Raw genomic sequence first — 114301 nt, 5'->3', positions numbered from 1 at the left:
TTCCACCTGGGCGCCCGGTACCTGGGACCGGCTCGGACCACGGATGCCTACCGACTCGTGGACCTCGACACCACCCCACCCAAGCCGGGTCTGGTCCGCCACGACCCGGGCGTGGGCGCACCCATCGTCGGTGAGCGCTATCTGCTCTCCCCCGCGGCCCTGGGCACCCTGCTGGCCGGACTATCCGCCCCGATGAGCCTGACCCCCGTCGAACTGGACGACGGCCGGTGGGTGACCGGCTTCGGGTGCGCCTTCCACGCCGCGCAGCAGGGCACCGACATCACCGGACACGGCGGGTGGGCCGCCTACCGGTCGAGCCTCACGGATTGACGCGCTGACACCATCGGGTGACCCGCTGCTATCATGTGGTTGAACGCTCATGCAGCGGCCGGTCCGGTCGTCTGCCCGTGGACGGCCCGCATCACCGGAGAGGCGGGCCGCCGAACCACCCTCCGGAGGGAAGCCACCATGGCCACCAGCACCGTCTCCCGCATCACCGCCCCCGCCCTGAACACCGTCCGTACCGATGTCGCCCTGCTGATCGGGCGCGTCGTCGTCGGCGTCGTCTTCATCGCCCACGGCTGGCAGAAGCTGGTCACCAACGGCATGCCCGCCACCGTCGACGGCTTCACCGCGATGGGCATCCCCCTGCCCGAGCTCAGTGCCTGGTTCACCGCGCTCGTCGAGGTGGTCGGTGGCGCCGCCCTCGTGCTGGGGCTGCTCGTGCCGCTGGCCGGCCTGCTGCTGGCCGTGGTCAGCGGCGGGGCCCTGGCCTTCGTCCACCTGGAGAACGGTCTGTTCGCCGCCGACGGCGGGTACGAGCTGGTCCTCGTGCTGCTGGCCGCCAGCCTCATGCTGGCCGGGCTCGGCTCCGGCCGGTTCGCCCTGGACCCGATGGTCTTCGGGCGTCGCCGGCGTTGATCTCCCCGCTCGACCACAGCACGGACTGGCCCTGCGGGCCGGGATCGCGCACGCTCGCCCGGTGAGCACCGATTCCACGCCCGGGCCGGCAGCACCCCAGCACGACGACGAGCCCCGGCCGCATCCAGCGGCCGGGGCTCCGTCCGTTCCGGCCGCCTCCCCCGCCCCGACACCCGGCGCCGTCCCGTACGTCCGGAACGAGACCACCGGCCAACAACTGGACCGCAACTACACCGAACTCCTCCAGGAGCTGCGGGTGGCCCAGAACGGGGTGCAGATCCTTTTCGCATTCCTGTTGACCCTCGTCTTCCAGGCGCGCTTCGCCGCGGTCACCGACCTCCAGCGCGGTGTCTACCTGGCCACCCTGCTGAGTTCGGCCGCCGCGGTGGTCTGCTTCATCGCCCCGGTCTCGGCGCACCGGCTGATGTTCCGCAAACAGGTCAAGGACGAGCTCGTCCGCTTCACCGGTCGCTGTGCGATCGCCGGGCTCTGCCTGCTCGCCGTCAGCATCCTGGGTGCGCTGCTGCTCATCGTCGGGATCGCCGCCGGCCGACTCGCCGCCGGGCTGGCCGTCGGCGGGGCGACCGTGCTGATGCTGGTGTTGTGGTGGGTGCTGCCGTCCCGCGTCCGCGCGCGCACGTCCCCGCCATCCTGACCGAACCCCGGCGGCCACGCCGGTGTCGTCCCGCCGGACTACCCTCGATCGTGGACGGTGCCTCCGCACCAGGCGCCCGGGTCGAGCAAAGGCCCCTTCACGTGCCGGCCGTCCTCCCCCGAACCCGCGCTCCGTGCGTGCCCGGCGGCCCCCGCTGCCCTGTCGCCCTCGGCCCGCGTCCCCTCGCCCCACCCGAAGGAGCCACACCATGAAGGCACTCACCTGGCAGGGCCGCCGGACCGTGAAGGTCCTCGACGTCCCCGATCCCGTCCTGCAGGCGCCCACCGACGCCATCGTCAAGATCACCTCGTCCGCCATCTGCGGGTCCGATCTCCACCTGTACGAGGTGCTCGGCCCCTACCTGGACGCCGGCGACGTTCTCGGCCACGAGCCCATGGGCATCGTGGAGCAGGTCGGTGAGCAGGTCACCCACATCAAGCCGGGCGACCGGGTCGTCATCCCGTTCAACATCTCCTGCGGCACCTGCTGGATGTGCACCCGCGGGCTGCAGTCGCAGTGCGAGACCACCCAGGTGCACGCCTACGACAAGGGCGCCTCGCTGTTCGGTTTCAGCAAGATGTACGGGCAGATCCCCGGCGGCCAGGCCGAGTACCTGCGCGTGCCGCAGGCCCAGTACGGGCCGATCAAGGTCTCCGACTCCGGCCCCGACGAGAAGTACCTGTTCCTGTCCGACATCCTGCCCACCGCCTGGCAGGGGATGGCCTACGCCGACACCCCGGAGGGCGGCACCGTCGCGGTGTTCGGCCTCGGTCCGGTGGGGCAGTTCGCGTCCCGCATCGGCAAGCTGTGGGGACGACGCGTCATCGCCGTCGACCCGGTCGCCGAGCGTCGCGAGATGGCGGCCCGGCACGGCGTCGAGGTGCTGGACCCGGACGCCGTCGACGACGTCGCCGCCGCCCTACGCGAGATGACCGACGGACGCGGCCCGGACTCCGTCGTCGACGCGGTCGGCATGGAGGCGCACGGTTCCGCCGGTTCCACCGCGGCCAAGATCGCGCAGAGCACGGTCGGTCTGCTGCCCGACGGGTTGGCCCGCAAGCTCACCGAGACGATCGGCGTGGACCGACTCACCGCCCTGCACAACGCCCTGGACTCGGTGCGCCGCGGCGGCACCGTCTCGTTGTCCGGCGTCTACGGCGGCGTCGCCGACCCGATGCCGCTGATGTCGATGTTCGACAAGCAGATCCAGCTGCGCATGGGCCAGTGCAACGTCAAGCGCTGGATCGACGAGATCCTGCCCGTCGTCGAGGACCCGGCCGACCCGCTGGGCGTGCTCGACCTGACCACGCACAGCGTCCCGCTGGACCGGGCGCCGGAGATGTACGAGATCTTCCAGAAGAAGCAGGACGGCTGCATCAAGGTCGTGCTCAAGCCCTGACGTGACACCGCCCCGGGCGCTCGTGCGCCCGGGGTGGGTACGGGGTGCGGCGGCGCGGGTTTCGGGGTGCGGCGGCGCGGGTTTGGGGTGCGGCGGCGCGGCTCGCGAACGCGCCCCGGTTGCGAGGCGGACGGCCCACACGCGCCCGGAATGCGTGAACGCGCCTCACGCGTGAGGCGCGTTCACGCAACCGGGGCGCGTGCTCCGATCAGCCCCGCTCAGCTCCGTTCGGCCCCGTTCAGCCCCGTTCCGCTCAGCCGGCGGTGTCGGACTTCCGCTCGTTCCAGATCCCCGCGAAGTGGTGCACGGGTCCGTGCCCGTCGGGTCCCACCCGGCCGATCTGCAGCTGGTCCGCCCCCTGCAGCGCGCGGGTCAGGTAGTCCTTGGCCCGGCGCACCGCGGTGAGCCAATCCGGCGAGACCGGACGGAGCGCGGCAATGGCCGCGGACAGGGTGCAGCCGGTGCCGTGCGTGTTGCGGGTGTCCACCCGCGGTGCGGTGATCGCGACGACCTCGTGCCCCGGTTCGCCGTAGAGGTCGACCACCGTGCCCCCACCGCCCAGCTCGTCGGTGCGGTGACCACCCTTGAGCAGGACCCGCCGGGCACCGGCGGCGAGCAGGGCGTGCACCTGATCCGTCGCCTCGTCGGCGGTCCCGGCGGGCGGACGGCCGAGCAGCGCCCCGGCCTCGGCCAGGTTGGGGGTGATCAAGCCCGCCAGCGGGACGAGCTCGTCGCGGACGACCGCCTCGGCATCCGGGGTGAGCAGCCGGTCCCCGGAGGTCGCCACCATCACCGGGTCGAGGACCAGGTGCGGCGCGGATCCGGGCAGGGCCGCCGCGAGTGCCCGGGCGATCCCGGCGTCGGCGACCATGCCGATCTTCACCGCGTCCAGCGCGACGTCGTCGAGCAGCGTCCGGAGCTGCTGGGTGACGAACGCGGCGGGGACGGCGTGCACCCCGGTGACCCCGCGGGTGTTCTGGGCGGTGAGGGCGGTGAGCACCGCACAGCCGTACGCCCCCAGTGCGCTGAACGTCTTGAGATCGGCCTGGATCCCGGCCCCGCCGCTCGGGTCCGAACCGGCCACCGTCAACACCACCGGCGGGTGACCTGCCGGTCGGGGACTCACGACCGGCCGTCCACACCGGTCGCCGACACGTGGTGCGGCACCGGTGATCCCGTGGATCCACCGGACGGCACCGACCGCCATGCCCGGAGCAACCGTTCGGTCGCCGACGCCGGGTCGCCCTGTCCGCAGATCGCGGAGATGACGGCCATGCCCACCGCACCGGCCGCGCGCACGGCGGCGGCGTCGGCCACGCCCAGCCCGCCGATGGCCACGCACGGCAGGGTGGTCCGCGCGGTGAGATCGGCCAGCCCGGTCAGGCCCACCGCGGCGGACGCATCCGTCTTGGAGGGGGTGTCCCGGATCGGCCCGACACCGAGCAGATCGACCGTGCCGGCCGGGAGCGCGACCGCCTCGGCGAGCTCGTCGGCATTCGAGATCGACAGCCCGACATGGAGATCGGGCCCGACCAGACGGCGGGTGCTGAGCGGATCGAGGTCACGCTGCCCGATGTGCACGCCGTCCGCTCCGACGGCCAGGGCCACGTCGGCGCGGTCGTTGACGACCAGCGGGACGGTCGTCGGCGCCAGGGCGGCGACGAGGGCCCGGGCCAGCTCGGCCAGTTCGCGCGTGGTCGCCGACGGGTCCCGCAGTTGCACCATCCCGACGCCGCCGGTCACCGCGGCCCGCACGGTGCGCACCACCGCGTCCGGGCCGCCGCACTGACGCGTGTCGGTGACGAGGTACACCGCGGGATCGAACACCACCGTGCGCGAGCCGCCCCCGGTCCGGCCCGCGCCGGCCTCGCGGCGTCCGCCGTCACGAACCCCGGACGTCACCGCACCCCGCCCCGCGCACCGACCGCGGCGGGATCGAGACCGTCCAGCCCGTCGAGCAGGGCGACCGCGAAACTTCCCGGCCCGGTTGCCTTCTCGGCAGCCTGCTCCCCGGCCACGCACATCCATGCGGTGGCCGCGGCGGCGGCGAGCACCGCGTCGTCGCCGACGGCCAGGCAGGCGCCGATCAGCGCACCCAGCGAACAGCCGACCCCGGTGACCCGGGTCAGCAACGGGTGCCCGGAGGCCACCCGGACCGTGCGAGTGCCGTCGGTGATCAGGTCGACCGGGCCGCTCGCCGCGACCACGGTGCCGAACTCCCGCGCGACATCCGCCACGACGTCGGTGATCTCGTCGGGCGTGGTCGTGCTGTCCACCCCACGACCGCCGGCCCCGCCGACCAGGGCGGCGATCTCGGAGGCATTGCCGCGGATGACGGCCGGGCCGAGCCGGGCGAACTCCCCGGCCACCGCGGTGCGCAACGGCAGGGCGCCGATGGCCACCGGGTCGAGCACCCACGGGACCCCGGCGGTGTTTGCGGCGGCGATGGCCACCCGCATGCCGTCGACCTGGGGGGTGGTCAGCGTGCCCAGGTTGATCAGCAGTGCTCCGGCCACGCCGGCGAGCACGCCGGCCTCCTCGGGGGCCTCCACCATCGCCGGGGCCGCGCCGGCCGCGAGCAGCACGTTCGCCGTCACGTTGGCGACGACCCCGTTGGTGATGCAGTGGACGAGGGGGTGCGTCGCCCGGACCGCGGCCACCACCTGCCCTATCTGCTCGGGGGTGGGCGGAACCGCACGTGCGTCTGCCATGGGTGGCGTCCCTTCGCAAGCATGACCTCGACAGGTACCACGGGTCCTTCTCAGCCGGGACGCGTGCGGCCCGGCGCCCCGCGCCTCGGCCACCGTAGACCAGCAGCGGTTTCCGCCGTGGGCGAACCGGCGGACCGGCACGGAACAGAGCGGGCCCGGCCGGCATTGAGTCAGACACGCATTGAGTCACCCCCGCTCAACCTCACGCCCTCCGCTCACGAAGGCAGACACATGACCGACCAGATCACCGACACCAGCCCCACCCCCGATACCGACACCACCCTCGACCTGCCCGTCCTGTCCCTCGCCGACATGGTGGTGCTGCCCGGGATGGTCGTGCCGATCACCCTGGACGACGCCGCCCGCGCCGCGGTCGACGCGGCCCAGGCGGTCACCCGCACCGGCGAGGAGTCCAGCGAGCACGCCGACACCCGAGCAGACACCGCCAAGCCGCAGGTACTCCTCGTCCCCCGCCTCCCCGACCGCTACTCCGCCTACGGCGTGCTCGCGACCGTCGAGCAGGTCGGCCGCACCGCCGGGGGCGAGCCCGCCGCCGTGCTCCGCGCCGGCCGCCGTGCCCGCCTCGGCGCCGGGGTGACCGGGCCGGGAGCGGCCCTGTGGGTGCGCGCCGAACCGACCACCGACCAGCCCGCCGATCCCGAGCACACCGCCCGCGCCCGCGAGCTGGCCGCCGAGTACAAGTCCCTGGTCGTGGCCACCCTGCAGAAGCGGGACGCCTGGCAGGTCATCGACACCGTCGAGAAGATGACGGACCCGTCCGTGCTGGCCGACGCGGCCGGCTGGGCCCCGTACCTGACCGACGAGCAGAAGCGCACCCTGCTGGAGACGCCGGACGTGATCGCGCGCCTCGAGCAGGTCATCGCCTGGACGCGCGCACACCTGGCCGAGATGGACGTCGCCGAGAAGATCTCCACCGACGTCCGCGAAGGCATGGAGCGCAGCCAGCGGGAGTTCCTGCTGCGCCAGCAGCTGGCCGCGATCCGCAAGGAGCTGGGCGAGTCCGACCCCGAGGGCAGCCAGGACTACCGCAGTCGCGTCGAGGAGGCGGACCTGCCCGAGCACATCCGCACCGCCGCGCTGCGCGAGGTGGACAAGCTCGAGCGGTCCAGCGAGCAGAACCCGGAGACCGGGTGGATCCGCACCTGGCTGGACATCGTGCTCGACCTGCCCTGGCAGACCCGCACCACCGACAGCACCGACGTGACCGCGGCCCGCGCCGTGCTCGACGCCGACCACCACGGTCTGGACGACGTGAAGGACCGCATCGTGGAGTACCTGGCCGTCCGCAGCCGGCGGGCCGAACGGGGCCTGCAACTGGTCGGCGGCCGCGGCTCCGGCGCCGTGCTGCTGCTCGCCGGTCCGCCCGGGGTGGGCAAGACCTCCCTGGGCGAGAGCGTCGCCCGGGCCCTGGGGCGCAGCTTCGTCCGGGTCGCCCTGGGCGGCGTGCGCGACGAGGCCGAGATCCGTGGTCACCGGCGCACCTACGTCGGCGCCCTGCCCGGCCGGATCGTCCGCGCCGTCACCGAGGCGAAGACGATGAACCCGGTCGTCCTGTTGGACGAGATCGACAAGGTCGGCGCGGACGGCTACCGGGGCGACCCGGCCGCCGCCCTGCTCGAGGTGCTGGACCCGGCGCAGAACCACACGTTCCGCGACCACTACCTGGATCTGGACCTCGACCTGTCCGACGTGCTGTTCGTGGCCACCGCCAACGTGGTGGAGAACATCCCGGCCGCCCTGCTCGACCGGCTCGAGCTGATCACCATGGACGGCTACACCCAGGACGACAAGGTGGCCATCGCCCGCACGCACCTGCTGCCCCGCCAGCTCGAGCGGGCCGCGCTCGACGCGTCCGAGGTCGAGATCACCGACGCCGCCCTGCACCTGATGGCCGCCGACTACACCCGTGAGGCCGGGGTGCGACAGCTCGAACGCCTGCTGGCCAAGACGCTCCGCAAGGTCGCCCTGCGGCTGGCCACCGACGCCGGGCCCGTGACGGTCGACGAGGGCGACCTGAAGGGCCTGATCGGCCGTCCGCGGTTCACCCCGGAGACGGCCGAACGGACCTCCGTGCCCGGGGTGGCCACCGGACTGGCGGTCACCGGCCTCGGCGGCGACGTGCTGTTCATCGAGGCCAGTGGCTCGGCCGGCGATGCCGGTCTCACGCTCACCGGGCAGCTGGGCGACGTGATGAAGGAGTCCGTGCAGATCGCGCTGTCCTACGTCCGTTCGCACGCGGGCGACCTCGGGGTGGATCCTGCGACGCTCGACCGGCGCATCCACCTGCACGTCCCGGCCGGCGCCGTGCCCAAGGACGGGCCGTCCGCAGGCGTCACCATGGTCACCGCCCTGGTGTCCCTGGCCACCGGCCGGCCGGTGCGCGGGGACGTGGCGATGACCGGCGAGGTCACCCTGAACGGGAAGGTGCTGCCCATCGGCGGGGTCAAGCAGAAGCTGCTCGCCGCCCAGCGGGCCGGGGTGTCCACCGTGTTCATCCCCGCCCGCAACGCGCCCGATCTGGACGACGTGCCGGCCGAGATGCTGGCCGCCCTGGACGTCCGCCCGGTGGCCGATGTCGCCGAGATCCTGGCCCTGGCCCTGGAGAGCGCGGCCCAGCAGGACGCGGCACCGGCGGTGGTCGCCGCCTGACGGACGGCAGCACCGGGGCGTGGCCCGGGGAATGATTCCCCGGGCCGCGCCGTTGCCCACGAGGTCGGGCACAGGCATTCCGGGGTCCGTACACGCACGTCTCCCAGCGGGACGGCCCCGGGTACCCCCCGCCGGACGGCACCCGCCGTCCTGCGGGCCCAGCCTCCACGTCGCGGTGGTCCGGCCGACCGACCACCGCCTCCCGGGGCGGACCCGAGACCTCCTGGAGCCAGACCCTCGTGATTTCCGCCCCCACCAGCACAGCCCCGACCAGCACCGCCCCCACCAGCACGGCCACCACCGCCACGACCACGGGGGCAGCGCCGGCGCCGCCCACCCTGACCAAGGTCCGCGGCGCGTTCGTCCTGCTGCTCGGTGCGCTCACCGCCATCGGGCCGCTGACGATCGACCTGTACCTGGCCGCGTTCCCGGCCATCACCACCGACCTGGCCACCACCCAGGGCGCCGTCCAGCTGACCATCGCGGCCACCCTGGCCGGGCTGGCCATCGGGCAGCTGGTCATCGGATCGCTCTCCGACGCCCTCGGCCGTCGCCGTCCGCTGATCGTCTCCCTGGCGCTCTACGTCGCCTTCTCGGTCGCGATCGTCTTCGCCCCGTCCGTCTCGGTGCTGGCCGTGCTGCGCTTCGGCCAGGGGCTCACCGCCGCCGCGGGCATGGTGCTCTCGATGGCGATCGTGCGGGACTCGTTCCACGGGACCCAGGTCGGCAAGGTCATCGCCCGCCTCATGCTCGTCGTCGGGGTGGCCCCGATCCTCGCTCCGGTGATCGGCGCGCAGCTGCTGCTGCTCGGCTCCTGGCGGATGATGTTCGTCGTGCTGGCCGGCTTCGGGCTGGTGCTGCTGGCCCTGGCGATCTTCGTGGTGCCGGAGTCGCTGCCGGTGGAACGCCGCCGCTCCGGCGGGCTGGGCGCCGCCCTGCGCTCCTACGGCTCGCTGATCACCGATTTCTCGTTCCTGGGTCTGGCCCTGCTCAGCGGCCTGTACATGGCCGCGCTGTTCACCTACGTCTCCGGCGCGACCTTCGTCTTCCAGGAGCAGTACGGACTCTCCGCGCAGCAGTTCGCCCTGGTGTTCACCAGCGGCGCCATCGCGGTGACCGCCGGCAGTCAGATCAACGGCGCGCTCATCGGGCGGGTGCACCCGGCGACGATCCTGCGGGTGGCCGTGCTGTCCGGTGTCGTCCTCGCCGCGGCGATGGTCGCCTCGTCGCTGCTCGACCTGGGCATGGTCGCGCTGATCGTCCTGCTCGTCCTCACCCTGCTGACCGCGGGCTTCGTGATGCCGTCGGTGCCCACCATCGCCCTGCAGGCCAACCCACACCGCGCCGGGAGTGCCGCGGCCCTGCTGGGCGCCCTGCAGTTCGGGCTGGGCGCGGCCATCTCGCCGCTGTCCGGAGCGTTCGGGCCCACCACCGCGCTGTCGATGACCGTGGTCATGTTCGGCTCCATCGTCGCTGCCGCGGTCCTGCTGTTCCTGCTCCGACGCACCCTCACCCCGCAGCCCGCCACCGAGAAGGTGCTCGCCCGCTCGGGGCAGTGACACCCGCAGCGGCAGGAGATCCGGGGCACCCCCGGGACGACGCAACGCCCGGCTCCGCGATGCGGAGCCGGGCGTTGTGCCGTCGAGGAGCCGGCCGGTCAGGCCGTGCCGCAGCCCAACAGGGTGTTGAAGCCCGCCGTGCCGATGCCGAAGGCGCAGACCTGCTCACCGGGCTTCATCGGGATGGAGTCGGTGAACCCGTGGGCGCCGCCCGTGCTGAACATCCGGTTGACGTCGTCCCGTCCGCCGTCGGCGCGGTCCACGTAGCCCACACCCGAGACGTACAGGTGGACGGGGATGGAGGCGTCGGGGTCGGCCGGATCGATGGCCCACCCGGCGACGGTGGCCCGATCACCGGCGAGGGAGACGACGTCGAGCGAGCCGAACGGTGCCTGCGGGGCCTGGAACGTGGTGCAGGACAGCTGAGTGTTGACCGCGAGCCCGATGCCGAACGCGCACACGGTGTTGGTTCCCGGCCGGGCGCCGACCTGGGCCAGGAATCCGTGGTTGCCCGGCAGGCCGGTCACCTGGTTGACGTCACCACGGGCACCGTCGGCGGTCACCGCGGTACCCACCCCGTTCACGTACACGTGCGCCGGGATGGACCGGCCCGGGTCGTTGGCGTCCAGGGTCCACCCGGCGACCACGGCGCTGCCGTTGCCGGCGAACCGGGCGACGTCCAGCGAACCGACGGGCGCGTAGGGCACCTGGACGGTGCGGCAGCCGAGCAGGGCGTTGTTGCCGGCGTTCACGCCGATCGCGTACACGCAGACGTCGTTGCTCCCGCGCCGGGCGGGGACGGTGTTGGCGATGCCGTGGTCACCGCTGATCCGGAAGGCCGCGTTCACGTCGGCCCGGCTGCCGCCGGACCCGAGCGGATACCCGACCCCGTTGACGTAGACGTGGACGAAGACGGCGCTGCTGGAGGAGTTGGGGTCGAACGCCCACCCGTTGACCGTGATCGTGGCGGCCGCGGCGTCCGTGGTCACCGAGTCGATGGTGCCCACCGGCGCGGCGAGGACGACCGGGGCCGCGGGCTGGCCGCCGGCGGGCGGCGAACCGGTCAGGCCGACGATGCGCGCACAGGACCACGGCGACCACCCGCGGGAGTACCAGAGCTTGAGGGCCAGGGCGTCCTGCACGGCGGGGCTGGCCTGGTCCGGTCGGCCGGTCCCGCCGACGCTGCGCCAGGTCGACAGGTCGAACTGGTAGGCGCCGTAGTAGCCGTTGCCGGTGTTGATGGCGTAGTTGTTGCCCGACTCGCACACGCGGAGCCGGTACCAGTCGTTCGCGCTGGGCTCGGCGGACGCGCTCCCCGCGCCGGGGCCGACCAGCAGCGTCAGACCCATCGCAGCGGTCGCGGCCACCGCCCCGAGTGAACGGAGGCGGCGCCGGAGACGGCCGGCGAAGGGTGCCCGGTCGACGGACGGGGCGGCGGACGGCATGCTGGTCGAGCCGTTCGGGCACGATGAGGCCACGGATCATTCCCACTTTCGGTACCTGCGAGTGTCGCTCCACCACGCTGACATCTCGGAGGTGTAAAGGAGCGGTGACGGTTCGGTCGCGAACGCTACCGGAGCCCTCCGCATCCTCAAGAGGGGCCGTTCGGCCGTCGCCATTCCCATTCGGCGTAGTGGCGATCCACAGACGACGCACAGCGTCACCGTGACGTCCGGCGTGACCTGCGCGAACGCGTCCAGGGCCCGGACGGCCCCACCACCGGAGGACGTGGGGGTGATCGCCTGCGGAAATGGGTCAAAATCACCCGAACGGAGCGAGGGTCTTCGCCCGTCGACCGTTCGACGACCAGGGAGCCCGATGTCCGGCGACGTGACGGGAACACCGGCCCCGGATCCGGTCGTCCGGCGGATCGACACCGGCACGGTGGAACTGCGGGCCGATCCGCGCTCCCCGCGGGCCTTCCTGCTGCTGGTCAACGGGGTGGAGAGTTCCTACGTCGATCTGGACCGGCCGGAGCTGCTGGACTTCGAGTACCAACGCTGGGCGGCGGTCGTCCTGGCGTCCGCCCTCGGTCCGGCCGGACCGCCCGCGAGCGGGGTCGATCCGGTCCGCGTCCTGCACCTCGGCGCAGCCGGTTGTGCGCTGCCCCGGGCCCTGCTGGCCGGGTGGCCCGGATCCCGCCACGTCGCGGTCGACCTGGACGGGGTCCTGCTCCAGCTGGTGCGCGACTGGTTCGCCCTGCCCGGTCCGCCGGCCCTGCAGCTGGTCACCGGCGACGCGGCCGAGGTGACCGCCGCACAGCCCGTCGGGGCCTACCGGGCCGTGGTACGGGACGTGTTCTCCGGCGATCGGACCCCGGAACCCCTGCGCACGACATCCTTCGCCCGCGAGGTCGATCGGATCCTGGAGCCGGCCGGGATGTACCTCCTCAACTGCGGGGACGGACCGGACCTGATCGCAGCCCGGGCCGAGATGACAGCGCTGGCCGGGGTTTTCGAATACCTGCTGATGGTCGCCGACCCGCCGATGCTCAAGGGTCGGCGACGCGGGAACATCGTCATGGTCGGTGCGCACCGGCCGATCGACGCCGATGCCCTGGCCCGTGAGCTCCGGGCCGGCGCCGTTCCGGCCCAGGCATGGGACGACCGTCGGTGCCGGGCCTTCGCCCGACACCGACGGTCGTGAGCACCGCGCGGGTCGGCCGCAGCTCAGTAGAAGCTGATGTGGATGTGGTCCATGTGGCAGCCGGTGATGTTGGTCGGGTCCGGGCATCCGTAGACCGTGGACCGGTACGGGCCCCAGGCCTTCGGCGAGTACGCACCCCAGAACTCGTTCTGCCAGATGACGTAGTAGATGCCGAGCTTGGCCTGGTTGGCCACGAACCAGTTGGCGGCCCGCCACCCGGCGGCGACGCCCGCCGACGTGCGGTAGTCCTGGAACAGGTCGCAGGCCTTGCCGAGCGGGTGGTCGGAGGTGGGGTTCCAGGCGTGTTCGTCCCAGCACCGCACGTTCGACAGGTTGATCACGCCGGCGGCGAGCGCGGCCCGCAGACCCACATCGGTGCGCGCGGTGAGCTTGGCCCGCGCGTCACCGGCGAAGCTGAAGTCCGGCACGCTGGCCGTCTGGCTGCTCCACGTCCGCTGGGTGGTCAGCCCGGCCGGGATGTACTCCTTCTCGCTGGTGCCGGCGGCGGTCAACCCCGCGGGCAGCGCCGCGGCCGAACCGGGACCACTGGTCCCCGCGGTCGCGGAGGAGCCGACGACGCCCAGCACGAGCGCCACCGCCAGCCCCAGCACGGCCAGCAGGTCGCCGGGGTGTCGGCGGGTGGCCTTCCGCCGGCGGGCGATCGTCGGCCTGGTCATCGGGATCCCCCGTCGGTGGTGGTCGGCGCCCCGGTGGTGGACGCCGGAGCGGTGGTCGCCGGTGCACTGGTCGCCGGGGCGGTGGTCAGCGGAGCCCCGGTGGCCGGGGCGGGGGTGGTCGGCGTACTGGTACCCCGGCTGCTGGTGGCCGGGACAGGGGCGGGCGTCACCGGAGCGACGGCGCTCGGCGCGGTGCTGGTCGGCGCGGTGCTGGTCGGCGCAGGGCTGCTCGGGGCGGCCTCGGCGGGCGCTTCCTGCACCGCGACGCCGGACCGGGCCACCGATCCGTTCTGCACGTCCCGACACCCGATCACCAGGTTGCTGGGATTACCGGGCCGGCCGATGCCGTAGGCGCACACCGTGTTCCGCCCGGGCCCGAGGGGCACCGTCTCGGCGTAACCGTGGGCACCGGAGATCCGGAACGCCGCGTTCACGTCCGGTCGGTCCTCGTCGGCGCGGAAGGCGTACCCGACCCCGTTGACGTAGATGTGCACATCGGTGGAGGCCGAGGTGGCCGGGTCGAACGCCCACCCGAAGACGCGTGCGGAGGAGCCGGACACCTGGATGCCGTCGAGCGACCCCAGCGGGGGCTCGGCGGACTGCACGTCCCGGCAGGCGATCAGGGCGTTGCCCGACGAGGCCGACCCGATCCCGTACGCACACACCGTGTTGGTGCCCCGCCGGAGCGGGACGTTCGCGGCATACCCGTGCCGGCCGGAGATCCCGAGGACGGCGTTGACGTCCGGGCGGGAACCGTCGGCGGTGAAGGGGTATCCCGTGCCGTTGACGTACACGTGGACCGGGATCGAGGTACCCGGGGAAGCGGGGTCGACGGCCCAGCCGGCCACCCAGGCGTTCAGCCCGGTCGCCGAGACGACGTCGACCGACCCCACGGGCGGGGTACCGACGGCGGTCAGCGTCCGGCACCCGATGTGGCTGTTGCCGCTGCCGCCGATGGCGTACGCGCACACGGTGTTCGGTCCGGGTCGGAGCGGCACCTGGACCGAGAAGCCGTGCCGCCCGGTCACTCCGAGGACCTGGTTGACGTCGGTGCGAGTGACGTCGGCGGTGAAGGGGTAGCCGATCGGGTCGACACCGGGAGCACTGACGTAGACGTGGACCTGGCTGGCCGCGGAGGTCCGGGTGGGGTCGAGCACCCATCCCGCGACCGTCGCGGACAGTCCGTCGGCGGAGACCGAGTCCAACGAGCCGACCGCGGCCGCGCTGTTGTTGCCACCGCCGCCGCCCGCACCGTCCAGCCCGAGGATGCTCGCGCACACCCACGGACTCCACCCCCGCTGCTGCCAGAGCTTGAGGGCGAGGGCGTCCTGGGTCGCCGCGGACGCCTGGTGGGGCAACCCGGTCCCGCCGACGCTCCGCCAGGTGGACGCGTCGAACTGGTAGGCCCCGTAGTACCCGTTCCCGGTGTTGGCGGTGTAGTTGTTCCCCGACTCGCACTGGCGCAGTCGTTGCCAGTCGGTGGCCGAGGGGTCGGCGGAGGCCGATCCCCCGCCGACCAGCACGGCGGCGAGGGAGACCGCCACGGCCAGGAGGGCGACGACCGCGGACGGTCGTACCCGGCGGCGGCCGGGGGGCGCGGAGACGCCACCGGGCGCTGTGGTCCGCTCTGCTGTCACGTGATGTCGCTCCTGATCGGCCGGGGCAGTGGCGACCGGCCCATCGGGGCTCCTGCCGCGCTGCAAACACGTCGAGTGGTGAAGAGGTGACGATCTGTTCTGCCAGGACAACACCCCGGCCGGAGATGAGCGAACTCTTTCCCCCGTACGAGGTCTCGTACGGAGCAAAGTCCCCCCGAAGGAGTGAAGCTAACTCATTGCCACTGCATGGAGTGAAGCACCGGACAACAATTCGGTTATTACACGGGTGTCATTCGCCGTGCTCAGCAACCACACAGAAAAACCGGTACTGCTGAACACTTCTCGTGGATGCACGGCGTTCGGGCCGTCCTCGGTGGACCCCGGCACGGATGGTCACGACCGGACCCCTGCAGTGCCTTTTCCGCCGCGGAGCCGCATCGCCCGTCCGGGTGATCCAGCGTCACCCGCTCCCGGACCGGGTGACGACCCGCCTCCACCGCCATCTGGTGCGTCCTGTTGACGACCGTCAGAGGGACGCAATACGCTGACGGGCATGACCACCCAGCCGCTGCCCGTCACCCCACCGCTGGACGGGTCGGGTGGGGCACCGGCCGGGGCACGGCCGCTCGAGGCGTCCATCCACCGGGACATCGCCCGTTCCAACTACGCGGACTACCTGCGCCTGGACGTCCTGCTGGCCGCCCAGCAGCCCGTCTCCGACCACCACGACGAGATGCTGTTCATCGTCCAGCACCAGACCACCGAGCTGTGGATCAAGCTGGTCGTGCACGAACTGCGGTCGGCGATGGCGTTGATCGCCCGGGACGAACTGTCCCCCGCCCTCAAGCGGCTCGCCCGGGTCAAGCACATCCAGCGACAGATGACCGATCAGTGGTCGGTGCTGGCCACCCTCACCCCCACCGAGTACGCCCAGTTCCGGGATCAGCTCGGCCAGGCCTCCGGGTTCCAGTCGGCGCAGTACCGGCTGCTGGAGTTCCTGCTCGGCAACAAGAACGCCGCGATGATCCCGGTGTTCGCCCACGACCCCGCGGCCACCGCGACGCTGTCCGCCGCCCTGGCCGCACCCAGCCTGTACGAGGAGTTCCTGCTCTACTTGCACCGTCGCGGATACGCGGTCCCCGCCGTGCTCCTGGACCGGGACCGCAGCACCCCGCACCTGCGGGACGAGGCGCTGGTCGCGATGTTCGTCGGGATCTACGAGCAGCCGGAGAGCCAGTGGGAGGTCTACGAGGCGTGCGAGGAGCTCGTCGACATCGAGGACACCTTCCAGACGTGGCGGTTCCGGCACCTCAAGACCGTCGAGCGCATCATCGGGTTCAAGCGCGGGACCGGCGGCTCCTCCGGCGCCTCGTTCCTGGCCAAGGCCCTGGAGCTCACCTTCTTCCCCGAACTGTGGGCCGTCCGCACCGAGATCGGCCGGCCCCGCTGATCACCGCCGGTCCCACCCCGCCCGTCCGACCAGCCCCGCCCGTCCGACCAGCCCCGCCCGTCCGACCAGCACCGCCCACCCGAGAGGCGCCGAACCCGTGACCAGCACCCTGCCCGCCACCGCCACCAGCCGCGAGGACGCCGCCGCCCTGGACGTGGCCGACCCGCTGGCGCACTTCCGCGACCGGTATCTCCCGCTGGCCCCGGGGGTGACGGCCTACCTGGACGGCAACTCCCTCGGCCGCCCACTGGCCGCCATCGCGGAGCGGTCCGACGCCTTCATCCGGGAGCAGTGGGCGGGGCGACTGATCCGCGGCTGGAGCGAGGGCTGGATGGAGCTGCCCGAACAGGTCGGCGACGAGCTCGCGGCCGCCACCCTGGGCGCCGCCGCCGGGCAGACGCTGATCGCGGACTCCACCACGATCAACTTCTACAAGACCCTGCGGGCCGCGCTCGCCCTGCGTCCCGACCGCACCCGCATCGTCATCGACCGGGACCACTTCCCCACCAACCGGTTCGTGGTCGAGTCCGTCGTGCGCGACCTCGGCCTGGAGATCGCCTGGCTGCCCGGTTCGGTGGACGGCGGGGTCACCGTGGACGCCCTGGCCGAGGTGCTGGACGAGCGCGTGGCCGTCGTCGCGCTCAGCCACGTCGCCTACCGTTCCGGCCATCTCGCCGACGCCGCTGCGATCACCGCGGCCACCCACCGTGCCGGGGCGCTCGTGGTCTGGGACCTCTGCCACTCGGTCGGTGCCTGCGAGATCGAGTTGGACGCCTGGGAGGTCGATTTCGCCGTCGGCTGCACCTACAAGTTCGTCGGCGCGGGACCCGGCGCGCCCGCCTTCCTCTACGCCGCCGCCCGGCACCACGACCGGCTCGACCAACCGCTGTGGGGCTGGCTCGGCCGGGCCGACCCGTTCGAGATGGAACAGGGTTACCGGCCCGCTCCGGGCATCCGCTCGATGATGTCCGGGACGCCCTCGATCCCCGGGGTGCTCGCCGTCCGCGAGGGCGCCCGGGTCATCGCCGAGGCCGGCATGCCGGCCGTCCGCGCGAAGGCCGTCGCCCTCACCGAGCTCGTCGTCGAACTGGCCGACTCCTGGTTGGCCCCGGAGGGTTTCACGCTGGCCTCGCCGCGGGACCCGGCCCGCCGCGGTGGGCACGTCAGCGTCGCCCGCGCCGACGCCCGCCAGGTGTGCGCCGCCCTCGTGGAAGCCGGTGTGCTGCCGGACTTCCGGACCCCGGACGTGGTGCGCCTGGGGGTCTCCCCGCTGCCGGCGTCCTTCGTCGAGGTCTGGGACGCGCTGGCGGTGATGCGCGAGATCGGTCGGTGACGGCGCCGGGGCGCCGCACGCCGGGCTCGCTGATCGAGACCTTCGCCGGGCTGCACCTGCGCCGGCTGGGCGGCTGGATCGCCGTGGCCGACCTGATCGCCGTCCTGGCGCCCGCCGGAGTCGGCGGGCCGGCCGTCCGACAGGCCCTGGTCCGCATCAAGGCCCGCGGGCTGCTGGCCGCGCAGAGCCGCGGGGGCGTGGCGGGCTACCTGCTCACCGGGGCCGGGGCGGCCGACCTGGCCCGCGGGGACGGGCGGATCTTCCGGTACGGCGCGTTCGACGCCGACGTGAGCGCCGGTTGGGTGCTGGCCGTGTTCTCCGTCCCGGAGACCGACCGCGCCGCCCGGCACCGGCTGCGGGCCGAACTGACCTGGCTGGGCTTCGGGACGGTCGGCCCCGGGGTGTGGGTGGCGCCGGCGAACCTGGCCGCACCCGCCCGTGAGCAGCTGCGGGACGCCGATCTGGACCGGTTCGTCACCTGGTTCACCGGACACGGACCGGATCCTGCCCCGGTCGCGCAGTGGTGGGACCTGGCCGGCCTGGCCGCGATGTACCGGGACTTCCTCGGCGACTGGGAGACCGGCGGCCGCGTCGACCCCGATTCCCCCGCGGTCCGGCCGGCGACCGACGGGCGCGTCTTCGCCGACCACCTGCACCTGGTCGACCACTGGCGCCAGTTCCCCCGGCTGGACCCGGGCCTCCCGATCGGTCTGCTGCCGGCGGACTGGCCGGGGGCGGCGGCCTGGCGGGTGTTCAGCAGCCTGCACACGCGCTGGTCGACACCGGCGACGCGATACGTGGACACGGTCGTCCGCCCGACGCCGCCGGCGGGCTGACGCCGCCCACCGACCGCACCACGGTGGGCCCGTCAGGCGTTGAGGAAGGCGATCCCGGTGGCCAGGACACCGAGGAAGAGCACGACGGCCACCACCATGCCGACCACCAGGGTCCAGGTGGAGACCGATCGGCCCACGGTGGGCACCGACTCCGGGGCGATGCGCGCCCGGGTGGGGTCGGTGGGGTCGTAGAGCACCTCGACGAACGCCCCGGGCCGGGGCATGGCCGCGGCGAAGATGCGCGAGGGGAAGGTGATCTCCCGGCCGGCCGGGTCCTTGAAGCTGATCACCGGTTGCCGGACCTGGACCCGGAACCGGTCGCCGTGCAGGTCCAGTTGCGAACGGGAGAACTCGCGCTCGCTGACCACCACCCCGAGGGTGCGGATCCAGCCCCGCGGGACAGTGGCGATGCGCCGCCGGACCCGGGCCCGGCGGGCGGCGACGAACAGGATGACCATCAGCGCGAGCAACGGCACGAGCGGGATCAGCAGGGCGATCCAGTCGGGCACCCCCCGATCATGCCCCGCGCCGGGACCGGCCGCCGGTCCCGCCCCCGCGGTCCCCGGCCGCGCCCGGATCAGCTCTCGGTGACCCGTCCCGCCCGGACGTCCCAGCGCCGGTCGACCCGGACCGTCTCCAGCATCCGGCGATCGTGGGTGACCAGCAGGAAGGTGCCCGGGTAAGCGTTCAACGCCTGCTCCAGCTGCTCGATGGCCGGCAGGTCCAGGTGGTTGGTGGGCTCGTCGAGCACCAGCAGATTCACCCCACGGGCCTGCAGGAGGGCGAGGGCGGCGCGGGTGCGCTCCCCCGGCGACAGCGACGAGTCGTCCCGGACGACGTGGTCGGCGCCCAGCCCGAACTTCGCCAGCAGGGTGCGGATCTCCTCCGGGCGCTCGTCCGGCAGCAGCACCTCGAACGCGGCCAGCAGGCTGCCGCCCCCGCCGGCGGCGGTGCCCAGCAACGCGCGCGCCTGGTCGATCTCCCCGATCGCCACCGAGGACCCCCGGGTCACGGTGCCGGTGTCCGGGGCCAGCCGGCCGAGCAGCAGGGCCAGCAGGGTGCTCTTGCCGCCGCCGTTCGGGCCGGTCACCGCGATCCGGTCCCCCGCGTCGATCTGCAGATCGACCGGCCCCAGGACGAACTCGCCCCGCCGGACCGTGGCACCGCGGGCGGCCAGCACCACGCTGCCCGACCGCGCGGCGGCCTTGATGGAGTACTGCAGGGTCCATTCCTTGCGCGGCTCGGCCACCTCGGTGAGCCGCTCGATCAGCCGGTCGGTCTGACTGGCCTTGGCCGCCTGCTTCTCGGTCTGCTCGACCCGGTGCCCGCGGCTGATCTTGTCGTTGTCCTTGGACTTCTTCGCCGCTGCACGCAGGCCCTTGTCCATCCACGCCCGCTGCGTGCGGCCGCGCTCCTGCAGGTCGGACTTGCGCTCGGCGTACTCCTCGTAGGCCTCCCGGGCGTGCCGGCGGGCGACCTCCCGCTCGGCCAGATAGGCCTGGTAGCCGCCGCGGTAGACGGCGATCTGCTGCTGGGCCAGATCGAGCTCCACGACGATCGTCACGCAGCGGGCCAGGAACTCGCGGTCGTGCGAGACCAGCACCACCGTCGACCCGCCCGCGGCCCGCTCCTGGACGAAGCGCTCGAGCCGGTCCAGGCCGTCCAGGTCCAGATCGTTGGTCGGCTCGTCCAGCAGGAACACCTCGAACCGGGCGAGCAGCAGCAGGGCCAGACCGACCCGGGCCGCCTGCCCGCCGGACAGCGCCGTCATGGCCAGATCGCGGGCCGGCTCGCCGCTCACCGGCACCAGCCCGACCTCGACGAGGGCGGCGTCGATCCGCTCGTCCAGATCGGCCGCGCCCAGGGCCAGCCACCGGTCCAGGGCGATGGCGTACCGGTCGTCGGCGCCGTCCACGCCGGCACCGAGATCCTCGGCCGCGGCGTCCATCTCGGCCTGCGCGGCACCGACCCCGGTGGAGCGGGTGAGGAACTCCACGACGTCCTCGCCGGCCCGCCGCTCGACCTCCTGCGGCAGGTAGCCGACGGTCGCGTCGGCCGGAGCGAGGTCCAGGGTGCCCTCGTCGGGGGCGGTCAGCCCGGCCAGCAGCCGCAGCAGGGTCGACTTGCCGGCCCCGTTCGCCCCGACCAGGCCGACCACGTCGCCCGGCCCGACCGTCAGGTCCAACCCGGCGAACACGGTGCGGTCACCATGGGCGACCCCGACCCCGCGGGCGATCAACGTGGCACTCATGGCCGCGATCCTGCCAGCCGGCAGCGACCGTCCCCGACCTCATTTCCCCGGGCGCCCGGGGCGGCACCGATCAGTCGGTGACGGTGACGCCCTTCCAGAACGCGACGTGCCCGGCGATCTGCGCCGCGGCCTCCTTGGGCTCCGGGTAGAACCAGGCCGCGTCGGTGTTCTGCTCGCCGTCCACGGACAGCGTCCAGTACGACGCCGTGCCCTTCCAGGGGCACACGGTCGTGGTGGCGCTGGGCACCAGCACGTCCTGCCGGACCGAGTCGGCCGGGAAGTAGTGGTTGCCCTCGACGATCTCGGTGGCGTCGCTCTCCGCGATCACCACGCCGTTCCAGGTTGCGGTAGCCATCTCGGTGGCCGTCCTCTCCGAATGCCGGACGCCCTCGCGACCTGCGCGGGCACGTCCGGGACGCTACGCCGAGGGCGGCCCCGCCCGACCTGTCCGATCATGGTCCGCCGACGCGGCCTACCGTGACCGGATTCGCCGGGTGCGCGGGCCCGGCCGGCAGCCGGACCGGACATCCGGAGCAGAGGAGTTCTCATGAACGTCGTCATCGCCGGAGGCCACGGCAAGATCGCCCTGGCCCTGTCCCGCCTGCTGGCCGAGCGGGGTGACCGGGTCATCGGCCTGGTCCGCGGACACGATCACGACGACGACCTGCTCGCGGTGGGCGCGAACCCGGAACGGTTCGACCTGGAGAACGACACCGCCGACGACCTGGTCGGCACGCTGCGCGGAGCGGACGCGGTCGTCTTCGCCGCGGGTGCCGGTCCGGACAGCGGAGCCGCCCGCAAGGACACCGTGGACCGCGGCGGGGCGGTGCTGCTCGCCGATGCGGCGCAGGCGGCCGGCGTCCGCCGGTACCTGATGGTCTCCGCCGCCGGCGCGGACGGCCCCGCCGATCCCGGCTGGGGCGAGGTGTTCACGGCCTACATGGCGGCGAAGAGGGCCGCCGACGACGACCTGCGCGCCCGTGACCTGGACTGGACGGTGCTCCGGCCGGGCCGACTGACCGATGGGGCCGGGACCGGCCGGGTGGCCCTGAGCGCAGAGCCGGCGCCCGGCGAGGTGCCCCGCGAGGACGTCGCCGCGGTGCTGCTGGCCCTGCTGGACCGCCCGGAGACCGCCGGGCACACCCTGGAGCTGATCGGAGGCGACATCGCCGTCGAGCAGGCGGTCGCCGCCGTCGGCTGAGCCCCGACCCGGAACGGCCGGGCGGCCGGGCGGCCGGGCTCAGGCGGACGGCCGCCACCGCGGTTCCACCGAGGCGACCATCTCGCGGAGGTAGCCGGACATCCCCCCGGCCAGCCGACCGTGCAGGCGGGCACTGGTGAGCACCGGACTGGCGGCGACGGCGGCGACCCGCCCGCCGCCGTCCCGGACCGCCCGGCTCAGCAGCACGTCCTCGTGCTCGGCGACATCGGGGAAACCGCCGGCGGCGCGGTAGGCGTCCCCCCGGACCCCGAGGTTGGCGCCGTGCACGTGCGGATGTCCGTCGCGGGCCGGGTGTCGGGCCGCGAAGTCCCGCATGGCCGCGGCGGAGAGGTCGTCGCCGTGCAGCCGCACCATGCCCAGCAGGAGGTCGTCACCGGCCCGGGCGTGCCGCAGGTGCGTGTGCAGCCAGGTGGCGGGGACCAGCGAGTCGGCGTCCGTGCAGGCGATCCAGACCCGTTCGGCCGGCACCCCGGCGGCCGCCTCGGTCTGCAGGATCCGGGCGATGCCGGCGGCGCGGGCGCCGCCGACCCGGCCGACCGAGGTCAGCACCGTCTCCACCTCCGGCCAGGACGCGACCACCCGCCCGGTCCCGTCGGTGCACCGGTCCTGCACGACCAGCACCCGCACGCGGGGTGCGACGGGGAGGGCCTGCACGGCGCGGGCCGCGGCGGACAGCGCCAGCAGGCACCCGGGCAACCGGTCCTGCTCGTCACGCGCGGGGACCACCACCGCCACCACGTCGATGCGCCGGTCGTTCCGCCGGGGTGCGTTCACGACCCGATCCCGGGACGGGACACCGGTCGGACCAGCAGGTCCAGCCGGAAATCGGCCTCGACGTGCTCGGCGATCACCGTCAGCCCCGACGACGCGCGGAACGCGGCCTGCACCTCGTCGCCGCGCAGCGGGTAGTCGGCCACCGGATGCCGCCAGTGGCAGGTCAGCAGCACCCCGTCGGGGGTCAGCGCCTCCGCCGACCGGCGGACCAGCTCGGCCAGATCGGCCCGCGAGCAGTAGTAGCCGATCTCGGAGACGACGATCAGGTCGAACAGCCCCGCCGGCCAGTCCCGCGGGACCGTCCGCTGCTCGAAGCGGACGTGCGGCGACCCGGCGAGCCGCTGCCGGGCCCGCTCCAGCGGGGCCTGCGCGATGTCGGTGGACAGCAGCTCGTCGCACCGGGGCGCCAGCTCCGCGGTCAGCACGCCGATCGAGCAGCCCGGTTCGAACGCCCGACGGAAGCGCGCCCGGGGCAGCGCGGCGAGGGTCACCGCCCGCTTGCGGCGCTCGTACCACCGGTCCTCGAACCCCCACGGGTCCGCGCCGCCGGTGTAGAAGTCGTCGAAGAAGGCCCGGTCCAGGCTCTCCCCGCCACGGGCACCACCGGACGCGGCGACCCGGCTGCCGGCTCCCAGTCCGGAAACCAGGAACACCTCGACGTCGCGGTCGAAGTGCTCGCGGAACGCCGGCGGCACCACCGCCTCGTCCCCGGGAGCGTCGGACAGCGGCAGCACCTGACTGCGGTAGTCCTGCAGGGCCCGGCGCTTGGTCTCCAGCTCGGACCCGGTCAGCGTCAGGGCGACCGCTCCCGTCAGCAGGGCATTGCCCGGAGAACCCCAGTGCCACAACCAGATCGGGTACTCCAGCAGGGCGCAGCCGGTGCGCTCGGCGACATCGGCGGCCGCCAGCCCGGCGGCGTCGTGATCGGTGTGCCCGTCCCCGCGCAGCGGTGCGGCCAGCCACGTCCCGGTGCCGCCGGCCGCCACCCGCCGTTCGAGCGCCCGGGTCAGCTCGACGGCGTGACCGGCCAGCCCGCCGTCGGGCAGGCGCAGGAACTGCAGCGCCGCGGTCGGGGCGAGCACGGCCACCGCCGCCCGGGCCTCGGCCTCGCGGACCTCGGCCAGGCCGGCCGGGGTGTGGGTGGGAGATTCCGGGTGCGACCCCTCGCCCGAGGTCGCGATGATCACCGTGACGTCGATGCCCCGGGCCGCCGCCCGGGCGAGCAGTCCACCGGCGCCCAGGCTCTCGTCGTCGGGATGGGCGGCGAGCACCACGAGGTGCTCGAGACCGGCGTCGTCCAGGGGCCCGATCAGTCCCGGCAGGGCCTCCCGCCACAGTCCCTCGGCCGTGCCCTGGTCCCGGTGGTCGAACTCCGGTGCCTCGCTCACCATCCCGCTCCCGTCTCTGCTGCCGTCGTGGACACCTGTCGCCCCAGGGCCGCGTCGTCCCGCTCGGCGTGCTGCTGTCGAAGGTAGATCTGCAGATCCGCGACCCGACGGGCGTGCTCCTCGTCCAGCGCGAGCGGGGCCGGCCCGAGACAGCGGGCGGCCCGGTCCAGCGCGGTCTGCGCGGCCGAGGCCACCACCGCCCGCACCCGCAGGGCGAGCACGGCCCCGGCCGCCCCGTCGGCCCGGCCGGCGTCGATCGCGGATGCCGCCGCGGCCAGCACCGTGCGGGCCGCGAACAGCTGCGCGTCCACCGCGCCCAGGTGCATCTGGCCGATCTGGTCGCCCGCCCGGTGCCCGGGTTCGGCCACGGCCCGACGCAGCGCGCGGGCGATCCCGACGGCGCCGCCGTACCAGCAGGCCGCCACGCCCATCCCGCCCCAGGCGAACCCGGGACGTTGCAGGTACCACCCGGCCGCGCCGACGGGCGCACCGGGCGCGCCCAGCAGGTCGATGGGGCCCGAGCGGACGTCGGCCAGCCCCCGCGACACCCACCCGTCCTGGTGTACGCGGACGGTCGCGGTGGGGCCGGCCCCGTCCTGGAGGGTCACCGCGAACAGGCGCCGGCCGTCCGGGGTGTGGGCGGTGATCAGCGCGTGGCTGAGCGACCCCGCCAACGAGCACCAGGGCTTGGTGCCGTCCAGCACCCAGCTCCCCTCGTCGGCACCCCTGCCGACACCGCTGTCGGCACCCCCGCCGGCTCCGTCGTCGGCACCGCTGCCGGTGGCCCGGGCGTCCACCCGGACCCCGGGACCCTCGGCCGCGAACACCCCCCAGCTGGAGTCGGCGCCGACCCCCGGAACGCCGGGCAGGTCCGGGTCACCCGCCTCGGCCAGGATCGCGAGGGCGTCGAGATGGGCCTCGGCGACCCGGGCCGCGGTGAGGTCGGCGGCGGCCAGGGTGGCCAGGGCGGACCAGCGCAGCGCGGTGGCGCCCGCGCCCGGGGGCGGGAGCTCCGCACCCGTGCGCACGGCGGCGCCGAGGGCGGCCGTGGCCGACCCGCCGGTGGCCGCGGCGGCCACCGCGAGACCGGTCAGCAGGCGCGCGGCGTCGCCGACGACGGGCACGTCGCCCAGGGTGACCACCCCGGGGGACGGAGTGGGACGCGATGGGGCGTCGGAGGGCACGGGGCCTCGCCTTCGGCTCGACGGGTGGTGGGTGGGTGGTGAGGCGGGTGGGTGGTGGGGCGGGCGGTGGGCGGGCGGTGGGCGGGCGGTCCGTGGCGGGACGGATGGTCGACGGTCACGTCCTGTTCCGGGTGGATCACAGCCGATCAGGGGACGCCCGGCGACACACCGGCCCGATCGGGCGGCACGAGCCGCCGTCCACGCGCCCGCCGCCTTCACGCAGCGTCATCGACCCCGGGGGCCCGGGAGCGCCGGCCGATGGTGGGCCGAGCTGCCCCGACATCGGGACCGCCCCGTCGTTCGGACCTCGGGCACGCGCGGGGCGGGTACCCCCTCCGTCCGGGTACCAAACCACGGCGGGTCTCACGCGCCGTTGCAGCGGACGGTGGAGGCGTGCAGCAATAGTTACGACGAGTGATATCCGGAGCACAAACTGTGAACCAACGGGGGACGTCAGCGGGCGCATCTGCATGTCAGAGTCCAGAGGCACCGGAAACGGTCGGGGGGCTCCGCGTCCCTGCCGCACGGTTGCGCACGAGGGGGAACCGATGACCGCACCATTCCGCATCCTGATCGTCGACGACGATCCCGATGTCGCCGAGTACCTGTCGCTGGTGCTGTCGCGGCGCGCAGGCATGACGACCGAGATCGCCGTGGACGCCCATCAGGCGCTGGAGCGGATCGGCGCGGCGACCTACGACGTGGTGCTCACGGACATCCAACTGCCGGGCATGAACGGTCTGGAGCTCGCCTCGCTGGTCCGGGAACGGGTCCCCCTGCAGCCGGTCGTGGTGATGACCGCCCACGCCTCCGTCGACTACGCGATGACCGCCATGCGCCACAAGGTCGACGAGTTCCTCTTCAAACCGCTCCGGCCCGCCCAGCTGATCGGCAGCGTGACCGAGGCCGCCCAGAACGGTCGCCGTCGTCGCGCCACCGTCCGCGGCCAGGTCGTCCTGGCCATCGGGGGTCACCCCGACGACGTCGAGATGGGGGTCGGCGGAGTGCTCGCCGCCCACCGGGCGGGTGGGGACGCCGTCGTCGTGCTCACCCTGTCCGACGGTCCGCCGGACCCGTCCTCGGGCGGCCGCCGGCAGGGGGCGCTGGCCGCCGCCGAGCTGCTCGGAGCCCGCCTGTACATCGACGACCTCGAGGACACCGGCATCAGCCCCGGGACGGACACCGTCCGGATCATCGAGCGGGTCATCGCCGAGGTCTCCCCCACCATCGTCTACACCCACTCCGCCCACGACCGTCATCAGGACCACCGCGCCGTCCACGAGGCCACCGTCGTCGCCGCCGCATCCGTCCCGGCCCTCGCGTGTTACCAGTCCCCGTCCAGCACCGTCGACTTCCGCCCCACCCACTTCGTCCGGGTCGACGGGTACACCGAACAGAAGCTGGCCCTGCTGGCCTGCTACGACGGCGGCGGGCGACCCGCCCCGGAGTACCGGCAGCCGGAGTCGGTGCTGGCCACCGCGCGCTACTGGGCCCGGTTCGGCGGCGGGCGCAGTTGCGAGCCGCTGGAGGTCCTCCGGGACAGCGGCGGCCTGGTCGCCGCGGCCGGACCCACGCTGGCCCACTTCGCCCCCTCCGATCGGCACGACCCGCAGTGGGTGGCCTGATCGCCGCGGCCGCGTCGGTCACCGAGGAGGAGCGGACGGGCCGGACGGACGGCACCCCGGGAACGGCCCCCGCCCACCCGTTCCACCCCGACCTGCTCGTCCCGCCCCTGCCCGAGCTGTTCCTCCCCCGTCAGCAGCCCCCCCGACGGACCACCGTGCTCGTGGTCGACGACGAGGACGACCAGCGCGAGCTGCTGGGCGCCTGGTTCCGGCGATCGGGCTGCGAGGTGCACGGGGCGGCCGGCGCCGTCGACGCCCTCCGACTGGTCGCCGACGTCGCGTTCGACCTGTTCGTGATCGACCTGCGCATGCCCGGGGTCGACGGGTGGGCGCTGGCCCGCACCCTGCGTCACATCCAGGGCAGCGGCCGCATCGCCATCTGCTCGGTGCTGGACCCGCACGACTACCCGCCCGCCGACGACACCCTGCCCAAACCGGTCACCCGCGCCGATGTCACCGCGCTGCTGGACCGTCACACGGCCGCCCAGGGTGCCCGGTGAGCACTGCGACGGCGGACGAGGGCACCACGGCCGGCCCCGGAGTGGTGATCGCCGACGACGACACCGACATCCGCCGCCTCATCGAGCTGGCCGCCCGACGGGCCGGGGTGGACGTGCTGGCCGCGGTCGACAACGGGGCGAGCGCCCTGGACGCGATCCGCGAGCACCGCCCGGCGCTCGCGGTGCTGGACGTGGCGATGCCCCGGCTGACCGGGCTGCAGGTGTGCGCGGCCGTCCGGGCCGACCACCGCCTGGAGCACATGCGCATCATGTTGCTGTCCGCCGCGGTGCACGCGGAGGCGGTCGCCGCGGGTTACGACGCCCAGGCCGACCTCTATGCCACCAAACCGTTCAGTCCGCGGTCGTTGGCCGCCCAGATCACCGCGCTGACCACGATGGGGGCCCGGCCGTGATCGGACGGGCCGGCGAGCGGGCCGGCGGACTCATCGACAGCAACACCACGGTGGAACGCCAGGTGGTGCTGGCCGTGCTGTTCGGGCTGGCCCAGCTGATGCTCCTGGTCCCGGGCGTGCAGATGCTGGATCTGACGATGGTCGTCGCGTCCTGGGCTCTGTTCGGCCTGGCCACCCTGGCCGCGCTCTTCACCCCGTGGGACCGGTACCCGCCGTCGGCGACCATGGTGCTGCCCCTCCTGGACATCGTCTCGGTGGGGCTGCTGCGCGGCGGAACCGGGGCGAGCGCGTCCATCTACGGATCACTGTGGATCCTGTGCGCGATCTCGCTGGGCGCCGAACCGGGCCGGACCGCCACCTTCCTGGCCATGCCGCTGACCATGGTGTTGACCATCCTGCCGGCCCTGGGCACCCAGACCCTCGCCGGCCCGGACTGGGCGCGGGCGTTCTTCCTGCCCCTGGTCCTCGGGATGACCGCGCTGCTGGTCAACGAGCTGACCCGGCGACTGCGGGGGCGGCTGGCCATGGTCGACGACCTGCGCCGCCGGCAGTCCGACCTGCTGGCGCACGCCCGCGACCAGGCGGCCCGCAGTTCCGCCACCTCGGCCCTGCTGCGGGAATCGACCAAGGAGCTGCAGAGCGTGATGGACGCGGTGACCGAGCAGTCGATCATGGGCAGCGATCTCACCGGCCGGATCGACGTGTTCAACGCGGGCGCGGCCAAGATGCTGGGCTACCGGCCCGTCGACGTCATCGGCCGGATGCACATCACCGACATGCACCTGGCCGAGGAACTCACCGGGGACGGCACGCGGCGCGATCCGCAGAACCTGGCCGAGGGGCCGCGGGCCCTCCCCGAACAGGTGGAAGGCCTGGTCGGCCTGGCCCGGCAGGGCATCCCCGACGTGCGTGCGTGGATGAAGGTGCGCGCCGACGGATCCGTGCTGCCCGTGCAGGTCGCCGTGACCGCGCGGCGCGACGAGCACGGCCGGATCGTCGGGTTCCTGTTCGTCGGGACGGACATGACCGCCACGGTGGAGCAGTCCCGCCTCAAGGACGAGTTCGTCAACCTGATCTCGCACGAGCTGCGGACCCCGCTCAGCTCGATCCTGGGCTACCTCGAACTCGTCGCCGACGACCCGGACAACCCGCTCTCCGAGGAGCAGCAGCGCTACCTGGGCACGGTGGAACGCAACGCCAACCGGCTGCTGCGGCTGGTGTCGGACCTGCTGTTCACCGCGCAGGTGGAGTCCGGCGGGTTCCACATCTCCGAACAGGCCCTGGATGTCACCGGCCTGGTCCGGGCGTCCCTGGAGACCGCGGGCCCGGCGGCAGCGGCGCGGTCGGTGACGCTGGACGTCCAGGCGCCGGCGGAGCCGGTGCTCGTCCTCGGTGACCCCACGCGGCTCAGCCAGGCGGTGGACAACCTGCTGTCCAACGCCGTCAAGTTCACCCGGCCCGGTGGTTCGGTGGTCGTCGGGGTCCGGGTGGAGAGCGCCCCCGCGGACGCCGGGACCGCGGAACCGGACGTCTGCATCTCGGTGCGCGACACCGGGATCGGCATCCCGGAGGAGGAACTGGACCGGCTGTTCAACCGGTTCTTCCGGGCCTCCACCGCCCGCACCGAGGCGGTGCCCGGCGTCGGCCTCGGCCTGACCATCACCAAGGCCATCGCCACCGCGCACGGCGGGACGATCGAGCTGGCGAGCACAGTGGGCACGGGGACGACCTTCACCATCCGCCTGCCCCGCCGGCTGCCCGCCGACGCCGAGCGGCGACCGGTCCCGGTAGCCTGACCGGCGGTCGGACGCCGTCGTCCGGCACCGTCGACAGCTACTCCCGGGGGGACACCGTGACGCAGGAGACGGACGGCGGCGGCTGGGTCCCGGACCTGCTCGGCGACGGATACGAGGCGCGGACCATCCCGCTGCCCGACGACGCCGAGGGGCCGGTCGTCACCACCGTCGTCCGCAGCCGGGCCGTCCACCCCGCCGGCGCCGCTCCCGCCGACAGCGCCGACACTGCCGCCTCTGCCCACACCGCGGTGCTCTACGTGCACGGCCTCAACGACTACTTCTTCCAGACCGAACTGGCCGACCGGGTCACGGGACGGGCCGGGCCGGGCCTGACGGGCGCACCCGCCGACTTCTACGCGGTCGACCTGCGCAAGTGCGGCCGGTCGTGGCGTGAGTACCAGACCCCCCACTACTCCGCGGACTTCACCGAGTACGGCGTCGATCTCGACGCGGCGATGGCCGTCATCCGGGCGGACGGCCACGACCGGGTGATCGTGCTCGCCCACTCCACCGGCGGGTTGAGCGCCGCCCTGTGGCTCGCCGACCGGGGCGAGGACGCCGGGGTGCGGGCCCTGATGCTGAACAGTCCCCTGCTGGACCTGAACGCCGCCTGGGTGCTGCGGGTGGCCGCGGCCCGGCCCATCGGCGCGTTCGCCCGACGCCGACCGCTGGCCAAGGTGCCGGTCGGGGTGTCCGAGCTGTACGGCAGCAGCATCCACACGTCCGGGCGGGGGGAGTTCGACTTCGACGTGAGCCTCAAGCAGCTGGCCGGGTTCCCCATCCACGCAGGCTGGTTGGGCGCGGCCCTGGCCGGGATCCGGCGTGTGCACGCCGGTCTCGGTCTCACCCTGCCCGTCCTCGTGCTCTGCTCGACGCACACCGTCCGGGCCACCACGTGGAGCGAGGAGTTCTGGCGGGGTGATGCCGTCCTCGACGCGCACGCCCTGGCCCGTCGCAGTGTGCTGCTGGGTCGGCAGGTGACCTGCGTGCGGATCCCCGACGGCATGCACGACCTGCTGCTGTCCCGCCCGGCCGTCCGCGAGACGGTGTACGCGGCGATGCAACGGTGGTTGCGCGCCTACGGGTGACCCGGACACGCGGTCGGCACCGGACTACCCCTGCTGCACCAGCTGGGCGGTGGCCCTGGCGATCGCCAGTTCCTCGTTCGTGGGGACGACCATCACGGTGACCGTGCTGGCGTCGGTGGAGATCACCCGCGGCTCCTTCGAGCGGACGGCATTGCGCTCCGCGTCGATCTCGATCCCGAGACGTTCCAGACCGGCGAGCACCGCGGCGCGCACCGCGGGCGCGTTCTCGCCGACCCCGGCGGTGAACGTGATGACGTCGGCCCCGCCCAGCACGGCCAGGTAGGCGCCGACGTACTTGCGGACGCGGTGGCAGTACACGTCGAAGGCCAGCCGGGCGGCGTCGTTGCCGGCGTCCATCCGGGTCTGCACGTCCCGGAAGTCGTTGACCCCGGCCAGGCCGAGCAGCCCGGACCGGCGGTTCAGCAGGGTGTCCAGACCGTCGGTGTCCAGGCCGGCGACCCGGGCCAGGTAGAACAGGACACCCGGATCGACGTCGCCGCTGCGGGTGCCCATGACCAGACCCTCGAGCGGGGTCAACCCCATCGACGTCTCCACCGCGATGCCGCCGGCCACGGCGGATGCCGAAGCGCCGTTGCCCAGGTGCAGCACGATCTGGTCGAGGTCGGTGATGTCCCGGCCGAGCGCGAGCGCGACCTGCCCGCTGACGTACTGGTGGGAGGTGCCGTGGAAGCCGTACCGCCGGATCTGGTGCTCGGCCGCCACCTGCGCGTCGATGGCGTACGTGTGGGCCGCGGCGGGCAGCGTCCGGAAGAAGGCGGTGTCGAAGACGGCGACCTGGGGCACGCCCGGGAAGGCCTCCCGGGCCCGCTCGATGCCGGTGGCCGCAGCGGGGTTGTGCAGCGGTGCCAACGCCGCGAGTTCCCGGATCTGCCCCAGCACGTGATCGTCGACCAGGACGGGATCGCCGAAGACCGCGCCGCCGTGCACCACCCGGTGCCCGACGGCCAGCAGCCCGGCCGGGTCCAGCGGACGCCCGGACTCGGCGAAGAGGTCCGCGATGATGCCCAGCGCGGCCCCGTGGTCGGCGATCGGACCGGTGAACTCGCGGTCCTGTCCGCCGGCGGAGTGCACCGCGCGGCCCTGCTCCTCGCCGATCCGTTCGACCAGCCCGGCGGCGAGCACCTCGGCCGAGACCGGTTCCACCAGTTGGTACTTCATCGAGGACGAGCCGCAGTTGATCACCAGCACGAGCGCCGTGCTGGGCGTGCCGGTCGACGCTGCGGTCATGAGGTCGCCTCCTGGTCGGTGGCCGGGGTGTGCCCCTGGGCCTGCACGGCGGTGATCACCACGGTGTTGACGATGTCGGCGACCAGCGCGCCGCGGGAGAGATCGTTCACCGGGCGGTTCAGGCCCTGCAGCACCGGACCGATGGCCACCGCGTTGGCGCTGCGCTGCACCGCCTTGTAGGTGTTGTTGCCGGTGTTCAGGTCCGGGAAGATCAGCACGGTGGCCCGGCCGGCGACCGGGGAGTCGGGCAGCTTGGCCGCGGCCACCGTCGGATCGACGGCCGCGTCGTACTGGATCGGCCCGTCCACCGACAGGTCCGGGCGCTGGGCCCGGACGATCTCGGTGGCCTGGCGGACCTTGTCGACGTCGGCGCCGCTGCCCGAGGACCCGGTGGAGTACGAGAGCATCGCGACCCGCGGCTGCACCCCGAACTGGGCGGCGGTGGCCGCCGAGGAGATCGCGATGTCGGCGAGCTCCTGCGCGGTGGGATCGGGGTTGACCGCGCAGTCGCCGTACACCAGCACCCGGTCGGCCAGGCACATGAGGAAGACGCTGGAGACGATCGCGGTCCCCGGCGCGGTGCGGATGATCTCGAACGACGGCCGGATGGTGTGGGCGGTGGTGTGCGCCGCCCCGGACACCATGCCGTCGGCCATCCCCAGGTGCACCATCATCGTGCCGAAGTACGAGACGTCGGTGACGACGTCCCGCGCCCGCTCCAGCGTCATCCCCTTGTGCGCCCGGATCCGCGCGTACTCGGCGGCGAACCGTTCGACCAGCTCGGGGTCGTGCGGCGAGACCACCTGCGCCCCGGACAGGTCGACGCCGATGGTCGAGGCCCGGGCACGCACCGCGCGCTCCTCCCCCAGCAGAGTCAGATCGGCCACGCCCAGGCGCAGCAGGCTGGCCGCCGCCCGCAGCACCCGGTCGTCGTCGGCCTCGGGCAGCACCACGTGCTTGCGGTCGGCCCGGGCCCGCTCGGTCAGCTGGAACTGGAACATCAGCGGGGTGGTGACCGCGGAGTCGCCCACGTCCATGGCGGCCAGCAGGGCCTCGGAGTCCACCCCGTCGGCGAACGCGCGCAGGGCGGTCTCCATCTTGACCGGGGAGCCGGCCTCGAGCCGGCCGCGCACCCCGGACAGCAACGACGCCGTCTCGAACGTGCCGTGGTCGCTGACGACGATGGGCAGGTCCTGCTGGATGCCGTCGATCAACTGCGCGATGGGCTCCGGCGGGGCGTACCCACCGGTCAGCACGATGCAGGACAGGTGCGGGAAGGTGCCGGACTGGTGGGCGAGGATCAGCCCGGGCAGCAGGTCGGAGCGGTCCCCCGGGGCGATGACGGTGCAGTCCTCGGTGAGCCGGGTCAGCACGTTGGGCAGGGACATGGCGGCGACCACGAAGCCCAGCGACTCGCGCTCCAGCCAGGCCGGGTTGCCCCGCACCACCCGGCCGCCGCACGCCTGCACCAGGGCGCGGACGGTCGGCGCGACCAGCACCGGGATCTCCGGGATGGCCCCGACGGCCAGCCCGCCGTCCAGCGCGAGCAGCGCCTTCACCTCGTCGAGCTGGGCGGGGTCGACCCGGTTGGCGATGACGGCGACCGGGTGCGCATAGGCCGAGGTGAGCTCGGTCCGCGCCACCGCCGCGGCCGCCCGGATCTGCGCCGGGGTGCGGTCCCGCCCGTGCACGACGAGCACCACCGGGGCACCCAGGTTGGCCGCGACGACGGAGTTCACCGCCATCTCCCCGCCGGTGGTCACATCGGTGTAGTCACTGCCCTGGACCAGGACGAGGTCGTACCGCGCGGACAGTGCGCGGAAGGCGTTGACGATGTCGGACAGCGAGCCCTCCGGGTCCGCGTGCCACTGCGCGTAACTGACCCCCACGGCGTCGGCGTACTCCTGCTGGACGGCCGGGTGCGACAGCAGCAGCTCGACGACGGGGTCGATCTCGTCCGGCGAGTCGAACACCGGGCGGAACACCGCGACCCGGCCGATGCGCTGGGTCAGCAGGTTCAGCAGCCCCCACGACACGGTGGACTTCCCCGAGGCGCCTTCCGGCGAGGCGATGTAGACGCTTCGTGACATGCGTCGAGGCTATCGGGACCGGTGGGACGGGGCGGGGTGCGGTCGTGGTGCGGCCGGTGGCGGGAGCCGGGGGCCGGGGGCCGGGACACCCGGACGTGGCTCGGGCACCTCCGGCCCGGGACACACCCTGCCCCTACCGCTCGACCTGTGGGATGGTCCGGGGCACCCGGGTCCAGCACCCCCGCCCTCGGCAGGAACGGCACGGTCGGCCGGGACACCCTGCGGACGCGCAGGCACGAGCGAGCACAGTCAGGGAGGTGTCGAGGTGACCGGACGCGCCACCCCGGCACCGCCCGGCCCTCCGGCGGGCACCGCCGTCACCGGTCCCGAGGCCGGCCGGGCGGGCGCCGTCCCGCCGGCGGGGGCACCGCACCTTGCGGACGCGACGGACCCGGTCGACGCCGAGCACCCGGCGGACGCGACGGACCCGGTCGACGCCGTGGGCGCGGCCGGCGTCGTGCCCGACGGCCCGCATCCCCCCACCCCTGCCCCCCGCTGGGTGCTGCCGGCCAAGATCGTGGGCGCGCTGGCCCTCATCGGCGTCGCCGTCCTCGCCCTGCAGGGCAAGGTGCCGACCCCGGACCAGGTGTGGGCCTCGCTGTCGACCGCGAACGGGTGGGGGATCGCCGCGGCGGCCGTGGTCGAGCTGGCCTCGTTGGCCGAGATCGTCCGCCAGCAACGACGGTTGCTCCGCGCGTTCGGGGTCCCCATCGGGTTCCGACGACTCGGGGCGATCACCTGGTCCAGCAACGCACTGGCCATGAGCCTGCCCGCCGGGGCGGCGGTGAGCGCCGGCTACACCTACCGGGAGTTCCGTCGGAACGGAGCGGCGCAGGGCACCGCGGTGACGGTGCTGCTGCTGTCCGGCGTGATGTCGACCGTCGGCCTGGGCCTGCTGTACGCGGTGGCCGTGGGGCTGCTGGCCTCACCCTGGGTCCGCGACGTGATCGAGGCGCACCCGGTCGTCTCCGTCACGCTCGCGATCCTGCTCGCCGTGGCCGTGCATCTCGGCCTGCGGCTGATCGGCCGCAGCAAGGACCGGGTGCTCTCCACCGACCCCACCCCGCGGCTGGACCGCCTGCAGGAACGCCGACCGCGGCTGGCGTCGGCGTTCCGCCAGCTGCTGACCACCGCCCGGCAGGCGCGGACCGTCCGGTTCGCGGACTGGCGGGTGGTGCTGGCGGCGTCGGTGGCGAACTGGGCCCTGGACCTGGCCTGCCTGTGGGCCAGCTGCCTGGCCGTCGGGATCCACATCCATCCGGCCGCCCTGGCCGCGATCTACCTCGGCATGCAGCTGGTCCGGCAGATCCCGCTGACCCCCGGCGGGCTGGGCGTGGTCGAGGCGGCCCTGTTGGCCGGCCTGGTCCACGCCGGCGCGGCGAACGGACCGGCCGCCGCCGCGGTGCTGATCTACCGGCTGCTGAGCACCTGGCTGCTCATCCCGATCGGGTACCTGGTGCTGGGCGTGATGCACCGCCGCGACGGTCGAAGCCGCCCCCCGTCCCCGACCCGGCCCGCCGGCTCCGCCCCGACGACCACGGGGTGACTCCCGGGCGTCCGGCGGGCGACCACCGGGCCACGATCGCCCCGCACCCGGCCGGTCGGTGGGGACATCCGGTCCGTTCCCGTCCCGCCGCGCCTATATTCCGGCGATGAGCACAGCGGCGGTCGACCCCGCCTCGATCGCCCGGCCCGCCCCCCGCCGTCAGGTGGTGGCCTGGAGTCTGTGGGACGCCGGGTCGTCCGGGTTCAACGTCGTCATCCTCACCTTCGTCTTCTCGGTCTACCTGACCGATTCCGTCGGCGAGGACCTGGCCGGCGGATCCACCCAGGCCACGGCCCTGCTCAGCTGGGCCCTGGCCGCGGCCGGACTGCTCATCGCCCTGCTCGCCCCGGTCACCGGGCAGCGCGCGGACGCGGGTGGGCGCCGCAAGCGTTCGGTGATCATCTGGACGTGCGCCACCGCCGCCTGCATCACCGGGCTGTTCTGGGTCAAGGACGACGTGTCCTACCTGTGGCTGGGCCTGGTGCTGATGGCCGCCGCGTCGGTCGCGAACCAGTTCGCCGACGTCTCCTACAGCGCGATGCTGCGGCAGGTCTCCACCCCGGCGACGATCGGCCGGGTCTCCTCGGTGGGCTGGGCGTCGGGTTACGTGGGCGGCATCATCCTGCTGCTGGTCTGCTACGTCGGCTTCCTCGCCCCGGACGTCGGCTGGTTCGGGGTGACCTTCGAGAACGAGGGGATGAGCGTCCGGGTCATCGCCCTGTTCGCCGCGCTGTGGCTGCTGGTGCTGTCGATCCCGCTGTTCCTCTGGGTGCCCGAGGTACCGGCGGCGCCCAAGGCCCAGCGGGTCGGCTTCCTGGCCTCGTACCGGGTGCTGCTGGCCGACCTCAAGGAGCTGTACCGGGTCGACCGGCACGCCGTGTACTTCCTGGGGGCGAGCGCGCTCTACCGCGACGGACTGGCCGCGGTGTTCACCTTCGGAGCGATCTGGGCGGTCAGCGTCTACGGCATCACCGCGCAGGACGTGCTGATCTTCGGCATCGCCGCGAACGTGGTGTCCGCGATCGGCGCGCTCGTCGGCGGCCGGTTCGACGACCGAGTCGGGCCGAAACCGGTGATCATCGTGTCGCTGCTGGGCATGGTGGCGACGTCGCTGATCCTGCTGTTCGTCTCCGGGCCGGGGATGTTCTGGGTGTTCGGCCTGGTGCTGTGCACGTTCGTCGGGCCGGCGCAGACCTCGTCCCGCACGTTCCTGGCCCGGCTGGCTCCGCCGGGACGCGAGGGGCAGATGTTCGGCCTGTACGCCACCACCGGCCGCGCGGTCTCCTTCCTCGCCCCCGCCCTGGTCGGCCTGTTCACCGGCATCTTCGACAGCGAGCGGGCCGGGATCGCCGGCATCGTGATCGTTCTCGGGCTCGGACTGGCCGCGCTGTGGGCTGTGCACCCGCCGCGGGACACGGCGGCCGTGGCCCTCGCCGACACCCCGACCCGCACCGGCTGATCCCCGGCGCAGACGCACGGCGCACGCAGCCAGCAAGGGGTTCAGCAGCTCCCGCCGACCGACCCCCGGACACCGCACCCGATCACCGCATCACCGGCACCGCACCCTGATCACCGCACCGCGAGCACGAACGGGTACACCGCGGTCGCCCCGGCCTGCCGCAGCTCCCTCGCGGCGACGGTCAACGTCCAGCCGGTCTCGGTCATGTCGTCGACGAGCAGCACCGTGCGGCCGGCCACCGCGTCCCCGCCGGCCAGGGTGAGCCGGCCCAGCACCTGCCGCAGCCGCTGGGCGGAGTTCACCGCGGTGGGCGCCTGGTCCGGGTCCGGCGGGACGTCGAACCAGGCCAGCACGGGCACCTTCCGGTACCGGGCCAGCCCTTCGGCCAGGTGCCGGACCAGGGTCGGCCGGTGGGCCGAGCCGATCCAGACCACCCCGTCCACGGCGGGCAGCCCGTCCGGTTCGGCGGCCCACCGGTCGAGCACCTGGACCGCTGCGTGCCGCAGCGGTACGGGCGTCTCCCCGTCGGGGGTGTCGGCCCGGAGCAGGTCGCGCAGGGCGTTGCCCCAGCCCAGGCCGTCCAGCCGACCCACCGCGCGGCCGTTCTCCGGCCGCTGGCCGACCGGGATCTTCCCGGACAACGCGATGCCCAGGGCGTTCATCGCGGTCGGCCACTGGGCCCGCGGCAGCACCGTGGTGCCGGGCACGGCCAGCCGCTCCTTGGCCGCGGCGCGCATGTCCTCGCTGACGCCCTGCGGCAGGTCCAGGCCGCCGCAGTTGTCGCAACGGCCGCACTGCTCGGGGGCGGTGTGGTCGTCGAGCTGCTCGCGCAGGAACCGCATCCGGCACATATCGGTGGACTGGTAGGCGAGCATGGCCTGCCGTTCGCGCTCTCGGGACTCCGCGACCCGTGCGTACCGGTCGGCGTCGTACACCCACGGCTCGCCGGTGGAGATCCAGCCGCCCTGCACCCGGCGGACGGCGCCGTCCACGTCGAGCACCTTGAGCATCGTCTCCAGCCGGGACCGCCGCAGCGACACCATCGGCTCGAGCGCGGCGGTGGACAGCGCCCGGCCGGCCCCGCCGAGCACCTCGAGGGTCTCCCGGACCTGCTCCTGGGCGGGGAAGGCCAGCGAGTCGAAGTACTGCCAGACGTCCTGGTCCTCCCGGCCGGGCAGCAGCACCACCTCGGCGCGGTCCACCCCGCGCCCGGCCCGACCGACCTGCTGGTAGTAGGCGATCGGCGAAGCGGGGGCGCCGAGATGGATGACGAATCCGAGATCGGGTTTGTCGAACCCCATCCCGAGGGCGGAGGTGGCGACGAGGGCCTTGACCCGGTTGGCCAGCAGGTCCTCCTCGGCCGCGACCCGTTCGGTCTGCTCGGTGCGCCCGGAGTAGGCGGCCACGTCGAACCCGCTGCGCCGCAGGTGGTCGGCGACCTGCTCGGCCCCGGAGATGGTCAGGCAGTAGATGATCCCGGAACCCTCGAGGTCACCCATCCGCTCCACCAGCCAGGCCAGCCGGGACGCCTGACCGGGCAGGGTGACCACACCGAGGTGCAGGGACTCGCGATCGAGCTCGCCCCGGAGCACGAGCACGTCACCACCCGCACCGGTGCCCAGCTGCTCGGCCACGTCGGTGACCACCCGGGCATTGGCGGTGGCCGTGGTGGCCAACACCGGCGTGCCCTGCGGCAGCGCGGCCAGCATGGTGGCGATCCGCCGGTAGTCGGGCCGGAAGTCGTGGCCCCAGTCGGAGATGCAGTGCGCCTCGTCCACCACGACCAGGCCGGCCGAGGCGGCCAGCGCCCCGAGCACCTCGTCCCGGAAACCGGGGTTGTTCAGCCGCTCCGGAGAGACCAGCAGGACGTCGACCTCGCCGTCCCGGACCGAGGCGTAGACCTGGGCCCACTGCTCGGCGTTCGTCGAGTTGACCGTCACCGCGCGGATGCCGGCGCGCTGGGCGGCGGCGATCTGGTTGCGCATCAGGGCCAGCAGCGGCGAGATGATCACCGTCGGACCGGCACCCCGCTCCCGCAGCAGGGCGGTGGCCACGAAGTACACCGCGGACTTGCCCCACCCGGTCCGCTGCACCACCAGGGCCCGCCGGGAGTGCTCGGCCAGCGCTTCGATGGCCGTCCACTGGTCGTCCCGCAGCCGGGCGTCCGACGAGCCGACCAGGGCCCGCAGGTGGTGCTCGGCCCGCTCCCGGACGGCGGAGTCGACCGCGGGTGCGGAATCGACCGCAGGAGCTGGGGATACGGCGGGCACGGCGGGCCTCCGGAGCGGACGGGACCCGACCGGAGGGACCGGCGGGTGTCCCTGCACCGTAGGGGTTCCCCCCGACAGCCCCACCCGGTTGTCCCCATCCCGGCGGACCGCCCGTGACCCCCCGGACGACGGCTGCACCGGCGCCCGCAGGAGCATGGCGAACTCCCACCACGCGGACGGACCGCTGGCTACAGTGCTCGCGTGGGCAGCTGGTGGCGGAACGACATCATCGCCGAGGGAAAGCTGCCGCTGCTGCTGATGCTCGCGGCGTTCGTCCTGACGTTCCTGCTCACCCGGATCATCACCCGGTCCATCCGGGCCGGCGTGGGCCCGTTCCGCAACAACGTCTCCGCGTCCGGCACGCACGTCCACCACGCGGTCCCGGGCATCATCCTGCTCATCGCGGGCGCCATCACGGCCATCGCGGCGCCGGGCAGCCCGTGGATCGAGTCGGCCGCCGTGGTGGTCGGTGTCGGCATGTCGCTGGTGCTCGACGAGTTCGCGCTGATCCTGCACCTGCAGGACGTCTACTGGTCGGCCGAGGGCCGCGTCTCGGTCGAGCTCATCGGGCTCACCACGGCCGTCCTGGGGCTGTGGCTCATCGGGTTCAGCCCGTTCGGCGAGCTGGACGTCTCGGTGAGCGGCATCGTCCTGCAGCTGACCTTCACCGCCGCCCTGATCCTGCACGGCGTCCTGGCCCTGGTCGCCGTCCTGAAGGGCAAGTACCGCTCCGCGCTGATCAGCACGTTCGTCCCGATCGTGGCCTGGGTGACCGCGGTCCGCCTGGCCCGCCCCGGCTCGTGGTGGGCCCGCCACAACTACGGGCCCAAGCGCATGGCCAGGGCCGTGGCCCGGGCCGCGAAGACCGACGCCCGGTGGGATCCGCGGTGGGGATGGCTCGGCGACCTCGTGGCCGGCAGCCCGTCGCTGGCCGTCCCGTCCCCGCCGCCCGGTGCCCTGCCCAGCAGCCCGGTGACCCTGCCCGCCGACGGCTCCGTACCCACCGAGGGTTCAGCGCCCGCCGACACCCGGACCGCGCCACCACGATGACGGTGACGGCGGAGGTCCCCCTGCTCGCGCGGGCCCGGGCCGCCTTCACGGCGGTCGCCGCCGATCCGGCGGGTCAGCGGGCCGCCGTCGAGGCCCTGGTCGACGAACTGGAGGCCGGTCCGGACTCCGTCCCGGAAGCCCTGGTCCTCGCCCTGCGGGCGCTGGCCTGGGCGGACCGGTCCGCGCTGGACCACACCGCGGCCGCCCGCCGGCTGGACCGGGCCGTCCGGCTGGCGAGGCGGCACGCGCTCGTCGAACCCCTGGTCGAGATCCTGCTCAGCCGGGCCAGCGTGAACCTGGAGCGGGGTCGGTCCGCCGCCGCGGCCGCCGACGTCCGGGCGGCCGGCACGCTGACCGCGCGGGCCACCCCCGATCTCTGGCTGGCCCGGGCGGTGCTGCTGCAGAACCTGGGGCGGTCGGCCGAGTCCCGCGGGCTCTACGAGCGGGTGCTGCGGGAGCGCGGCGGTTCGGCCCGCGCCCTCGCCGTCGCGGCCAACAACCTCGCCCTGATCCACGCGCAGGCCGGTCGCCCGGCGCTGGCGTCGCGCTACCTGGACGCCGCCGAGGGGCACGCCCGTGAGCTGCCCGGGCTGCGGGCCGGGGTGGCGACCAGCCGGGCATGGGCGACGCTGCAGGCCGGCCGACTGCTGGAGGCCGTCGCGGCGTTCGAGGCGGCGGTGCCGCTCTACGCGGCCGCCGGCATCCCGCCCGGTGAGCACCACCTGGAGTACGTCGACGCGCTCGCCGACCTGCGCCTGATCGACGAGGCGCGCGCAGTGGCCGACCGCGCGGTGCGGGAGTTCCGGGCCCACGGCGTCGACCTGATGGCCGCGGACGGCGAGCTGCGGGTGGCCTCGCTGGCCCTGCTGGCCGGTGACCACCTCGGGGCGGCTACGGCCGCGGACCGGGCCGAACGCACCCTGCGCGGACAGCGCCGCGGGGTGCTGGCCGCCCGGGCCGCGGTCATCGGCGTGCAGGCACGTCTGTCGGACACGGGTCCCGACGGGGCCGACCTGGTGCGCGCCGTGCGGGCCGCCCGCACGCTGGACGGGCTGGGGGCCGCCAGCGCCGCGGTGGAGGCGCATCTGGTGAGCGGACGGCTCGCCGTCGGTCTGCACCGCCCGGCCGTCGCGCGGCGGCACCTGGAGCGGGCCGCGGCCCTGGCCGCGCCGGCCCCGGTGCTGGTCCGCATCCGGGGCCGGATCGCCGCCGGGCTGAGCGCCGAGCTGGACCGGGACGGGGCCGGTGTGCTGCGCCAGGCCCGGGCGGGCCTGGCCGACCTGGACCGTCATCGGGCGGCGTTCGCCTCGCTGGAGCTGCGGGTGCTCGCCTCGGCGCACGGCGCCGAGCTGGGCCGGCTCGGGCTCACCCAGGCGGTGCGGGACGGCAGCGGCTCCCGGGCACTGGACTGGATGGAGCGCACCCGGGCGGCCGCCCTTCTGGCGGTGGAACCGGTGGACGGGCCGGCGGTGGACGACGACCTGGTCGCGCTGCGGGCGGCGCAGACCGAGCTGGCCGAGGCCACCGTGGCCGGCGCGGGCGACCTCACCCCGCTGCAGGCGCGGGTGCGGGAGATCGAGGACGGGATCGCCCGGCTGACCCGCGGCGCCCGGGCCGACCGGTCCGGGTCGCGGACGGTGGTGTCCCCCGCCGACCTGCGCCGCACCCTGGGCGGCCGGGTGCTCGTGGAGTACGCGGTGCTGGACGGCGAGCTCCTGGCCGCGGTGGTGGAACCGCGGCGCACCCGGGTGGTCCGGCTCGGGCCGGTCGCCCAGGTCCGCGCCCGGGTCGGGGACCTGCTGTTCGCGCTCCGCCGGCTGAGCCGCCCGGGCGGTCCGGCCGAACCGGCCCGCCGGGCCGCCGACCGCTGCCTGGCCGGCCTGCGCACCCTGCTGGTCGAGCCGCTGCGGACGGCCACGGACGTGCCGGTGGTGGCCGTGCCGGTGGGGGCGCTGCGGAGGATCCCGTGGTCGGCACTGTGGTCGTCGCCCGTCACCGTCGCGCCGTCGGCCGCGTCCTGGTGGGGCAGCCTGCCCCGACCGCCCGACGGGCCCGGCGCGGTGGCACTCATCGCCGGGCCCGACCTCCCCGGGGCCCGCGAGGAGGTCGCGGCCATCCGGACGGCGCACCCCGATCCCCTCGTCCTGCTCCCCCCGGACAGCACGGCCGCAGCCGCGGCCGCGGCCCTGCGCCGGGCCGACCTGGCCCATCTGGCCTGCCACAGCCACCTGCGCACCGACAATCCGATGTTCTCCGCCCTGCAGCTCTCCGACGGCCCGCTGACCCTGCACGAGATGGGCCTGCGCGGCATCGCCCCCCGCCGGATGGTGCTCGCCGCCTGCAACACCGCGGCCGACACGGGGTACGCCGCGAACGAGGTGCTGGGCTTCGTCAGCGCCCTGATCGCCCGGGGCACGGCCGGTCTGGCCGCCAGCATCGTGGTGGTCCCGGATCTGGCCGCCGTCCCGCTGATGCGCCGCCTGCACACCGGCCTGGCCGCGGGCGAGACGATCACCGACGCCCTGTTCGCCGCACGGACCGGGATGGACCCCGAGGATCCGGCGGACTTCGTCAGCTGGTGCGCCTTCAACGCCTACGGCGGCTCCTGACCCGGACCCGGCAGGAAACTGCCGTCGCCCCGCGGGACGAGCGGCGATAGGGTGCCGCCACCCGCCTGTCGGGAGCACCGAGCTGACGGGGCACCGAGACAGAACGAAGGACCCGCCGTGAGCCTGGACTCCACCGACACCCCGGGCGTGCCGTTCCCGGACCTGGGCCACACCCGTCGGGCCGTGCCGGGTGATGCCGACACCGCACCCGGCCCCGCCACCCGCCGGCAGACCGCCCTGCTGGGTTCGTCGTCCGCCGCGCAGGCCGCCCTCCGCCGGCAGATCGATCTGGTCCAGGAGCGACGCCGGCGTCGGGGACTGGACCACGAGGAGCCGGGGGACGCGATCGCCTTCGAGATCGTGGACCGCGGGCGGGCCGAGCCCCTGCTGGTGGTCAACGAACTGCTCATGCTGGCCGCCGACGTCGACGGGTCCTACCGCGGGTTCCGCCGCGGCCCGGTGGACGACCTGCTGGCCGACCACGGACTGTCCGCCACCCCGGTCCCCGAGCTCGACGGGCGGATCGTGCGGCTGCAGCGGACGCCCGAGCCGCTGCCCGTGGACACCCTGCGCGAGGTGGCCGCCCGGCTGCGCGCGCTGGGGTACCCGGCGTCGCTGACCACGGTGACCCCGCTGGGCCCGATCCTCAAGGGCGAGGGCGCGGCGGAACCGGCCGAAGGGCTGCCGTTCCCGGGCGACGTGGGTGTGTGGAGCCCCGCGATGGCGGTGGCCGTCATCGACTCGGGGGTCACCGCGATCCCCCGCACCGACGGCTGGTTGACCGGTCTGGCCACCGGGACCAACACCGACCCGCTGGACGCGTTCCCGTTGGACGCCCCGGACGGTTACCTGGACTTCGGCGCCGGCCACGGCACCTTCGTGGCCGGCATCGTGCAGCAGATCGCCCCGTCCGCCGACATCCGCGTGCTGCGCGCGGTGGACAGCGACGGGATCGGTTCGGAGGTGACGGTGGCCGTCGCCATGCTGCGGGCGGCCGCCGACGGTGCCCGGATCCTCAACCTCTCCCTGGGCTCGGAGACCGAGGACGACCAGCCGCCGCCGGCGCTCCGGGTGGCGCTGGACCTGCTGGCCGAGCGTCACCCCGACGTGCTGGTGGTGGCCGCGGCGGGCAACAGCGACTCCACCCACCCGTGCTGGCCGGCGGCGTTCCGGGACGTCGTCGCCGTCGGCGCACTGGGGGTGGACCGGCGGCGCGCCCCGTACTCCAACCACGGCCACTGGGTGGACTGCGCGACCGTCGGCAGCGGGGTGCTGTCGACCTACGTGGAGGGCACGGAGAACCCGCAGCTGTCCCCCGCGGTCGACCCGTCGCCCGACACCTACGGGCCCGACCCGTGGGCCACGTGGACCGGGACGTCGTTCGCCGCCCCGCAGATCGTCGGCGCGCTCGCCCGGCTGCTGGGCGCCGATCCCACGCTCACCCCGAGAGCGGCCCTGCGCGAGGTGCTCTCCCGCGGCGTCCCGGTCCCCGGGCTGGGTGTGGCCGTGGAGATCCTGCCCGGCAGCTGATCCGTCACCAGGCAGCGCCTGGCCGGTGGGTACCGACCGACCACTGGTGACCCTCCGGGTCCAGGACCTCGAACCGATGGTTGCCCCACTCCGTCGTCTCCGGGGGGATCAGCACCGTGGCGCCGGCCCGCTCGACCCGGGCGAACAGCTCGTCGACGGCGGCGTCGTCGTCCAGCGTGAGGACGGGAGCGCGGCTGGTCGACGTGCCCACCAGCGGGGCCGGGGCGTGCCCGTCGGCCGCCTGCACCATCACCACGGCGTCGCCGAGCCGCAGCTCGGCGTGGGCCACGCTGCCGTCCTCCGCGCCGAACCGGGCGACGACCTCGAAGCCGAACGCCTCGACGAGCCACCGGACCGCTGCGGCGGGGTCCCGGTACAGGGTGAACAGGGACAGGGTCACGGGCATGTCGATCCTCCTGGTCTGCCGGTCGCCCAGCCTGGCACGGGGGCGGCCCCGGCGCAGGTCCCGGGGATGTATCACCGGGGGCCGCCGCACCTCCGTCCGGTCGTGAGGGTGCGCCACGCCCCACCCGGAAGCCGCCCCGGGCGGGCCGGTCGCGCAGAATGGCAGTCCGACGGGAGGTGGAGGAGATGACGGAGCACCAGGACGACGGCCAGGACGGTTCGGCCGGTCGGGATGCCGCCGACGCCGCGCTGCTGGCCGAGATCGCCGCCGCGGCCCGGGAGGCCCAGGACGTCCCGGAGCGCTACCGCCGATCGGCGCAGGCCGCCTTCACCTGGCGCACCGTCGACGCGGAGCTCGCCGAGCTGACCGCCGCGACGCTGGCCCTGACCTACGACTCGGCCCTGGACGATCCGGCCCTCGTGCGCACCACCTCCGTGGACGAACCCCGGCAGCTGACCTTCGCCTCACCATCGCTCACGCTGGACGTCGAGGTCGAGGCGGACGTGCTCCGCGGCCAGCTGATCCCCGCCGCGGCGGGGACGGCCACCGTCGAGTTCGGGTCGGGCTTCGCCGTGGAGGTGCAGTCCGACGAGGAGGGCATGTTCAGCCTGGACCGGCCGCGCGACGCCGGGCCGGTCCGCATCCGCTGCCGGGTCGGCGATCTCACCGTGGCCACGCCCTGGATGCCGTTCTGACGCTTCCGGCCCCGGGCGCCGGGCGGTTCGCGCCCAGCCCGTCGGGCGATCTGCACGTCGGCAACCTGCGGACGGCCCTGCTCGCCTGGCTGTTCGCCCGGTCGACCGGCCGGGCCTTCCTGCTGCGGGTGGAGGATCTGGACCGGGTCGCCGCGGGCGCCGAGGAGCGTCAGCTGAGCGACCTGGCCGCTCTCGGCCTGGACTGGGACCCACCGGTGGTCCGGCAGTCGGCGCGGACCGACCGGTACGACGCCGCGGTGGACGCGTTGTCCGCCGACGGGTTCGCCTATCCGTGCTTCTGCACCCGGCGGGAGATCCGGGAGGCGGCCTCGGCCCCCCAGGTGGTGGGGGACGCCGCGCCCGCCGCGGACCTGGCCTACCCGGGGACCTGCCGATCGCTCACGCCCGCGGACATCGCCGACCGGGTCGCGGCGGGACGCCGGCCGGCCTGGCGGCTCCGGGCCGCCCGGGAGACCTGGACGGTGGCCGACCTGCTGCACGGCTCGTTCACCGGCCGGGTGGACGACGTGGTGCTCCGCCGCAACGACGGGCTCGCCGCCTACAACCTGGCGGTGGTCGTCGACGACGCGGCCCAGGGCGTCGACCAGGTGGTGCGCGGCGACGACCTGCTCACCTCAGCCCCGCGGCAGGCCTACCTGGGCCACCTGCTCGGGCTGCCGCCCGTCACCTACGCCCACGTGCCCCTGGCCCTGAACGGCGACGGCCGGCGGCTGGCCAAGCGGGACGGCGCCGTGACGCTCGCCGACCTGGCCGCCCGGGGCCGGAACGCCGAGCAGGTGCTGGCCGTCATCGCCGCGTCCGTCGGCCTGACCGGGACCCCGCAGGACATGCTCGACGGCTTCGATCCGGCCGCCCTGCCCGCCGGGCCGTGGATCGTCGACCCCGCCCTGCTGTGACCCTCGCGGTCGGGTGCGGAGGAGTGCCCGCCGAGGGGGTTGGATGACCCGGTGACAACTCCCGACACCGCCGCCCCCGGCCCCGCCTTCGCCCGCATCGGGTCCAGCTCGTTCGCGGTGCTGATGGCCGCCTTCTGCTCGCTGCTGCTCATCTCCAACATCGCCGCCACCAAGGGCATCGCCTTCGGCTCGATCATCACCGACGGCGGCGCCTTCGTCTTTCCGCTCACCTACGTCATCGGTGACGTCATCGCCGAGGTCTACGGCCTCAAGGCGATGCGCCGCACCATCCTGGTCGGCTTCGTCATGGCGGTGATCGCCTCGGTGACCTTCTACCTGGTGCAGATCTCCCCGGCGGTGGACGGCTACCCGAATCAGGCCGCGTTCGAGGCGGTGCTGGGCTTCGTCCCGCGCATCGTGCTGGCCAGCGTCTGCGGGTACCTGATCGGCCAGTTCCTCAACGCCGTGGTGCTGGTGAAGATCAAGGAGCGCACCAAGGAGAAGCACCTCTGGGCGCGGCTGATCGGTTCGACCGTGGTCGGCGAGTTCGGCGACACCCTGGTGTTCTGCGCGATCGCCGCGGGGGTCATCGGCATCGTCACCACCGGCGACTTCATCAGCTACGTGGTGGTCGGCTTCGTCTACAAGTGCCTGCTCGAGGTCATCCTGCTGCCGGTCACCTACCGGGTGATCGCGCTGGTCAAGCGGCGGGAGCCGAGCTACGCGCAGGCGCTCGCCGGGACGGCCGCGCGCGGGTGACGAACCGGGAACGCCTCGCCCCGGCGGCCTTCCCGGTCCTGCTGCTCGTCGCGGTGCTGCTCTTCGCGTCGAACCTGCGGGGACCGGTGGTCTCCGTCTCGGCGGTGACCGGCCCGATCAGCGGCGACCTGGCCCTGAGCGGGGCGGCACTCGGCCTGCTGACCAGCCTGCCGGTGCTGTGCTTCGGACTGCTGGCCCCGGCGGCCTCCGCCGCCATCGGTCGCCTGGGCCTGGACCGGTCCGTCCTGCTGGCCCTGGCCCTGCTCGCGGCCGGGCTGGGCGTGCGGTCCTCCGGTGGGTACGTCACCGCGCTCATCGGGACGGCGCTCATCGGCGCGGGCATCACGGTCGGCAACGTGGCCACCCCGGTCATCATCGGCCGGGACTTCCGCGGCCAGGTCGCCATGGTGACCGGTGCCTACACGGCGATCATGAACGTCGGCTCGATGGCCGCGCTGATCCTCTCCCCCGGGCTGACGGCCACGTTCGGTTGGCGCATCGCGCTGGCCGCGTGGCTCGTGCCCGCCGTGCTCGCGGCCGTGCTGTGGACGTTCCTGCTGGTGCGCCGCCGTACCCGACCGGCGGCCGTCGAACGAACGGTCCGGCCGGGACCCGCCGGGGAACCGGCGCCGCCCGCACCCCCGACGGCACCGCTGTGGCGCCGGCCGCTGACCTGGTTGCTCACCCTGGCCTTCGCCGCCCAGGCGTTCTCCTACTACGGGCTGACCGCCTGGCTGCCCAAGCTGCTGGCCGACACCCGCGGCCTGTCCGAAGGTTCGGCCGGGCTCGCGTCGTCGCTGTTCCAGGTGTTCGCCATCGTCGGTGCGTTCGGGATGCCGGTGATCATCAACCGGCGTGGCCCGCTGCCCGGGATGATCGCGCTGGGCTTCTTCTGGCTGTCGGTACCCCTGGGACTGCTCTTCGCGCCCGGCCTGTTCCCGCTGTGGGCGAGCTTCGGCGGCATCGCGCAGGGGTCCGCGTTCACCCTCGTCTTCACGGTGGTGGTGGTGCGCACCAGCACCCAGCGGGAGAACCGGCGTCTGTCGTCCATCGTGCAGACCTTCGGGTACGTGCTCGCCGCCACCGGTCCGTCGGTGATCGGTGGCCTGCACGACGCCACCGGCGGCTGGACGGTCCCGCTCCTGGGCCTGACGGCCTCGCTGGCCGTGCTCATCACCGCCGGCGTCATCGCCTGCCGGGGGATCGGTCCGCAGAAGGCCCGGTCCTGACCTACCTCCGCCGGTAGTACCGCCCGAGCACCTCCGTGCGCAGGGCGTCGAAGGTGTTGTCCTCGATGGACGCGCGGATGCGGTCGACGAGCCGGACGATGAAGTGCTCGTTGTGCAGCGTGGCCAGCGTGCTGGAGAGCATCTCCTTGGCCTTGAACAGGTGGTGCAGGTAGGCCCGGGTGTAGTGGGTGCACGTGTAGCAATCGCACTCGTCGTCCAGCGGGCCCATCACGCGACGGTTGGCCGCGGTGACCAGGTTGTAGCGGCCGTCGGCGGAGTAGATGGTGCCGTTGCGGGCGACCCGGGACGGCGAGACGCAGTCGAAGGTGTCCGCGCCGTTCTCGATGGCGGTGAACAGGTCGTCGGGTTCGCTGATGCCGAGCAGGTGCCGCGGCATGGTCTCCGGCATCTCCTCGCAGCACCAGCCGACGATGGTGCCGAGCTGCGCCTTCTCCAGCGCCCCGCCGATGCCGAAGCCGTCGAAGCCCAGCGGCACCAGATCGCGGACGGCCTGCCGGCGCAGGTCCTCGTACTGGGCGCCCTGGATGACGGCGAACAGCTGCTGGTAGGGCCGGTGGCTGCGCTGCTCGGTCTGCGCGCGGTGCTCGGCGACGCAGCGCACGGCCCAGTCCTGGGTGCGACGGACGGCCTGGGCCTGGTAGTCACGGGTGTTCATCAGGGTGGTGCACTCGTCGAACGCGAAGATGATGTCGGCGCCCAGCTCGTGCTGGATGCGCATGGAGACCTCCGGCGTGAAGCGGTGCTTCGACCCGTCGAGGTGCGACTTGAAGGTGACGCCGTCGTCGTCGATGTTCGCGAGCCGCTGCTTGCCGGGCGCGATGACGTCGTCGGACTCCAGCCCGGTGACGTCCATGGCCAGGATCTTCTTGAACCCGGCGCCGAGCGAGAGCACCTGGAACCCGCCGCTGTCGGTGTACGTCGGGCCGGGCCAGTTCATGAACGCACCGAGGCCGCCGTGAGCGTCGATGAGGTCAGAACCGGGCTGCAGGTACAGGTGGTAGGCGTTGGCCAGCACGGCCTGGGCGCCGAGCTCCGCCACCGATTCCGGGAGGGCGGATTTGACGGTGGCCTTGGTGCCGACGGGGATGAACGCGGGTGTGTTGATCGGCCCGTGCGGGGTGTGCAGGGTGCCGGTGCGCCCGAGTCGGCCGCCGGAGAGCCGGTGGCCGACGGTGAACCCGGTGGTGGGCTGGGTGCTGCCGGTCGAGGACGGGCCGGCGTCGGTCGGGGATGGGGCGGTCACCGCCCCATCCCATCAGACCGGGAGACGCCGCCGCCCCCGCTGCCGGGACGGCAACGGGGGCGGGGTGGGGCGCAGCTGACTCAGAGCGCGGCGGCGAGCTCCAGATTCACGCCGTCGGGATCCTGGAACGACAGGATGGCCATTCCCGCCTCGGTCAGGTCGGTGACCTCACCGTGCTCGATGCCCAGCTCGTCCAGACCCGCGGCGGCGGCGACCAGGGCATCCCGGGAGTCGACGACGAAGCTGACGTGGTCCAGCCCGGTCCGGTCCGGGTCGAACGCGTCACCGGCAGCAGCGACCGGGCGCAGGCCGAAGAGAGCCCCACTGGGGGTCTGGTAGACGGTGCCGCCGTAGAAGTCCTGCTGGGACTGCTTGATCCCGGGCTCGTCGATGCGGTCGGAACTGTCGACGGCGGTGGGCCAGCCGAACACGCTGTCGTAGAACGCCTTGGAGCGGGCGATGTCGGTCACGGTGATGCGGACATGGGCGTACCCAGTGCTGGAGATGATGGCCATGACCGCCAGCGTAACCCTGACGAAACAGGAGGAACCGGACGGGGCGACGTCGCCCGACTCAGCCCAGCAGGACGAGTTCGACGGTGGGGACCGCGTCGCCGGTCAGGTGGAGCCGGCCGTCGGCCAGGGTCCACTCCATCTCGCCGACGACCGGGGCGTGGGCGGTGTGCTCGCCGGTCACCCGGTGGCCTGCGCCCAGCAGCTCAGCGTGAGTGCGCTGGTGAATTCCCGCGGCCGGCCGCTGATTGGGTCGGTGAACGACACCGACTTGGCCAGCAACTGCAGGGGCGTGGAGTAGTCGTAGGGCGGGACGTCGTCGAAGCGCGGGTAGAAGTGGTCGTTGCGGATGCCCAGGCCGAGCGAGGCCATGTGCAGGCGGAGCTGGTGGATCTTCCCGGTGGCCGGATGCAGCCCGTAGAGGGCGTCGTCGCCGCGGACGTCGAGCAGCTCGATGTGCGTCTCGGCGTTGGGTTCGCCGAACACCTCGTCGGCGGTGGGAGTGCCGCGTTCCTTGACGATCCGGCTGCGCACGGTGCGCGGGAAGGCCAGCTCCGGGTCGTGCCGGGCGACGGCCTCGTAGTACTTGGTGACCTTCCGATGGGCGAACATCTGTTGGTACGCACCACGTTCGGCGGGGCGCAGCGAGAACATCAGCACCCCGGCGGTGACCCGGTCCAGGCGGTGCAGCGGGCTCAGGTCGGGCAGATCGAGGTCGCGCCGCAGCCGGACGAGCGCGGACTCGACGATGTAGAACCCGCGCGGCATGGTGGCCAGGAAGTGCGGCTTGTCGATGACGAGCAGGCTGTCGTCCCGGTGCAGGATGCCGATCTCGAACGGCACCCGCTGCTCGGGTGCCGGGTCGCGGTAGAGGAAGACGAACGCGTCCGGCACGAACGGGGTGTCCGCGGCGATAACCGTGCCGTCCTGCGCGAGAACCTCGCCGGTGGCGACTTTCTCGCGAACGCGTACCTCGTCGTCCGGGAACCGCTGGCACAGGTACTCCAGCGTGGTCGCCCAGTGCCCGCTCTCCGGCAGGCGGATACGGCTGGGGTTCAGGCCGTCACGGACGGGCAGGGGCGAGCGCACCCGTCGACGGTATCGGTCCTCCTCCCCCGCGTCGGCCTCGTCCTCAGTCACCATCGGGATTCGCGGGCAGCCCGAAGAGCGGCCACAGCCCGGTGTCGAGGAACGAGCTGATACCGGCGATCCGGCCCTCGCGGACGTCCAGCACGTGCAGGGCCCACGGCTCGTGCCGCCCGTCCGGGCCGCTCGGCCGGTACTGGGCGAAGGCGGGCTGCCCGTTCGCGACGGTCGGCAGGATGCGCGACCCGCGGCACTCCCCGCCGGGGCCGAGCATCCAGGCGACGACGTCGTCGCGCCCCTGCAGCCACATCGCGAACGGCGGCATGTTCTGCGTCGCGTCCTCCTGCAGCAGCTCGAGGAACGCCTCCATGTCGTAGTCCTCGAACGCGGTCACGTACCGGCGCAGGAGATCCTGCTGGCGGGCGTCGAGAGGGTCGTGCGCCTCGGCGGCCGAGGCCGGCCGCTCGGCCAGGGTGGCGTGAGCGCGCTGCAGGGCGCTGTTCACCGAGGCGACGGTGGTCTCCAGCAGCTCCGCGACCTCGGCGGCGCGGAAGTTCAGCACGTCGCGGAGGATGAGCACGACCCGCTGCCGGGCCGGCAGGTACTGCAGGGCGGCGACGAACGCGAGCCGGATGGACTCCTTGCCGACGGCGGCGTCGGCCGGGTCGACGGGGCGGATGACGGAGTCGACCATCGGTTCGAGCCACGTGTCCTCGGCGTGCCGGGCGGCCAGCGAGGCCTCGACCGGCTGCCAGGAGGTGTCGGAGAGGTCCATCGGTCGGGCACGCCGCTTCTTGCTGTTCAGCGAGTCCAGGCAGACGTTGGTGGCGACCTTGTAGAGCCAGGTGCGCAGCGACGAGCGCCCCTCGAAGCGGTCCAGCGCGCGGTAGGCGCGGATCATCGTCTCCTGCACGGCGTCCTCGGCATCGAACGCGGAGCCGAGCATCCGGTAGCAGTACCCGGTCAGTTCGGGCCGGTGGACGTCCAGGGTCAGGGCCGGTCCGGGTTCGATGACGGTGGTCGTCATGCCACTCCCTCTGCTGACTGTGTCGGTCGGGCTGGTCGGGCCGAGTGCTGGCCGGTCGACCGGTCGAGGTGCCACCCCAGACTGCGGGGTGGGGACAGACTAGGGAACCCCTCCGACAGTGGCGATGGGATGACGGATCGGGAATCGGCGCGGGCGGGGACCCGCGTGCGTGAGCGCCGCGACCACCGCCGTCCACCGCCGCGCCTGGGAGTTAGGGCACCCTTACTCCCTGCTACCGTCTGTGCGTGATCGCCCGCCGACCCCGCCCCGCCCGTCCGCCCTCCGGCCCGCTGGCCTGCCTGGTGGTCGGCGTCCTGCTGACGTCCTGCTCCGCCGGGTCCCCTGCCGCGACCTCGCCGGCCGCCACCTCTCCGACCGCCGCGGTCAGCTCCCCCGTCGCCGGGGACACGGGTTCCGCGGTGACCGGCTCGGCCACCTCGCCGTCCGTCACCTCGCCGTCCGCCACGTCGCCGTCCGCCGCCTCGACGCCCGCCACCGCTGCACCGCGCACCCTTCCGGCCGGGATCGGCTCGGGGGCCGCTGACGGGGTGTTCCCCCGGACGGTCGTGCACTTCGGCGGGACGACGGTGATCCCGGCCCGGCCACAGCGGGTGGTGGTGATGGGCACCGGGCAGTTGGACGGTCTGCTGTTGCTGGGGGTGGTTCCGGTCGGTTCGGCGAAGGCCGCGAAGGCGGAGCTGGTGCCGCCGTACCTGGCGCAGGCGTACCCGGAGCTGCAGCCGGATCTGGCCGCGATGGCCGACGTGGGGTTGCGGCTGGAGCCGAACCTGGAGGCAGTCGCGGCGGTCGGGCCGGACCTGATCCTGTCGAACTCGGCGGCCGCGGAGGGCATCTACGACCAGTTGTCGCAGATCGCGCCGACGGTGTTGGCCGAAGGCACGGGGGTGAACTGGAAGCAGGACTTCCCGCTCATCGCCGATGCCGTCGGGGCCACCGAGCAGGCGCAGGCCGAGTTGGATGCCTACCACCAGCGGGCCGTCGACTTCGGCGCCCGGTTCGAGGGGGCGGCGCCGACGGTGTCGCTGGTGCGGTTCACCAGCGATCAGACCCGGGTGTTCGGGGTGGCGTCCTTCGCCGGGGGCATCGCACAGGATGCCGGGCTGACCCGGCCCGAGGCGCAGCAGTTCGCCGGCACCTCGCAGGACGTGGCCGACGAGCAGATCGAGGTGGCCGACGCGGACTGGATCTTCGCCGGTGCCCAGCCGGGAACGGATCTCGCCGCGGAGACCGCCGCCCCGTTGTGGGGCACGTTGGCCGCGGTCGCCGCCGGACACGTGGTGACGGTGGACGACGACCCCTGGTACCTCAACGCGGGGCCGACGGCGGCGAACGAGGTGCTGGAGCAGCTGATCTCGACGCTCAGCAACTGACCGGGGCGCGGTCGAACGGCTCCATCGCGGTGCGTTCCCGTTCGTCCCGGAACGCCAGGCCCGCGCGGCGGGTGATCAGGATGGTCGCCATCCACAGGGCGATGGTCGCCGTCCACCCGATGTCCGGGTGCAGCAGCCACAGGCCGGCGAGCATCGCCAGCTGACCCGGCATCTCCAGCAGGACGAACGACGGCGGCATCGGGTCGGCCGGCCACGGGTGCACCGGGCGAGCGGTCGGGTTCGCCGCGGTCCGCCCGAGCTCGACCACATGGCCGAACACCTGCAGCCACCCCCCAGCCACCAGGAGCGCCCACGCCCATCCGTGCGCGTCGATCATGACCGCAGTATGCGGCGCAGCCCGCCTGCCGGCAGGTCGCAGAAGTGAATCTGCCGACAGGGTCGGAGGGACGCCGGCCGCCTGACCGGGCGCTTCGCTCCCGCACGCGCCACCCGGGGGCGCCGGCGCTGGGCAGCCCGGTGCGCCCGTCCTACCCTCGGGGCATGGCTCTCTACGACGTGTCCGACCGTTCCGCAGTGGTGACCGGGGCCGGTTCCGGCATCGGCCGGGCAGTGGCGATGACCCTCGCGGCGAGCGGCGCGGCGGTGCTCGTCGCCGATCTGGCCGCGGAGTCGGCCGAGTCGGTGGCCGCGGAGATCGTTGCTGCCGGCGGGACGGCGCGGGCGTTCACGGTGGACGTCACCGACGCCTCGGCCGTGCAGGCGATGGTGGCTGCGGCGGGCGAGTTGGGTCCGCTGCGCATCGCGGTGAACAACGCCGGCATCGGCGGACCGGCCGCGACCGTGGCCGATTACCCGACCGGCGGCTGGGACGCGGTGATCGGGGTGAACCTGACGTCGGTGTTCACCTGCCTGCAGGCGGAGATCCCGGCGATCATCGCGGCCGGCGGCGGCGCTGTGGTGAACGTGGCGTCGATCTTGGGCAGTGTCGGCTTCGCCCAGTCCGCGGCGTACGTGTCGGCCAAGCACGGCGTGCTCGGGCTGACCAAGAACGCGGCACTGGAGTACGCGTCGGCCGGGGTACGGGTGAACTCGGTGGGCCCGGGCTTCATCGCCACCCCGCTGGTCGAGGCGCACATGGACGCCGAAACCCTGGCCTACCTGGCCGGCAAGCACCCGCTGGGTCGCCTGGGCACGTCGGACGAGGTGGCCGCCCTGGTCGCGTTCCTGGTCAGCGACGCCGCGTCATTCATCACCGGCAGCTACCACCTGGTGGACGGCGGCTACACGGCTCAGTGACCGTCGTCCCGGCTCCGCGGGGTCTGCGGCCAGCTTGTCAGACGGGTTGGCCGGCGACCTTGCGGAGTGCGCGGTTGTGGCGCGAGATCGGGATAAGCCCGCACGCCCACAACGCCCCTCACAGCTGGGTGCGCTTGGCCCGCTGCCGGTTGATGTCGACGAGCAGGACTACCCCCAATCCGAGGAACACGACCGCCGCCGCCAGCTGCCACCAGGCCGAACTGCCGAGCACGTACAGCAGGATCCACAGGACGCCGATGGCCAGGTTTGCCACGGCCATCGCGGTCAGCCGCTTCTCCTCGTTCTCGGAGTAGCGCGGGGGCTTGGTGGTCATCAGGTCCTCTCGTGGTCCGGCCTACGGCGAACATCACTGTCCACGATGACCGTGGGCCAACCCCCGTGGAGTGCCACCGACCACAACACCGTTGCACCGCCCGAACCGAGCCACGTTGCAGGCTCCCGAGGGGCGTGAGTGCGCCCGCGCCCAGCCTGATGCGGATCATCCCCTGCCTGCGGTATACCGATCTACTAGGGTGAATCCACCGCAGCCGACCGGTGACTGACGGGCACAGCGGCGGGAGGGTCGACGGTGGACGAGGAACGCGGACGGCCCGCGAAGCGACCGACCATCGCGGACGTGGCGGCACTGGCCGGGGTGTCGCGCGCGGCGGTGTCCAAGGTGTTCAACGATTCCGGCCGGATCTCCGAACCCACCGCGCTGCGCATCCGTGATGCCGCTGCGAAGTTGCACTGGACACCGAGCAGCACCGCGGTGGCACTCCGCAAGACCCGCACGCAGACGGTCGGTCTCGTCCTGAACCGTCCGGGCGAGCTGGAGGTCGGCGCGACGAGCTCCCTGTTGATCTCCGGGGTCGAGTCGGTGCTCACCCCGCGCGGCTACGGCCTGCTGATGTACCTGGTCGACCGTGGTCTTGACGAGGAGGCGCGGACCTATCAGCGACTCTCGGACAACCGTCGGGTGGACGGCGTGATCCTCACCGACAGCCGGGTCGGTGACAACCGTTTCTCCCTCACCCGATCCCTCGGCCTGCCCGCCGTGCTCATCGGCACGCCCTGGGAGAACGACGTGATCCCCCACGTGGACTCGGACCCGCCGGGAGCCGGTGTGGACGACTCGGTCCGACACCTCGTCGAGCTCGGTCACCGGCGGATCGCCTATGTGGGCGGACCTGTCGACCGCGTGCAGGCGGTCCTGCGACGGATCACCTTCGAGGAGAGCATGTCCGCCGCCGGCCTGGTGCCGACGGCCACGGTCGCGACGGACTACTCGCCTGCTTCCGCGGCCGCGCACACCGCAGCGCTCCTGCGCCGCGAGGTGCGCCCCACCGGCATCCTCTACGGATCCGACACCATGGCGATCGGCGGCATGCAGGCGGCCCGGGAGGCGGGGTACTCGGTGCCGCAGGACCTCTCGATCGTGGGATTCGACGGGCTGCCCCTCGGAGTCTGGGTCGATCCCGCCCTCACCACGGTCCAGCGCGACGCCGTTCAACGGGGACGCATTGTCGCCATGCGGATGCTCGATCTGCTGGGCGAGTCGCTCGAGGAACCGCCGCTGCTCAGCCGGCCGTACCTGGTGGTCCGCGGCTCCACCGCCGCCGCGCCGGAGTGACCCGCCGCGGGTGGTTCTAGCGGCCGGGCACCGGATCCCCGAGACCGGGTGAGGCCGCCAGTAGTGTTCGGGTGTAGTCGTCCTGGGGATCGGCATACACCTGGTCGGTGGGCCCCACCTCGACGAACGACCCGTGGTACATGACCGCAACACGATCGGCGATCAACCGGACGAGTGCGAGATCGTGCGAGATGAAGACGTAGGCCAGATCCAGCCGTTCCTGCAGCTTCATCAGCAGGGTGATCACCTGGGCCTGGATGGAGACGTCCAACGCGGATACCGGCTCGTCGAGGATGAGGATGTCGGGTTCGAGCGCCAGAGCCCGGGCGATGGCCACCCGCTGACGCTGGCCCCCGGACAGCCTTTGCGGGTACAGGTCGGCGTAGGAGGCGGGCAGGCCGACCTGGTCCAGCAACTCGGCCACCCGAGCCGGTTGCGCGGCGCGCGGGACGACGTCGCGGTGGACGCTCCACGGCTCGCAGATGAGTTGCCGCACGGTCTGTCTCGGGTGAAGCGAGGCGTAAGGGTCCTGGAAGATCATCTGGAAGTGTCGACGCCGGGGGGCCAACTGGGAACGCGAGAGCCCGACCAGATCCTCCCCGCGGAAGAGCACCTCGCCGGCATCCGGCTCGATGAGCCGCAGGACGGTGCGGGCGAGGGTGGACTTCCCGGATCCGGACTCCCCCACGACGGCCAGGCACCCCCCGGCACGAACGGTGAAGCTGACGTCGTCGACCGCCCGCACGGGCGTCCGTCCGCGACCCCGTGCTGCCGGGAACGTCTTGACCAGGTGACGCACTTCGAGCAGCGGATGGTCGACGGGGAGCTCAGGAGTCATGGGCCACTTCCTTGTCGAGAACCGAACGGCTGAGGGTGATCTCGAGCAGCTGCGCTTCCAGATCGGGTTCCGTCGCGAAGTCCGTGGGGATGGGCGTCAGGTCGCGCCAGGTCCGGGCCCGGGCGGGGTGCGCGGCGAGCAGTGCCTGCGTGTAGGGGTGGCGGGGATCGCGGAAGACGTCCTCGGTGACCCCCTGCTCGACGATCCGGCCCTGGTACATCACCAACACGCGTCGGGCAACCAGCCGGGCCACGGCCAGGTCGTGAGTGACGAAGATGAGGGCCATGCCGCGCTCGTCCTGCAGCCGGCGCAGGAGCCGGAGGATGCCGGCCTGGACGGTCACGTCCAGTGCGGTGGTGGGCTCGTCGGCGATGAGGAGACGGGGGTTCAGGGCGATGGCCATCGCGATGCAGATCCGCTGCCGCATCCCACCCGAGAACTGGTGAGGGTAGTCGTCGATCCGGTTCTCCGGGTCGACGATTCCGACCTGCGTCATGAGCTCGAGGGCCCGGGTCCGGGCCTGCCTGCGGGGCAGACCTGTTCGCACTCGGAGGATTTCGGTCAGTTGGGAGCCCACGCTGAAGACCGGGTTCAGGCTGTCCAGGGAGTCCTGGAAGACCATCGCCATGCCGGTGCCCCGCATCTTGCGGAGATCGGACTCGCTGCGCCCGACGACATCGGTGCCGTCGAATCGAATGGACCCCCGCACCTCCCCCGGCGCATCGACCAGGCCGAGCAGTGCTCGGTTGGTGACGGTCTTGCCGGAGCCGCTCTCCCCGACGATGGCCAGCGAGTCGCCGGCATCCAGGGTGAAGCTGACGCCCCGCACGGCGGCGACCGGTCCGCTAACGGTGTGGAAGTCGATCTCCAGGTCGCCCACGTGGAGGAGGGGGCTCACGACGCCGCCCTCCCCTGGCGGCGCCTGCGCAGGAACTGGCCGTGCTGCGCCGGGTCCTCCACCGCGCGGAGCCAGTTCGACAGGATGTTCGCCGCCAGCGCCGTGAGGACGATGACCAGGCCGGGCAGGACGGTCACCCACCAGGCCGAGCTGAGGTAGGCCTTGCCGTCGGAGACCATCATCCCCCAGTCGACATCGGGGCGTTGCAGACCGATGCCGAGGAAGCTGAGGCTCGCCGCGGCCAGGATGACGGTGGCCACCTCCAGCATCGCCAGCGTCCGGATCGTGGGCGCCACCATCGGCGCGAGGTCACGACGGATGATCCGCCAACTGGACGCCCCGATGGCCCGGCTGGATTCGACGAACACCCGTTCCCGGAGTTCGAGGGCCTGGGCCCGGCTGGTGCGGAGGTAGACCGGGATCCGGGTCACCGCCAGGACAGCGATGAGATTGAACACGCTGGGCTGCAGGACGTACAGCACGGCGAGGGCCAGGAGCAGGGACGGGACGGTGTGCATGATGTCGGCGATACGCATGAGCACGTTGTCCACCCACCCCCCGAAGAAGCCGGACACCAACCCGATCGCGAAGCCGGCCATCGCCGACAGACCCACTGAGAACACCGCGACGATCAACGAGGTCCGGGCGCCCACGATGATCTGGAGCAGGATCGGCCGACCGAGACTGTCCGCGCCGAGGACGAAGGCCGGCCCATTGTCGGTGCGGAACGGCTGCGCGAACCGCAGGGAGAGATCCTGCAGGTTGGCCTGGCCGGTGACGAAGAACGGCACGATCACCGCCACCAGGACGAGCAGGACCAGCCACCCCACGCTGATCAGCACCAGCGGTGACCGCACCAGGAGGCGCAGCCGGGGGAACTGCCTGGCTCGGCGGACCGGTGGCGGGCCGGCGTCCGTCGGTCCGGCCGGAGCGGCCGTGGAGAGGGTCATGGCTTCCTTTCAGCTGATCCGGACGCGGGGATCGGCGATCGCGTAGATCAGGTCCACCACGATGTTGAGCAGCACGACCGCGATGCCGACGACGAAGACACTGGCCTGGATGACGGCGAAGTCCCGGTTGAGCACCGCACCGACGATCAGGGTGCCGATCCCGGGGAACGCGAACACGGTGCCCACGATGATTGCGCCGTTGACCATGCCGGCGGCCTTGTCGCCGGCCACCGAGATGATGGGCAGTGCGGCGTTGCGCAGGGCGTGCCGATAGGTCAGTCGTGCGGGGGCGAACCCGCGCGCGCGAGCGTTCTGCACGTACCCGGAGGTCAGCGATTCGATCATGGCCCCACGGACGACCTGGGTGAGGACGCCCACCGGGCTCAGCATCAGGGTGAGCACCGGCAGGATCCAGGCCGATGCGGTGGCGTCACCGGAGGTGGGCAGCATCCGGAGGTTGACCGCGAAGATCAGCACACCGACCAGGGCGAACCAGAAGTCGGGAATGCTCGCCGTGGTCAGCGAGGACAGGGTGATCAGTCGGTCGGCGGCGCGGAACCGGTGGGTCGCCGCGATGGACCCGAGGACGACGGCCACCACGATGGACAACCCGAGCGCCACCGCGGACAACTCGAGCGTCGGTCCCATGGCCGCGACGGCAGCCTGCAGGGCGGGCCGTTGCTGCCAGATCGATTCGCCGAAGTCCAGCTGCACCGCACCTTTCAGGAAGGTCAGGAACTGCACCCACAGGGGCTGATCGAAGCCGTACTGCCGGTTGAACTGGTCGTACCGTTCCTGGCTGGCGCCCTCCGGGAGGTACAGGCTGGCCGGGCTGCCGGTCAGCCGGGCCAGGAAGAAGACGATGACCAGGACGCCGAGCACCGTCACCACGCTCGAGAGAACGCGCCGCCGCAGGAAGGGGAGCATGGCATCTCCTTGGCCGGCGGCGCCCGCACCATCGGTGCGGGCGCCGCGGACGGGTCAGTTGTCGGTGGTGAAGTGCACGTCGGCGATGCGGAGTTCCACCCCGGACAGGCTGTTGGGCTGGTACTCGATGCCCTCGGCCAGCATCATCAGCTTGGACTGCGACGCGATCGGGATCATCGCGGCCACCTCCTGCTGCTCGAACGCATTGGCCTGCTGGTACAGCGCGGCCCGCTCCTCGCCCCCGGCGACATCCGCCCGGGCGAGCAGGTCGTCGATCTCCGGGCTGCGGATCGTGGAGTTCGTGCCGTCACTGGCCATGTACTTCGGAAAGGTGAAGCTGGCGTCACCGGAGACGTTGTCGTGCGAGATGGCCACGATGGTCGGGCGCTGGTCCGGGGGGAACGGCGCCCGCAGCAACTGCAGCCAGGCATCGGTGTCCAGGCTGACGATCTTGACGTTCAGGCCGACCTGCTGGAGGTTCTGGACGATCGCCTGGATGACCTCGTCGGCGCCGGGGAACAGGTCGGGTCGGGTGACCAGGTCAAACTCGGTGGTCACCGCGACCCCGTCCGCGGCGGCCTCGGCGATCAGGCTCTTGGCCTTCGCAGGGTCGAAGACGGGTGCGGTGTACCCGGGGACGAACCCGTTGACGGTCGAGGTGATGATCTGATCTGTGGGCGTTCCGGACCGCTCCATCAGGGCCTGCACGATGGTGTTCTTGTCGATGGCGTAGGCCACCGCCTGGCGAACCCGGATGTCGTCGAACGGCGCCCGATCGGTCTGGGTTCGCAGGAAGAACACGCGGTTGTCGTTGTACTCGCGGGTGCGGTCGTCATCGGTGGCGTCCTGCACGGCGATGGCGGAGGCGATGCTCGCCTCCCCCGTCCTGGCCATGCCGGCCCGGACCGAGGGCTCGGCGCGGAACAGGTACGTCACCGCGGTCGCCTCCGGCGCGTCACCCCAGTAGCTGTCGTTCCGCTTGAGCTGGATCGACTGGCCCTGGCTGCTGGAGACGAAGGAGAACGGACCGGTGCCGATCGGGGAGCTGGTCTTGCTGTCGGCCGGTGTGTTGGGCGAGCTGATGTCGGCGTAGCTGATGCGCAGCGGCAGGATCGGGTCGGGCTCGGGCGTGGTGACCTGCAACGTCGTGGCGTCCACCGCGGTCAAGGTCATCGTCTGCGGGAACTGGTCGAGGTTCTGGCAGTTCAGTTCCGGGTCCAGCAGCCTGGTGATGCTCGTCGCCGCCGCGGTTGCGTCGAACGGAGCGCCGTCCTGGAAGGTGACGCCCGACTTGAGGGTGAAGACCCAGGTGGTCGGGTCCTTCTGCTCCCATGACTCGGCCAGCAGCCCGACGACCGTGCCGTTCTCCGGGTCGATGCGGGTGAGCGACTCGGTGACGTTGCCCCGCACGACGATCGCATTGGTGGCGTCCTGGGTGTCACAGGGGTCCAGGGACACCGGTTCGACCGCGATCGCCACCGTGACGGGGCGGTCGGATCCGGTCGGTGCGCCGGCCGTTCCGCCCCCGCCCCCGCACGCGGTGGCCGAGACCACCACCACGGCCAGCCCTGCGGCGATCAATGACTTCCTTGTCATGGACTACTCCTGTCTGGCGGAACGGAGATCCGTCGTCGCCGGGGCTCGGTCAGCGGGCGGTGGTGACGGCGGTGTGGGTGAAGACGTCCTTCTCGGAGATCGCGTTCAGCATCGGCAGGCCGGCGCGGTAGCGGCGGGCGTTCTCGACGATCGTGTCGATGGACCGCTGGGTCTTGTCCGGCATGCGGGGCGTCGCGTGGGGTGTCAGCACGATGTTCGGCGCGTCCCACAGGGGCGAGTCGGCCGGCAACGGTTCGGTGGCGAAGACATCCAGTCCCGCGCCACCGATCTGGCCGGTCTGCAGGGCGACGAGCAAGGCGTCCTCGTCGATGACGGGGCCGCGGGCCATGTTGACGATCAGCGCCGTGGACTTCATCCGCTCGAACTGTGGGGCGGCGAAGAGATGGAAGGTGTCGTCGGTGAGCGGCGTGGCCAGCATGATCACGTCGGCCTCCTCGACCAGGGGGTCGATGCTGTCGTCCCGGTCCGCGCACAACAGGACGTCGACGTTCTCCGGGACCGGGGTGGTGCTCCGCCGGTACGCGATCACCCTCATGCCGAAGGCCCTGCCCAGGGCGGCCATCTCACGACCGGTGTGGCCGAGGCCGACCACCCCCAGCGTCTTGCCCCACAGCCCGACCTTGTCCACGTATCCCGGGATGCCCCGCCACACGTGCTGCGCCTGCATCTGGAACATGCGCTGCGCCTCGTAGGTCAGGGACAGCGCGAAGTAGAAGCCGTGCTGGGCCAGCGCCGGAGCCGACCGTCCGGCCGAACCGGTGACGAGCAGACCCCTGGCGAAGACATCGGGACGGGCCGACTTGTTCAGCCCGGCGTGGTCGCAGTGCACCCACCGCAGATGGGGTGCGACCACGAACCTGTCGTCGAGATCGCCCTCCAGGACAGCCACGTCGACCGTCTCGAGCGCTTCGGCGATGGCTTCGGTGTCGGTCGAGGCGCAGTGGATCAGGGTGGCCGGCGCGAACGCGGCCCGGAGCTGATCGAGCTCGTCCGGACGGTAGGGCACGGTGGCCAGCACCCGGGAGATGGTCCGCGGCGTCCCGTCCGTCGGTGCGCCGGCTGCAGTCGCGGTCGTGGTCGTGGTCATCGCTGTGCCCCTTCACCCTCTGCGTTCTGGATCTCGACGGCTTCGAATCGGTGGATGTCCGGGAGGTGGACGAGGACGTCGGCGCCGTCGACGGTCGTCGTGCACGGCTCTCCGGCGACGAGCGCGGTGGCTGACACCGGCGTCTCGGAGTCCGCCGCCCCTCGCAGCCGGAGGATTCCGCCACGAGTGACGACCGGCGGCCCGAAGCTCTTCCGGCGTGCGCCGGACAGGTTGATCAAGTGGACCAGGGTGGCCCCGGGCCGCTGCTGCAGGGTGATCTCGATGTGCTCCGGCAGGTGGGCGCTCACCGATTCGGCATCGCCGAGCAGGTCGCGCACCAGGCGCACCACGAAGTCGCGCAGGGAGGTCAGGCCGACCTCGTGATAGGAGCGACCGACCGTCCACGGGACGAGAACCACCCGGCCGTCACCGCTGTCGCTCGCCACGTAGCCCGGTTGGCCGTCCGACCGGTGACCGTGGGCCTTCTCCGGGGGTCCGTAGGGGGCGGGTGGGAGGAATACGAACCCGGACTCCACCGTTCCGCGAACCTCGATGCGGTGGTGAGCGCCCAACACGGGCGCCACCGGACTGAAGAAGTGGCGGCCGCCCTCGGGATCCCGGGACGACATATAGGTGGACTTGAGATCCAGGGCGTTCGTGACGCTGTCCACGATCCGCTCGGCGGGCATCCCGGCCAACTGCGCATGTCCGGCGGAATCGAAACCCGACGCCCCGGTCAGCAGCAACCGGCCGCCGGCCAGGGCGAACGCCTCCAGGACCGCGATCGTGGGGGAGTCGAGCTCACCGACATCGGGTAGCACCAGCACCGCGTAACGATCCAGGCCCCCCGTGCGGCCCATGTCCGTCACCGACTCCAGCGCGACCACGTCGAAGGGCAGGTGGCACTGCTGCAACGCCGCGTACAGGCCGCGGAACTCGGCGGTCGACGTCTCGTGCCGGCCTTCGATCTGGGACAACCGGTCCGGACGCACCAGCGCGAGGTGCGCGGCAGGCACCAGCCCGCGATAGCTGTCCGTGTTTTTCCGGTGGTACCGGATGATTTCGGACGCCACGTCCAGTGCGGCGTAGGGGATCTCGCCAGGCGCCCCCATGATGTAAGTCGACGGGTTCCCGCCCCGCGCGATGGTCTGGATCAGGTACTGCGCGAAGTGTTCGGGCTGCTCACCGGCCATCCGGTACGGCATGTCCACGAACGCCACGGAGTTGACCAGGACCGGGGTGCCCGGCCGGTGCGCCCGGAACGCGCTGACCGCCTCGCCGGTGGCGTGGTGCCACAGCTCCCGTCCCACCTGGTTGTTCGCCTCGTAGAACGTGACATCGGCCGAGCGGATCAGGCAGATGTCCGGGCGGCGGGCGTGCAGGTGCGCCCGGAACCGGGCGGCCAGATCCCGGATGACCCCGCCGGACCAGGCCTGCCAGAGGGCGTAGTCCTCGGACTCCGGGCCCGTCGGCAGGGGCCGGCCGCCGCTGAACTTCGCGAAACCGTGCTGGGAGGACGCCGACTGGGAGACGCCGCGGTAACTGCCGCTGTAGTCGATCTCGTTGAAGCCGAACCAGTTGAAGAAGAACCCGTCGACCGGGTAGCGGTCGAGGATCTCGTCCAGGATGTCGAAGACGCGTTCCTGGTAGTAGCCCGCACTCGGGCACACGCTGACCTGGCCGTTGATCACCTGCCACTCGCCGTCCGGACCGACGAAACACCACTCCGGATGCTGCTCGGCGATGGCCATGCTGACCTTGGAGAAATCCATCCGGGCCATCAGCTTCATGCCCCGGCGGTGCGCGGCGGCCACCGCGTCGCCCAGCAGGTCTCCGCCGTCCCGCGCAGCGAGGTAGGGATTGCGCGTCTGGAAGGGCAGGTCGGTCGGGTAGAAGGACAGGATCCCTCCGCCGTTCACCAGCCAGGCGTCGGCACCGAAGTCCTGGACGAAGTCCAGCACCCGCTCCTCGTCGAGATCCGCATCGACCTCCCGGAGGTTGGTCTGGAACATGCGGAAGGGGTCCTGCCACCACGTTGTTCTCGTTCGGGAAGGACTTTCCGGCGCGTGGGCCGTGGGCTGCACGATGGTCACAGGTGGGATCCGTTCGACGAGTGGCCGTTCAACTCGAGGGTCAGGTCGTACAGGGCGGAGTGGTCCAGTTCGCCCGCGCCGCGGGCGATGGTCGCCTGCACCAGTTGGCCGATCAGGCCGGCCAGCGGGAGGGCCACGCCGGCCCGTCGGGCCGCCTGGGCGGCGATGCCGAGATCCTTGTGGTGCAGGGCGAGCCGGAACCCGGGGGTGAAGTCGGCGTCCAGAAAAGCCCGCTTCTTGCGGTTCAGGACGGTGCTGCCGGCCAGACCGCCGGCCAGCACGGTGGTGGCGGACTCCAGGTCCACCTCGTGGGCTCGCAGAAAGACCAGTGCTTCCGCAAGGGACTGGAGGTGGGCGGCGACCATCATCTGGTTCGCCGCCTTGACCACCTGCCCGCTGCCGGGGCCGCCGACCAGCACGATCGTCGTTCCGATCGCCTGCAGGACGGGTGTCACCGAGGCCAGGGCGTCCGCCTCCCCGCCGACCATGATCGACAGCTCACCGGCGAGGGCGCCCGCCTCACCCCCGCTGACCGGGGCGTCCAGCACGGCGACGCCGGCCTCGGCCCCCGCTGCGTGCAGGGCCCGGGCGGTCGAAGGCTGGATGGTGCTCATGTCGACGAAGACGGCCTCCGGCCGCATCCCGGCGATGACTCCGTCCGGGCCGAGCGCGATGGCCTCGACGTCGGGAGTGTCCGGAAGCATCGTGATGACGACGTCGGCACCGTTGGCCACGCCGCCGGCGTTGTCGGCGAGTTCCAGGCCTGCCGCCGCGGCACGCTTGCGGTTCTTCGACCCGCGGCTGAACCCCACGACGCGATGCCCTGCCCCGGCCAGCCGGGTGGCCATGGGCAGGCCCATGACCCCCAAGCCGACGAATCCGATCGACGCCATCGTCCGTGTCACTCCGTCATCGTTGTCGGAAGTAAAGGTGTACCGATTTCCTGATCGTCCAGCTGCTTCGCTGTCTGGCTGGTCGTGGTGGGAGTATTTCGATATACCAAGGCCGATGTCAAGCCCCGTGGTACTCCCCTCCGGCTCGGTGGGCGGGCCAGCCGAGGACGCCCAGAGGGGGTCAGGGGCGGTCTGAAGCAGGCGCGCAGCAGCGTGACCTTCCGGCGACCCTGGCGCGGCCGGCCCCGTCAGCAAGGGCTGGGCCGATCACGGCGGCTTCGCTCGACCGCCCCAGCCGGGCTCGGCCGCTTTCACCCGGAGCACTCGAGACCTGGCGAGAACCGGGGCGGACGAGAGGACTGACGACGCATGCCTGACAGGTTCGCGGAGGTGAGAGGCGCCGAGGGTCAGGTGATCAACAGGGACACTTCGCCTGGGCGAGAGTTTGCGTCCATACCCCTGGGCAACGCAGAACGCCGGGACCCTCTGATGAGGACTCCCGGCGTTCGTGCTGCTCAGTGGCGGTAGCGGTGGGATTTGAACCCACGGAGGAGTCTCCCCCTCACACGCTTTCGAGGCGTGCTCCTTAGGCCGCTCGGACACGCTACCGGGCGGAAGCTTACTCGATCCGAAGAGCCCGCCAGCACCACCGGCGGCCCCCGCTCAGCCCGCTGTGGACTGCCCGACGAGCTTCTCCACGAGCCGCACGATGCCGTCGATGTCGCCCACGCCGAGGCCGGCGTCGGGCAGGGCTGTGGAGGCGGCGTTGTAGTACAGGCCGTCGCCGATGAGCATCACGGTGCGGGCGACGTCCTCGTCGTGGACGACCTCCATCAGGGTGTCGAACCACCGCCGCTGCACCCAGACCAGCCCTTCCCGGGCCACCGCGTGCGAGCGGAGTCGGGTGGCGGCGACGAGGGTGCGGTCGAACGGGGTGTCGGCGAGCGCGGAGGTCCGCAGGAAGTAGCCGACCTGCCCCTCGGGCGCGACCTTCATCAGCTCGAGGTCTTCCTCGCACCGCACCCGGAGCCGCTGGTCCAGGCCCTCGACCAGCGCGTCCTTGGAGTTGAAGTGGTAGATCAGCCCGCCCTTGGACACCCCGGCCTGTGCGGCGATGGCCTCCATGGTCGCGGCCCGCTCCCCCTTCTCCACGAGCAGGTGCTCGAACGCGTCGAGCACCTTGTCCCGGGCGAGGGGCGGGGGCGGCATGCGGTCACCGTACCGGCCGGTAGGCGCCGGACCTGCGCGTATCACCGAGCCGCCGCTGAGCTCCAGGAATAGACGTGACCACGGCTCTGTTGATCCCAATACCGACCAGACGGTACAGTAACGACCGGAGCCACCTTGCTCCGTCCAGATCGAAGGAAGTGCAGCATGTCCACCGCCCTCTCCCGCGTCTCCGGCGAAACCGCCGTCCGCGACGAGCGAGCCCTGACCAGCCACGACACCCCCCGCGCCGGCGTGCGCGAGTGGATCGCCCTGGCCGTCCTGATGCTTCCCGTGCTGCTCGTCGCGGTCGACAACACCGTGCTGAGCTTCGCGCTCCCGTCGATCGCCGCTGCCCTGTCCCCCTCGGGCACCGGGCTGCTGTGGATCGTCGACATCTATCCCCTGGTTCTGGCCGCCCTGCTGGTCTCCATGGGCAGCATGGCCGACCGCATCGGCCGGCGCCGGCTGCTGCTCATCGGCTCGGCCGGCTTCGCTGTGGTCTCCGCGCTGGCCGCGTTCGCCCCGACCACCGGCTGGCTGATCGCCGGCCGCGCCGCGCTGGGCTTCTTCGGCGCCATGCTCATGCCGTCCACGCTGTCGCTGCTGCGCGCGCTGTTCGTACACGCCGAGCAGCGTCGGCTGGCCATCGCCATCTGGGCCGCCGGGTTCGCCGGTGGCGCCGCCCTCGGCCCCGTCGTCGGCGGTGTGCTGCTCGAGCACTTCTGGTGGGGTTCGGTCTTCCTCATGGCCGTCCCGGTCCTGCTGGTGCTGCTGGTCCTCGCACCTATCTTCGTCCCGGAGTCCCGTGACCCGAACCCGTCGCCGATCGACCCGGTCAGCATCGGGCTGAGCCTGGCCACGATGGCGCCGCTGGTGTTCGGCATCAAGACCGTCGCCGAGCACGGTGTCACCGATGTCGCACTGGTCTCGGTCGGCATCGGCCTGGCCGCCGGCGTCACGTTCGTGCGCCGCCAGCTGCACCGCGCCCAGCCGATGCTCGACCTGCGCTTGTTCAACAGCCGGGTGTTCAGCGCTGCGGTGCTGGCCAACCTGCTGTCCATCTTCGCGCTGGTCGGGTTCCTGTTCTTCGTCTCGCAGCACCTGCAGCTGGTGCTCGGCCTGAGCCCGCTGCAGGCCGGGCTCACCCTGCTGCCGGGCCTGGTCGGCAGCGTCGCGGCCGGGCTGGCCGTCGTCCCGCTGACCCGCTGGATCAGCCCGCGGATCATCATGGCCGCCGGGTTCGCCCTGTCCGCGGTGGCCTACGGGATCGTCATCGTGGTCGCCGACAACCCGACGGCCGCCGGGCTGACCGCCGCGTTCGTCGTGCTGTCCGCCGGCATCGGTGCCGCCGAGACGCTGTCCAACGACGCCGTGCTCACCGCCGCCCCGCCGGCCCGAGCCGGCGCCGCGTCGGCCATCTCCGAGACGGCGTACGAGCTGGGCGCCGTGCTCGGCACCGCGGTGCTGGGCAGCATCCTCACCGCGTCCTACCGCAGCGCGGTGCAGCTGCCCGCCGGCCTGACCGCCGAGCAGGCGGCCGCGGCCGGCGAGACGCTGGGCGGGGCCTCCACGGTGGCCGCCGAGCTGCCGCAGGGCGCCGCGATACAGCTGATGTCCACGGCCCGCCAGGCCTTCGACACCGGCGTGGTCACCACCTCGGCACTGGGTGTCGTCGTGGCCCTGGCCGCGTCGGTGCTGGTCCTCGTGGCCATGCGGCCGCAGCAGGCGCGCGCTCAGCGCTGACGCAGGCCGGTGAAGAACTCGAGCAGGGGTGCGGCGCACTCCTGCTCGAGGACGCCTCCGCGGACCTCCACCCGGTGCATCACCCGGCGGTCCCGCACCACGTCCCAGAGCGAGCCGACCGCTCCGGTCTTGGGCTCCCAGCAGCCGAACACCAGCCGGGCCACCCGCGCGGCGACCAACGCGCCGGCGCACATCGTGCAGGGCTCGACCGTCACCGCGAGGATGCAGCCGGCCAAATTCCAGGATCCGGTGGCCGCCGCCGCCGCGCGCAGGGCGACGATCTCGGCATGACCGGTCGGATCGCCGGTGGCCTCGCGATCGTTCACGCCGGTGGCGAGCTCTCGCCCGGACGCGTCCAGCACGACCGCGCCGATCGGGACATCCCCCGGTGGGGCCGTCCGCGCCACCGCGAGGGCCCGGCGGATCAGCGCGGCGTCAGCCGCACCGGCAGCCACGACGGGTCAGCTCAGGACTTCTCGACGAGCCGGGCGAACTGGTCGCCGAAGCCGCACCGCTGGGCGATCATCGTCAGCTGCTCGTCCGGGTACAGGTCGTCCTCGTCGATGACGACGTGCATCTCCTGCTCGGACATGCCGAAGTCGGCGAGCAGGGCCAGGTCGCCCTCCGGCCACGGATCCTCGTCGAGGTCGTCCTCGTCCGGGGTGGGCAGGTGCAGCAGGTCCAGCACGTCCGCGGCGATGTCGTAGTCCAGGGCGGCGGTGGCGTCGGACAGGACGAGAGAGGCGCCCCCGGGAACGGGGCGGACGATGACGAAGAACTCGTCGTCGACGGCGAGCAGCCCGAACACGGCCCCCGTCGCGGCGACCCGCCGCAGCGCGGTGATCACCCCGTCGAGGTCGTCGAGCAGCTCCGCGGCCAGCAGGGAGCACTTCCACTTGCCGTCCTCGTGGACGACCGCAACGGCAAAACCTTCGGTGTTCCCGGATGTCACGGTGCAGACGTTACGGCCTCCGGGCCCTCATCTCGACGCCTGGGCCGTCCGCCGACCCCCCGGCGGCCCGTCCTTCGCTCCGTCCCACCGGCCTTCCCCCGTGTGGGCAGCCTCACCCCCGTTCGGGGGAGCAACAATCCTTCGATCCGACGCCGAACAAGCTGACACCAGACACCGGAATGGTCATGATGATCAGGTGACGACACTGGGGGCTGTGATGGCGACGACCGGCGACAACGGGGACCTGCTACCCGGGGGCATTTGCGTCCTCGGGCTGGGGCTGATCGGCGGGTCGCTCGTCCGCGCCCTGGACAGCCGGACCACCACCTTCGGCTGGTCGCCCAGCGAGGGCACCCGCACCGCCGCCGCCGCCGACGGGGTGGACGTGCTCGGTGATCTCGACGCCGCCCTGGAACGCGCCGACGCCACCGGCGCCCTCACCGTGCTCGCCGGGCCGGTCACGTCCTTCCCCTCCGTGCTGCGACGTATCGACGCCGTCGCCCCCACCCTGGCGCTGACCGACGTGGCCAGTGTCAAGGCACCGGTGGAGACCCAGGTCGCCGAGCTGGCCCCGCAGGCCCGTTTCGTCGGGTCCCACCCCATGGCCGGGACCGCGCAGTCCGGGTGGGCGGCCGGATCCGCCGACCTGTTCACCGACGCCGCCTGGGTCACCACGCTCACCGAGGACACCGACCCGGCCGACTGGGCCGCCGTCGCCGCCATGGCCCTGGCCACCGGGGCCCGGGTCGTCCCGGCCGAGGCACTCGCCCACGACGAGGCCGTCGCCCGGGTGTCCCACCTGCCCCACCTCCTCGCCCTGGTCCTCGCCCAGGTCGGCGCGGCCGGCGGCACCCTGGCCCTCTCGCTGGCCGCGTCCTCGTTCCGCGACGGCACCCGCGTCGCCGGCACCCGCCCCGAGCTCATCCGCGCCATGTGCGAGACGAACCGCGACTCGCTGCTCGACGCCGTCGACGACGCGCTGGGCATCCTCGGCGTCGCCCGCGGCTCCCTGGCCTCCACCGGCTCCCTGGCCAAGCTCGCCGAGGCCGGCCACGCCGGGCGGATGCGGTACGACGCCGGCCCGGGCACCCTCGTCCCGGTCACCCTGCAGGGCGCCGACCTCATCGAGCAGCTGCTGTCCATCGGCGCCGCCGGCGGCCACGTCACCGGGGTGGGTGCCGGTGCGGGCGGCCCGGTCGTGCGCGCGCATTTCCCCACCGACGGCTGACCCACGCATCGCCGAGCACCCGTCCTGGACACCCGACGCCGTACGCTCGGGCTTTCCACCAGTGGCGTGACGAGGGAGAACGGTCCATGGCGCACCAGGTCTCGATGATGCGGGCGCCCCGCTCCCGGGTGTCCGGTTTCATGCACACCTACTGGTCGCGCGGTGAGGCCGGCCGGCCCACCCCGCGCTCCCTCGTCGTCTTCATGAACCGCATGTGGTTGCTGGCCCTGCTGTTCAAGCTGCTCGGCTCGTCCTGGGACGTGTCCTGGCACTTCAAGTGGCTGCGCGACGACCTGGCCGCCGCCCACATCCTGAACACCGTCGGCACCGGCATCGCCATCGGCCTGGTGCTCGCGCACACCTTCACCGGCTACGGCGCCGACCGGCGCTCGCTGCGGATCATGCAGATCGGCACCGGCATCTTCGTGGTCGCCGGCCCCATCGACGTCATCAACCACCGGGTCAACGGCCTCGATCTGACGGCGTGGTCGCCCTCGCACCTGCTCCTCTACATCGGCACCGCGATCATGATCGCCGGGGTCATCCGCAACTGGTACCACTCGTTCCCCCGCGAGGGCCGCTTCGCGAAGCAGTGGTCGGCCGGCCTGATCGCCCTCTGGGCGTTCATGTTCGAGAACACCTTCTTCCCGACGGGCCAGCAGGAGTACGGGATCCTCGAGGTCGAGTCGTGGCTGCGTGGCCGGCCCTACGCCGAGCCCGAGCTGCTCAGCTTCGCCGCCGGCCAGATCGGCCGCCCGGTCGACGACATCGCGCTCGAGACGTTCGCGATGCCGATCAAGTCCTGGGTGTACCCGGTGTGGGTGATCGGCATCTGCGTGGCCCTGCTGGTCTTCGCCCGGCTCATGGTCGGCCGCCGCTGGACGGCGACCATCGTCATCGCCCTGTACGTCGCCTACCGCTGCGTCATCTGGCCGCTGCTGACGTTCACCATCTTCCCGCCGAGCTCCGTGCCGCTGTGGCTGCTGCCGGTCGGGCTGGCCGTCGACCTGATGTTCCTGCCCAGGATGCAGCCCTACCTGCGTGCCGTCGTCGGCGCCGCCGTGCTCACCGCCGTCGGGTACGGGGCACTGGCCCTGCAGGCCGTCGCGTTCGGCACGCCGCTGGCCCTCGGATCCTGGACGATCGTGGAGATGCGCCAGGCGTTCGAGGCCGGCGCGAACCTCTACACGGTGCCCGTCGCCTGGGGCACGTTCTGGATCAGCTTCCTGCTGCTCGCCGCCACGTGGTCCGCGGTGACGCTCCTCGTCCGGCGCGGCATCGGGCTCGACACGCGCCGGCCGCCCGCGCCGGTGGGCTACGAGACGGAGCCCGAGCGGGACGCACGCGGGGTGCTCACCGGGTGGGCGGCCAAGCCCGCAACGTCGCAAGCCCGTCGTACCGCCCGCCCGGCGCGGACCGACCGGCGCACCGGAGAACGCGTCAGCGGCTGAGCCGTTCCGGACCGAGCAGGGTCAGGCCGACCAGGGTCAGGTCACGCAGGGTCAGAACGGCAGGACCGACGAGCGGGTCAGCGCCACGGCGACGCCGAAGGCCATGCCCAGCACGACGAGCTCCCACCCGCACCACACGGCGACCGCGGTGCGCCGCCGGTCGAGGATGCGCGGCAGCAGACGCTGCCGGACCACCACGGCGATGGCGGCGACCACGATCATCAGCGCCGTCTTGGCCAGGATCAGCACCCCGTACCGGGTCTGCCACAACGACTCGGGCAGGTTGGTCACCGGGGAGACGGCCAGCTCCAGCAGACCGTTGAACACCCCGGACAGGCCGACCACGACGACGCACCAGGTGGCCAGGCGCGAGAACCGCGGCAGGGCGACGGCGAGCAGGTCGGCCCGGCCGGACAGGAACACCACCACCGCGCCCAGCCCACCGGCCCACGCGCTGGCCGCGACGACGTGCAGCTCCATGGAGACCATCGACAGGTCGTGGTAGTCCCAGTTCGTGGCGTGCCCGGTCAACGGCAGCGGCAGCAGACCGAACAGGGCGACGCCGGCGCGCAGCTCGGCCGGCACCCGTTCGCCGTGCCGGCGGGTCAGCCGGACCAGCCACACCGAGAGCAGCCCGCACCCTGCGGACAGCAGCAGACCCTTGCCGGCGGCGATCGACGCCACGTAGGTCCAGACGTCACCGGGCGACGGGACGGACCCGGGCTGCAGCTCGGCGGTCAACAGGACGACGGAGACGACGGCGGCGACCGTCCACGTCCACGCCGACCACTCCGCGACGCGGTAGGTGCGGCGCAGCACCGGCTCGGAGCGTTCCGGTCGGTCGAACCCGATGAAGCGGGCCAGCAGGGCCAGTCCGGCCGTGGTGACCGCGGCCAGATCGACCAGGATGCGCGCGGTCGGGATGCCCCACCGCACCACCGGGGACGGCTCGGCCAACCCGGCGATGGGCGGCATGCGGGTCACCCCGGAGCTGACCAGCACCGCGACCAGGGCGGCCGCCCCGACCAGCAGGGCGAAGACGGCCGCCGACCGGGTCACCCCGGCGAACACCGGCTGGACGGAACCCCCCGGGCTCCCGGCGGGCGCTCGACGCGCCAGCACGCGGGGCGCGCCGGTCCGGGGCGGGTGGGAGCGGGTCACCGGACCATCGTGACACGCCGGTACCCGCCCGGACCCGGCCGTGGGACGGGGTTCATCGCGCCCGGCGCACCCGCTGCACGTCCCAGACCGGCTGGTCGGACACCACCACCGACCCGTCGGCGCCGAAGACGAGGAACGCGTCGAACGTGCGGGCGAAGGCGCGGTCGTGGGTGATGGCGATGACGCTGCCGTCGAACGCGGCGAGCGCCGCCTCCAACGACTGCGCCGAATGCAGATCCAGGTTGTCCGTCGGCTCGTCCAGCAGCAGCAGCGTCGCTCCGGAGAGCTCCAGCAGCAGGATCTGCAGGCGGGCCTGCTGCCCGCCGGACAGCGTCTGGTAGGTCTGCTCGCCCGCCCGGGCCAGGCCGTACCGGTCCAGCGCGCGGGCCGCCTGCTCCCGGCCCATCCCGGCCCGGTCGTCGTCGCCGTGGTGCAGGATCTCCAGCAGCGTCCGCCCGTGCAGCTCCGGGTGGGCGTGGGTCTGCCGGAAGTACCCCGGCCGCACCCGGGAGCCCAGGGCCACCGTTCCGGTGTGCGCGACCGGCGCGAGATCGGCCGCCCCGACCGGTGTCGCGGCCGGGTCGGGGTCGCTCCCGCCGGCGGCCAGCAGCCGCAGGAAGTGCGACTTGCCCGATCCGTTCGACCCGAGCACGGCCAGCCGGTCGCCGTAGAACACCTCGAGATCGAACGGATCCATCAGCCCGGTCAGCCCCAGGCCCTCCGCGACCACCGCGCGCTTCGCGGTGCGCCCGCCGCGCAGCCGCATCGTCACCGACTGCACCATCGGCACGGCCTGCGGCGGGCCCGCCGACTCGAACCGGGCCAGCCGGGTCTGCGCCGCCGCGTACCGGGAGGCGAGCCCGTCGTTGAAGGCGGCCTTGGTCTTGTACATCAGCACCAGGGCGACGAGCTTGGCCCGCTCCTCGTCCCACCGCCGCCGCAGCTCCTCCAGCCGGGAGTTCCGCTCGTCGCGGGCGGTGACGTAGCCGGTGAAGGAACCGCCGTGCACCCACGACGTCGCGCCGGCGGCTCCCGGCTCCAGGGTGACGATGCGGGTCGCGGCCGCGGCCAGCAGCTCGCGGTCGTGCGAGACGAACAGCACGCTCCGCCCGGACTCCCCGACCTGGGCGAGTCGCCGCTCCAGCCACTGCTTGCCGGGCACGTCGAGATAGTTGTCCGGCTCGTCCAGCAGCAGCACCTGCGCCGGCCCGTCGAGCAGCAGCTCCAGCACCACCCGCTTCTGCTCACCGCCGGACAGGCTGGTGACCGCCCGAAACTTCGCCCGGTCGTAGGGGACACCCAGGGCGGCCACGGTGGCGACATCGAACCGGGTCTCCCAGTCGTAGCCGCCGACGTCGCCCCAGTCGGCCAACGCCTGCGCGTACGTCATCGCCACCGCGTCGCTGTCGTCGGCCATCATGGCCAGCTCCGCGGCGTCCAACGCGGCGGCGGCCTCCCGCACCGGGCCCGGGGTCACCGTCAGCAGCAGGTCGCGGACGGTGGAGTCGTCGCGCACCGACCCGATGAACTGCGGCATCACGCCGAGCTCCCCGGCCGAGGTCACCACGCCCTCGTCCGCGGGGATCTCCCCGGCCGCGATCCGCAGCAGCGTGGTCTTGCCCGTGCCGTTCGGGCCGATCAGCGCGGCCACCACGCCCTGCCCGACCCGGAAGGAGACGTCGGCCAGCAGGGGCCGCCCGTCGGGCAACCACTGGCCGATGCCGGCGAACTCGATGTATCCCACCGGGGCAGCGTCGCCGGGTCCGGGTCCGGGCGTCAAACGACATGACCCACGGTCAGATGTGCTGCACGGGGTCGACCGGCTTCACCACTTCGGGCGACCCGCCCGGCCCCGACGGGTGACGCTCCGATGACGACACCGGGGGCGGTCACCTAGGGTGGCCCCAACCGCCGCGAACGAGCTCGGCGACGAGGAGAGGACTGCACCATGGTCGACTTCAACGAACTGCGGAACAAGGCACAGTCGCTGCTCTCCGAGCATTCCGATCAGGTGAAGAGCGGCATCGACAAGGTCGGCGAGGTCGTCGGCAGGAAGGTCGGGCACGACAAGGCCGACCCCATCGAGCAGAAGCTGCACGGCCTGGTCGACCGGCTCAAGGGCGACACCGACCCGGCGGCCGAGCAGACCACCGGAGACCAGGCACCCACGGCCCCGACGGCCCAGCAGCCCACCCCCACCGACCCGGGTCCGGAGCCGACCGTGCCCGCCCCGGCGCCGACCCCGCCGGCCGGCCCCGCCCCCACCACCCCGGTCGAGCCCACGCTGCCCGAGCAGCCCGGGTCGCCGTCCGCGACCGGGCGGTACTGAGCAGGTCCGCCGACCGGCTCAGTCGGCGAGCAGATCGGTCAGTGCCGAGCGGATCCGCTTGGCACTGACCGGCACCGCGGTGCGCATCGGCTGCGCGAACGCCGCGACCCGGTACTCCTCCAGCAGCTGACGCACGGCGGCCACCCCCGGCCGCCCCCGCGGACCGAGCCGGTCGGCGGCCGCGTCGATCTCGCTGCGGAGTTCGGCGATCTCCACCATCCGCTCGCGGTCCCGGCCCGGGTTCTCCGGCAGCCGGGTGGCCCGCCGGGCCAGGGCCTGGACATGCCGCAACCGGTCGGGCAGCCCCGCGGCGCCGGTCTCGGCCAGGAACCGCGGGTGCACCAACCGCGCCAGTTCCGCACGCAGATCGGCGACCTGCTCGGTCAGGGCGGTGCCCTTCACCGCGGCGATCGCCTCCTGCGCGTCGTTGGCGGCCCGCAGGATCTGCTCCCCGGCGGCGAGTACATCGGTGACGGCCCGGTCGAGCTGACCGGCGATGCGGGTGGCCCGCACCTCGAAGTCCGCCACCGTCCAGGCCAGCCCGCCGGACCAGTCGAGCAGGGCGTCGACCGCCGCCTCCACCGCGTCCTGCACCAGTGCGCCCATGCTGCCGTGCGGGCTGGTGGCCAGGGTCATCAGCTGGGTGCGGGTCAACGCGTACCGCAGGTGGGCCAGCGGTGACCGCGAGCGCAGCACCAGCAGTCGGCGCACCCCGCCGCGCATCGCGGCGAGCTGCTCGTCGCGGGAGGTGAACATCCGCAGGCTGACGCTGTCCCCGTCGTCGACCAGGGCGGGGTAGCCGGTGATCCGGTGCCCGTCGACGGTACTGGTCACGCTCTGCCGCACCCCGTCCGCCGGGAACGCCGTCAACCCGGAGCGTTCGACGGTGCCGGACGCCTTGGCCACCGCCTGCCGGGAGTCCACCGCCAGCTGCTGCTGCAGGCCGGCCAGGTCCTTGCCGGTGCCCACCGCCCGGCCCCGCTCGTCCACGACGGTGAACGTCATCCGCAGGTGTGCGGGCACCTTCTCCACGTCGAAGTCGGACGCCCGCACGGTGATGGAGGTGAGCGCGGTGAGGGCGCGGGCCAGTTCGGCGGCCATCCCGGCCGAGCCGGACGCACCCGCCGCCCCGCCGGCGTGGGCCAGCGCGGCCCGGGCGAAGTCCGGCGCCGGGACGAACGACCGGCGCAGCGTCTTGGGCAGCGTGCGCAGCAGGGCCACGGCCAGTTCCTGGCGCAGACCCGGGACCTGCTGGTCGAAGGTTCCCGCGTCGACCCGGGCCAGCACGGCCAGCGGGATCGTGACACCCACCCCGTCCTGCTCGGACGTGGGGTCGAAGGTGTAGTCCAGGTCGAGATCGACCCCGCCGGAGGTGAACCGGTCGGGGAACTCGGCCGGGTCCACCGCGTCGGCCCCGGCCGCGACGAGCTGCTCGGCGGTGACCGTCAACAGACCGGGGTCCTCCCGGGAGACCTTCTTCCACCAGGAGTCGAAGTGCCGGGCCGAGGTGACGTCGGCCGGGATGCGTGCGGTGTAGAAGGCGAAGAGGGCCTCGTCGTCGACCAGGTCGCGCCGCCGGACCCGGTCCTCCCAGTCCTGCACCTGGGCCAGCGCGGCCTGGTTGGCGGCGAAGAACGCGTGACGGGTCTGCCAGTCGCCCTCGACCAGGGCGTGCCGGATGAACAGCTCCCGGCAGAGCTCGGGGTCGATCCGGTCGAAGGCCACACTGCGCGCCGCGACCAGGGTCACGCCGAGCAGGGTGACCTTCTCGCTGGCCACCACGGCCCCGCGACGGGCGCTCCAGTGCGGCTCGGAGTAGTTGCGGCGCAACAGCTCCCCGCCGACCGTCTCCACCCACTCCGGCTCGATCCGGGCGGCCAGCCGGCCCCACAGCCGGGAGGTCTCCACCAGCTCACCGGCCACCACCAGGCGTGGGCCGGACTTGGCCAGCGCGGACCCCGGCCAGATGACGAACTTGGTGCCGCGGGTGCCCTGGTACTCCCGGCCCGGCTCCAGCCGCAACCCGATGTGCGAGAGCAGCCCGGCGAGCAGGGCGGTGTGGATGCGCGCCACGTCCATCCCGGTGGCCAGCGACCCCTTGCCGGCCTGCGTCGCCGCGGTCCCGGCGGCAGGCTTCACCGTGGTGGGCAGCTGCTGGCCGCGGCGGCCGTGCCGACGCCGGCCCCGGCTCACCCCGGTCGCACTGACCGGCGCCTGCTCGGGCGCGCCGGCCTCCTCCCCCTCCGCGGCGGCGGGCGCTGGCACGTCCACGATGCGCGCGCTGGCCTCGACGTCCATGCCCAGCCCGCGGGCGATCTGCCGCAGCTGGGAGTGCAGGTCCTGCCACTCCCGGATGCGCAGGTAGTGCAGGTACTCCTGCTTGCACATGCGGCGGAACGCGTTGCCGGACAGGGTATTCCCCTGCTCGCCGAGATAGCGCCACAGGTTGACCAGGGACAGGAAGTCCGAGTGCGGCTCGACGAACCGGGAGTGCGACGCGGTCGCCTTCTCGCGGTCCTCCAGCGGGTACTCGCGGACGTCCACGATGGACAGCGCGGAGACGATGACGAGCAGCTCGGCCAGGCAGCCGCGTCGGTCGCCCTCGACGATCATCCGGGCCAGCCGCGGGTCCACCGGCAGCGCGGCCAGCGACCGGCCGGTCGGGGTGAGCAGCACCCGGTCGCCGCCCGTCTCCAGGGCGCCCAGCTCGGTGAGAACGGTGATGCCGTCGGTGATCTGCCGCCGGTCCGGCGGGTCCAGGAACGGGAAGTCGGCGATGTCACCGAGATCCAGCGAGGCCATCTGCAGGATGACCGAGGCCAATGAGGTCCGGGCGATCTCCGGATCGGTGAACTCCGGGCGCCCCAGGAAGTCCTCCTCGCTGTAGAGCCGGATGCAGATGCCGTCGGCGACGCGGCCGCACCGGCCGGCCCGCTGCCCGGCCGAGGCCTGCGAGATCGGCTCGATGGGCAGCCGCTGCACCTTGGTGCGCGAGGAGTAGCGGGAGATCCGGGCCGTGCCGGGATCGATGACGAACCGGATGCCCGGCACGGTCAGCGAGGTCTCGGCCACGTTGGTGGACAGCACGATCCGCCGGCCGGTGTGCGCGCTGAACACCTTGTGCTGCTCGGCCGCGGACAGCCGTCCGTACAGCGGGAGCACCTCGTACCGACCCGGCCGGCCGGCCAGGTGGCCGCGGAGCACCTCGGCGGTGTCGGTGATCTCGCGTTCCCCGGACAGGAACACCAGGATGTCCCCGTCGCGCTGGGCCTCCAGCTCGTCGACCGCGGCGCAGATGGCCTGGGCCTGGTCGGGCTGGGCGGCCCGGTCCTGGCCGGCCGGTCGCGCCGCGGACCGGGCCCGGGTGCGGACGGGAGCGGGCCGGTCGGGGTCGCCCGGCACCTCGGCGAGGTCGTCGGCGAGATCGTCCGGGTCGTCGCCGTCGCCTGCGTCCTCGGCGTCCAGACCCCAGGGCCGGTAGCGGATCTCGACCGGATAGGTCCGCCCGGACACCTCGATGATCGGGGCGTCGCCGAAGTGCCGGGAGAAGCGCTCCGGGTCGATGGTGGCCGAGGTGATGATCACCTTCAGGTCGGGGCGGCGCGGCAGCAGCCGGACCAGGTAGCCGAGCAGGAAGTCGATGGTGAGGCTGCGTTCGTGGGCCTCGTCCAGGATGATCGTGTCGTAGGCGAGCAGGTCCGGGTCGCGGCCGATCTCGGCGAGCAGGATGCCGTCGGTCATCAGCTTGACCAGGGTGTCCGGGCCGGTGTGGTCGCCGAAGCGGACGGTGTAGCCGATGGCCCCGCCCAGCTCCGTGCCGGTCTCCTCGGCGATCCGCTCGGCCAGGGCACGCGCCGCGATCCGTCGTGGCTGGGTGTGCCCGATGGTGCCGCGCACCCCGCGGCCGAGCTGCAGGCAGACCTTGGGCAGCTGGGTGGACTTCCCCGAGCCGGTCTCCCCGGCCACGATCACGACCTGGTGCTCGGCGATGGCGGCGGCCAGGTCGTCCACCCGCTCGGACACCGGGAGCTCGGGCGGGAAGTTCAGCGCCGGCACCGCGGCCCGGCGGCGGACCATCTTGTTCCGGGCCGCCTCGGTCTGGCCGAGCAGCTGGTTCTGCTCCCGGTCCCGGCGGGCCGGGTCGCGCAGCCCGCTCAGGCGCTGCCACCGGCGGCCCAGTCTGCGCTCGTCGGCGATGGAGAGACCGGTGAGATCGGGCGGAGCGGTGACGGTGGCCATGACCGGTCCAGGATAGGCGCGTGCGCCACCGGGTTCCGGCCGAGCGGACCCCGATGGGTCAGCCGCGGAACAGCCGCCCGGCCAGCACGCCACGCACCGTCCCGGTGGCCACCGTGGCCCATACCCCGGCGAGCACCACGAAGAGCACCACCGCCAGCCCACGGATCACCACGGACCCGGTGGCCGCCCCGAGGGCCGTCGCCCCGGTCACGCAGGTGCCGATGGGGAAGGTGAAACTCCACCAGGTCAGCGAGAAACTCAGGCCGGTGCGGGCCGCGTGCCCGGTGAGCAGGACGGCCAGCACGAACACCAGGGCCCCGAACCCACCCATGAGCAGACCGAACACCACGCCGAACACGTGCAGGCCGGCGGCGGTGGCCGCGGGCACCACCCCGGCCGCACCGGCGCCCAGCAGGTTCACCGCGGTGACGGACTGGCCGATCATGCCGAGCGAGATCCAGACGGTGGGCGCGGCCTGGGTGGGCAGGACCCCACCGTGCAGCAGGCGTGACCAGACCAGCGTGAGGGTCATCATCCCGACGAGCAGGCTCAGCCCGACCAGGCCGTAGCAGGCCAGCAGCAGGGTGAGCCGCAGCTCACCGGCGGGCACGTGCGGCAGCAGCAGCGCTCCCCCGGTGGCCGAGACCATCGGCGGGACGACCGGCATCAGCCAGGCCGGCAGGGCCGTCACCTCGCCCTCGCCGCGCAGCCGGCGGGTGATCATCGCGAACGGCACGAGCACGCTGGTGGCCAGCCCCAGCAGCGTGCCGGTCACCCAGAGCACCGCGTCGACGCCGACCGCGAGACCGGTGCCCAGCACCGGCGCCCCGAGGATCAGCGTCCCGGACCCCACGGTGAGCAGGGCCATCGGCAGCGCCCCGGTGAACTGCACGGCCACCCGGTCCGCGAGATACGCCCGGGCGTTCTCGGCGTACCGCACCCAGTGCGTGACGAACGCGGCCAGCAGCACGACCAGCAGCGCGGCGGCCAGCAGCCAGATCACCGTGGCCACCGTCCGCAGGCCCGGGACCTGCAGCGGCAGACCGGCGGCCGCCGTCCCGACGATGCCGGTGCCCATCACCATGGCGAACACGTTGGGGGTGATGTGCGCCGCCGTGGGCCGACCGACCCGGGCGACGGGACGGACGGTGGAGAGCGGGACGGCGGGAACCCGGACGGCGGTGCTGGTCATGTCCCGACCCTCCCGCCGACGCCGCCGCGTCGGTAGCCGGCCGCGCCTTGTCAGCTCACAAGCTCGGCTTGTGGTGCGATCGGTCCGTGCTCTCGTCCCGGGTCCCCGATCTCGTCGCCCTGCAGCTCCTGCTGGCCGTGCAGAGCACCGGCAGCCTGGGCGCAGCCGGAGTCCGGCTGGGGATGACCCAGCAGGCCGCGTCACTGCGGATGCGGTCGATGGAGGCCCAGGTCGGCGTGCCGCTGCTGGCCCGCAGCCGGCGGGGTTCGACGCTGACCGAGGCGGGCGGACTGCTCGCCCAGTGGGCCGGGCCGGTGATCGGGGCAGCGGCCGAACTGGACGCCGGGGTGGAGTCGCTGCGGACCGACCGGGACGCCCATCTGCGGGTGGCGGCCAGCCTCACCGTCGCCGAGCACCTGATCCCGCGCTGGCTGGTCCGGCTCCGTGACGAGCAGCGGGCCGCCGGTGGGAGTCCCACCGAGGTCAGGCTCGTCGCCGCCAACAGCGACGCCGTTGCCGGGCAGGTGGCCGCCGGCCAGGCGGACCTGGGCTTCGTCGAGACTCCCCGGGCACCGGACGGACTGCCGTCGCGGGTGGTGGCCGGGGACGACCTGGTCGTCGTGGTGCCGCCCACCCACCCATGGGCCCGGCGGCGGGGAGCGATCACCGCGGCGCTGCTCGCCCGGACCGCGCTGGTCAGCCGGGAACCGGGGTCCGGCACCCGGGACGCACTGGCCGGCGCCCTGCACGTCGCCCTGCCCGACGTCGTTCCCGCCCCACCCGCCCTGGAGGTGTCCAGCAGCACCGCCATGCGGGCCGCGATCACCGCGGGCACCGCGCCGGGGGTGCTCAGCGCGCTGGCCGTGGCCGACGACCTTGCTCTCGGCCGGCTCCGGCGCGTCCCGGTGGCCGGGCTCGACCTGCACCGAGAGCTGCGCGCGGTGTGGCGCTCCGGTCCGCACCCACCCGCCGGGCCGGCACGCGAGCTCGTCGCCCTGGCGGCCCGGCGCGGCTGACGCCCGGTCCGCTCAGGGCAGCACGGTCCACGTGCGCCGCGCGTCGGAGTCCCAGCGGCGCACCTGGTGGCCGAGGATCTCCACGGCGGTGTCGTCACCGACCAGGCCGACCGCCTCGCCGAGCTGCTCGGGGCGCATCCGCCGGGCCAGGGTGACGTGCGGGGTCCACCGGCCGGGTTCCAGGTGCGGCCGCCGGGCGATGCCGGCCTGCTCGAGCACGGCGGCCAGCCGGGCCTGCAGCTCCAGCAGCTCCGCGGTCGGCAGGACCAGGCGGGCGAGCACGCAGGAGCGGGAGCCGAACACCAGCAACCCGCCGAGGACGAGTTCCAGGGGCAGATCCCCGACCGCCGCGGCGATGTCCCGTTCCACCGCGTGCGGGATCTCCTCCGCGACGGCCAGGGTCACGTGGGGCCGGTTCGACACGGCCGTGTGCCGGGCCTGGCTGGGCAACCCCGCCGCCTCCAGCACCGCCCACTGCTCCCGGACGCATTCCTCCGCCGGGCCCTCGAACAGCAACTCCACCGATTGCACCATGCCCGCCAGCACACTCCGCAGCGCGTCCTTCGGCAACTCTCCGTGGCGACCTGGTCGGCTCGGGATGCCTCGCCGGGGAGGATGGGTCCGGCGGATCCCTCCGCCCCGGAGGGAGACCCATGTTCGGACGACGCTCAACCGGCGGCAGCGACACCCCTGCTCCCGGCAGCGGGGTCGACCTGTCCGCCGACGACCCGGCCGCCCGCCGACGCCTCGCGGACGGGGTGCACACCAGCGCCCGCTGGACACTGCGCCTGCTGATCATCGCGGCCGGCCTGTGGGTGCTGGCCCAGCTCTTCGCCTGGCTGTGGCCGATCCTGCTGCCGGTGCTCCTCGCCCTGGTCCTGTCGTCCGTCCTGTGGCCGCCCGTCCGCTGGATGCGGCGCAAGCTGCCGCCCGCCCTGGCCGCCGCCCTCGGCCTGATCGGCCTGTTCGCGCTCATCGCCGCGGCGATCTGGCTGATCGTCCCGGTCGTCACCGCGCAGGCCCAGCCGTTGGCGAACCAGGCGTCCGCCGGGCTGGCCTCGCTGCAGACCTGGCTCAGCGAGCCGCCGTTCAACCTGGACGACAAGGGGCTGGGCGATCTGATCAGCCAGGCCACCAGCTACCTGCAGGACAACGCGCAGACCATCGCCACCACCGCGCTGACCTCGTTGGCCGCGATCGGGTCGCTCCTGGTCACCGTGGTGCTCGCGCTGATCCTGACCTTCTTCATGCTCAAGGACGGCCCGAAGTTCCTGCCGTGGCTCGAGCGGTGGGTCGGCGTGCGGACCGGCTACCACCTCGACGAGGTGGCCGGCCGGGTGTGGTCGGCGCTGGCCCAGTACATCTGGTCGCAGGCCGCCGTCGCCGCGGTGGACGGCATCTTCATCGGGCTCGGCGTCTTCCTGCTCGGCGTGCCGCTGGCCCTGCCGATCGGCGTCATCACCTTCCTCGGCGGATTCATCCCCATCGTCGGCGCCTTCGTGGCCGGCGGTGTCGCCGTCCTCGTGGCCCTGGTCTCCAACGGGGTGTGGACGGCGTTCTTCGTGCTGCTCGTCGTGCTCGCCGTGCAGCAGATCGAGGGCAACGTGCTGCAGCCGATCCTGGTCGGCAAGACCCTCAAGCTGAACGCCGCCGTCGTCATCGCCGGCGTCACGGCGGGTGGCTCGCTGTTCGGCATCATCGGCGCGTTCCTGGCCGTCCCGGTCATCGCCACGTCCATCGTCATCGCGCAGTACCTCCGGTCGCAGGTGGTGGACGAGGCGCCACCACCGGTGGGCACGCTGGACCCCGACGAGGCCCCGGACGACCAGCCGGCCCTGGACGCGAGCCCCACCGGCGAGCAGGCCCGTGAGGCGGCGAGCAGTCATGACGGCTGACCGCACGCTGGTCCTGCTCCGGCACGGCAAGTCCGGCTACCCGCCGGGTGTCGACGACCACGACCGGCCGCTGGCCGCGCGGGGACGCCGGGAGGCGGCGCTGGCCGGAGCCTGGATCGACGAGCAGGTGCCGCCGCTCGACGCCGTGCTCTGCTCGACGGCCCTGCGCACCCGGCAGACGCTGGAGCACACCGGCCTGGGTGCGCCGGCCGAGTTCCGCGGGGAGATCTACGAGGCCGCCCCCGGTGACCTCCGCGAGCTGGTGGCCGCGCTCGATCCGGACCTGCGATCCGTGCTGCTCGTCGGGCACGCCCCCGGCATCCCGGCCCTGGCCCTCGCGCTGGCCGGCCCCGGGTCGGACGCGGACGCGGTGGCCGGTGTCGACGGGCACTTCCCCACCTCGGCCATCGCCGTGCTCCGGATCGCCGGACCCTGGTCGGACCTGACCGGCCACGGACCGGCCACCGGCGCCCGGTTGGCCGCCTTCCACATCGCCCGGGACTGACCCCGCGGGCCCGGTGGGCCGGGCCGGGGAGAATCATGGGGGCGACCGGAGACCGCCCACGACGAACGGAGTGCCATGACGGCACCGCAGCTGTCCGTGCGGGAGGTCACCCCCGCCGCGTCCCTGCCCGCCCTGGGCTCGGTGCCCGGGGTGTCCCGGGTCGCGATCGACGTCGCCCGGATCACCGAGGATTTCCGGGACACCGCCGGCGCCGCCCTGCTCCGGCAGGGGCTCACCCTGCGCCGGACCAGCGGGGAGTCCGACGAGTGGATCCTGCAGGGGCTGCCGACCGGCGCGGAGCTGCGTCGCCCGGCGACGGACTCCGCCGAGCCGCCCGACGAGGTCCTGGCCGCTGTCCGCGGCCAGATCCGCGGGGGTCGGCTGCAGTCCATCGCGACCGTCGAGAGCACCCGCACGGCCCACCGCCTGCTCGACGACCGGGGCCGGCTGCTGCTCACCGTCGTCGACGCCGTCTCCTCCTCCCACGCGACGCTGGACGCCGTCGCCGTGCTGACCTCCTGGCGGCGCTGGTGGGTCGAGCCGGCCACCGGCGGGGACGTCCCCGTGGCCACCGGCGGGTCGGCCGGCAAGGTGACCGCCCAGGTCGAGGCGCTGCTGGACCGGGGCGGGCGCCGCGGGGCGACCGCCGACCCGCTCGCCCGGGCGCTCGGCGACCGCTATCCCGCACCCACCGCCGCTCCCACGCCCACCCGGCGGGGCCCGGCCGCCCTGGTCGTCCAGGCCCACCTGACCGCCCAGGTCGAGGCGCTGGCCGCGCAGGACTGGCCGGTGCGGACGGACGCCCCGGACAGCGTCCACCAGATGCGGGTGGCCACCCGCCGACTGCGCAGCGCGCTGTCCACCTTCGGGCCGCTGCTCGACCGGGCCGTCACCGACCCGCTGCGCAGCGAGCTGGCCTGGCTGGCCGGAGTGCTGGGCGGGGCGCGGGACGCCGAGGTGCAGCGGGACCACCTGGCCGCGGTGCTCGCCGCCGAACCGGTCGAGCTGGTCATCGGGCCGGTGCGCGCCGAGTTGGACGAGCACTTCGCCCGGACCTACGCCACGGCGCGGGAGGCCGTGCTGGCCGCGTTGGACGACCGGCGGTACTTCCGGCTCCGCGACGCCCTGGACACCCTCGCCGCCGGGGCGCCGTTCACCGCCGAGGCCCAGGGGCCGGCCGAGAAGGTGGCCACCGCCCGGGTGGGCGCGGCCTTCCGCCGGCTCAAGCGGGCCGTGGAGACCATGCAGGAGCAGGCCGCCCGCGCCGGGACCCCGCAGATCGGCTCACCGGTGATCGCGACGAAGGGACCGGACGAGCTCTTCCACGAGACCCGCAAGGCGGCCAAGCGGCTGCGGTACGCCGCCCAGGCGCTGGCCCCGGCGTTCGGCAAGCCGGCCGTGGCGCTGGCCGAGGCGGCGGAGAACCTCCAGGAGATCCTGGGGGATCACCAGGACAGCGTCGTGCTGCGCGCCACCCTGCGGGACCTGGCCGTCCGGTCGTTCCTGGACGGCGGCAATCCGTTCACCCTCGGCCGGCTGCACGCCCTCGAGCAGGTCCGGGCCGAGCGGGCCGAGGCCGCGTTCGCCCCGGCCTGGGCGGACCTGGACCACAAGAAGCTGCGGCGCTGGCTGAGCTGACCGGGTCGGTCAGGACTTCCGGCGGCGGGTGATCGGTCCGACGGTGAGCAGGTCGGTCAGCTGTTCGCGCGTCGACCGGCGGCGCAGCACCGGGCTGGCCGTGGCGTCCCGGTCCCGCATGCCCTCGATCAGCTCGCCCAACGCGCGCCGGGCGTCCACCGTCGGCGCCCACCCCAGCACGTCCCGGGCCCGGGTGGTGTCCAGCAGCGGCACCCCGAAAGCCAGGTCGATCCACCCCGGGTCCAGCGGCTGCAGGTGCAGCCGCCAGGCCAGGTCGGCCGCGCCCCGCAGCACCTTCGCCGGCAGCTGCACGGCCTTGGCACCCAGCGCGGCGGCCACCTCGCGGCGACCGATGGACGGCTCGGCGGACAGGTTGAACGCACCGCCCGCCCGCTGCTCGACGACCCGGACGATCGCGTCGGCCACGTCGTCGGAGTGCACGACGGGGACGCAGAACTGCTGGTCGAGCGGCAGCAGCGGCAGCCAGCGGAGCACCGCGGCGGGCACCAGCGCGGGGAGCCCGTACCGCAGCAGGGAGCTGCCGGCCGCGCGCTGCAGCACCAGGCCCGGCCGCATCCGGGCGATGAGCAGGTCCTCGCCGGCGTCGCGCTCGGCCCGGTCCAGCAGCCGCTCGGCGGCGGCCTTGTGCTGGCTGTACGGGGATGAGGGGATGCCGTCGCGGGGGTAGTCCTCGGTGACCCGCTGCCCCGAGCGGGCCGGGGAGTAGGTGCCCACCGAGGACATGTGCACCAGGTGCCCGACGCCCGCGGTGCGCACCGCGTCCAGCACGGCCCGGGTCCCGCCGACCCCGACCCGCTCCAGGTACGCCGGGTCGTGCGACGGCTGGAAGCCCCAGGCCAGGTTCACCACCACGTCGACACCCGCGACGATCGCGGCCAGGCGTTCGGGGGCGACCGGATCGGCGATGTCCAGCGCGTGCCAGAGCACCGCGTCGTACGGCGGCTCGGGCGGCGGCGGACGCCGCACCACGCCGATGACCTCGTGCTGTCGGCCGTCGGCCTGCAGGGCCCGCAACAGGGCCGTCCCGATGTTCCCGCTGGCCCCGACCACGGCGATACGCATGACCGCAGTCTGCCGCGCCCGGAGCGCGGGCGGGCGTCGGACCGGCGTCGGCGGCAGGTCAGCCGAGCCGGTCGACGAACCAGGCGGCCATCTCTTCCCCGGCCAGCACCCCGGTCGCGGTGGCGATGCTCACCCGGGGCGCGGTCCAGCCCAGGGCGGCCAACTCGCCGTGCGGCGGCCGCATCGCCTGCTCCGCGGCGGCCAGGAAGCCGGCGTCCAGCGCGCCGTCACCCGCCGCCAGCCAGCCGCGCGCGCCGGTCCGGTCCGCGACCTCGGCCAGCGCCCGTTCCTTGGTCAACGTCAGCGGCATCGCGTAGATCTTGCGGCCCTGCCGGGAGACCCACCAGCCGCGGGCCCGGCACCAGCCGTCCAGCTCGGCGACGAATCCGGCGGGCAGAGCGGCGGGCTCCACCACCAGATAGCAGAACAGTTCGTCCCCCAGCCGCCGCTTGAGCACCCAGTCCCCGACGGCCGCCTCGGCCAGGTGGTCGACGACGACGGTCAGCGGGACGGCCGAGGCCGCCACGGCCGCGTCCATCGCCGCCCGCCACTGCGGGTCGCGGACGCCGTCGACGAGGATCGACCCGCCGTTGGTGGTGACCGCGTACCCCGGGTGCACGCCCGGGAAGCGGATCCGCCGGTACTGCGCGTCGGTGCGGGTGGTGATCGGGACCAGGGCACGACGGGCGTCCACCTGCCGCAGGGAGTCCAGCGCCGCCATCGTCAGGAACGACAGCGGCACCCCGTCCAGCACCTCTGCGCAGATCAGCGTGGGTGCCTGCTCGTCCGGTCCGGGCAGGTCGAGAGCGGCCGCGGAGTAGATCATGGTGCGGTCCAGGTCGGTGGCGACGAGCAGGTCAGCCCTCACCGGACACCCCCGGCAGCTGCCGGACCAGGCCGACGCAGGTGTACGGCAGGTCGGGCACCGTCTCCAGCGGGACCCCGCGCCCGGCGGCGAGCACGGCCAGGTGGGCGAGATCGGGGTGGTCGGGGTCGCGGACGAGGATGCGTTCGGGGACGCGGCGCAGCAGCACCCGGGTCGCCTCCCCCACCCCCGGCTTCACGAAGTTGACCGAGTCGATGCCGTAACGCCGGGCGATGCCCTCGACGGCCCGCCACCCCGCGAACGTCACCTCCCGGTCGCCGTCCCGCACCTGCGGCCAGGCCTGCGCGACGCGATCGGCCACCCCGACGAAGGCCGCGCCGACCGTGTCCAGGAACCGGTTGGAGACGTCCCCGTCGGCCAGCTCGGCGTAGAACTTCGCCCCGTGGTACTGCCCGGGCCGCAGGATCCGCGGGTTGAGCACGGTGCGCGAGACCAGCCCGGAGACGGTGGAGTTCAGGCAGGCCGAGGCGATGAGGAAGTCGTCGCGGGTGCCGAAGGTGCGCACGCTGTGCCCGGGGTCGGCCAGCACGGCCAGCTTGTCGGAGAAGACCGGGCCGCCGTCCCGGGCGACCTCCTGCAGGGCTGCGGTGAGCTCCTTGGCGATGGCGCCCTTGCCGGTCCACCCGTCCACGAAGACCACCGACGCCGGGTCGTGGTGCTCGGCCAGGTGCGCCAGGGCGACCCGGTCGATGCCCCGCCCGCGCACGATGGACAGCGCGTAGTGCGGCAGCTCGATCCCGTGCCGGGCCCGGGCCCACCGGCGCATGAGGATGCCGATCGGGGTGCCCGCCCGGGCCAGCGAGGCCAGCACGATGTCCGGGCCCCGCTCGGCCAGCACCAGCTCGGTGACGATGCCGACGGCCTCGGCGAGCCGCGGGGCGGTCTCGATCAGGACGGCGTCGAACAGCGCCCGGTAGGCCGCGTCGGGCTGGTACTCGACCGGCAGGGACTCCGCATAGTGGGCGGTCCCCGCCTGGATGGCGGCCTCCCGGACGGCCAGATCGGCCTCGAGGTCGAGGCGGGAGAGATCAGTGAGCAGCCACGACACCTCGTCGGCGCGGTAGCTGCCGAACCTCGGGCCGGTCAGCGGGGCCGGCGTCACCGGGATTCCTGCGCCAGCACGGCGGTGAGCACCGGGGCGCCGGTGGCCGCGGTGAGGGCGGCGGCCACCCGCTCGACCACGGCTGCGTCGGCGGCATCGGTGGTGTCCAGCACGAGGACCACCGCCGCGGGCGGCACGGGCCGGTCGGGGTCGGCGAGGTTGTAGACGTACCGGGGAACGTCGTCGGCCGGGTCGAAGGCGGGCAGCACGACCCGGCGACGGACGGGGTAGCCGTCCACGTCCAGCGCGTGCACCGGCGAGCGGGTGGTGGACTGGAAGAGCACGGCCCGCTCCGGGCGGACCGCGGCCAGCTCGGCGGCCAGCCGCAGCGGCAGGTACATCAGCTCCTCGCTGCCCAGCACGAGCAGCGGGCCGGGGCGCAGGTCGCCGAGCTCGGCGCCCAGTCGCTCGGCGGCACCGCGGACGGCGTCGTCGAAGGCGGGTCGGTCGGCGTGGGCGAACCCGTGTCGCCCGCCCTGCGGCAGACCGGCCGGCCAGGGCAGATCGAGCCTGGTCACCGTGACAGCGGCCGCCGCCAGGGAGTCCGCCGGGTCGGGCAGCCGGGCCGCCACCTGCGCGATGACGTCGTCCGGCAGCTCCACCTCGCCCCGGGCCAGCGAGACCACGTCGATCGGGCAACCCAGCCGACGGGCCAGGTCCTGCAGGGTCCGCTCGTCGGCGGGTCCGCGCAGGTCGACCAGACCGGCCAGCACGTAGCGCGACGCCGGCCGCAACCGGTGCAGCTCGGCGATGACGGCCCGCGCGGTCGCCCCGGTGGACAGCTCGTCGTCGACCAGCACCACCGGCCTCCGCTCGCTCGGCTCCTCCGGCGCGGTCAGCGGGTCCACCGGCCACGGGGTGAGCAGGTGACCGGTGGCGTGCGAGTGGTTCTCGGAGAACTCCGCCGTCACCGGGACCCCGGGCACGGTGCGGCGGGTCGAGTGCAGGTAGAGATCGGCGCCGACCGCGTCGTGGACCAGGTGGCCCAGGCTGGTCGCCGTCTCGGCGAACCCCAGCACCAGGCGGGGCCGCTCGCCGCCCAACGCGTCGCGCACCCGGTCGCCCAGCGCGTGCCCGGCCGCGGTGATCACGGCCGGGTCGGCCGGGATGTGCTTGCCCAGCACGGTGGAGACCAGCAGCTGGGCCCGCCGCGGGTTGCGGCGCAGCGCGATGCGGATCAGCCCGTCCAGGCCGGGCTCCCCCGCCGCGACCGGTCCGACCGGACGCACGTGCACCCCGAACTCCCGGGTCACCCAGGACGACTGCTCGTCGCCGTCCGGGCCGGTCACCTGTTCCGCCTCGATGGTCACGGCTGGGTCCACAGGGCCGACAGGATGTCCACGTGGGAGATGCTGGGCCGGGACACCCCGAACACCTCGGCACGCAGCGCGATGCGCTGGGCCCACACCCGGTGCGGACGGGACTCGTTCATCTTGTTGCGGAACTCCGACGATCGCGCCCCGCCGGACACCGCGCCGAGGACGTCCTGCGCGTCGACGAACTCCTCGTGCGGCACCACCGAGAGCGCGTGCACCACGTCCACGTGCGAGGGGTGGATGACGGTCTTCCCGGTCAGCCCGTTGACCCGGTCCAGCACGATCTCGCGGAGCAGGCCGTCCATGTCGCGCAGCAGCAGGTCGGCGCGGAGCCGCTCGGCGTCGCGGTCCTCGAACGGCGTCTGCCGAAGCTGGGGCCGGAACATCCGTTCGTGGCCGGCGAAGTACTCCCAGACCGGACCGGTGATCGGGTAGCCGGTGCCGTCGGACCGGCCCAGGTGGTTCACCACGTCGGCGATGAACAGCGCGGCGATACCGACGTCGTAGACGGTCAGGTCCCGGTCGCGGCGGATCCCGTAGAGCCCGCACAGGTCGGTGGCGCCGATGCGCACGGCCAGCACCCGGTCGCGGTGCCGGGCCAGCAGGGTGCGGATGGCCTGCAGCTCGGCCGCCCGGGTCTCCGCGTACAGCACCTCCGGGGTCTCCAGCACCGGCATGATCAGCAACGGCGGGCGGGCGTCGTCCGCCGTGCGCACCATCGCGTCCAGGTACTGCTCGCCGCGCTGGTAGGAGAACTTCGGCAGCACCAGACCGGTCAGCACGCCGGCGGTCGCGTCCAGCTTCTCCAGCAGCGTCACCACCATCTCCGGGGTGCGCACCCGGACGAACAGCAGCGCCTCGGGCGGATCGGCGTGCAGATCGGCCAGCGCGTCCCGGGCCAGCACCAGACCCTCCTCGACGCGCTCGTCGGGGACGGAGTCCTCCAGGTCGATCACCATCGACCGGACCCCGCCGCGGGCCCGCCGCCGGATCGTGCCGGCCAGGTCGTCGCGGATCGCCGGGACGTACAGCGTGGCGCCCAACGCCTGGGCCAGCACGGCGGGATCGCTGTGCGCGTGGAACGGCCGGGGGTCGGCGAAGAACAGTTCCTGACGCACGGCGGACGGGAGCTGCCCGAAATGACGCACCTGATCTCCTTGTCGCCGACGGGGCCTGCGTAGAGCTGAGCGGCCGGCGGGAACGGCAGCGGGGTGAATCACGATAGGGGCCCCCGCGCCGCGGTCGGCGGCCCGGGCGCAGGAATTCACCCGCCCGACGGAATCCGGTCGCCCGCCGGGTGCCTGGGCCGGGATGCGCGGGCCCGGGACAGGGCGCAGGATCGGACGGGGCCGATCACCGGGGGTCGGCCCTCGCCGGGGGTTGCACGCCGGGGCCGGGAACGATGTCCGCGTCGCCGGAGTTGCACCCTCGTCGCCGTCGTTCAGCGTCGGTACCGCCCGGGGCATCCCGCCGGGCGCCCCGCTGCCCGACGACGATCGGCGCCACCGCCCCTCCCGGGGCCGGTGGTCGATCCGGAACAGCTCCGCACACCGTCGAAAGGATCTTCCTCATGGGTGTCAGTCTCTCCAAGGGCGGCAACGTCTCCCTGACCAAGGCGGCCCCCGGCCTGACCGCGGTCACCGTGGGCCTGGGCTGGGACGTCCGCACCACCACCGGCACGGACTTCGACCTGGACGCCAGCGCGCTGGGTCTGGGCGAGAGCAAGAAGATCCTGTCGGACCAGTACTTCGTGTTCTTCAACAACCTGGCCTCCCCGGACGGTTCGATCACCCACAAGGGCGACAACCTGACCGGTGAGGGCGACGGCGACGACGAGCAGGTCGCGGTCAACCTGGCCGCCGTGCCCGCCGAGATCGCCTCCATCGTCTTCCCCGTCTCCATCTACGACGGGGACAGCCGCGGCCAGTCGTTCGGCCAGGTCCGCAACGCCTTCATCCGCGTGGTCAACGACGCGGACGGCGCCGAGCTGGCCCGCTACGACCTCTCCGAGGACGCCTCGACCGAGACCGCGATGGTCTTCGGCGAGCTGTACCGCAACGGCACCGAGTGGAAGTTCCGCGCCGTCGGCCAGGGCTATGCCAGTGGCCTGACCGGTATCGCGCGCGACTTCGGCGTCAGCGTCTGATCCAGCACGTCTGATCCAGCACGTCTGATCCAGCACGACTGATCCGGCACGTCGGATCCAGCACGACCCGCGGCCCGGCCGCGGCGAGCACTGCCCCGACGGGGCCGGGTCATCCACCCGGCCCCGTCGGTCCGCCCCCTGCTAACCGAAGGCCCGTCGTGCACCTGAGCATCTTCAAGTGGTCCTACATCGTCACCGCGGTCTCGTTGGTGGTCGCATTCCTGTACGGCGGGCCGTCCGCGCTGTTCCTGTGCGTCATCCTCGGCATCCTGGAGATCTCGCTCTCCTTCGACAATGCCGTCATCAACGCCACGATCCTGCAGCGGATGAGCGACTTCTGGCAGAAGATCTTCCTCACCGTCGGCATCGTCATCGCCGTGTTCGGCATGCGCCTCGTGCTGCCGCTGGTCATCGTGTGGTTGGCCGCCGGGCTGAACCCGATCGCCGCCTTCGATCTCGCGATGAACCCGCCCGCCGACGGGGCCGCCTACTTCCCGGACGGCCGGGCCAGCTACGAGACCCTGCTGACCGACGCGCACCCGATCATCGCGGCCTTCGGCGGCATGTTCCTGCTCATGCTGTTCCTGAGCTGGGTCTTCGAGGAGCGCGAGCACACCTGGCTGAGCGCCCTGGAGCGTCCGCTGGCCAAGGCCGGGAAGCTCGACGCGATGGCCGTCCTGGTCTCCATGATCGTGCTGCTCGTCGTCTCCGAGACCCTCGCCGAGGACGCCGAGACGGTCCTGTTCTCCGGGGTCGTCGGCATCGTGCTGTACCTCGCCGTCAACGGCCTGGGCACGCTGTTCGAGGCCGGCCAGGAGGACGACGAGACCACCGCGGACACCGCGGTCGACAAGGCCCTGGCCGGTGCCAACGGGACCGACACCACCGACAACCCGACGGCCGACCCGTCCGCGGTGCAGTCCAAGGCCAGGTCGGGCGGGCCCACCCAGCTGGTCCGGGCCACCGGCAAGGCCGGCTTCTTCCTGTTCCTGTACCTCGAGGTGCTGGACGCCTCGTTCTCCTTCGACGGAGTCATCGGCGCCTTCGCGATCACCTCGGACCCGATCATCATCGCGCTGGGCCTGGGCCTCATCGGCGCCATGTTCGTCCGGTCGCTGACGGTGTTCCTGGTCCGCAAGGGCACTCTCGCCGAGTACGTCTACCTGGAGCACGGCGCGCACTGGGCGATCGGCGCACTGGCCGCGATCCTCATGGTCTCCATCGGCGTGCACGTCAACGAGATCATCACCGGCCTGCTGGGCGTGGCGTTCATCGGTGCCGCCTTCCTGTCCAGCGTGCGGCGCAACAAGGCCCTGCGGGCGCGGGGCGAGGACCCGGCGACCGTCGGGGCCGCCTCGCACTGACCCCGGTCGACCCGCACCATCCGCACCAGTCCCCATCCCAGAGAGGACGGCACACCGCGTCATGGCCATCGACTACACGAAGCGCCCGACCACCCCGCCCCCGGCGGCGGCACCCCCGCCCGCAGCGGGTGGCGGTGCCCCGGTCTCGCTGTCCAAGGTCACCCTGACCAAGAGCGCCCCCCGGGTGTCGCTGAGCAAGACCGGCGGCACCGGCGGCGTGCTGACGGTCAACCTGAACTGGTCGGCACGACCGCCCGCGGCGCCGGACAAGCCGCGCGGCGGGTTCCTGGCCAAGCTGGCCGCGGCGGCCACCGCCCCCGCGAAGGGCATCGACCTGGACCTGGGCTGCCTCTACGAGCTGGCCGACGGCCGCAAGGGCGTCATCCAGGCCCTGGGCGGGGCGTTCGGGTCGTTGGACGAGGCCCCGTGGATCGCCCTGGACGGCGACGACCGCTCGGGATCGGTGACCGGCGGGGAGACCATGTCGGTCAACCTCGGCCGGCCCGGCCGGTTCAAGCGGGTGCTGATCTTCGCGATGATCTACGAGGGCGTGCCGAACTGGGGCGCCGCCGACGGGGTGGTCACCCTGACCCCGGTGGGTGGCCCGCAGATCGAGGTCACGCTCGACGCCACCGAGGCCTCCGCCCGCATCTGTGCCGTCGCCCAGCTCACCGACAACGGTGGCGAGCTGGAGGTCCAGCGCGAGGTGCAGTACGTGAACGGCGGCCAATCGGTGCTGGACAAGATGTACGGCTGGGGCATGCAGTGGGCGCCCGGCCGCAAGTGATCGCGGCCTGAGGTGGGCCGAATCGGGTCGGGGGCGGCCCGGCGTCACTGCAGGGCCGCCTTCAGCACGATCATCAGGTAGCCGAGCATGGTCATGGCCACCGCCTCCAGGCCCAGCAGGAAGCCCCGGACACCGGCCCGCCGGGCCAGCAGCCAGGTCAGGACGCCGAACAGGACGGTGGTCACCCACAAAGCCCAGGTGCCGGCGTGCTCCGGGTTCACCAGCGCGCAGGCCAGGTAGACGGCCATGGCCGGCACCCCGCCGGCGAGGATCGAGCACTCGTGGACCACTCCGGACCACACCCGCCGATCCGTCGGCTCGGCCGTCGCCCGGGTGCCCAGCACCCGTGTGTAGACGTGCACGACGAAGTAGATGAGCAGCGTGCCGACGACCACGGCGAGGTGCGCCATCACCTCCCCGGAGGTCTGTCCCCGACTGCCGGGCTCGCCCTGGGGATCGTCGACCAGGGTCAGCACGGCGGCCGCGACCAGCGCGCCGTAGAGGTACCCGGCCGGGTCCACGGCATGGCGGGGGCGCAGCGGAGCGACCGTCGCCCCGCTGGACGTGCCCGCCCCGGGTTCGACGGGCTCGGCGATCACGGGTCCTCCCGCCATGTCGACCTCCAGGGGCTCGTCGAGCGGACGGTCCGTCCGCCGGGTGGGGCAGCGCAAATGTAGACATCACGAATCGGTATCCGTGTGAAATGAACCCGAGGACGTCCGGGGCCATGGGATAGAATGAAGATCAGAATCATGAAGTAACCGAAAGTCACCATTCTCCGCACCGTTCGGGAACGCATTCCCCCGATCCGGACGTCGGGAGAAGCACGGCGGATCAGGCGCTCTCCCGACGACGTGCGGGTGTCCGGACCGAGACCGACCGGGTCGATCCCGCGATCGACCACGACCGAGCCATCCCGCCCAGACAGAGGAGTCGTCATGACCATGGGAGACCACATCAAGGCCACCCGCCCGGCCGGCATTCCGGACGAGGCCACCCCCACCACCCCGGTCGTCGTCGAGGACACCGCGGTTCCCGCGGCCCCCGTCGACGTCGTCGAGGCCGCCGACGCGGCCTGACCGACCGGCGGGCAGGTGCCCGCTCGACGCGCTCGTCCGACAGCCCGTCACCCCCTCGGGTGACGGGCTGTCGGTGTCCGGCGGTACAACTGCGTGCATCAGGGGCCCACGGGCCCACCGTCGCCCCGTCCGTGGTGGGGCGGTGAGCAGGCGAAGGGAACCAGCATGATTTCCGACGACACCACCCCGACCGGGTCGCAGGGGACGAGCGCCACCGGCCGGTGGGTCCTGGTCTTCGCCGACGGGGTCGACACCCCCGAGCAGATGACGAGCGCGATGCAGGCCGTGCGCGGCCCGATGACCCCGGCCACCGGGACCCGGGAGTACGGGGACACCGCGCTCCAGATGTCCGACGCGCAGGGCGACCCCGCCGTCCTGTTCACCGACCTGGGCGTCGCCGTCGTCACCGCGGGCCCGGGCGAGCTGGCCGCGCTGCGCGAGCTGGCCGCCGGCGACGACCGGGTCGAGTCGATCGAGCCCGAGTTGATCTTCCACGTCCTCGACGGCAGCCCTGCCGCCCCGGACGTTCCTGGCGTCCCCGGCCCGTCCCTGGACTACGTCCGGGGCTACCGCGACGGCGTGAGCGATGTCTACGACCGCCTCGCCGGATCGGTCTCGGCCCGGGCGGAGGCCGCCGGTCCGTTCACCGACACCGACTCGCTCACCTGGGGGCTGCAGGCGGTCCTCGCCCCCACCAGCCCGGCCACCGGGGCCGGGATCAAGGTCGCCGTGCTGGACACCGGGTTCGACCTGGCCCACCCCGACTTCGTCGGGCGCACCGTGACGGCGAAGTCGTTCGTGGCCGGCGAGGACGCGCAGGACGCCCACGGCCACGGCACCCACTGCGTGGGCACGTCGTGCGGCCCGGCCGCCCCGGACGGTGTCCGCCGCTACGGGGTGGCCCCCGACGCCGAGATCTTCGTCGGCAAGGTGCTCGGCAACTCCGGCTCGGGGACCGACACGAACATCCTGGCCGGCATCAACTGGGCGGTCGCCCAGGGGTGCGCCGTCATCTCGATGTCGCTGGGCGCCGACCTGGACGAGGTGGTCCAGCGCTACGAGACGGTCGGCCGCCGGGCCCTGCAGGCCGGCTCGCTGATCGTCGCCGCAGCCGGCAACAACGCCTCCCGGTCCTCCGGCGACGTCGGGTTCGTCGGCGTCCCGGCCAACAGCCCGTCGATCATGGCGGTGGCCGCCGTCGACGGAGCGCTGGCCGTGGCCGACTTCTCCGCCCGCAGCAGTGGGGTGGACGGCGGGGAGGTGGACATCGCCGGGCCGGGGGTGGACGTGTTCTCCAGCTGGCTGATGCCCGAGCGGTACAACACCATCAGCGGTACCTCCATGGCCACTCCGCACGTGTCCGGCGTCGCGGCCCTGCACGCCCAGGCTTCGGGCCTCCGCGGCAAGGAGCTCTGGACTACCCTGACGGGATCGGCGCTCGGGCTCACCGCTCCCGCGACCGATGTCGGGTCGGGCCTGGTCCAGGCGCCGCAGTGAGCGAGGCCGCCACTCCCACCCGGGACGGGAGAGTGCGGCCATGGAACAGCAGATCTCGATCACGGTGGACGACGACCACCTGCAGGACGTCGCCGGGGTGGCCGACCGCCTCCGGGCCCGCGGCATGCAGGTCGACCAGGTCATGGGCTCCATCGGCATCATCTCCGGCTCGGTGCCCTCCGGCATGCGGCAGGCGATGCGGCAGGTCCCCGGCGTGGCCGCGGTCGACAGCCCGGTGACCTTCCAGGTGGCCCCGCCCGGGAGTGCCATCCAGTAGGACGGGCTCCCGGGCGGGTCACCGGAGGGCCGGTGGTCGGCTGGTTCGGCAGCCGGTGGATCAGCCGCCGTTCGGCGCCTGCCGCCCGCCGCCCATGCCTCCACCCATCCCCATGCCGCCGGCCGGGGGCTCGCCCGCGGTGGCCGTGCCGACCGTCGCTCCGTCCGCGACGACCGTGTAGCCGGCGCCGCTGGTCACGGCATCGGTGGAGACGACGACCGAGGTGAACGCCTTCGTGGCGGTGAACTCGGCGACCACCGCGCCGTCGGCTCCGGTGACCTGGACGGCCGAGCCCGCCTGCACGGTGCTGGTGAGGGTGGCGGCGACCCAGCCCTGGGCCGAGTCGGTGGTCGGCGCCTCCACCATGCCCGACGTCCCCACCGCGATCAGGCTGCCGCCGGTGACGGTGATCCCGCCGTTGCTGTCCAGTGCGCCGTTGCCCTGCTGGACGGGGCCGGCGACCACGGTGGTGCCGCCGGAGATGACGGCCGAACCGTTGGAGTCGAGGCCGTCGCCGCCGGAATCGACGGTGAGGGTGCCGCCGCTGACGGTGAGCAGCTCGCCGGCGTTGAGGCCGTCGTCGCTGGCGAGGACCGTGGTGTCGCCGCCGGCCACGGTCACCGTGGCGCCCTCGACCCCTTCGTACGATGAGGTCACCGCGACCGTGCCGGCGGTGATCGCCACCTCGCCGTCGGCGTGCAAGCCGTCGTCGCCGGACGCGACGGTGAGCGTGCCGCCGTTCACCGCGACGGAGCCGTCGGAGTGCACCGCGTCGTCGGCCGCGTCGACCGAGACCTCGCCGCCCTCCACGACGACGCTGACCCCGCCCTTGACGCCCTTGGTCGACACGGCGTCGGAGACGGCGGCGGTCGCTCCCCCGCCGGCCTGCACGGTGACCGTGCCGCCGGTGATGACCACGTCGGTGACGGCGTCGATGCCGTCGCCGCCGGCGGTGATGGCGACGGAACCGCCGGTGATCGAGACGAAGCCGTCGGCCACGTCGTCCTCGTCGTCGGACTTCAGCCCGTCGCCGCCGGCGGTGACGGTGACGGTGCCGCCGTCGACGACCAGGTAGTCCTTGCCGCGGATACCGTCGTCCGCGGCCGTCACCGTGATCGTGCCGGCGGCCACGACCAGGCCGTCCTTGCCGGTGATGCCGTCGACGTCGCCGCTCACGGTCAGCGCGCCGGTACCGGAGATGGTGAGGTCGGCGGTGCTGTAGAGCGCCGCGTCGGGGACGTCGGTCTCGGTCTCCGTCCCGGCTGCGGCGGTCGCGGCGGCCGTGCCCGTGGTGGTCAGCGAGTTCTGCGTCCCGTCCGCGAGGTCGACCACGGCGGCCTCGGCATCACTGACCAGCACCGCGGCGGTGGTGCTGCTGGTGATGTCGGCGCCGTCCAGGATGAGGGTGACCACGCCGTCCCCGGCGGAGTCGACGACGATCTGCCCGTCGGTGAGGGTGCCGCTGATCCGGTAGGTGCCCGCAGCGGTGATGGTCACCGTCGAGCCGGCCACGGTCACCGCGGCGGAATCGCTGCTGGCCGAGTCCCCGGAGAGGGTGATGGCGACCTCCGCGGTGTCGGCCGCGGCTGCGGTGCTGCTGCTCAGGTCGATCACCTCGGCGTTCGCGGCCAGGGTGGCGGCGGCCGAGGTGGGGGTGCTGGCCGCCGCCGCGGCGGACGTGGCCGCGTTCGTCGAGGTGGCGGCGGAGGTGGCGGTGGTGTCGGTCTGGGCGGCGCAGGCGCCGGTGACCAGGGCGAGGGACAGGGCGACGGGCAGGACGAAGCGGCGGGTGAGGGCGCGCATGGCGGAACTCCGGTTCTCTTCAGGGGGCATCGGGGCGGACGGCAGCCGCGCCGGTGTCCGGCGCAGCAGGGGTCAGGAACGGGGGCCGATCAGGCCGCGCGGTCCAGGGGGTCGGCCACGGGCGCGAGCCGGCGCAGGGTCCGGCGCCAGGTCGTGGCGGGCAGGTCGGGGCGGAGCGCCGCGAGCCCGGTGGCGTACTTGGAGATCGAACTGGGCCGCATGCCGTGCCGCCACAGCACCCGGTCGGCCGCGCACAGCCGCCCCGGCGACTTCGTCTCCACGACGACCAGGTCGGGGCGGGCGAGGCCGGCCCCGTCGGGCAGGTGCCAGTGCAGACCGGTGTCGACGGTGACCCGGCTGTCGTCCCCGGGCAGGTACAGCGTGCTGCGGAGGTAGCCGTTGGACAGGACGGCGGCGAAGTCCAGCTCAGCCACCCCGGGCCACGCCGCCGCCTGCACGGTGAAGGCCCGGGCGGCTGCGTCCATCCGGTCGGTGCGCGGGTCGGTGTGCGGTCGACGGACCTTGTGCGTGCGACCGCGCACGTCCCGGGTCTTCACCTCGAACCAGGTCTCTGCGGAGTCCAGGTACGTGCGGGTGCGGAGCTTGAACCGGCGCGGCCGGCGGTGCGCGGCCAGGCGATAGCAGGTGAGATCGGCGGTGTCGAAGTACACCGAGGCGTACCGGAAGGCCCGCTGTCCGTCGATGTCCAGAGCTCGGGCCCCGACGCGATCGAGACCACCGATCAGCACGGGCAGGAACGATGACGGCACCAGGTACTTGCAGTCCACCCGCTCCTGCAGGGCCGCGTTCTCGAGCAGCTCGGCAAGCCCGATCGGGTCGAGAGTCTCCACCGGACAACGGGTGCGCAGGGCGGTACTCACCGGGCGAACGCCTCGGTGAGCTCCTGCGGCGTCGCGGTGCTCACCCGGCGGCCGATCTCGTACCGCACCTCGACGGTGGTCGTCTCGTTGACCAGGTCGAGCTTCTGCACGACGACGCGGTGAACCCGCCCGCCCAGCATCTGCTCGAGGTGGGCGACGAGCTGAGCCTCGTCGGGGATGGCCCGGTCCAGCACGACCACCTGGTGGCGGTAGCGCGGCAGCATCCGTGGGTGGTCGCCGACGAACATGACGACCAGGATCATCGCCATCAGGCTCAGGGTGATCCAGGGCGCGGCGGTGGACAGCCCGGCCAGCAGGCCGAGAGCCAGGGCCGAGAAGTAGTAGGCGACCTCGTGCTGTTCCAGTTCGGTGCTGCGCAGCCGGATGATCGACAGCACCCCGAACAGGCCGAGCCCGACCCCGGCGCCGATCGTGGTCGTGGCCAGCACCCCGGCCACCGCCAGCACGCCGACGTTCACCCCGATGAACGAGACGACCAGATCGCGGCGCCGGTGGCGCGGGAAGTACAGGGCGAAGGTGAGCAGGCCGATGGCGACGACATCGGCGGCGAAGACGGCGAGTTGCGTCATGGGGGGTCCTCCTGGGGTTTGCGCTCCGTTCATCCAGCCGGTCGGAGCTGTGCGCGGCCCATGAGCCCGCTGTTCGCGGACGAGGCGTTTCCCGGCGTCCCGACGCCCGTGCGGTTACTCACACGTAGCCTCCTCGTCATCTCCGTGAGTGACACTTGATCGATTCACCTACCCGGTGGACGCGACCGAACCGGACCGCCGCACGACGAGCCGGCCCCACAGGGAGATGCCATGACCACCGAGATCGACGGTTCCTACACCGCCAGGGTCGAACGCACCTCGTTCGGCGACATCGCCGTCCACCTGCCCGGACAGGACCTGACGATCGTCCTGGACGCCGCTGACGCCGCCCGGATCTCCCGGGACATCCTGGACGCGCTGGGCCGTCGGGACGACGCCGCCGCCTGATCCGCCCCTCCCGCGCCCGGTCGCTGTCCGTCATGGGCGACAGCCCGGCTCAGAGGTGCCGCAGGACCGAATCCGGGTCGCGCAGGAAGGCCTGCCAGGTGCGGGTCAGGGTCAGGTCGGCCCACTCGCTGCGCCGCAGTCCCCATTCCCCGACCTCGTGGACGACGGCCCCCGGGACGGCCGCGACGAGGGGCGAGTGGGTGGCCACCACGGCCTGCGACGTGCCCCGGGCCGCGATCTCCTTGAGCAGGGCGACCAGGGCCAGGCACCCGGAGAACGACAGCGCCGACTCCGGCTCGTCGAACACGTACAGGCCGGGACCGTCGAAACGACCCGACTGCAGCAGCGAGATGAACGACTCCCCGTGGGACATCTCGTGGAAGCGCGGCTCCGGCCGATCGCCCGGGTGCTCCTCCAGGTAGGAGTAGAAGCCGTGCATCGTCTCGGCCCGCAGGAAAAAACCGCGCCGAGCGCCGCCGACACCACGGGTCAGCCGCAGATCGTCGAACAGGTCCGACTCGGTGGCCCGGGTGGAATGCCGAGCTCCGGTCGAACCACCCTCCGGTGACATTCCGAAGGCCAGGGCCAGCGCCTCCACGAGAGTGGATTTCCCCGAACCGTTCTCGCCCACCAGCACGGTCACCGGGGTCAGGTCGAGGCCGTCGGTCAGCACGTGCCGGACGGCCGGCAGGGTGTGCGGCCAGTGGTCGCCGAGGGCGACCGTGGGGGCGCGGTCGACCCGGCGGACCGGCAGGCGATCGAACGCTCGGGGCATGCGGCGACGGTAGCCATCGACACCGACAGCACTGCTCCGGTACCGACGATCCGGCCGCCCGGCCCCGGCCGCACCGTCCCTCCCGGCGGCCGCGGGACGATCTTCCGGGTCGGGGGGCTAACGTTGTCCCGAGGTCAGGTCCGGCTGCATGCTCTTGCGCGGCCACCGCCTCAGCTCCGCACGACACCGCCACCCCCGCCCGACCACCCGGCCCGGCCGGATGCGTTCGGCGAGGCACGCGAGCCGCTCGAACCGCCCGCTCGAACCACATGGAAGGAACCCATCGACGTGACCGCCACTGTGACCGCGTACGCCGCCCCCTCGGCGAAGGCACCCCTGGAACCGACGACCGTGACCCTGCGCGACGTCGGCGAGAACGACGTCCGCATCGACATCAAATTCGCCGGCATCTGCCACTCCGACATCCACCAGGCCCGCGAGGAGTGGGGCGAGGCCATCTTCCCGATGGTCCCGGGCCACGAGATCGCCGGCATCGTCGCCGAGGTCGGCTCCGGCGTGAGTAAGTACCAGGTCGGCGACCGCGTCGGCGTGGGCTGCTTCGTGGATTCCTGCCGGAAGTGCGAGAACTGCCTGGCCGGCGAGCAGCAGCACTGCCTGGAGGGCGAGGTCGGCACCTACAACGCCCGCTTCTACGACGGTGAGCCCACCTACGGCGGGTACGCCCAGGGCGTCGTCGTCGACGAGAACTACGTGCTCGGCATCCCCGAGGGCATCGAGCTGTCGGCGGCCGCGCCGCTGCTGTGCGCCGGCATCACCCTGTTCTCCCCGCTGAACCACTGGGAGGCCGGCCCCGGCAAGAAGGTCGCCATCGTCGGCATGGGCGGGCTGGGCCACATGGGCGTCAAGATCGCGCACGCCATGGGCGCCGAGGTCACCGTGCTCAGCCAGAGCCTGGCCAAGAAGGACGACGGGGAGCGCTTCGGCGCAGACCACTACTACGCGACGAGCGACCCGGCCACCTTCGAGTCGCTGAAGAACACGTTCGACCTGATCGTCAACACGGTCTCGGTCAACCTGCCCCTGGACAAGTACCTGGGCCTGCTTCGCCTCAACGGCACCTTCGTGGTCGCCGGGCTCCCGGACAAGCCGGACGAGCTGCAGGCCGGGCCGCTGCTGACCAACCGTCGCCGCATCGCCGGCACCAAGAACGGCGGCATCCCGGAGACCCAGCAGATGCTCGACTTCTGCGCCGAGCACGGTCTGGCCGCCGATGTCGAGGTCATCTCGGCCGAGGAGATCAACGACGCGTGGGAGAAGGTCGTCGGGGGCAAGGTGCGCTACCGCTTCGTCATCGACACCGCGACGCTGCCGGCAACCGCCTGATCATGACCTGCAGGACGGGCCCGGTGAGCACCTCACCGGGCCCGTTCCCGTCTCGGGCACGCTGAGGGCATGAGCCCACGCCTGCCCCGGTACGGCCCGGCCGCCCGGTTCTACGACCTGCTGTCCGCCGAACGCTGGGTCTACCGCGCCGGGCGGTTGCGGGCCATCGCGCTGCTGCGGCTCTCCGCCGGTGACCGGGTGCTGGATCTCGGTTGCGGGACGGGCCTGAACCTGCCCCCGGTGATGGCCGCCGTGGGCCTGTCCGGCGCCGTGCTCGGCGTCGACGCGTCCGGAGCCATGCTCGACGGGGCGCGCCGACGCATCGCCCGGCACGGCTGGACCGGCGTGCGGCTGATCGAGGCCGACGCCGCGACCGTCGACCTCGGCGACGAGGCACCGTTCGACGCCCTCCTGGTCACCTACGCGCTGTCGATCATGGACGGTTGGACGGTGGCGTTCGACCGGGCGGTGGCACGCCTGAGCCCGGGCGGCCGGATCGCCGTGGTCGACCTGGCCCTGCCCACCGGGTGGGGCCGCCTGGGCTGGCCGCTGGCCCGGTTCGCCTGCTGGACCGGCGGCGCCGACCCGTACCGGGCCCCGTGGCGCCGCATCGACACCGTCGCCGACGACGTCCGGCACGAGCGCCTCCGCAGCGGGCACGTCCGCGTGGTCGTCGGCACGGTGGCGACACCGGCGATGCCCCGCCCAGCACCGACCACCCCCGAGCAGAACGGCGGACGATGACCCCCGAACCCCGTGACGTCCCGACGGTGCCGATGACCGATCCGGCCTGGACCTCCGACCCGTTGACCCCGCCGCACGGTGCGGAGTGGGACCTGGTCATCGTGGGCGGCGGGACGGCCGGCATCGTCGCGGCCCGCACCGCGGCCGGCTTCGGCGCGAGCGTGCTGCTGGTGGAGCGGGACCGGCCGGGCGGGGACTGCCTGTGGACCGGGTGCGTGCCGAGCAAGGCGATGCTCGCCGCGGCCCACTCCGTCGCGGGCATGCGCGCGCCGGGGCCGGGCCTCCACGCCGGGCACGTCACGGTCGACGGTCCGGCCGTGTTGCGACGGGTGCAGGAGGCCATCGCCGCGATCGAGCCGGACGACTCCCCCGCCACCCTGCGTCGGGCCGGGGCCGCCGTCGCCCACGGCACCGCCCGGTTCACCGGTCCGCGCGAGATCACCGTCGACGGCACCCCGGTCCGGTTCCGCCGGGCCCTGCTGAGCACCGGTGCGGCGCCCGTCGTCCCGGACATCCCGGGCCTGCGCGCGGCCGACCCGCGCACCAGCGAGACGATCTGGTCGATCACCGAGCTGCCCGCCCGGCTGCTGGTGGTCGGCGGCGGCCCGATCGGCTGCGAGCTCGGCCAGGCCTTCGCCCGGCTCGGCTCCCGCGTCACCCTGGTCGGGTCGGCCCCGCGTCTGCTCGGCCGGGAGGACCCGGACGCCGCCGCGCTGGTGACCGCCGCGCTCGTCGCCGACGGGGTGGACGTCCGTACCGGGGTGGCACTCTCGTCGGTGGTCCCGGACGGGGGCGCGCACCGGGCGGACCTGGACGACGGCACGGAGGTGGTCGCCGATCTGGTGCTGGTCGCCGTCGGCCGGCACCCGCGAACCACCGACCTCGGCCTGGCCGAGGCCGGGATCGCCGTCGACGAGCGGGGTTTCGTCCGCGTCGACGCCCACCTGCGGACCGGCAACCCGCGGGTCTGGGCCGCCGGCGACCTGACCGGGTACCCGGCGTTCACCCACACCGCCGGGGTGCACGGCACGCTGGCGGCCACGAACGCGGTCCTGGGCCTGCGGGGCACGGTGGACACCACCGCGATCCCCCGCGTCACCTTCACCCAGCCCGAGGTCGCCGCCGTCGGCGTGGGCACGTCCGGCGGGCCCGGGCTGACCGTCCGCACCGTCCAGCACGCGCACGTGGACCGGGCCGTCGCCGACGGGGCCACCGACGGGTTCACCCGCCTGGCCTTCGACCGCCGCAACCGCGTGGTGGGCGCGACGATCGTCGGTCCCCGGGCCGGGGAGTCGCTGGCCGAGGCGGTGCTCGCCATCCGGCAAGGGTTGCGCGCCCGGGACATCGCGTCGGCCACCCACGCCTATCCGACCTACGGCGACGGGGTGTGGAACGCGGCCATCGCCCAGGTGCGGGCCCAGCTGGGCCGGCCCGTCCCGCGCACGGCCGTCCGGGTGCTGGCCGCGGTCCGCCGGCGCAGCGGTCGTTAGGCGGCCACGACCGTCCCCGCCCCCGGGGGCAGGGTCAGCACCACCCCGGTGCCGGGTTCCACCGCGGTGCCGACCGGCACCTGGACGGCGAGAAGGCCGATTGCGGAACGGATCTGCAGCACCAAATGCGTACCCGCGAACCGCACCGACTCCAGGGTCCCGGGGATCGGCTCCCCCGGGACCGCTCCCCAGCGCAGGGCCTCCTGCCGCACCACCAGCACCGCGGGCCCGTCGGGGAGTCCGGTCTCCTGATGCAGATCGAGCCCCTGGGCGGTGAACCGGCCCGCCCGGACCGCCCCGGGGATCTCGTTCCCGGCCCCGAAGAACCGGGCGGCGGCCAGCGACGGCGGCGCGGTGTAGAACATCTCGGGCGGGCCGTGCCCGGCCGCGCGCCCGTCGAGCATGAGCAGGATCGTGTCCGCGATCTCGACGGCCTCGGCCTGGTCGTGGGTGACGAACACCGTGGTCGTCCCGGACTCGGTGTGCAGATCCTTGACCAGGGTGCGCATCTCGACCCGCAGGGCCGCGTCCAGCTGGGAGAACGGCTCGTCCAGCAGCAGCACCGCGGGCTGGAGGACCAAGGCCCGGGCCAGGGCCACCCGCTGCTCCTGACCACCGGAGAGTTCGCCCACCCGACGGTCGCCGAGTCCGCCCAGCCACATGCGCTCCAGCATCGAGTCCACCCGCCGTCGCGTCTCCGCCCGCCCCGTCCGGCGCATCCGCAGGCCGAACGCGACGTTCTGCTCGACGGTGAGATGCGGGAACAGCAGGGGCTTCTGGAAGACCAGGCCGGTGCCGCTGCGGTCGGCGGGCACGTCCACCACCGACCGCCCCTCGATGGTGATGTCCCCGGTGTCGGGGCGCAGCAGCCCGGCCAGCATGGCCAGGGTGGTGCTCTTGCCGCAGCCGGACGGGCCGAGCAGAGCGGTGAACGAACCGGCGGGCACGACGACGTCCAGGTCGACCACCGCGGCGGTGTCGCCGAAGTGCTTGCCCACCCCGGTCAGCGCCACCTCTGCGCCGCTCACAGCCGACCGAACCCGATGACGCCGGCCGACCGGCCGGAGAGCAGCCGGGCGCACGCGGCCACCAGCACCAGCGGCGGTGCCACCAGGAGCACGCCGAGCGCGGCCGCCGACGTGGTGTCCGAGGACCCGATGGCGGCGAACAGCAGCAGCGGCAACGTCTTCACCTGGCCGCCGCCGACGAGCAGCGTCAGCACGTATTCGCTCCAGGAGATGAGGAAGGTGAGCAGCGCCGCCACGGTCAGCGGCGGGCGCAGCAGGGGCAGGGTGGCGAACAGGAACACCCGTACCGGCCCGGCGCCCAGGGCCCGGGCCTGCCGTTCGTAGTCCAGGTCCAGGTTGGCGAACGCGGCCCCGAGCAGGGTCGCCGCGTACGGCACCGTCGGCATAAGGTGCACCAGCACCACTCCGGCCACCGATTCCGACAGGCCGGCGCGGACGAAGAACACCTGGATGCCCAGCGTCACGGCGAGACCCGGGACGATCACCGGAGCCAGGAGCAGGAACTGCACCAGCCGGCGCCCGCGGAACCGGTAGAGGCCGACGGCGCGTCCGGCGGGCAGCCCGATCGCGCAGGCCAGCACGGACACGAGGACGGCGATGAGCAGGCTGGTGCCGAGCCCGGCCAGGATGTCGCTCCGCGGGTCGACGATCGTCCGCAGCCCGCGCAGGCTCAGCTCCTGCGGTAGCAGATCCGGGTAGCGCCAGCGGGCCGAGACGGCCCAGATCACCAGAGGCACCAGCGGGAGCAGCACCCCGAGCAGGATCAGCACGATGCCGACCCCGCGGGTCCGGGACCGGGCGCGGGTCGTCGTCGTCGCGATCACACCGACCGCCGGGACAGCCGGGAGATCAGTGCGAAGTACCCGGCGGCCACCGCCACGGTGAGCACGGCGATGATCACGGCCAGGGCCATGGCCTGGGGGCGGGCCCGCAGATCGGTGTCCCGGTAGTACTGCAGCGCCACCACCGGCAGCGTCGCCGGGTAGGGCCGGCCGAGCAGCGCGGGCACCTCGTACGAGCCGGCCGCGAACGCGAACACCAGGACCGAGCCGGCGGCCACCGCCGGGGCGACCAGCGGCAGCGTGACGCCGGTGAGTCGTTGCCACGCACTCGCGCCGAGCACCCGGGCCGCCCGTTCCAGGTCGTCCACCCCGCGCCCGAGGGCGGCCAGCGCGATGACGGCGAGGAACGGGGTCTCCTTCCACACGTACTCGGCGATGATCCCCCAGCCGAACGCGTCCGCGGTGAGTGCGGGGAAGTCGGCCGGGGTGTCGGTGAGGCCGACGGCGTGGGCCATCCGGGACAGGAACCCGCCCTGGGACAGCAGCAGCACCATGCACAGCGCCCCGACGAGGTGCGGCACGGCGAGGTTGGCCTGCAGGACGCCGGCGACCCACCCGCGGGACCGGCCGAGCCGCCGGACGAGCAGTGCGCACGCCACCCCGAGGGCGGCCGACACCGCGGTGGACACCAGCGCGACCCGGGCGGTCACCCCGAACGACGCCCGCACCGCCGGGTCGGCCCACACCTGTCGGTAGGCGTCCAGGGACAGCCCGCCGCCGGGCAGGAAGGGTTGGTACCCCAGGCTCTGGGCGATCGCCTGGGCCACCCCGGTCAGGAAGAACACGGCGACCACCGTCAGCGCGGGGGCGAGCAGCAGGGCGATGCGCACGCCTCGGGGCAGCGGACGTCGAGCGCGGCGGGGCCGGGACGGCGACACGGTGGAGGGTGCGGTGCTCACCCCTGCTGCAGCACGGTGGCCGTCCAGTCCTGCTCGAGCCGCGCCACGTACTCCGGGGCGAGCTCGGGCTGGGCGTCGCGGGTGAGCTCCTCCAGCGGGAGCACGGACGGGCTGAGCGGGACGGCGGCGAAGCGGGCCTGCACGTCGGCGTCCGTGCGGGTGAGATCGATGCCCGGGTAGATGCCCTCGGCCTCGTACAGCGCGAGCTGGGTCTCCGGGTCCTGGAGCACGTTGGCCAGCACCTTCGCGCCGGCGGCGTTCGCGGCGTTGGCCGGGATGGCGACGAAGCTGCGGTTGCCGATGTTGCCGCCGGCCAGCACGGCCTCCCGGGTGGTCTCCGGGAACAGCCCCTTCTCCACCTGGTCGCCGACGGCGCCGGGGCCGTACGTCAGGAACGCACTGATCTCGCCGTTGCCGTAGAGGGTCTCGACCTCCTCCTGCGACGCGGGATAGGTCTCCCCGCCGCGCCACAGCGAGCCGGCCACGCCGGTCAGTCGTGGCCACAGCTGCGCCACCGCCGCGGTGTAGGCGGCCTCGTCGAACGGACCGGCCAGCGAGGACGGGCCCCCGATGGCGTCGTACAGGAAGGTGCGGACGGCCATCGAGCCGGTGAAGTCGGGCGGGGCGGGGTAGGTGAACAGACCCGGGTTGGCCTGCGACCAGGCGAAGAGGCTGTCGACCGAGGCGACATCGGCCGCGGAGAGCACGGCGCTGTCGTAGACCAGCGCCGAGTCGGCGCTCTGCCACACCGCCTCGCACCCGTCCACCGGGGTGCCGAAGTCGCTGGCCACCGCCGGGTCGGCGAAGTCGACGTACCGGGAGTTCGGGAGCACGGTGTCCCATCCGCACTCCCACAGATCGGCCTGCACCCCGGTGGCGAAGTTCTCGCCGTTGACCCAGACCAGGTCCACCGCACCGGAATCGGTGGCCCCGGCCTGCACGTCGCCGAGCACCTTGTTGACGGCGTCGGCGGTGTCGGTGATCTTGACCTGGTTGAGGGTGACGCCGGCGGCGGCCAGCTCGTCGGCCACGTACCCCGTGACGAACGTGTTCAGGGTGTCGTCGCCGCCGTACATGTACCAGTTCACCGTCTGCCCGTTCGCCTCCGCGAGCACGGCGTCCCAGTCGGCGGTGGTCGTGCCCGGCGAACCCGATGCGGCGGCGGTGGACGCGGCGGTGGACGTGGCCGCGCTCGACCCGGCCGAGGACGACCCCGGCCCGGTGGCGGTGGTCGTGGCGGCGGCGGAACCCGGTGCGACAGCGGTGCTCCCGGCCGACCCGGACGACGAGCCGCAGCCGGCGACGGTCAGCAGGGTGAGGGCGGTGCCCAGGGCGAGCGCGGTGGTGGGGCGGCGGGCAGCGGTGCGCAGGCGCATCACAGGTCCTGTCTGTCGGGGGCGGAGCGGTGGGCGGACGGGGCTGACGGTGAGGCCGTCGAGACTCCTGATGGGGCCGGTCGGCGGAGAACCCGGACGCCGAAGGCGATCCGCTGCCCGGCGGTGACCGCGACGGCCGCGGTGAACACCCAGGCGATGAGCGCGGCGTGCCCCGGGAACAGGCAGAACAGCACGTAGGCGACCACCGTCTCGGTGCCCTCGGCCAGCCCGCCGACGAACCGCAGCGAGCGGCCGTCGCCGCCGGTGTCACCGCGCCGCTCCAGCAGTGAGGACAGCGCCAGGAACGCGGTGCCCGAGACGTAGTAGGCGACCAGCAGGGCCAGGCAGGCGATCCGGGCGTCCGGCACGGCGACGGCGACGGCCAGCACGAAGCCGGCGTACACGCTGAAGTCGGCGACGATGTCGAGGAACCCGCCGAGTTCGGTGGCGCCGCGACGCCGGGCCAGCGGCCCGTCCAACCCGTCGAGCAGCCGGTTGACCAGCCAGAGCACGAGGGCGAGCGTCCAGGACCCGGTGCCGGCGGCCACGCAGGCACCCAGCCCGGCCAGCCAGCCGACCCCGGTCACCATCAGCGGGCGCACCCCCAGCGCCGCCAACCCACCGGCGGTGGCGTCGAGTCCGGGGGCGAGCAGCCGGCGGACGGGAGCGTCAAGCACCCGCGACTCCCGGACCGCCGGCCCGGACCGATCCGGCAGTGGTGGGAGTGGCATGGCGGATCCGGCGGTCGGTCACCGGGGCCAGCGGGAGCAGGACGCGCAGGGCGGCGTTCTCCCCCGGATCCAGGACGCCGTGCTGCACGCACGCCGGCACCAGCTCCCCGGTCTCCGGGTGGGCCATGGCGTACGAGCACGCCTGCAGCCGTTCCTGGGTGGCCTTGAGGACCGGGTCGGTGAGCGCCTCACCGCGCTGCATCGCCGCCCACGCCGGGGCGACGTCGCCGGCGTCCATGAAGGAGTGCATGACGAAGCTGACCGGGCGGATGCGCTCGGAGAGCAGCTTGCGCGGGCCCACCCCGCGCAGGGTGCGCCCCAGCCAGCCCAGGAAGATGGCGGCGACCTGCGGATGACGGGCCACCACCCGGGCCAGTTTGACCGCCAGCAACGGGATCGGGGTGCCGGAGAAGTTGATGCCGCCGCAGTACCGGAAGAACGCGTCGCGCACCGCCAGGTCCCGGGGGCTCTGGTCGTCGAGTACCGGGTACCAGCGGTGGCCGACGTAGAACCCGTAGGCGGTGCGGTTGCAACGCACGTCGCCGTTCTGGAAGACCCCGTACGGCAACCGGCTCCCGGCGCCGCGCTCGATCTCGGCCCACACGATGTCGGCGTCGATCTCGCGGTAGCCGTCGTGCCAGCGCCGGTCGTCGCCGACGAACGCGGCGGGCTGGAAGGAGAACATCCCGAAGCCGTAGTCGTGGCACTCGGCGAGCACGTCGGCGATCTGGTCGACGTTCCGCGGGGTGACGGTCATGTTGTGGGCCAGGAAGTACCGGACGCCGTGCCGGCGCTTCAGCTCGGCGAACATCGCGGTGAACGCCCTGCGGTGGGGGTTGAGCGAGGCCTCGTCGGCGGGCCGCTCGATGCCGCGCCGGCCGAACATGAGCATGTCGAAGTGCCCGGCGAAGGAGAGCCGGTCGAACCGCTTCTTCCCGTCCGGGCCCAGGGCGACCTCGGTGAGGTAGTCGGCGTCGAAGTCGCCGTGGGTCATGCTCATCGGCTCGCGCCCGGCGTCGAGCATGAGCTTCAGGGTGGCGGCGTGGTCGTCGGCCGGGAGCAGGGTGACCTCGCCGCCGATCAGCTGGGCGTGCGCCCGCGGCCCGCGGATGCGGCGGAAGAAGGCCATCTGCTCACCCACCTCGCCGCGGGTGTGCTCGCCGCTGATCGCCACCCGGTTGGCGTCCCGGGAGTGGTAGCAGGGGGTGCAGGCCAGGTTGCACTTCGGGAACACCCCGTGGGTCCCCTCGCAGCCCACCGCGTGCTGGCCCAGGGTCTGGGCCGGAACCCGGGCACCCGGGGGGAGCTCGGACCATCGGCGCTCCAACGCCGCCTGCGTCTCCGGGTGCACCGGACGGGTGGCCAGGGCCAGCTCGCGCACCCGGGCGCGAGCGCCGTGCAGGATCCCCCGCAGCGATCGGGCCGAACGGACTTCCGTCGTCATGACGTCCCCTGCCTGTCGTTTCCCGGCCGGGGCCACGGCGCCTCTGCGCGCTCGTCACCCTGTGAACGCCATTGAACACGGTCGGCGGTCGCTACGGAGGGGGCTCGCGGCCTGCGTCCGGTCCGGTCTCCGCCGCCCGGCTCAGTCGCTCGACCGTGGCGTCAGCGCGAACAGCGGGATGGTGCGGATCCCGGCGGTCTTGGTCTCGTACTCGCCGAAGCCCGGCATGATCGCCACGATCCGCGCGTAGATCTCGTCCCGCTCGGTGCCGGTGATCTCCTCGGCCCGCACGTCCAGGGTCGTCGCCGAGCGCTCCGGGTGGCCGATATCGACGGTGATCTCGGGGTGGGCGAGCAGGTTGTGGTACCAGGCCGGGTGACTCGGCGCGCCGGCCGCCGAGGCCACGATGACCATCCGCCCACCGTCGTCGAACCAGACCAGCGGGGTGACCCGCTCGGCACCGGACTTCGCGCCGCGGTGGTGCACCAGCACCATCGGCGCCCCCTCGAAGGGCGGGCCGACATGGCCGTCGTGGGCGTGGAAGTCCTCGATGATGCGGGTGTTGAAGTCGCTCACGGCTGCTCCCTGCTCGGCCCGGCGCCACGGCGGTCCCGGTGCTGCCGCAGATCATCACTCCCCCACGGCCGTCGCGGTACCTTTCGGGCACACGACATCCGGTGAGGGAGACCATGAATCTGGAGAAGGTGGTCTTCGGGTTCTTCGTCCTGCTGGCCGCGACGCTGAACCTGGGGTTCTTCATCGGCGACATCGCCAACCCCGAGCTGCACAGCGTGTGGGAGCTCTTCGCCGCGCTGACCGTCAGCCTCATCGCCACCGTGCTGAAGTTCGGTGATCGCACCCAGCTCGGCGCGGTGCACCTGGCCACCAGTCTGGTCGCGGATCTGCAGCTGGTCGCCGCGGGGATCGTCTGGGTCATCGCCGAGTCCTCCGATGCGGGGCTGACGGCGGCGTCCACCGCCGCGGCGGTGTCACTGTCCGGCGGGGCGCTGCTGGCCAACCTGGTCTCGGTGGTGCTGCTGGTGTCCGAGACGGTCGGCTACCACCGCCGGTGAGCACGCCGCTCCCACCGGGACGGGCGGGCGCCGCCTCCGCCCCCCCGACCCGCAATCCGCTGCGGGTCTTCTGGCGCGTCCTGCTCGCCCGGGACACCCCGCCCGGTGACGTCCCCCGGCACGCGACCCGCTCGGGCGCGCAGGCCTCGGTGTTCATCGTGCTGCGGCGCATGCGCGCCCCCCTCATCACGCTGATCGTCATCTTCACCGTCAGCGTGCTGGGGCTGGTCCTCGTCCCGGGCAACCCGGTCGACGGGCAGCCCACCCATCTGACCCCGTTCGACGCGTTCTACGTCATGAGCTACACGGCCACCACCATCGGCTTCGGCGAGCTACCGGTGCCGTTCTCCACCCCGCAACGGATCTGGGTCACCGCGGCCATCTACCTGTCGGTGATCGGCTGGGCGTACGCGATCGGGACCCTGCTCAGCCTCATCCAGGACCGGTCCTTCCGCTCCGCGCTGGCCCGGCAGCGCTTCCGCCGCACGGTCTCCCGCATCCGCGAGCCGTTCGTGCTCATCGCCGGGTTCGGCCGCGCCGGGGAGCTGCTGGGCGGGTCGCTGGACGAGCTCGGCCGGCAGTTCGTGGTGCTGGACGTGGCCGCCGACCGGATCGACGCGCTGGACCTGTCGACCTACCGCGGGGACATCCCTGGGCTGGTCGCCGACGCGGCCGACCCGCACTTCCTCGGCCTGGCCGGGCTGGAGTCGCCGTACTGCACGGCGGTGGCCGCGCTGACCGACGACGACGAGGTCAACCTGGCCGTCACCATGGCCACGTCCCTGCTCCGGCCGGACGTCA

At 73.1% G+C, this 114301-nt stretch carries 104 protein-coding genes and 1 tRNA gene (2 of these 105 only partly in view); 48 read left to right on the top strand and 57 right to left on the bottom strand.

From position 1 onward, the window contains the following. From atzF to J2S58_RS15885, 4 genes are all read left to right on the top strand, one after another. A protein-coding gene (gene atzF, locus J2S58_RS15900; RefSeq protein WP_240188799.1) for an allophanate hydrolase crosses the window boundary here: on the top strand, positions 1-330 show its 3' portion. The gene continues 1395 nt to the left of window position 1, outside the view; the window shows 330 of its 1725 coding nt (coding positions 1396-1725); its start codon lies off the left edge, out of view; its stop codon occupies positions 328-330. Positions 331-468: 138 nt separating this feature from the next. Further along, on the top strand, positions 469-921 hold the full coding sequence (locus J2S58_RS15895; RefSeq protein ID WP_205256465.1) for a DoxX family protein: 453 nt from the start codon (positions 469-471) through the stop codon (positions 919-921). A gap of 61 nt (positions 922-982) precedes the next feature. Further along, entirely contained in the window at positions 983-1576 is a 594-nt protein-coding gene (locus J2S58_RS15890; RefSeq protein WP_205256466.1) for a DUF6328 family protein, read from the top strand. Between the two features lie 208 nt (positions 1577-1784). After that, entirely contained in the window at positions 1785-2975 is a 1191-nt protein-coding gene (locus J2S58_RS15885) for a zinc-dependent alcohol dehydrogenase (RefSeq protein ID WP_205256467.1), read from the top strand. Between the two features lie 253 nt (positions 2976-3228). Here the strand turns inward: J2S58_RS15885 and thiD are convergent, their stop codons facing one another. The 3 genes from thiD to thiM all read right to left on the bottom strand — a co-directional run bounded on the left by thiD (position 3229) and on the right by thiM (position 5686). Beyond that, entirely contained in the window at positions 3229-4071 is an 843-nt protein-coding gene (gene thiD, locus J2S58_RS15880) for a bifunctional hydroxymethylpyrimidine kinase/phosphomethylpyrimidine kinase (protein WP_306828875.1), read from the bottom strand. Between the two features lie 26 nt (positions 4072-4097). Further along, positions 4098-4787, bottom strand: coding sequence for a thiamine phosphate synthase (gene thiE, locus J2S58_RS15875; protein ID WP_205256594.1), 690 nt, complete (start codon positions 4785-4787; stop codon positions 4098-4100). Positions 4788-4873: 86 nt separating this feature from the next. Further along, positions 4874-5686, bottom strand: coding sequence for a hydroxyethylthiazole kinase (thiM, locus tag J2S58_RS15870; RefSeq protein ID WP_205256469.1), 813 nt, complete (start codon positions 5684-5686; stop codon positions 4874-4876). A gap of 231 nt (positions 5687-5917) precedes the next feature. On the opposite strand from thiM, the gene lon reads away from it, so the two are divergent. Both lon and J2S58_RS15860 read left to right on the top strand, forming a co-directional pair. After that, positions 5918-8356: an endopeptidase La gene (lon, locus tag J2S58_RS15865; RefSeq protein WP_205256470.1), complete on the top strand. Its 2439-nt coding sequence runs from the start codon at positions 5918-5920 to the stop codon at positions 8354-8356. 239 nt (positions 8357-8595) lie between these two features. Beyond that, on the top strand, positions 8596-9915 hold the full coding sequence (locus J2S58_RS15860) for a multidrug effflux MFS transporter (protein ID WP_306828870.1): 1320 nt from the start codon (positions 8596-8598) through the stop codon (positions 9913-9915). A gap of 98 nt (positions 9916-10013) precedes the next feature. On the opposite strand, the gene J2S58_RS15855 is transcribed toward J2S58_RS15860, so the two are convergent. Then, complete coding sequence (locus J2S58_RS15855) at positions 10014-11282, bottom strand: transglycosylase family protein (RefSeq protein ID WP_306828868.1); 1269 nt, start codon at positions 11280-11282, stop codon at positions 10014-10016. Between the two features lie 451 nt (positions 11283-11733). Between J2S58_RS15855 and J2S58_RS15850 the strand changes: the two genes are divergently transcribed. Further along, positions 11734-12561 (top strand): spermidine synthase, encoded by an 828-nt coding sequence (locus J2S58_RS15850; protein WP_205256472.1) that lies wholly within the window; start codon positions 11734-11736, stop codon positions 12559-12561. Between the two features lie 23 nt (positions 12562-12584). Here J2S58_RS15850 and J2S58_RS15845 read toward each other — a convergent pair whose 3' ends face one another. Both J2S58_RS15845 and J2S58_RS15840 read right to left on the bottom strand, forming a co-directional pair. Then, positions 12585-13238 (bottom strand): hypothetical protein, encoded by a 654-nt coding sequence (locus tag J2S58_RS15845; RefSeq protein WP_205256473.1) that lies wholly within the window; start codon positions 13236-13238, stop codon positions 12585-12587. Then, positions 13235-14875, bottom strand: coding sequence for a transglycosylase family protein (locus J2S58_RS15840; protein WP_205256474.1), 1641 nt, complete (start codon positions 14873-14875; stop codon positions 13235-13237). Before J2S58_RS15840 ends, J2S58_RS15845 begins: the two co-directional genes overlap by 4 nt. A gap of 514 nt (positions 14876-15389) precedes the next feature. Here J2S58_RS15840 and kynA point away from each other — a divergent pair. From kynA to J2S58_RS15825, 3 genes are all read left to right on the top strand, one after another. Next, positions 15390-16286 carry a tryptophan 2,3-dioxygenase gene (gene kynA / locus J2S58_RS15835; protein WP_205256475.1) on the top strand — a complete coding sequence of 299 codons (897 nt, stop codon included), beginning with the start codon at positions 15390-15392 and terminating at the stop codon, positions 16284-16286. A 97-nt stretch (positions 16287-16383) separates the two neighbouring features. After that, positions 16384-17619, top strand: coding sequence for a kynureninase (kynU, locus tag J2S58_RS15830; protein ID WP_205256476.1), 1236 nt, complete (start codon positions 16384-16386; stop codon positions 17617-17619). Continuing rightward, positions 17616-18455 (top strand): PaaX family transcriptional regulator, encoded by an 840-nt coding sequence (locus J2S58_RS15825; RefSeq protein WP_205256477.1) that lies wholly within the window; start codon positions 17616-17618, stop codon positions 18453-18455. Before kynU ends, J2S58_RS15825 begins: the two co-directional genes overlap by 4 nt. Before the next feature lie 32 nt (positions 18456-18487). Here J2S58_RS15825 and J2S58_RS15820 read toward each other — a convergent pair whose 3' ends face one another. The 3 genes from J2S58_RS15820 to J2S58_RS15810 form a co-directional block, all read right to left on the bottom strand. Beyond that, entirely contained in the window at positions 18488-18964 is a 477-nt protein-coding gene (locus tag J2S58_RS15820; RefSeq protein ID WP_205256478.1) for a DUF3592 domain-containing protein, read from the bottom strand. 68 nt (positions 18965-19032) lie between these two features. Beyond that, positions 19033-20706 carry an ABC-F family ATP-binding cassette domain-containing protein gene (locus J2S58_RS15815; protein ID WP_205256479.1) on the bottom strand — a complete coding sequence of 558 codons (1674 nt, stop codon included), beginning with the start codon at positions 20704-20706 and terminating at the stop codon, positions 19033-19035. A gap of 70 nt (positions 20707-20776) precedes the next feature. Next, a complete protein-coding gene (locus tag J2S58_RS15810; RefSeq protein ID WP_205256480.1) occupies positions 20777-21061 on the bottom strand; it encodes a DUF427 domain-containing protein in 285 nt (94 codons plus the stop codon). A gap of 192 nt (positions 21062-21253) precedes the next feature. Here J2S58_RS15810 and J2S58_RS15805 point away from each other — a divergent pair, with 192 nt between their 5' ends. Further along, positions 21254-21907, top strand: a complete 654-nt coding sequence (locus tag J2S58_RS15805) for an SDR family oxidoreductase (protein ID WP_205256481.1) — start codon at positions 21254-21256, stop codon at positions 21905-21907. 39 nt (positions 21908-21946) lie between these two features. Here J2S58_RS15805 and J2S58_RS15800 read toward each other — a convergent pair whose 3' ends face one another. Genes J2S58_RS15800 through J2S58_RS15790 form a run of 3 tightly spaced genes read right to left on the bottom strand, consistent with a single transcriptional unit; the run spans position 21947 to position 25214 of the window. Beyond that, entirely contained in the window at positions 21947-22702 is a 756-nt protein-coding gene (locus J2S58_RS15800) for a glycosyltransferase family 2 protein (RefSeq protein ID WP_205256482.1), read from the bottom strand. Beyond that, on the bottom strand, positions 22699-24090 hold the full coding sequence (locus tag J2S58_RS15795) for a PIG-L family deacetylase (RefSeq protein ID WP_306828855.1): 1392 nt from the start codon (positions 24088-24090) through the stop codon (positions 22699-22701). Before J2S58_RS15795 ends, J2S58_RS15800 begins: the two co-directional genes overlap by 4 nt. Further along, positions 24087-25214, bottom strand: coding sequence for an acyl-CoA/acyl-ACP dehydrogenase (locus J2S58_RS15790; protein WP_205256484.1), 1128 nt, complete (start codon positions 25212-25214; stop codon positions 24087-24089). The genes J2S58_RS15795 and J2S58_RS15790 overlap by 4 nt, the downstream gene beginning before the upstream one ends. 608 nt (positions 25215-25822) lie before the next feature. On the opposite strand from J2S58_RS15790, the gene J2S58_RS15785 reads away from it, so the two are divergent. The 5 genes from J2S58_RS15785 to J2S58_RS15765 are packed head-to-tail and all read left to right on the top strand — an operon-like array spanning position 25823 to position 30696. Next, positions 25823-26899: a response regulator gene (locus J2S58_RS15785; protein WP_205256485.1), complete on the top strand. Its 1077-nt coding sequence runs from the start codon at positions 25823-25825 to the stop codon at positions 26897-26899. After that, on the top strand, positions 26887-27399 hold the full coding sequence (locus tag J2S58_RS15780) for a response regulator (protein ID WP_205256486.1): 513 nt from the start codon (positions 26887-26889) through the stop codon (positions 27397-27399). Before J2S58_RS15785 ends, J2S58_RS15780 begins: the two co-directional genes overlap by 13 nt. Beyond that, a complete protein-coding gene (locus J2S58_RS15775) occupies positions 27396-27812 on the top strand; it encodes a response regulator transcription factor (protein ID WP_205256487.1) in 417 nt (138 codons plus the stop codon). Before J2S58_RS15780 ends, J2S58_RS15775 begins: the two co-directional genes overlap by 4 nt. Beyond that, the gene (locus J2S58_RS15770; protein WP_205256488.1) at positions 27809-29608 is read left to right on the top strand and encodes a PAS domain-containing sensor histidine kinase; all 1800 of its coding nucleotides are present in this window, start codon (positions 27809-27811) and stop codon (positions 29606-29608) included. The genes J2S58_RS15775 and J2S58_RS15770 overlap by 4 nt, the downstream gene beginning before the upstream one ends. 56 nt (positions 29609-29664) lie before the next feature. After that, positions 29665-30696, top strand: coding sequence for an alpha/beta hydrolase (locus J2S58_RS15765; RefSeq protein ID WP_205256489.1), 1032 nt, complete (start codon positions 29665-29667; stop codon positions 30694-30696). Positions 30697-30720: 24 nt separating this feature from the next. On the opposite strand, the gene J2S58_RS15760 is transcribed toward J2S58_RS15765, so the two are convergent. Both J2S58_RS15760 and pta read right to left on the bottom strand, forming a co-directional pair. Then, on the bottom strand, positions 30721-31944 hold the full coding sequence (locus J2S58_RS15760; RefSeq protein ID WP_205256490.1) for an acetate kinase: 1224 nt from the start codon (positions 31942-31944) through the stop codon (positions 30721-30723). Beyond that, complete coding sequence (gene pta, locus J2S58_RS15755) at positions 31941-34034, bottom strand: phosphate acetyltransferase (protein ID WP_205256491.1); 2094 nt, start codon at positions 34032-34034, stop codon at positions 31941-31943. The genes J2S58_RS15760 and pta overlap by 4 nt, the downstream gene beginning before the upstream one ends. A 265-nt stretch (positions 34035-34299) precedes the next feature. Between pta and J2S58_RS15750 the strand changes: the two genes are divergently transcribed. Next, a complete protein-coding gene (locus tag J2S58_RS15750; RefSeq protein WP_205256492.1) occupies positions 34300-35580 on the top strand; it encodes a lysylphosphatidylglycerol synthase transmembrane domain-containing protein in 1281 nt (426 codons plus the stop codon). A gap of 106 nt (positions 35581-35686) precedes the next feature. Next, positions 35687-37039 carry an MFS transporter gene (locus tag J2S58_RS15745; protein ID WP_205256493.1) on the top strand — a complete coding sequence of 451 codons (1353 nt, stop codon included), beginning with the start codon at positions 35687-35689 and terminating at the stop codon, positions 37037-37039. Positions 37040-37149: 110 nt separating this feature from the next. Here the strand turns inward: J2S58_RS15745 and J2S58_RS15740 are convergent, their stop codons facing one another. Next, a complete protein-coding gene (locus J2S58_RS15740; RefSeq protein ID WP_306828848.1) occupies positions 37150-39309 on the bottom strand; it encodes a RecQ family ATP-dependent DNA helicase in 2160 nt (719 codons plus the stop codon). 201 nt (positions 39310-39510) lie between these two features. Here J2S58_RS15740 and J2S58_RS15735 point away from each other — a divergent pair, with 201 nt between their 5' ends. The 3 genes from J2S58_RS15735 (at position 39511) to J2S58_RS15725 (ending at position 44498) form a co-directional block, all read left to right on the top strand. Further along, the gene (locus J2S58_RS15735) at positions 39511-40359 is read left to right on the top strand and encodes a hypothetical protein (RefSeq protein ID WP_205256495.1); all 849 of its coding nucleotides are present in this window, start codon (positions 39511-39513) and stop codon (positions 40357-40359) included. Positions 40360-40361: 2 nt separating this feature from the next. Beyond that, complete coding sequence (locus J2S58_RS15730) at positions 40362-42968, top strand: CHAT domain-containing protein (protein WP_205256496.1); 2607 nt, start codon at positions 40362-40364, stop codon at positions 42966-42968. Positions 42969-43085: 117 nt separating this feature from the next. Further along, positions 43086-44498: a S8 family peptidase gene (locus J2S58_RS15725; protein ID WP_205256497.1), complete on the top strand. Its 1413-nt coding sequence runs from the start codon at positions 43086-43088 to the stop codon at positions 44496-44498. 4 nt (positions 44499-44502) lie between these two features. Here J2S58_RS15725 and J2S58_RS15720 read toward each other — a convergent pair whose 3' ends face one another. Continuing rightward, the gene (locus tag J2S58_RS15720; protein WP_205256498.1) at positions 44503-44904 is read right to left on the bottom strand and encodes a VOC family protein; all 402 of its coding nucleotides are present in this window, start codon (positions 44902-44904) and stop codon (positions 44503-44505) included. A gap of 185 nt (positions 44905-45089) precedes the next feature. Here J2S58_RS15720 and J2S58_RS15715 point away from each other — a divergent pair, with 185 nt between their 5' ends. Genes J2S58_RS15715 through J2S58_RS15700 form a run of 4 tightly spaced genes read left to right on the top strand, consistent with a single transcriptional unit; the run spans position 45090 to position 48504 of the window. Further along, a complete protein-coding gene (locus J2S58_RS15715; protein ID WP_205256499.1) occupies positions 45090-45599 on the top strand; it encodes a hypothetical protein in 510 nt (169 codons plus the stop codon). Beyond that, complete coding sequence (gene gluQRS, locus J2S58_RS15710; protein WP_344469935.1) at positions 45584-46516, top strand: tRNA glutamyl-Q(34) synthetase GluQRS; 933 nt, start codon at positions 45584-45586, stop codon at positions 46514-46516. The genes J2S58_RS15715 and gluQRS overlap by 16 nt, the downstream gene beginning before the upstream one ends. Before the next feature lie 51 nt (positions 46517-46567). Beyond that, entirely contained in the window at positions 46568-47275 is a 708-nt protein-coding gene (locus J2S58_RS15705; protein ID WP_306828845.1) for a queuosine precursor transporter, read from the top strand. Beyond that, positions 47272-48504 (top strand): MFS transporter, encoded by a 1233-nt coding sequence (locus J2S58_RS15700; protein ID WP_205256500.1) that lies wholly within the window; start codon positions 47272-47274, stop codon positions 48502-48504. The genes J2S58_RS15705 and J2S58_RS15700 overlap by 4 nt, the downstream gene beginning before the upstream one ends. A gap of 1 nt (position 48505) precedes the next feature. Here J2S58_RS15700 and tgt read toward each other — a convergent pair whose 3' ends face one another. The 5 genes from tgt to J2S58_RS15675 form a co-directional block, all read right to left on the bottom strand. Beyond that, positions 48506-49768, bottom strand: a complete 1263-nt coding sequence (gene tgt / locus J2S58_RS15695; RefSeq protein WP_205256501.1) for a tRNA guanosine(34) transglycosylase Tgt — start codon at positions 49766-49768, stop codon at positions 48506-48508. Positions 49769-49848: 80 nt separating this feature from the next. Further along, positions 49849-50283 (bottom strand): VOC family protein, encoded by a 435-nt coding sequence (locus tag J2S58_RS15690; protein ID WP_205256502.1) that lies wholly within the window; start codon positions 50281-50283, stop codon positions 49849-49851. A 58-nt stretch (positions 50284-50341) separates the two neighbouring features. Further along, entirely contained in the window at positions 50342-50464 is a 123-nt protein-coding gene (locus J2S58_RS15685) for a hypothetical protein (RefSeq protein ID WP_275889358.1), read from the bottom strand. Next, positions 50461-51423: a pseudouridine synthase gene (locus J2S58_RS15680; protein ID WP_205256503.1), complete on the bottom strand. Its 963-nt coding sequence runs from the start codon at positions 51421-51423 to the stop codon at positions 50461-50463. Before J2S58_RS15680 ends, J2S58_RS15685 begins: the two co-directional genes overlap by 4 nt. Then, positions 51413-52393, bottom strand: coding sequence for a sigma-70 family RNA polymerase sigma factor (locus tag J2S58_RS15675; protein WP_205256504.1), 981 nt, complete (start codon positions 52391-52393; stop codon positions 51413-51415). Before J2S58_RS15675 ends, J2S58_RS15680 begins: the two co-directional genes overlap by 11 nt. Positions 52394-52638: 245 nt before the next feature. Here J2S58_RS15675 and J2S58_RS15670 point away from each other — a divergent pair, with 245 nt between their 5' ends. Further along, a complete protein-coding gene (locus tag J2S58_RS15670; protein ID WP_205256505.1) occupies positions 52639-53784 on the top strand; it encodes an ABC transporter substrate-binding protein in 1146 nt (381 codons plus the stop codon). On the opposite strand, the gene J2S58_RS15665 is transcribed toward J2S58_RS15670, so the two are convergent. Continuing rightward, a complete protein-coding gene (locus J2S58_RS15665; RefSeq protein ID WP_205256506.1) occupies positions 53774-54121 on the bottom strand; it encodes a hypothetical protein in 348 nt (115 codons plus the stop codon). The genes J2S58_RS15670 and J2S58_RS15665 overlap by 11 nt on opposite strands. A gap of 164 nt (positions 54122-54285) precedes the next feature. Here J2S58_RS15665 and J2S58_RS15660 point away from each other — a divergent pair, with 164 nt between their 5' ends. Further along, positions 54286-55041: an SDR family NAD(P)-dependent oxidoreductase gene (locus J2S58_RS15660; RefSeq protein WP_205256507.1), complete on the top strand. Its 756-nt coding sequence runs from the start codon at positions 54286-54288 to the stop codon at positions 55039-55041. Positions 55042-55159: 118 nt separating this feature from the next. Here J2S58_RS15660 and J2S58_RS15655 read toward each other — a convergent pair whose 3' ends face one another. After that, a complete protein-coding gene (locus J2S58_RS15655; RefSeq protein ID WP_205256508.1) occupies positions 55160-55375 on the bottom strand; it encodes a hypothetical protein in 216 nt (71 codons plus the stop codon). Between the two features lie 303 nt (positions 55376-55678). Between J2S58_RS15655 and J2S58_RS15650 the strand changes: the two genes are divergently transcribed. Continuing rightward, the gene (locus J2S58_RS15650; RefSeq protein ID WP_205256509.1) at positions 55679-56674 is read left to right on the top strand and encodes a LacI family DNA-binding transcriptional regulator; all 996 of its coding nucleotides are present in this window, start codon (positions 55679-55681) and stop codon (positions 56672-56674) included. Positions 56675-56690: 16 nt separating this feature from the next. Here J2S58_RS15650 and J2S58_RS15645 read toward each other — a convergent pair whose 3' ends face one another. The 10 genes from J2S58_RS15645 to J2S58_RS15600 form a co-directional block, all read right to left on the bottom strand. Continuing rightward, positions 56691-57512, bottom strand: a complete 822-nt coding sequence (locus tag J2S58_RS15645; protein WP_205256510.1) for an ATP-binding cassette domain-containing protein — start codon at positions 57510-57512, stop codon at positions 56691-56693. After that, positions 57502-58410 carry an ABC transporter ATP-binding protein gene (locus tag J2S58_RS15640; protein WP_205256511.1) on the bottom strand — a complete coding sequence of 303 codons (909 nt, stop codon included), beginning with the start codon at positions 58408-58410 and terminating at the stop codon, positions 57502-57504. The genes J2S58_RS15645 and J2S58_RS15640 overlap by 11 nt, the downstream gene beginning before the upstream one ends. Next, on the bottom strand, positions 58407-59360 hold the full coding sequence (locus tag J2S58_RS15635; protein WP_205256512.1) for an ABC transporter permease: 954 nt from the start codon (positions 59358-59360) through the stop codon (positions 58407-58409). Before J2S58_RS15635 ends, J2S58_RS15640 begins: the two co-directional genes overlap by 4 nt. Positions 59361-59369: 9 nt before the next feature. Continuing rightward, positions 59370-60287, bottom strand: a complete 918-nt coding sequence (locus J2S58_RS15630; RefSeq protein ID WP_205256513.1) for an ABC transporter permease — start codon at positions 60285-60287, stop codon at positions 59370-59372. A 54-nt stretch (positions 60288-60341) separates the two neighbouring features. Continuing rightward, positions 60342-61883: an ABC transporter substrate-binding protein gene (locus J2S58_RS15625; RefSeq protein WP_205256514.1), complete on the bottom strand. Its 1542-nt coding sequence runs from the start codon at positions 61881-61883 to the stop codon at positions 60342-60344. Positions 61884-61932: 49 nt separating this feature from the next. Continuing rightward, positions 61933-62991: a D-2-hydroxyacid dehydrogenase gene (locus J2S58_RS15620; RefSeq protein ID WP_205256515.1), complete on the bottom strand. Its 1059-nt coding sequence runs from the start codon at positions 62989-62991 to the stop codon at positions 61933-61935. Beyond that, entirely contained in the window at positions 62988-65003 is a 2016-nt protein-coding gene (locus tag J2S58_RS15615) for an alpha-amylase family protein (RefSeq protein WP_205256516.1), read from the bottom strand. The genes J2S58_RS15620 and J2S58_RS15615 overlap by 4 nt, the downstream gene beginning before the upstream one ends. A gap of 77 nt (positions 65004-65080) precedes the next feature. Next, positions 65081-65989 (bottom strand): NAD(P)-dependent oxidoreductase, encoded by a 909-nt coding sequence (locus tag J2S58_RS15610; protein WP_338093210.1) that lies wholly within the window; start codon positions 65987-65989, stop codon positions 65081-65083. Between the two features lie 507 nt (positions 65990-66496). Further along, positions 66497-66586: transfer RNA gene (locus J2S58_RS15605), tRNA-Ser, on the bottom strand. A gap of 54 nt (positions 66587-66640) precedes the next feature. After that, positions 66641-67186, bottom strand: coding sequence for a TetR/AcrR family transcriptional regulator (locus J2S58_RS15600; protein WP_205256518.1), 546 nt, complete (start codon positions 67184-67186; stop codon positions 66641-66643). A 165-nt stretch (positions 67187-67351) separates the two neighbouring features. Between J2S58_RS15600 and J2S58_RS15595 the strand changes: the two genes are divergently transcribed. Further along, positions 67352-68929 carry an MFS transporter gene (locus J2S58_RS15595; protein WP_205256519.1) on the top strand — a complete coding sequence of 526 codons (1578 nt, stop codon included), beginning with the start codon at positions 67352-67354 and terminating at the stop codon, positions 68927-68929. On the opposite strand, the gene J2S58_RS15590 is transcribed toward J2S58_RS15595, so the two are convergent. Next, positions 68920-69384 carry a nucleoside deaminase gene (locus tag J2S58_RS15590; RefSeq protein WP_306828832.1) on the bottom strand — a complete coding sequence of 155 codons (465 nt, stop codon included), beginning with the start codon at positions 69382-69384 and terminating at the stop codon, positions 68920-68922. The two genes, J2S58_RS15595 and J2S58_RS15590, sit on opposite strands and share 10 nt — an antisense overlap. 11 nt (positions 69385-69395) lie before the next feature. Next, positions 69396-69881, bottom strand: coding sequence for a tRNA adenosine deaminase-associated protein (locus J2S58_RS15585; RefSeq protein WP_205256520.1), 486 nt, complete (start codon positions 69879-69881; stop codon positions 69396-69398). Between the two features lie 196 nt (positions 69882-70077). Here J2S58_RS15585 and J2S58_RS15580 point away from each other — a divergent pair, with 196 nt between their 5' ends. Both J2S58_RS15580 and J2S58_RS15575 read left to right on the top strand, forming a co-directional pair. After that, entirely contained in the window at positions 70078-71109 is a 1032-nt protein-coding gene (locus tag J2S58_RS15580) for a prephenate dehydrogenase (RefSeq protein WP_306828829.1), read from the top strand. Between the two features lie 86 nt (positions 71110-71195). Next, positions 71196-72560 carry a hypothetical protein gene (locus J2S58_RS15575; protein ID WP_205256521.1) on the top strand — a complete coding sequence of 455 codons (1365 nt, stop codon included), beginning with the start codon at positions 71196-71198 and terminating at the stop codon, positions 72558-72560. Between the two features lie 51 nt (positions 72561-72611). On the opposite strand, the gene J2S58_RS15570 is transcribed toward J2S58_RS15575, so the two are convergent. Both J2S58_RS15570 and J2S58_RS15565 read right to left on the bottom strand, forming a co-directional pair. Next, positions 72612-73721, bottom strand: a complete 1110-nt coding sequence (locus tag J2S58_RS15570; protein ID WP_205256522.1) for a copper resistance D family protein — start codon at positions 73719-73721, stop codon at positions 72612-72614. 52 nt (positions 73722-73773) lie between these two features. Next, positions 73774-75465, bottom strand: coding sequence for an ABC-F family ATP-binding cassette domain-containing protein (locus tag J2S58_RS15565; RefSeq protein ID WP_205256523.1), 1692 nt, complete (start codon positions 75463-75465; stop codon positions 73774-73776). A gap of 204 nt (positions 75466-75669) precedes the next feature. Between J2S58_RS15565 and J2S58_RS15560 the strand changes: the two genes are divergently transcribed. Next, a complete protein-coding gene (locus J2S58_RS15560; RefSeq protein WP_205256524.1) occupies positions 75670-76050 on the top strand; it encodes an antitoxin in 381 nt (126 codons plus the stop codon). Between the two features lie 18 nt (positions 76051-76068). Here J2S58_RS15560 and J2S58_RS15555 read toward each other — a convergent pair whose 3' ends face one another. Beyond that, positions 76069-80289, bottom strand: a complete 4221-nt coding sequence (locus J2S58_RS15555) for a DUF3418 domain-containing protein (RefSeq protein ID WP_205256525.1) — start codon at positions 80287-80289, stop codon at positions 76069-76071. 58 nt (positions 80290-80347) lie between these two features. Further along, positions 80348-81481 carry a TDT family transporter gene (locus J2S58_RS15550; protein WP_205256526.1) on the bottom strand — a complete coding sequence of 378 codons (1134 nt, stop codon included), beginning with the start codon at positions 81479-81481 and terminating at the stop codon, positions 80348-80350. A gap of 86 nt (positions 81482-81567) precedes the next feature. Between J2S58_RS15550 and J2S58_RS15545 the strand changes: the two genes are divergently transcribed. After that, positions 81568-82497 (top strand): LysR family transcriptional regulator, encoded by a 930-nt coding sequence (locus J2S58_RS15545; RefSeq protein WP_205256527.1) that lies wholly within the window; start codon positions 81568-81570, stop codon positions 82495-82497. Positions 82498-82509: 12 nt separating this feature from the next. On the opposite strand, the gene J2S58_RS15540 is transcribed toward J2S58_RS15545, so the two are convergent. After that, a complete protein-coding gene (locus J2S58_RS15540; RefSeq protein WP_205256528.1) occupies positions 82510-83031 on the bottom strand; it encodes a 2'-5' RNA ligase family protein in 522 nt (173 codons plus the stop codon). A gap of 119 nt (positions 83032-83150) precedes the next feature. Here J2S58_RS15540 and J2S58_RS15535 point away from each other — a divergent pair, with 119 nt between their 5' ends. The 3 genes from J2S58_RS15535 to J2S58_RS15525 all read left to right on the top strand — a co-directional run bounded on the left by J2S58_RS15535 (position 83151) and on the right by J2S58_RS15525 (position 86535). Continuing rightward, positions 83151-84392, top strand: a complete 1242-nt coding sequence (locus tag J2S58_RS15535) for an AI-2E family transporter (RefSeq protein ID WP_205256529.1) — start codon at positions 83151-83153, stop codon at positions 84390-84392. Next, positions 84382-84897 (top strand): SixA phosphatase family protein, encoded by a 516-nt coding sequence (locus J2S58_RS15530; RefSeq protein ID WP_205256530.1) that lies wholly within the window; start codon positions 84382-84384, stop codon positions 84895-84897. The genes J2S58_RS15535 and J2S58_RS15530 overlap by 11 nt, the downstream gene beginning before the upstream one ends. Before the next feature lie 75 nt (positions 84898-84972). After that, positions 84973-86535, top strand: coding sequence for a CYTH and CHAD domain-containing protein (locus J2S58_RS15525; RefSeq protein WP_205256531.1), 1563 nt, complete (start codon positions 84973-84975; stop codon positions 86533-86535). Positions 86536-86544: 9 nt separating this feature from the next. Here the strand turns inward: J2S58_RS15525 and J2S58_RS15520 are convergent, their stop codons facing one another. From J2S58_RS15520 to J2S58_RS15500, 5 genes are read right to left on the bottom strand one after another with little or no spacing between them, the layout of a single operon-like run. After that, positions 86545-87618: an NAD-dependent epimerase/dehydratase family protein gene (locus J2S58_RS15520; protein WP_205256532.1), complete on the bottom strand. Its 1074-nt coding sequence runs from the start codon at positions 87616-87618 to the stop codon at positions 86545-86547. Positions 87619-87676: 58 nt separating this feature from the next. Beyond that, positions 87677-88486, bottom strand: a complete 810-nt coding sequence (locus J2S58_RS15515) for an HAD family hydrolase (RefSeq protein WP_205256533.1) — start codon at positions 88484-88486, stop codon at positions 87677-87679. After that, the gene (locus J2S58_RS15510; RefSeq protein WP_306828818.1) at positions 88476-89606 is read right to left on the bottom strand and encodes a cysteine protease StiP family protein; all 1131 of its coding nucleotides are present in this window, start codon (positions 89604-89606) and stop codon (positions 88476-88478) included. The genes J2S58_RS15515 and J2S58_RS15510 overlap by 11 nt, the downstream gene beginning before the upstream one ends. Beyond that, positions 89603-90916, bottom strand: a complete 1314-nt coding sequence (locus J2S58_RS15505) for a phosphoribosyltransferase family protein (protein WP_205256534.1) — start codon at positions 90914-90916, stop codon at positions 89603-89605. The genes J2S58_RS15510 and J2S58_RS15505 overlap by 4 nt, the downstream gene beginning before the upstream one ends. Then, the gene (locus tag J2S58_RS15500; protein WP_205256535.1) at positions 90913-92070 is read right to left on the bottom strand and encodes an HpcH/HpaI aldolase/citrate lyase family protein; all 1158 of its coding nucleotides are present in this window, start codon (positions 92068-92070) and stop codon (positions 90913-90915) included. Before J2S58_RS15500 ends, J2S58_RS15505 begins: the two co-directional genes overlap by 4 nt. A gap of 422 nt (positions 92071-92492) precedes the next feature. On the opposite strand from J2S58_RS15500, the gene J2S58_RS15495 reads away from it, so the two are divergent. The 3 genes from J2S58_RS15495 to J2S58_RS15485 all read left to right on the top strand — a co-directional run bounded on the left by J2S58_RS15495 (position 92493) and on the right by J2S58_RS15485 (position 95219). Then, positions 92493-93068 carry a TerD family protein gene (locus J2S58_RS15495; RefSeq protein ID WP_205256536.1) on the top strand — a complete coding sequence of 192 codons (576 nt, stop codon included), beginning with the start codon at positions 92493-92495 and terminating at the stop codon, positions 93066-93068. Between the two features lie 158 nt (positions 93069-93226). Continuing rightward, the gene (locus J2S58_RS15490) at positions 93227-94432 is read left to right on the top strand and encodes a DUF475 domain-containing protein (RefSeq protein ID WP_205256537.1); all 1206 of its coding nucleotides are present in this window, start codon (positions 93227-93229) and stop codon (positions 94430-94432) included. Between the two features lie 61 nt (positions 94433-94493). Further along, positions 94494-95219, top strand: a complete 726-nt coding sequence (locus tag J2S58_RS15485) for a TerD family protein (RefSeq protein WP_205256538.1) — start codon at positions 94494-94496, stop codon at positions 95217-95219. A 44-nt stretch (positions 95220-95263) separates the two neighbouring features. On the opposite strand, the gene J2S58_RS15480 is transcribed toward J2S58_RS15485, so the two are convergent. Next, positions 95264-95833, bottom strand: coding sequence for a hypothetical protein (locus J2S58_RS15480; RefSeq protein WP_205256539.1), 570 nt, complete (start codon positions 95831-95833; stop codon positions 95264-95266). Between the two features lie 324 nt (positions 95834-96157). On the opposite strand from J2S58_RS15480, the gene J2S58_RS15475 reads away from it, so the two are divergent. The 3 genes from J2S58_RS15475 (at position 96158) to J2S58_RS15465 (ending at position 98072) form a co-directional block, all read left to right on the top strand. After that, positions 96158-96298 (top strand): hypothetical protein, encoded by a 141-nt coding sequence (locus J2S58_RS15475; protein ID WP_205256540.1) that lies wholly within the window; start codon positions 96158-96160, stop codon positions 96296-96298. A gap of 165 nt (positions 96299-96463) precedes the next feature. Then, positions 96464-97795 carry a S8 family serine peptidase gene (locus tag J2S58_RS15470; RefSeq protein ID WP_205256541.1) on the top strand — a complete coding sequence of 444 codons (1332 nt, stop codon included), beginning with the start codon at positions 96464-96466 and terminating at the stop codon, positions 97793-97795. Between the two features lie 40 nt (positions 97796-97835). After that, on the top strand, positions 97836-98072 hold the full coding sequence (locus J2S58_RS15465; RefSeq protein ID WP_205256542.1) for a hypothetical protein: 237 nt from the start codon (positions 97836-97838) through the stop codon (positions 98070-98072). Positions 98073-98132: 60 nt separating this feature from the next. Here the strand turns inward: J2S58_RS15465 and J2S58_RS15460 are convergent, their stop codons facing one another. The 3 genes from J2S58_RS15460 to J2S58_RS15450 all read right to left on the bottom strand — a co-directional run bounded on the left by J2S58_RS15460 (position 98133) and on the right by J2S58_RS15450 (position 101346). Then, positions 98133-99875: a carbohydrate-binding domain-containing protein gene (locus J2S58_RS15460; protein ID WP_205256543.1), complete on the bottom strand. Its 1743-nt coding sequence runs from the start codon at positions 99873-99875 to the stop codon at positions 98133-98135. An 89-nt stretch (positions 99876-99964) separates the two neighbouring features. Continuing rightward, entirely contained in the window at positions 99965-100756 is a 792-nt protein-coding gene (locus J2S58_RS15455) for a polyphosphate polymerase domain-containing protein (RefSeq protein WP_205256544.1), read from the bottom strand. After that, positions 100753-101346, bottom strand: a complete 594-nt coding sequence (locus tag J2S58_RS15450) for a DUF4956 domain-containing protein (protein WP_205256545.1) — start codon at positions 101344-101346, stop codon at positions 100753-100755. Before J2S58_RS15450 ends, J2S58_RS15455 begins: the two co-directional genes overlap by 4 nt. A gap of 231 nt (positions 101347-101577) precedes the next feature. Between J2S58_RS15450 and J2S58_RS15445 the strand changes: the two genes are divergently transcribed. After that, positions 101578-101754: a hypothetical protein gene (locus tag J2S58_RS15445; protein ID WP_205256546.1), complete on the top strand. Its 177-nt coding sequence runs from the start codon at positions 101578-101580 to the stop codon at positions 101752-101754. 49 nt (positions 101755-101803) lie between these two features. Here J2S58_RS15445 and J2S58_RS15440 read toward each other — a convergent pair whose 3' ends face one another. After that, a complete protein-coding gene (locus J2S58_RS15440) occupies positions 101804-102529 on the bottom strand; it encodes an AAA family ATPase (protein WP_205256547.1) in 726 nt (241 codons plus the stop codon). 288 nt (positions 102530-102817) lie between these two features. On the opposite strand from J2S58_RS15440, the gene J2S58_RS15435 reads away from it, so the two are divergent. The 3 genes from J2S58_RS15435 (at position 102818) to J2S58_RS15425 (ending at position 106107) form a co-directional block, all read left to right on the top strand. Further along, positions 102818-103873, top strand: a complete 1056-nt coding sequence (locus tag J2S58_RS15435; protein ID WP_205256548.1) for an NAD(P)-dependent alcohol dehydrogenase — start codon at positions 102818-102820, stop codon at positions 103871-103873. A gap of 69 nt (positions 103874-103942) precedes the next feature. Next, entirely contained in the window at positions 103943-104617 is a 675-nt protein-coding gene (locus J2S58_RS15430) for a class I SAM-dependent methyltransferase (RefSeq protein ID WP_205256549.1), read from the top strand. Positions 104618-104649: 32 nt separating this feature from the next. Further along, positions 104650-106107 carry a dihydrolipoyl dehydrogenase family protein gene (locus J2S58_RS15425; RefSeq protein ID WP_344469933.1) on the top strand — a complete coding sequence of 486 codons (1458 nt, stop codon included), beginning with the start codon at positions 104650-104652 and terminating at the stop codon, positions 106105-106107. On the opposite strand, the gene J2S58_RS15420 is transcribed toward J2S58_RS15425, so the two are convergent. From J2S58_RS15420 to J2S58_RS15390, 7 genes are all read right to left on the bottom strand, one after another. Beyond that, positions 106104-107135 (bottom strand): ABC transporter ATP-binding protein, encoded by a 1032-nt coding sequence (locus J2S58_RS15420; protein WP_205256551.1) that lies wholly within the window; start codon positions 107133-107135, stop codon positions 106104-106106. The genes J2S58_RS15425 and J2S58_RS15420 overlap by 4 nt on opposite strands. Next, complete coding sequence (locus J2S58_RS15415; protein WP_205256552.1) at positions 107132-107959, bottom strand: ABC transporter permease; 828 nt, start codon at positions 107957-107959, stop codon at positions 107132-107134. Before J2S58_RS15415 ends, J2S58_RS15420 begins: the two co-directional genes overlap by 4 nt. Then, positions 107956-108807 carry an ABC transporter permease gene (locus J2S58_RS15410; protein ID WP_205256553.1) on the bottom strand — a complete coding sequence of 284 codons (852 nt, stop codon included), beginning with the start codon at positions 108805-108807 and terminating at the stop codon, positions 107956-107958. The genes J2S58_RS15415 and J2S58_RS15410 overlap by 4 nt, the downstream gene beginning before the upstream one ends. Positions 108808-108872: 65 nt before the next feature. Beyond that, positions 108873-110252 carry an ABC transporter substrate-binding protein gene (locus J2S58_RS15405; protein ID WP_205256554.1) on the bottom strand — a complete coding sequence of 460 codons (1380 nt, stop codon included), beginning with the start codon at positions 110250-110252 and terminating at the stop codon, positions 108873-108875. After that, entirely contained in the window at positions 110252-110929 is a 678-nt protein-coding gene (locus tag J2S58_RS15400; RefSeq protein WP_205256555.1) for a CDP-alcohol phosphatidyltransferase family protein, read from the bottom strand. Before J2S58_RS15400 ends, J2S58_RS15405 begins: the two co-directional genes overlap by 1 nt. Then, entirely contained in the window at positions 110922-112427 is a 1506-nt protein-coding gene (locus J2S58_RS15395; RefSeq protein ID WP_205256556.1) for a hypothetical protein, read from the bottom strand. Before J2S58_RS15395 ends, J2S58_RS15400 begins: the two co-directional genes overlap by 8 nt. Before the next feature lie 141 nt (positions 112428-112568). Next, positions 112569-113003, bottom strand: a complete 435-nt coding sequence (locus J2S58_RS15390; RefSeq protein WP_205256557.1) for a nitroreductase family deazaflavin-dependent oxidoreductase — start codon at positions 113001-113003, stop codon at positions 112569-112571. Positions 113004-113116: 113 nt separating this feature from the next. Here J2S58_RS15390 and J2S58_RS15385 point away from each other — a divergent pair, with 113 nt between their 5' ends. Next, complete coding sequence (locus tag J2S58_RS15385; protein WP_205256558.1) at positions 113117-113500, top strand: DUF6394 family protein; 384 nt, start codon at positions 113117-113119, stop codon at positions 113498-113500. Beyond that, positions 113497-114301, top strand: partial view of a potassium channel family protein gene (locus J2S58_RS15380; RefSeq protein ID WP_205256559.1) — the 5' portion only. Its footprint extends 1076 nt past the window's final position; the window shows 805 of its 1881 coding nt (coding positions 1-805); its start codon is at positions 113497-113499; the stop codon falls past the right edge of the window. Before J2S58_RS15385 ends, J2S58_RS15380 begins: the two co-directional genes overlap by 4 nt.

Source organism: Nakamurella flavida, from assembly GCF_030811475.1.
Lineage (GTDB): Bacteria > Actinomycetota > Actinomycetes > Mycobacteriales > Nakamurellaceae > Nakamurella > Nakamurella flavida.
The sequence above is the reverse complement of the archived record's forward strand: the minus strand, read 5'-3'. Positions and strand labels throughout refer to the sequence as shown.

Excerpts from the sequence above, each read along its gene's own strand:
- pta (WP_205256491.1), bottom strand. The coding sequence starts at position 34,034 with ATGTCACGAAGCGTCTACATCGCCTCGCCGGAAGGCGCCTCGGGGAAG.
- J2S58_RS15440 (WP_205256547.1), bottom strand. The coding sequence starts at position 102,529 with ATGCCCCGAGCGTTCGATCGCCTGCCGGTCCGCCGGGTCGACCGCGCC.
- J2S58_RS15785 (WP_205256485.1), top strand. The coding sequence starts at position 25,823 with ATGACCGCACCATTCCGCATCCTGATCGTCGACGACGATCCCGATGTC.
- J2S58_RS15575 (WP_205256521.1), top strand. The coding sequence starts at position 71,196 with ATGGCGCACCAGGTCTCGATGATGCGGGCGCCCCGCTCCCGGGTGTCC.
- J2S58_RS15430 (WP_205256549.1), top strand. The coding sequence starts at position 103,943 with ATGAGCCCACGCCTGCCCCGGTACGGCCCGGCCGCCCGGTTCTACGAC.
- J2S58_RS15690 (WP_205256502.1), bottom strand. The coding sequence starts at position 50,283 with ATGGCCATCATCTCCAGCACTGGGTACGCCCATGTCCGCATCACCGTG.
- J2S58_RS15635 (WP_205256512.1), bottom strand. The coding sequence starts at position 59,360 with ATGACCCTCTCCACGGCCGCTCCGGCCGGACCGACGGACGCCGGCCCG.
- J2S58_RS15760 (WP_205256490.1), bottom strand. The coding sequence starts at position 31,944 with ATGACCGCAGCGTCGACCGGCACGCCCAGCACGGCGCTCGTGCTGGTG.
- J2S58_RS15720 (WP_205256498.1), bottom strand. The coding sequence starts at position 44,904 with ATGCCCGTGACCCTGTCCCTGTTCACCCTGTACCGGGACCCCGCCGCA.
- J2S58_RS15805 (WP_205256481.1), top strand. The coding sequence starts at position 21,254 with ATGAACGTCGTCATCGCCGGAGGCCACGGCAAGATCGCCCTGGCCCTG.
- J2S58_RS15425 (WP_344469933.1), top strand. The coding sequence starts at position 104,650 with ATGACCGATCCGGCCTGGACCTCCGACCCGTTGACCCCGCCGCACGGT.
- J2S58_RS15555 (WP_205256525.1), bottom strand. The coding sequence starts at position 80,289 with ATGGCCACCGTCACCGCTCCGCCCGATCTCACCGGTCTCTCCATCGCC.
- J2S58_RS15445 (WP_205256546.1), top strand. The coding sequence starts at position 101,578 with ATGACCACCGAGATCGACGGTTCCTACACCGCCAGGGTCGAACGCACC.
- J2S58_RS15535 (WP_205256529.1), top strand. The coding sequence starts at position 83,151 with ATGTTCGGACGACGCTCAACCGGCGGCAGCGACACCCCTGCTCCCGGC.
- J2S58_RS15495 (WP_205256536.1), top strand. The coding sequence starts at position 92,493 with ATGGGTGTCAGTCTCTCCAAGGGCGGCAACGTCTCCCTGACCAAGGCG.
- J2S58_RS15475 (WP_205256540.1), top strand. The coding sequence starts at position 96,158 with ATGACCATGGGAGACCACATCAAGGCCACCCGCCCGGCCGGCATTCCG.
- J2S58_RS15675 (WP_205256504.1), bottom strand. The coding sequence starts at position 52,393 with ATGACGACCACCGTCATCGAACCCGGACCGGCCCTGACCCTGGACGTC.
- J2S58_RS15620 (WP_205256515.1), bottom strand. The coding sequence starts at position 62,991 with ATGACCACGACCACGACCGCGACTGCAGCCGGCGCACCGACGGACGGG.
- J2S58_RS15405 (WP_205256554.1), bottom strand. The coding sequence starts at position 110,252 with ATGCGCCTGCGCACCGCTGCCCGCCGCCCCACCACCGCGCTCGCCCTG.
- J2S58_RS15465 (WP_205256542.1), top strand. The coding sequence starts at position 97,836 with ATGGAACAGCAGATCTCGATCACGGTGGACGACGACCACCTGCAGGAC.
- J2S58_RS15450 (WP_205256545.1), bottom strand. The coding sequence starts at position 101,346 with ATGACGCAACTCGCCGTCTTCGCCGCCGATGTCGTCGCCATCGGCCTG.
- J2S58_RS15540 (WP_205256528.1), bottom strand. The coding sequence starts at position 83,031 with ATGGTGCAATCGGTGGAGTTGCTGTTCGAGGGCCCGGCGGAGGAATGC.
- J2S58_RS15660 (WP_205256507.1), top strand. The coding sequence starts at position 54,286 with ATGGCTCTCTACGACGTGTCCGACCGTTCCGCAGTGGTGACCGGGGCC.
- J2S58_RS15525 (WP_205256531.1), top strand. The coding sequence starts at position 84,973 with ATGACGGCACCGCAGCTGTCCGTGCGGGAGGTCACCCCCGCCGCGTCC.
- J2S58_RS15470 (WP_205256541.1), top strand. The coding sequence starts at position 96,464 with ATGATTTCCGACGACACCACCCCGACCGGGTCGCAGGGGACGAGCGCC.
- J2S58_RS15520 (WP_205256532.1), bottom strand. The coding sequence starts at position 87,618 with ATGCGTATCGCCGTGGTCGGGGCCAGCGGGAACATCGGGACGGCCCTG.
- kynA (WP_205256475.1), top strand. The coding sequence starts at position 15,390 with ATGACCACCCAGCCGCTGCCCGTCACCCCACCGCTGGACGGGTCGGGT.
- J2S58_RS15850 (WP_205256472.1), top strand. The coding sequence starts at position 11,734 with ATGTCCGGCGACGTGACGGGAACACCGGCCCCGGATCCGGTCGTCCGG.
- J2S58_RS15530 (WP_205256530.1), top strand. The coding sequence starts at position 84,382 with ATGACGGCTGACCGCACGCTGGTCCTGCTCCGGCACGGCAAGTCCGGC.
- J2S58_RS15885 (WP_205256467.1), top strand. The coding sequence starts at position 1,785 with ATGAAGGCACTCACCTGGCAGGGCCGCCGGACCGTGAAGGTCCTCGAC.
- J2S58_RS15680 (WP_205256503.1), bottom strand. The coding sequence starts at position 51,423 with ATGGTGACTGAGGACGAGGCCGACGCGGGGGAGGAGGACCGATACCGT.
- J2S58_RS15550 (WP_205256526.1), bottom strand. The coding sequence starts at position 81,481 with ATGACCAGCACCGCCGTCCGGGTTCCCGCCGTCCCGCTCTCCACCGTC.
- J2S58_RS15745 (WP_205256493.1), top strand. The coding sequence starts at position 35,687 with ATGAGCACAGCGGCGGTCGACCCCGCCTCGATCGCCCGGCCCGCCCCC.
- J2S58_RS15645 (WP_205256510.1), bottom strand. The coding sequence starts at position 57,512 with ATGACTCCTGAGCTCCCCGTCGACCATCCGCTGCTCGAAGTGCGTCAC.
- J2S58_RS15715 (WP_205256499.1), top strand. The coding sequence starts at position 45,090 with ATGACGGAGCACCAGGACGACGGCCAGGACGGTTCGGCCGGTCGGGAT.
- J2S58_RS15655 (WP_205256508.1), bottom strand. The coding sequence starts at position 55,375 with ATGACCACCAAGCCCCCGCGCTACTCCGAGAACGAGGAGAAGCGGCTG.
- J2S58_RS15600 (WP_205256518.1), bottom strand. The coding sequence starts at position 67,186 with ATGCCGCCCCCGCCCCTCGCCCGGGACAAGGTGCTCGACGCGTTCGAG.
- J2S58_RS15385 (WP_205256558.1), top strand. The coding sequence starts at position 113,117 with ATGAATCTGGAGAAGGTGGTCTTCGGGTTCTTCGTCCTGCTGGCCGCG.
- J2S58_RS15895 (WP_205256465.1), top strand. The coding sequence starts at position 469 with ATGGCCACCAGCACCGTCTCCCGCATCACCGCCCCCGCCCTGAACACC.
- thiM (WP_205256469.1), bottom strand. The coding sequence starts at position 5,686 with ATGGCAGACGCACGTGCGGTTCCGCCCACCCCCGAGCAGATAGGGCAG.
- J2S58_RS15630 (WP_205256513.1), bottom strand. The coding sequence starts at position 60,287 with ATGCTCCCCTTCCTGCGGCGGCGCGTTCTCTCGAGCGTGGTGACGGTG.
- J2S58_RS15615 (WP_205256516.1), bottom strand. The coding sequence starts at position 65,003 with ATGTTCCAGACCAACCTCCGGGAGGTCGATGCGGATCTCGACGAGGAG.
- J2S58_RS15625 (WP_205256514.1), bottom strand. The coding sequence starts at position 61,883 with ATGACAAGGAAGTCATTGATCGCCGCAGGGCTGGCCGTGGTGGTGGTC.
- J2S58_RS15460 (WP_205256543.1), bottom strand. The coding sequence starts at position 99,875 with ATGCGCGCCCTCACCCGCCGCTTCGTCCTGCCCGTCGCCCTGTCCCTC.
- J2S58_RS15560 (WP_205256524.1), top strand. The coding sequence starts at position 75,670 with ATGGTCGACTTCAACGAACTGCGGAACAAGGCACAGTCGCTGCTCTCC.
- J2S58_RS15595 (WP_205256519.1), top strand. The coding sequence starts at position 67,352 with ATGTCCACCGCCCTCTCCCGCGTCTCCGGCGAAACCGCCGTCCGCGAC.
- J2S58_RS15395 (WP_205256556.1), bottom strand. The coding sequence starts at position 112,427 with ATGACGACGGAAGTCCGTTCGGCCCGATCGCTGCGGGGGATCCTGCAC.
- lon (WP_205256470.1), top strand. The coding sequence starts at position 5,918 with ATGACCGACCAGATCACCGACACCAGCCCCACCCCCGATACCGACACC.
- J2S58_RS15480 (WP_205256539.1), bottom strand. The coding sequence starts at position 95,833 with ATGGCGGGAGGACCCGTGATCGCCGAGCCCGTCGAACCCGGGGCGGGC.
- J2S58_RS15815 (WP_205256479.1), bottom strand. The coding sequence starts at position 20,706 with ATGAGTGCCACGTTGATCGCCCGCGGGGTCGGGGTCGCCCATGGTGAC.
- J2S58_RS15810 (WP_205256480.1), bottom strand. The coding sequence starts at position 21,061 with ATGGCTACCGCAACCTGGAACGGCGTGGTGATCGCGGAGAGCGACGCC.
- J2S58_RS15485 (WP_205256538.1), top strand. The coding sequence starts at position 94,494 with ATGGCCATCGACTACACGAAGCGCCCGACCACCCCGCCCCCGGCGGCG.
- J2S58_RS15845 (WP_205256473.1), bottom strand. The coding sequence starts at position 13,238 with ATGACCAGGCCGACGATCGCCCGCCGGCGGAAGGCCACCCGCCGACAC.
- J2S58_RS15665 (WP_205256506.1), bottom strand. The coding sequence starts at position 54,121 with ATGATCGACGCGCACGGATGGGCGTGGGCGCTCCTGGTGGCTGGGGGG.